At 71.8% G+C, this 115,343-nt stretch carries 91 protein-coding genes, 2 tRNA genes and 2 pseudogenes (1 of these 95 running past the window's edge); 52 read left to right on the forward strand and 43 right to left on the reverse strand.

Annotated elements, in window-relative coordinates:
- Positions 1-291: 291 nt before the first annotated feature.
- The gene (locus ACYF6T_RS17015) at positions 292-867 is read right to left on the reverse strand and encodes an RBBP9/YdeN family alpha/beta hydrolase (RefSeq protein WP_461697264.1); all 576 of its coding nucleotides are present in this window, start codon (positions 865-867) and stop codon (positions 292-294) included.
- A 50-nt stretch (positions 868-917) separates the two neighbouring features.
- Here ACYF6T_RS17015 and ACYF6T_RS17020 point away from each other — a divergent pair, with 50 nt between their 5' ends.
- Positions 918-1,892, forward strand: coding sequence for a LysR substrate-binding domain-containing protein (locus tag ACYF6T_RS17020; RefSeq protein ID WP_461697266.1), 975 nt, complete (start codon positions 918-920; stop codon positions 1,890-1,892).
- 21 nt (positions 1,893-1,913) lie between these two features.
- Here the strand turns inward: ACYF6T_RS17020 and ACYF6T_RS17025 are convergent, their stop codons facing one another.
- Positions 1,914-2,552 (reverse strand): GNAT family N-acetyltransferase, encoded by a 639-nt coding sequence (locus ACYF6T_RS17025; RefSeq protein ID WP_461697268.1) that lies wholly within the window; start codon positions 2,550-2,552, stop codon positions 1,914-1,916.
- Positions 2,553-2,657: 105 nt separating this feature from the next.
- Here ACYF6T_RS17025 and ACYF6T_RS17030 point away from each other — a divergent pair, with 105 nt between their 5' ends.
- Together ACYF6T_RS17030 and ACYF6T_RS17035 are read left to right on the forward strand one after the other, a co-directional pair.
- Positions 2,658-3,050: a hypothetical protein gene (locus tag ACYF6T_RS17030; protein ID WP_461697270.1), complete on the forward strand. Its 393-nt coding sequence runs from the start codon at positions 2,658-2,660 to the stop codon at positions 3,048-3,050.
- Positions 3,051-3,066: 16 nt separating this feature from the next.
- Positions 3,067-4,392: a caspase, EACC1-associated type gene (locus ACYF6T_RS17035; protein ID WP_461697272.1), complete on the forward strand. Its 1,326-nt coding sequence runs from the start codon at positions 3,067-3,069 to the stop codon at positions 4,390-4,392.
- Between the two features lie 6 nt (positions 4,393-4,398).
- Here ACYF6T_RS17035 and aroA read toward each other — a convergent pair whose 3' ends face one another.
- Positions 4,399-5,640: a 3-phosphoshikimate 1-carboxyvinyltransferase gene (gene aroA, locus ACYF6T_RS17040; protein WP_461697273.1), complete on the reverse strand. Its 1,242-nt coding sequence runs from the start codon at positions 5,638-5,640 to the stop codon at positions 4,399-4,401.
- Positions 5,641-6,126: 486 nt separating this feature from the next.
- Between aroA and ACYF6T_RS17045 the strand changes: the two genes are divergently transcribed.
- Positions 6,127-7,911, forward strand: a complete 1,785-nt coding sequence (locus ACYF6T_RS17045) for a glycoside hydrolase family 3 protein (RefSeq protein WP_461697275.1) — start codon at positions 6,127-6,129, stop codon at positions 7,909-7,911.
- Between the two features lie 145 nt (positions 7,912-8,056).
- Positions 8,057-8,683: a hypothetical protein gene (locus ACYF6T_RS17050; protein WP_461697276.1), complete on the forward strand. Its 627-nt coding sequence runs from the start codon at positions 8,057-8,059 to the stop codon at positions 8,681-8,683.
- Positions 8,684-8,793: 110 nt separating this feature from the next.
- Here the strand turns inward: ACYF6T_RS17050 and ACYF6T_RS17055 are convergent, their stop codons facing one another.
- The 5 genes from ACYF6T_RS17055 to ACYF6T_RS17075 form a co-directional block, all read right to left on the reverse strand.
- Complete coding sequence (locus tag ACYF6T_RS17055; protein WP_461697277.1) at positions 8,794-10,215, reverse strand: S28 family serine protease; 1,422 nt, start codon at positions 10,213-10,215, stop codon at positions 8,794-8,796.
- Between the two features lie 99 nt (positions 10,216-10,314).
- Positions 10,315-10,704, reverse strand: a complete 390-nt coding sequence (locus tag ACYF6T_RS17060; RefSeq protein ID WP_461697279.1) for a hypothetical protein — start codon at positions 10,702-10,704, stop codon at positions 10,315-10,317.
- 77 nt (positions 10,705-10,781) lie between these two features.
- Positions 10,782-14,486, reverse strand: a complete 3,705-nt coding sequence (locus ACYF6T_RS17065; protein ID WP_461697280.1) for an ABC transporter ATP-binding protein — start codon at positions 14,484-14,486, stop codon at positions 10,782-10,784.
- 111 nt (positions 14,487-14,597) lie between these two features.
- Positions 14,598-15,617: an esterase-like activity of phytase family protein gene (locus ACYF6T_RS17070; RefSeq protein ID WP_461697282.1), complete on the reverse strand. Its 1,020-nt coding sequence runs from the start codon at positions 15,615-15,617 to the stop codon at positions 14,598-14,600.
- Between the two features lie 117 nt (positions 15,618-15,734).
- Complete coding sequence (locus ACYF6T_RS17075) at positions 15,735-16,574, reverse strand: serine hydrolase (protein ID WP_461697283.1); 840 nt, start codon at positions 16,572-16,574, stop codon at positions 15,735-15,737.
- A gap of 156 nt (positions 16,575-16,730) precedes the next feature.
- Between ACYF6T_RS17075 and ACYF6T_RS17080 the strand changes: the two genes are divergently transcribed.
- Positions 16,731-18,956, forward strand: coding sequence for an ArnT family glycosyltransferase (locus tag ACYF6T_RS17080; RefSeq protein WP_461697285.1), 2,226 nt, complete (start codon positions 16,731-16,733; stop codon positions 18,954-18,956).
- Between the two features lie 137 nt (positions 18,957-19,093).
- On the forward strand, positions 19,094-19,900 hold the full coding sequence (locus ACYF6T_RS17085; protein ID WP_461697287.1) for an endonuclease I family protein: 807 nt from the start codon (positions 19,094-19,096) through the stop codon (positions 19,898-19,900).
- Between the two features lie 7 nt (positions 19,901-19,907).
- Here ACYF6T_RS17085 and ACYF6T_RS17090 read toward each other — a convergent pair whose 3' ends face one another.
- From ACYF6T_RS17090 to ACYF6T_RS17100, 3 genes and pseudogenes are all read right to left on the reverse strand, one after another.
- Positions 19,908-21,596 carry a thiamine pyrophosphate-binding protein gene (locus ACYF6T_RS17090; RefSeq protein ID WP_461697289.1) on the reverse strand — a complete coding sequence of 563 codons (1,689 nt, stop codon included), beginning with the start codon at positions 21,594-21,596 and terminating at the stop codon, positions 19,908-19,910.
- On the reverse strand, positions 21,593-22,561 hold the full coding sequence (speB, locus tag ACYF6T_RS17095) for an agmatinase (protein ID WP_461697290.1): 969 nt from the start codon (positions 22,559-22,561) through the stop codon (positions 21,593-21,595). The genes ACYF6T_RS17090 and speB overlap by 4 nt, the downstream gene beginning before the upstream one ends.
- A 57-nt stretch (positions 22,562-22,618) precedes the next feature.
- Positions 22,619-22,837 (reverse strand): annotated as a pseudogene (locus ACYF6T_RS17100) (sodium:solute symporter); the annotation flags it as partial.
- Positions 22,838-23,046: 209 nt separating this feature from the next.
- Here ACYF6T_RS17100 and ACYF6T_RS17105 point away from each other — a divergent pair.
- Both ACYF6T_RS17105 and ACYF6T_RS17110 read left to right on the forward strand, forming a co-directional pair.
- Entirely contained in the window at positions 23,047-24,525 is a 1,479-nt protein-coding gene (locus ACYF6T_RS17105) for a PucR family transcriptional regulator (protein WP_461697291.1), read from the forward strand.
- 62 nt (positions 24,526-24,587) lie between these two features.
- Complete coding sequence (locus ACYF6T_RS17110) at positions 24,588-25,379, forward strand: phosphatase (protein WP_461697292.1); 792 nt, start codon at positions 24,588-24,590, stop codon at positions 25,377-25,379.
- Between the two features lie 4 nt (positions 25,380-25,383).
- Here the strand turns inward: ACYF6T_RS17110 and ACYF6T_RS17115 are convergent, their stop codons facing one another.
- The 3 genes from ACYF6T_RS17115 to ACYF6T_RS17125 form a co-directional block, all read right to left on the reverse strand.
- Entirely contained in the window at positions 25,384-26,271 is an 888-nt protein-coding gene (locus ACYF6T_RS17115) for an acyl-CoA thioesterase (protein ID WP_461697294.1), read from the reverse strand.
- A gap of 35 nt (positions 26,272-26,306) precedes the next feature.
- Positions 26,307-27,464: an acyl-CoA dehydrogenase family protein gene (locus ACYF6T_RS17120; protein WP_461697296.1), complete on the reverse strand. Its 1,158-nt coding sequence runs from the start codon at positions 27,462-27,464 to the stop codon at positions 26,307-26,309.
- 112 nt (positions 27,465-27,576) lie between these two features.
- The gene (locus ACYF6T_RS17125; protein ID WP_461697298.1) at positions 27,577-28,170 is read right to left on the reverse strand and encodes an SACE_7040 family transcriptional regulator; all 594 of its coding nucleotides are present in this window, start codon (positions 28,168-28,170) and stop codon (positions 27,577-27,579) included.
- 95 nt (positions 28,171-28,265) lie between these two features.
- Between ACYF6T_RS17125 and ACYF6T_RS17130 the strand changes: the two genes are divergently transcribed.
- The 4 genes from ACYF6T_RS17130 to ACYF6T_RS17145 are packed head-to-tail and all read left to right on the forward strand — an operon-like array spanning position 28,266 to position 33,911.
- Positions 28,266-29,882, forward strand: a complete 1,617-nt coding sequence (locus tag ACYF6T_RS17130) for a carboxyl transferase domain-containing protein (RefSeq protein ID WP_461697299.1) — start codon at positions 28,266-28,268, stop codon at positions 29,880-29,882.
- A 14-nt stretch (positions 29,883-29,896) separates the two neighbouring features.
- Positions 29,897-31,822 carry an acetyl/propionyl/methylcrotonyl-CoA carboxylase subunit alpha gene (locus ACYF6T_RS17135; protein WP_461697301.1) on the forward strand — a complete coding sequence of 642 codons (1,926 nt, stop codon included), beginning with the start codon at positions 29,897-29,899 and terminating at the stop codon, positions 31,820-31,822.
- Positions 31,819-32,742, forward strand: coding sequence for a hydroxymethylglutaryl-CoA lyase (locus tag ACYF6T_RS17140; RefSeq protein ID WP_461697303.1), 924 nt, complete (start codon positions 31,819-31,821; stop codon positions 32,740-32,742). The genes ACYF6T_RS17135 and ACYF6T_RS17140 overlap by 4 nt, the downstream gene beginning before the upstream one ends.
- A gap of 8 nt (positions 32,743-32,750) precedes the next feature.
- Complete coding sequence (locus ACYF6T_RS17145; protein WP_461697304.1) at positions 32,751-33,911, forward strand: acyl-CoA dehydrogenase family protein; 1,161 nt, start codon at positions 32,751-32,753, stop codon at positions 33,909-33,911.
- 4 nt (positions 33,912-33,915) lie between these two features.
- Here the strand turns inward: ACYF6T_RS17145 and ACYF6T_RS17150 are convergent, their stop codons facing one another.
- The 4 genes from ACYF6T_RS17150 to ACYF6T_RS17165 all read right to left on the reverse strand — a co-directional run bounded on the left by ACYF6T_RS17150 (position 33,916) and on the right by ACYF6T_RS17165 (position 45,697).
- Positions 33,916-34,536, reverse strand: coding sequence for a DUF4304 domain-containing protein (locus ACYF6T_RS17150; RefSeq protein ID WP_461697306.1), 621 nt, complete (start codon positions 34,534-34,536; stop codon positions 33,916-33,918).
- A 10-nt stretch (positions 34,537-34,546) separates the two neighbouring features.
- On the reverse strand, positions 34,547-35,392 hold the full coding sequence (locus ACYF6T_RS17155; RefSeq protein ID WP_461697308.1) for a hypothetical protein: 846 nt from the start codon (positions 35,390-35,392) through the stop codon (positions 34,547-34,549).
- Between the two features lie 45 nt (positions 35,393-35,437).
- A complete protein-coding gene (locus ACYF6T_RS17160; RefSeq protein WP_461697310.1) occupies positions 35,438-41,944 on the reverse strand; it encodes an RHS repeat domain-containing protein in 6,507 nt (2,168 codons plus the stop codon).
- A 72-nt stretch (positions 41,945-42,016) separates the two neighbouring features.
- Positions 42,017-45,697, reverse strand: a complete 3,681-nt coding sequence (locus ACYF6T_RS17165) for a LamG-like jellyroll fold domain-containing protein (RefSeq protein WP_461697311.1) — start codon at positions 45,695-45,697, stop codon at positions 42,017-42,019.
- A gap of 322 nt (positions 45,698-46,019) precedes the next feature.
- Here ACYF6T_RS17165 and ACYF6T_RS17170 point away from each other — a divergent pair, with 322 nt between their 5' ends.
- The 6 genes from ACYF6T_RS17170 (at position 46,020) to ACYF6T_RS17195 (ending at position 53,105) form a co-directional block, all read left to right on the forward strand.
- A complete protein-coding gene (locus tag ACYF6T_RS17170) occupies positions 46,020-47,066 on the forward strand; it encodes an ABC transporter substrate-binding protein (protein WP_461697312.1) in 1,047 nt (348 codons plus the stop codon).
- Positions 47,067-47,074: 8 nt separating this feature from the next.
- A complete protein-coding gene (locus ACYF6T_RS17175; RefSeq protein ID WP_461697314.1) occupies positions 47,075-47,941 on the forward strand; it encodes a siderophore-interacting protein in 867 nt (288 codons plus the stop codon).
- Between the two features lie 149 nt (positions 47,942-48,090).
- On the forward strand, positions 48,091-49,533 hold the full coding sequence (desA, locus tag ACYF6T_RS17180; RefSeq protein WP_461697316.1) for a lysine decarboxylase DesA: 1,443 nt from the start codon (positions 48,091-48,093) through the stop codon (positions 49,531-49,533).
- The gene (locus ACYF6T_RS17185; protein WP_461697318.1) at positions 49,517-50,794 is read left to right on the forward strand and encodes a lysine N(6)-hydroxylase/L-ornithine N(5)-oxygenase family protein; all 1,278 of its coding nucleotides are present in this window, start codon (positions 49,517-49,519) and stop codon (positions 50,792-50,794) included. The genes desA and ACYF6T_RS17185 overlap by 17 nt, the downstream gene beginning before the upstream one ends.
- Positions 50,791-51,336: a GNAT family N-acetyltransferase gene (locus tag ACYF6T_RS17190; protein WP_461697320.1), complete on the forward strand. Its 546-nt coding sequence runs from the start codon at positions 50,791-50,793 to the stop codon at positions 51,334-51,336. Before ACYF6T_RS17185 ends, ACYF6T_RS17190 begins: the two co-directional genes overlap by 4 nt.
- Positions 51,333-53,105 (forward strand): IucA/IucC family protein, encoded by a 1,773-nt coding sequence (locus ACYF6T_RS17195; RefSeq protein ID WP_461697321.1) that lies wholly within the window; start codon positions 51,333-51,335, stop codon positions 53,103-53,105. Before ACYF6T_RS17190 ends, ACYF6T_RS17195 begins: the two co-directional genes overlap by 4 nt.
- 59 nt (positions 53,106-53,164) lie before the next feature.
- Here the strand turns inward: ACYF6T_RS17195 and ACYF6T_RS17200 are convergent, their stop codons facing one another.
- Positions 53,165-54,739 carry a beta-N-acetylhexosaminidase gene (locus ACYF6T_RS17200; RefSeq protein WP_461697323.1) on the reverse strand — a complete coding sequence of 525 codons (1,575 nt, stop codon included), beginning with the start codon at positions 54,737-54,739 and terminating at the stop codon, positions 53,165-53,167.
- 60 nt (positions 54,740-54,799) lie between these two features.
- Between ACYF6T_RS17200 and ACYF6T_RS17205 the strand changes: the two genes are divergently transcribed.
- Complete coding sequence (locus tag ACYF6T_RS17205) at positions 54,800-55,660, forward strand: DUF4429 domain-containing protein (RefSeq protein WP_461697325.1); 861 nt, start codon at positions 54,800-54,802, stop codon at positions 55,658-55,660.
- Between the two features lie 47 nt (positions 55,661-55,707).
- Here ACYF6T_RS17205 and ACYF6T_RS17210 read toward each other — a convergent pair whose 3' ends face one another.
- Positions 55,708-57,270 (reverse strand): purple acid phosphatase family protein, encoded by a 1,563-nt coding sequence (locus ACYF6T_RS17210; protein ID WP_461697326.1) that lies wholly within the window; start codon positions 57,268-57,270, stop codon positions 55,708-55,710.
- A 165-nt stretch (positions 57,271-57,435) separates the two neighbouring features.
- On the opposite strand from ACYF6T_RS17210, the gene ACYF6T_RS17215 reads away from it, so the two are divergent.
- Positions 57,436-57,693, forward strand: coding sequence for a hypothetical protein (locus tag ACYF6T_RS17215; RefSeq protein WP_461697328.1), 258 nt, complete (start codon positions 57,436-57,438; stop codon positions 57,691-57,693).
- Between the two features lie 13 nt (positions 57,694-57,706).
- Positions 57,707-59,524, forward strand: a complete 1,818-nt coding sequence (gene glmS / locus ACYF6T_RS17220) for a glutamine--fructose-6-phosphate transaminase (isomerizing) (protein ID WP_461697330.1) — start codon at positions 57,707-57,709, stop codon at positions 59,522-59,524.
- Positions 59,525-59,777: 253 nt separating this feature from the next.
- Here glmS and ACYF6T_RS17225 read toward each other — a convergent pair whose 3' ends face one another.
- Complete coding sequence (locus ACYF6T_RS17225) at positions 59,778-60,305, reverse strand: universal stress protein (protein WP_461697332.1); 528 nt, start codon at positions 60,303-60,305, stop codon at positions 59,778-59,780.
- A 311-nt stretch (positions 60,306-60,616) separates the two neighbouring features.
- Between ACYF6T_RS17225 and ACYF6T_RS17230 the strand changes: the two genes are divergently transcribed.
- The 4 genes and pseudogenes from ACYF6T_RS17230 to ACYF6T_RS17245 all read left to right on the forward strand — a co-directional run bounded on the left by ACYF6T_RS17230 (position 60,617) and on the right by ACYF6T_RS17245 (position 63,485).
- On the forward strand, positions 60,617-60,934 hold the full coding sequence (locus ACYF6T_RS17230; protein WP_461697334.1) for a hypothetical protein: 318 nt from the start codon (positions 60,617-60,619) through the stop codon (positions 60,932-60,934).
- Between the two features lie 377 nt (positions 60,935-61,311).
- Positions 61,312-62,560 (forward strand): annotated as a pseudogene (locus ACYF6T_RS17235) (helix-turn-helix domain-containing protein).
- 133 nt (positions 62,561-62,693) lie between these two features.
- Entirely contained in the window at positions 62,694-63,296 is a 603-nt protein-coding gene (gene orn, locus ACYF6T_RS17240; RefSeq protein WP_461697335.1) for an oligoribonuclease, read from the forward strand.
- Between the two features lie 116 nt (positions 63,297-63,412).
- Positions 63,413-63,485 (forward strand) — tRNA-His (locus tag ACYF6T_RS17245).
- Between the two features lie 267 nt (positions 63,486-63,752).
- Here the strand turns inward: ACYF6T_RS17245 and ACYF6T_RS17250 are convergent.
- Positions 63,753-65,228, reverse strand: coding sequence for an MDR family MFS transporter (locus ACYF6T_RS17250; RefSeq protein WP_461697336.1), 1,476 nt, complete (start codon positions 65,226-65,228; stop codon positions 63,753-63,755).
- An 81-nt stretch (positions 65,229-65,309) separates the two neighbouring features.
- On the opposite strand from ACYF6T_RS17250, the gene ACYF6T_RS17255 reads away from it, so the two are divergent.
- Complete coding sequence (locus ACYF6T_RS17255) at positions 65,310-65,894, forward strand: TetR/AcrR family transcriptional regulator (RefSeq protein WP_461697338.1); 585 nt, start codon at positions 65,310-65,312, stop codon at positions 65,892-65,894.
- Between the two features lie 36 nt (positions 65,895-65,930).
- Here ACYF6T_RS17255 and ACYF6T_RS17260 read toward each other — a convergent pair whose 3' ends face one another.
- Positions 65,931-66,974 carry a LacI family DNA-binding transcriptional regulator gene (locus ACYF6T_RS17260; protein ID WP_461697340.1) on the reverse strand — a complete coding sequence of 348 codons (1,044 nt, stop codon included), beginning with the start codon at positions 66,972-66,974 and terminating at the stop codon, positions 65,931-65,933.
- A gap of 347 nt (positions 66,975-67,321) precedes the next feature.
- Here ACYF6T_RS17260 and ACYF6T_RS17265 point away from each other — a divergent pair, with 347 nt between their 5' ends.
- From ACYF6T_RS17265 to ACYF6T_RS17280, 4 genes are all read left to right on the forward strand, one after another.
- The gene (locus tag ACYF6T_RS17265; RefSeq protein ID WP_461697341.1) at positions 67,322-68,635 is read left to right on the forward strand and encodes an ABC transporter substrate-binding protein; all 1,314 of its coding nucleotides are present in this window, start codon (positions 67,322-67,324) and stop codon (positions 68,633-68,635) included.
- The gene (locus ACYF6T_RS17270; protein ID WP_461697343.1) at positions 68,632-69,660 is read left to right on the forward strand and encodes a carbohydrate ABC transporter permease; all 1,029 of its coding nucleotides are present in this window, start codon (positions 68,632-68,634) and stop codon (positions 69,658-69,660) included. Before ACYF6T_RS17265 ends, ACYF6T_RS17270 begins: the two co-directional genes overlap by 4 nt.
- Positions 69,657-70,553, forward strand: a complete 897-nt coding sequence (locus tag ACYF6T_RS17275; protein ID WP_461697345.1) for a carbohydrate ABC transporter permease — start codon at positions 69,657-69,659, stop codon at positions 70,551-70,553. The genes ACYF6T_RS17270 and ACYF6T_RS17275 overlap by 4 nt, the downstream gene beginning before the upstream one ends.
- A 134-nt stretch (positions 70,554-70,687) precedes the next feature.
- Positions 70,688-72,130, forward strand: a complete 1,443-nt coding sequence (locus ACYF6T_RS17280; RefSeq protein WP_461697347.1) for a GH1 family beta-glucosidase — start codon at positions 70,688-70,690, stop codon at positions 72,128-72,130.
- Positions 72,131-72,438: 308 nt separating this feature from the next.
- Here ACYF6T_RS17280 and ACYF6T_RS17285 read toward each other — a convergent pair whose 3' ends face one another.
- The 3 genes from ACYF6T_RS17285 to ACYF6T_RS17295 all read right to left on the reverse strand — a co-directional run bounded on the left by ACYF6T_RS17285 (position 72,439) and on the right by ACYF6T_RS17295 (position 76,177).
- Positions 72,439-73,905 (reverse strand): glycoside hydrolase family 18 protein, encoded by a 1,467-nt coding sequence (locus tag ACYF6T_RS17285; protein ID WP_461697349.1) that lies wholly within the window; start codon positions 73,903-73,905, stop codon positions 72,439-72,441.
- A gap of 194 nt (positions 73,906-74,099) precedes the next feature.
- Complete coding sequence (locus ACYF6T_RS17290; RefSeq protein ID WP_461697351.1) at positions 74,100-75,476, reverse strand: sensor histidine kinase; 1,377 nt, start codon at positions 75,474-75,476, stop codon at positions 74,100-74,102.
- Positions 75,473-76,177 (reverse strand): response regulator transcription factor, encoded by a 705-nt coding sequence (locus ACYF6T_RS17295; RefSeq protein ID WP_461697353.1) that lies wholly within the window; start codon positions 76,175-76,177, stop codon positions 75,473-75,475. Before ACYF6T_RS17295 ends, ACYF6T_RS17290 begins: the two co-directional genes overlap by 4 nt.
- A gap of 112 nt (positions 76,178-76,289) precedes the next feature.
- Here ACYF6T_RS17295 and ACYF6T_RS17300 point away from each other — a divergent pair, with 112 nt between their 5' ends.
- Positions 76,290-76,811: a hypothetical protein gene (locus ACYF6T_RS17300; protein ID WP_461697355.1), complete on the forward strand. Its 522-nt coding sequence runs from the start codon at positions 76,290-76,292 to the stop codon at positions 76,809-76,811.
- Between the two features lie 26 nt (positions 76,812-76,837).
- On the opposite strand, the gene ACYF6T_RS17305 is transcribed toward ACYF6T_RS17300, so the two are convergent.
- A complete protein-coding gene (locus ACYF6T_RS17305) occupies positions 76,838-77,701 on the reverse strand; it encodes a spermidine synthase (protein WP_461697357.1) in 864 nt (287 codons plus the stop codon).
- 48 nt (positions 77,702-77,749) lie between these two features.
- Complete coding sequence (locus tag ACYF6T_RS17310) at positions 77,750-78,178, reverse strand: hypothetical protein (RefSeq protein ID WP_461697359.1); 429 nt, start codon at positions 78,176-78,178, stop codon at positions 77,750-77,752.
- 273 nt (positions 78,179-78,451) lie between these two features.
- On the opposite strand from ACYF6T_RS17310, the gene ACYF6T_RS17315 reads away from it, so the two are divergent.
- Positions 78,452-79,933: a tetratricopeptide repeat protein gene (locus ACYF6T_RS17315; protein WP_461697360.1), complete on the forward strand. Its 1,482-nt coding sequence runs from the start codon at positions 78,452-78,454 to the stop codon at positions 79,931-79,933.
- Positions 79,934-79,983: 50 nt separating this feature from the next.
- On the opposite strand, the gene ACYF6T_RS17320 is transcribed toward ACYF6T_RS17315, so the two are convergent.
- Complete coding sequence (locus tag ACYF6T_RS17320) at positions 79,984-80,580, reverse strand: histidine phosphatase family protein (protein ID WP_461697362.1); 597 nt, start codon at positions 80,578-80,580, stop codon at positions 79,984-79,986.
- Positions 80,581-80,779: 199 nt separating this feature from the next.
- On the opposite strand from ACYF6T_RS17320, the gene ACYF6T_RS17325 reads away from it, so the two are divergent.
- The 10 genes from ACYF6T_RS17325 (at position 80,780) to glxA (ending at position 92,024) form a co-directional block, all read left to right on the forward strand.
- Positions 80,780-81,721 carry a phosphatase PAP2 family protein gene (locus ACYF6T_RS17325; protein ID WP_461697363.1) on the forward strand — a complete coding sequence of 314 codons (942 nt, stop codon included), beginning with the start codon at positions 80,780-80,782 and terminating at the stop codon, positions 81,719-81,721.
- On the forward strand, positions 81,672-82,811 hold the full coding sequence (locus ACYF6T_RS17330; RefSeq protein WP_461697364.1) for a hypothetical protein: 1,140 nt from the start codon (positions 81,672-81,674) through the stop codon (positions 82,809-82,811). Before ACYF6T_RS17325 ends, ACYF6T_RS17330 begins: the two co-directional genes overlap by 50 nt.
- Entirely contained in the window at positions 82,802-84,403 is a 1,602-nt protein-coding gene (locus ACYF6T_RS17335; protein WP_461697365.1) for a hypothetical protein, read from the forward strand. Before ACYF6T_RS17330 ends, ACYF6T_RS17335 begins: the two co-directional genes overlap by 10 nt.
- Positions 84,400-85,734 (forward strand): DEAD/DEAH box helicase family protein, encoded by a 1,335-nt coding sequence (locus ACYF6T_RS17340; protein ID WP_461697366.1) that lies wholly within the window; start codon positions 84,400-84,402, stop codon positions 85,732-85,734. Before ACYF6T_RS17335 ends, ACYF6T_RS17340 begins: the two co-directional genes overlap by 4 nt.
- A gap of 151 nt (positions 85,735-85,885) precedes the next feature.
- Positions 85,886-86,251, forward strand: coding sequence for a hypothetical protein (locus tag ACYF6T_RS17345; RefSeq protein WP_461697368.1), 366 nt, complete (start codon positions 85,886-85,888; stop codon positions 86,249-86,251).
- Positions 86,252-86,360: 109 nt separating this feature from the next.
- Positions 86,361-86,951: a bifunctional DNA primase/polymerase gene (locus ACYF6T_RS17350; protein ID WP_461697369.1), complete on the forward strand. Its 591-nt coding sequence runs from the start codon at positions 86,361-86,363 to the stop codon at positions 86,949-86,951.
- A tRNA-Lys gene (locus ACYF6T_RS17355) sits at positions 86,942-87,015 on the forward strand. Before ACYF6T_RS17350 ends, ACYF6T_RS17355 begins: the two co-directional genes overlap by 10 nt.
- A gap of 64 nt (positions 87,016-87,079) precedes the next feature.
- Positions 87,080-87,805, forward strand: coding sequence for a FadR/GntR family transcriptional regulator (locus ACYF6T_RS17360; RefSeq protein WP_461697370.1), 726 nt, complete (start codon positions 87,080-87,082; stop codon positions 87,803-87,805).
- A gap of 308 nt (positions 87,806-88,113) precedes the next feature.
- Positions 88,114-90,090, forward strand: coding sequence for a glycosyltransferase family 2 protein (locus ACYF6T_RS17365; protein ID WP_461697371.1), 1,977 nt, complete (start codon positions 88,114-88,116; stop codon positions 90,088-90,090).
- Complete coding sequence (gene glxA / locus ACYF6T_RS17370) at positions 90,087-92,024, forward strand: radical copper oxidase GlxA (protein WP_461697372.1); 1,938 nt, start codon at positions 90,087-90,089, stop codon at positions 92,022-92,024. The genes ACYF6T_RS17365 and glxA overlap by 4 nt, the downstream gene beginning before the upstream one ends.
- On the opposite strand, the gene ACYF6T_RS17375 is transcribed toward glxA, so the two are convergent.
- Positions 92,025-93,038: a glycoside hydrolase family 6 protein gene (locus tag ACYF6T_RS17375; RefSeq protein ID WP_461697374.1), complete on the reverse strand. Its 1,014-nt coding sequence runs from the start codon at positions 93,036-93,038 to the stop codon at positions 92,025-92,027.
- A gap of 164 nt (positions 93,039-93,202) precedes the next feature.
- On the opposite strand from ACYF6T_RS17375, the gene ACYF6T_RS17380 reads away from it, so the two are divergent.
- Positions 93,203-93,979 carry an ANTAR domain-containing protein gene (locus ACYF6T_RS17380; protein WP_461697375.1) on the forward strand — a complete coding sequence of 259 codons (777 nt, stop codon included), beginning with the start codon at positions 93,203-93,205 and terminating at the stop codon, positions 93,977-93,979.
- Positions 93,980-94,253: 274 nt separating this feature from the next.
- On the opposite strand, the gene ACYF6T_RS17385 is transcribed toward ACYF6T_RS17380, so the two are convergent.
- From ACYF6T_RS17385 to ACYF6T_RS17410, 6 genes are all read right to left on the reverse strand, one after another.
- Positions 94,254-95,828 (reverse strand): hypothetical protein, encoded by a 1,575-nt coding sequence (locus tag ACYF6T_RS17385; RefSeq protein WP_461697376.1) that lies wholly within the window; start codon positions 95,826-95,828, stop codon positions 94,254-94,256.
- Positions 95,829-95,910: 82 nt separating this feature from the next.
- Positions 95,911-96,573 carry a class F sortase gene (locus ACYF6T_RS17390; protein ID WP_461697378.1) on the reverse strand — a complete coding sequence of 221 codons (663 nt, stop codon included), beginning with the start codon at positions 96,571-96,573 and terminating at the stop codon, positions 95,911-95,913.
- 5 nt (positions 96,574-96,578) lie between these two features.
- Complete coding sequence (locus ACYF6T_RS17395) at positions 96,579-97,118, reverse strand: hypothetical protein (protein ID WP_461697380.1); 540 nt, start codon at positions 97,116-97,118, stop codon at positions 96,579-96,581.
- Positions 97,119-97,221: 103 nt separating this feature from the next.
- Entirely contained in the window at positions 97,222-98,001 is a 780-nt protein-coding gene (locus ACYF6T_RS17400) for an HAD-IIA family hydrolase (protein WP_461697382.1), read from the reverse strand.
- Between the two features lie 163 nt (positions 98,002-98,164).
- Entirely contained in the window at positions 98,165-98,947 is a 783-nt protein-coding gene (locus ACYF6T_RS17405; RefSeq protein WP_461697383.1) for a hypothetical protein, read from the reverse strand.
- Positions 98,948-99,648: 701 nt separating this feature from the next.
- Positions 99,649-100,902, reverse strand: coding sequence for an ROK family transcriptional regulator (locus tag ACYF6T_RS17410; RefSeq protein ID WP_461697384.1), 1,254 nt, complete (start codon positions 100,900-100,902; stop codon positions 99,649-99,651).
- A 56-nt stretch (positions 100,903-100,958) separates the two neighbouring features.
- On the opposite strand from ACYF6T_RS17410, the gene ACYF6T_RS17415 reads away from it, so the two are divergent.
- Positions 100,959-102,029, forward strand: coding sequence for a Gfo/Idh/MocA family oxidoreductase (locus tag ACYF6T_RS17415; RefSeq protein ID WP_461697386.1), 1,071 nt, complete (start codon positions 100,959-100,961; stop codon positions 102,027-102,029).
- A complete protein-coding gene (locus ACYF6T_RS17420) occupies positions 102,026-102,529 on the forward strand; it encodes a heme-degrading domain-containing protein (RefSeq protein ID WP_461697388.1) in 504 nt (167 codons plus the stop codon). Before ACYF6T_RS17415 ends, ACYF6T_RS17420 begins: the two co-directional genes overlap by 4 nt.
- Before the next feature lie 40 nt (positions 102,530-102,569).
- On the opposite strand, the gene ACYF6T_RS17425 is transcribed toward ACYF6T_RS17420, so the two are convergent.
- Positions 102,570-103,427 carry a fumarylacetoacetate hydrolase family protein gene (locus ACYF6T_RS17425; RefSeq protein ID WP_461697389.1) on the reverse strand — a complete coding sequence of 286 codons (858 nt, stop codon included), beginning with the start codon at positions 103,425-103,427 and terminating at the stop codon, positions 102,570-102,572.
- Positions 103,428-103,556: 129 nt separating this feature from the next.
- Positions 103,557-104,099, reverse strand: coding sequence for a winged helix-turn-helix transcriptional regulator (locus tag ACYF6T_RS17430; RefSeq protein ID WP_461697390.1), 543 nt, complete (start codon positions 104,097-104,099; stop codon positions 103,557-103,559).
- Between the two features lie 69 nt (positions 104,100-104,168).
- Here ACYF6T_RS17430 and ACYF6T_RS17435 point away from each other — a divergent pair, with 69 nt between their 5' ends.
- Entirely contained in the window at positions 104,169-105,665 is a 1,497-nt protein-coding gene (locus ACYF6T_RS17435; protein WP_461697391.1) for an MFS transporter, read from the forward strand.
- Between the two features lie 108 nt (positions 105,666-105,773).
- Here ACYF6T_RS17435 and ACYF6T_RS17440 read toward each other — a convergent pair whose 3' ends face one another.
- Entirely contained in the window at positions 105,774-106,559 is a 786-nt protein-coding gene (locus ACYF6T_RS17440) for a class E sortase (RefSeq protein WP_461697392.1), read from the reverse strand.
- Positions 106,560-106,758: 199 nt separating this feature from the next.
- Here ACYF6T_RS17440 and ACYF6T_RS17445 point away from each other — a divergent pair, with 199 nt between their 5' ends.
- Positions 106,759-108,231 carry a glycoside hydrolase gene (locus tag ACYF6T_RS17445; RefSeq protein WP_461697393.1) on the forward strand — a complete coding sequence of 491 codons (1,473 nt, stop codon included), beginning with the start codon at positions 106,759-106,761 and terminating at the stop codon, positions 108,229-108,231.
- A 156-nt stretch (positions 108,232-108,387) separates the two neighbouring features.
- On the opposite strand, the gene ACYF6T_RS17450 is transcribed toward ACYF6T_RS17445, so the two are convergent.
- On the reverse strand, positions 108,388-108,675 hold the full coding sequence (locus ACYF6T_RS17450; RefSeq protein WP_461697394.1) for a DUF1905 domain-containing protein: 288 nt from the start codon (positions 108,673-108,675) through the stop codon (positions 108,388-108,390).
- Complete coding sequence (locus ACYF6T_RS17455; protein ID WP_461697396.1) at positions 108,675-109,451, reverse strand: DinB family protein; 777 nt, start codon at positions 109,449-109,451, stop codon at positions 108,675-108,677. Before ACYF6T_RS17455 ends, ACYF6T_RS17450 begins: the two co-directional genes overlap by 1 nt.
- A gap of 88 nt (positions 109,452-109,539) precedes the next feature.
- Here ACYF6T_RS17455 and ACYF6T_RS17460 point away from each other — a divergent pair, with 88 nt between their 5' ends.
- Positions 109,540-110,553: a YecA family protein gene (locus tag ACYF6T_RS17460; protein WP_461697397.1), complete on the forward strand. Its 1,014-nt coding sequence runs from the start codon at positions 109,540-109,542 to the stop codon at positions 110,551-110,553.
- A gap of 61 nt (positions 110,554-110,614) precedes the next feature.
- Here the strand turns inward: ACYF6T_RS17460 and ACYF6T_RS17465 are convergent, their stop codons facing one another.
- Both ACYF6T_RS17465 and ACYF6T_RS17470 read right to left on the reverse strand, forming a co-directional pair.
- Positions 110,615-111,652 (reverse strand): YDG/SRA domain-containing protein, encoded by a 1,038-nt coding sequence (locus ACYF6T_RS17465; RefSeq protein WP_461697399.1) that lies wholly within the window; start codon positions 111,650-111,652, stop codon positions 110,615-110,617.
- 75 nt (positions 111,653-111,727) lie between these two features.
- Positions 111,728-112,147, reverse strand: coding sequence for a MarR family winged helix-turn-helix transcriptional regulator (locus ACYF6T_RS17470; protein ID WP_461697400.1), 420 nt, complete (start codon positions 112,145-112,147; stop codon positions 111,728-111,730).
- A gap of 63 nt (positions 112,148-112,210) precedes the next feature.
- On the opposite strand from ACYF6T_RS17470, the gene ACYF6T_RS17475 reads away from it, so the two are divergent.
- From ACYF6T_RS17475 to ACYF6T_RS17485, 3 genes are all read left to right on the forward strand, one after another.
- Positions 112,211-112,969 carry an alpha/beta fold hydrolase gene (locus ACYF6T_RS17475; protein ID WP_461697401.1) on the forward strand — a complete coding sequence of 253 codons (759 nt, stop codon included), beginning with the start codon at positions 112,211-112,213 and terminating at the stop codon, positions 112,967-112,969.
- 343 nt (positions 112,970-113,312) lie between these two features.
- A complete protein-coding gene (locus ACYF6T_RS17480) occupies positions 113,313-114,602 on the forward strand; it encodes a ricin-type beta-trefoil lectin domain protein (protein WP_461697403.1) in 1,290 nt (429 codons plus the stop codon).
- A gap of 24 nt (positions 114,603-114,626) precedes the next feature.
- Positions 114,627-115,343, forward strand: the 5' portion of a protein-coding gene (locus tag ACYF6T_RS17485; protein WP_461697404.1) for a glycoside hydrolase family 64 protein. Its footprint extends 474 nt past the window's final position; 717 of the gene's 1,191 nt are visible here — the first part of the coding sequence; it begins with the start codon at positions 114,627-114,629; its stop codon lies off the right edge, out of view.

The following is a 115,343-nucleotide window of genomic DNA, read 5'->3' on the forward strand; positions in this document are numbered from 1 at the left end:
GCCGGCGGCGCACCACCCAGGCAAGCGTCCCCCGGCGCTCGGGGATCACGCCCGGCGAGCGGTTTCCGGCGCCCTCGGGTCACACCAGGCGAGCGGGGATCTGAGCGGTCTCGGCTCGCGCCCGGCGCAGTGATCCACGCGGTCTCCGCTCGCATCGGTCTCCGCTCACGCCGGTCTCCGCTCGCACCGGTCTCCGCTCACGCCGGGCTCCGCTCACGCCGATCTCCGCTCACCGGGCTCTGCTCACGCCGGTCTCCGCTCGCGCCGGGCGTCGCGGTCTGCGTTGTCGGCTCAGGTCTGACGCGCGGTGATTGGCGCGGACGGGTCCAGGCACCAGTCCAGCACCCCCGGCCAGGGCCCGTACCCGGCGTCCAGGTCGAGGTGGGCGGCGCCCGGGAGGAGGTCGGTGGGGAGGCGCAGGGGGTCGCCGTAGACCCGGCGGGCGCCTTCCGGGCAGTACGGGTCGTCGTCGCCGGCGACCAGGCGGGTCGGCTGGGGGAAGGCCAGGTCGAGGGTGGGCGGAGCGAAGCCGGCGACCTCCGGGTACCGGGCGAGCACGGAGGCCGACGGCGGGGCGACGAGCAGCACGCGGTCGGCGGCGCCGGGCTGCACCATGCCGCGCGCGACGGCGTGCAGCCACAGCACCGCGGAGGCGCTGTGGGCGACGACGACCCGCTCGGGACCGGTCAACGCCTCCAGGTGCCGGGTGAGTTCGCCGAGCCAGACCTCGACGTCCGGTTCGTCGGGGTCGGGCAGCTGGGGGTAGGTGACCCGGTGGCCGAGTTCGGCGAGGCGGTCGGCGAGCCAGTGCTGCCAGTGGTCTGCGGGACGGCGGTTCTGCCAGCCGTGGAGGATAAGGACGTGCATGGCATCGATGGTCACCGAGGCCGGAACCCGGGTCCAGTTAATCTTTCGCGGTGGAACACATAAGCCGCCCCTTCACGGTCGACCTGCGTCGGCTGGCCGTACTGCGCGAGGTGCAGCGCCGCGGCACACTGGCGCGGGCGGCCGAGGCCCTGCACCTCACGCCGTCGGCGGTCTCCCAGCAACTCGCCACGCTGGCCCGCGAGGTGGGCGCACCGCTGACGGAACGGGACGGACGGGGCGTACGGCTCACCGGCCAGGCCCGGGTGCTGCTGGCCCACGCCGACGTCATCGCGGCCCAACTGGAGCGCGCGCGAGCCGACTTGGCGGCCTACGGGGAGGGCGGGCGCGGGTCGGTGACGATCGGCTGCTTCTCCAGCGCGATCCTGGGGCTGCTGCCCGAGGTGCTGGCGCAACTGGGCGAGCGGCTGCCGGACGTCCGCGTGGACGTCGTCGAGGCCGAACCGCCGGACCTGTTCACGGCGTTGGACGCGGGGCAGGTGGACGTGGCGGTGGCGGTGGACTTCGCGGCGGCGCCGCCGCACACGGACGTGCGCTACGAGCGGGTGGACCTCTGCGCGGACGTCCTGGACCTCGTCGTCCCGGCCGGTCACCGGCTGGCGGGGCGGGAGCGGGTGCGGCTGCGGGAGCTGGCGCGGGAGGCGTGGATCGTGGGGGCGGCGGAGAGCTGCTGCGGCGCGGTGGCGCGGTCGGTGTGCGCGGCGGCGGGTTTCACGCCGGAGATCCGGCACGCCGTGAACGACTGGGGCGCGCTGGCGGCGCTGGTGGAGGCGGGGCAGGGGGTCGCCCTGATCCCGCGGCTGGTACGGGAGGTGTACGCGCACCGCCGGGTGACGGTCCTGCCGACGAAGGGCGAGGCCCCGTCCCGCAACGTGTTCGCGGCGGTGCGGGCGGGCGCGGAGGCCGACCCGGTCCTGTCCGCCGTACTGAACCGGCTCCGTCACGCCGCGGCAGAGCACACGGGCACGCCCCCTCTCGACGGACTCCCGGCGACGACCGAGGCGTGACCGGCCCCGGGCAGGGCTCGGTCAGGTGGCCGGTGTCCGCGTCGCGAACCTCGTCACCCGTTCCTCCAGCCGTGCCCGGCGCTGCGGCCACTCCTCGGCCGTGATCGAGAAGATCGCGGAGTCACGCAGGCTGCCCTCCTCGCCCGGGGCCCAGGAGCGGGACCAGTTGCGCAGGACGCCCTCGAAGCGGGCGCCGACGCTCTCGATGGCCGCGCGGGAGCGGCTGTTGCGTGCGTCGGTCTTGAGGTCGACGCGGCAGACCCCCCACTCCTCGAAGGCGTGCCGGAAGAGCAGGAGCTTGGCCTCGGCGTTGACGCCGGTGCCCTGGGCGGAGGCGGCGAGCCAGGTGAAGCCGATCTCCACCGCGTCCAGCCGGTCCGGCGCCCGCCAGCAGCGCGGGTCCCAGTACGAGGTGGCGCCCACCGCCCTGCCGGTCGCGCGCGAGATCTGCGCGTACGGCAGCAGACGCCCCGACGCGGCCCTGGCCAGCTGCGCGTCGATGTAGTCGCCGACCTCGTCGGCCCCGGGGACCCAGGTGAAGGCGTAGCTTCCCCGGTCCTCCTCGGCCGCCTCCGCCAGCTGGGCCGCGTGCCCGTGCGTCAGCGGTTCCAGTCGCACCAACCGGCCCTCGAACAGGGGCGCTTCGCATGTGAAGGTCACGGCGGGAGTCTGGCAACAGGCGGTGGGGTCCGTCGAACGAAATTCGCGGCCGGTGTCCGCCCGTAGACTTGGGGAGCACGGGAGGAACAGGGGGACGAGGTGGCCGTGGGTAACCGTATGTGCGTGGTCCTGTCCGGTGAGGCGGACGTGGACCGGGAGGAACTCGACACGCTCACCCGGCAGTTGAGGCAGCGGCTGCTCGAACTGGACGTCGACGACGTACGGCCCGAAGCCGCCGGCGAGCCGGCCCCCGAGGGCGCCAAGCCGGGCGAGGTCGTCACCGTCGGCGCGCTCGTCGTCACCCTCGCGCCCGCCGTGCTCCGGCCCGCGCTGCGCCTGCTGGAGACCTGGCTGACGAGCCGCCCGGTCCGCACCGTGAGGGTCGAGGTCGACGGCCACGTCCTCGAACTCGGCCACGCCTCCGAGGAGCAGCAACAGCTCCTGACCGAGGCCTACTTGGAGAAGCTCCGGGCCGATTCCGGAGAGTCCGCCCAGTAGCGGGGCCGGGCCGGACATGACCGACTCCCCCTTCGGCGCGGGCCGCCGCGACGCCCTGCTCATCGCCACCGGGACGTACGACGACCGGGCCCTGAGCACTCTGCGCGCCCCCGCCCAGGACTGCGCCGGACTCGCCGGCGTGCTCGCCGATCCGGCCATCGGCGGCTTCCACACCGAGCGGCTGGAAGACGCGCCGGCGCACCGGGTGATGCGGGCGGTCGAGCGGTTCTTCCGCGACCGCGGCCGCGACGACCTGCTCCTGCTGCACCTGTCCTGCCACGGCATCAAGGACGAGGACGGGCACCTGTACTTCGCCGCCCGCGACACGGACCGCGACCTGCCCGCCTCCAGTGCCGTGCCGGCCGCCTTCCTGCGCGAGCGCATGGAGCGCTGCCGGGCCCGCACGGTCGTCGTGCTCCTCGACTGCTGCTACAGCGGCGCCTTCCTGCCGGGTGCGAAGGGCGACGACCAGGTACACGTGCGCGAGGAGCTCGGCGGACACGGGCGGGCCGTGCTGACGGCCACCAGCCGTACCGAGTACGCCTGGGAGGGCGAGCGCGTCGAGTCCGCGGCGCCGCAGCCCTCCCGCTTCACGGGCGCGCTGATCGAGGGGCTGCGCACGGGGGCGGCGGACCTGAACGGGGACGGCCGGATCACCGTCACCGAGCTGTACGACTACGTGTACGAGTCGCTGCACCGCTCGGGGGCGCGACAGCGGCCGCGGATGTGGGCGGACCTGGAGTACCAGGTCACCGTCGCCCGGGTGCCGGCGGCGGCTGCCCGGCGGCCGTCGCCTCCTCCGCGACGCGGGCAGGACGCCCTGATCCGGCTCGAACTGACCCTGGAGGAGGTCGTGTTCGGCACCGTCAAGGACATCCCGGTGGAGACGGCGGTCCGGTGCCCGGACTGCGCGGGCTCCGGCACGCGCCTCGGCTCGGCCTGCGGGCGCTGCGCGGGCGAGGCCCGGATCCGCACCCGGCGCACGCTCACCTGCAAGGTTCCCGGGGGTGTGGAGAACGGCACGCGCATCCAGCTCGCCGGGGAGGGCGAGGTCGGCCCCGGCGGCGGTCCGCCGGGCGACCTGTACCTGGAGATCGTGCAGCGGCCGCACCCGGTCTTCCGGCGCGTCGGCGACGACCTGCACTGCGAGCTGCTCGTCCCGGCGGCCACGGCGAGAGCCGGCGGGGAGGTCGCCCTGGACACGCTGGACGGCCGCAAGAGAGTCCGCGTCCCGCCGGGCGTCCGCCCCTTCCAGGACCTGCGCCTGCGCGGCCTCGGCGTCACGCGCCTGCGCACCGACGCCCGGGGAGACCTCCTGGCCGTGGTGCACATCGAGGACTAGGCGGGACTAGGCGGGCAGCGCCGCCCGCAGTGTTGCGAACGTCTCGTGGAAGGCCGGGAACGTCTTGCGGACGCAGCCCGGGTCGTCGTAGGACATGCCCGGTGCGCGCAGGCCGGTCACCGCGAAGGACATCACGATGCGGTGGTCGCCGTACGAGGTGATCTCCGTGCCGCGGGTCACGCCGCCCGGGCGGATCTCGATCCAGTCCGGGCCGGTCGTCACCTCCGCGCCCAGCTTCCGCAGGTTCACCGCGCACGCCTCCAGGCGGTCGCACTCCTTCACCCGTGTGTTCGCCACGTCCTCGATGCGGACGGGACCGTCGGCGAAGGGGGCGATCGCCGCCAGCGTCGGCATGGTGTCGGAGATGTCCCGCATGGCGACGGTCAGACCGCGCAGTCCGCCCGTCCCCCGGACCGTCGTGCCCGCGTCGGTGACCGTCACGTCCGCGCCCATGCGCCGCAGCACCTCCACGAAGCCGAGGTCGCCCTGGAGGGCGCCCGCGCCCAGGCCCGGCACCGTCACCTCGCCGCCGGGCGTCAGGGCCGCCGCCGCGAAGAAGTAGCTCGCCGTCGACGCGTCCGGTTCGATCGCGTACGTCGTCGCGCGGTAGCCGCCCGCCGGGACCACGAAGACGTCGCCCTCCCGGGCCACCTCCACCCCGAACGCCCGCATCATCGCCAGGGTGATCTCCACGTACGGCGCCGAGACCAGATCGGTGACCCGGATGCGCAGGCCCTCGCGGGTCAGCGGGCCGAGCAGCAGCAGGGCCGTCAGGTACTGGGAGGACTGGCCCGCGTCCAGCGTCACCTCCCCGCCCCGCACCCCCGCCGCCCGGACCGTCAGCGGGTGGTGGCCCTCCGCCTCCTCGTGCCGCAGGTCCACGCCGAGGTCGCGCAGGGCCCGGGTCAGCGGCAGCAGCGGGCGGCGGCGCATCTGGGGCGAGGCGTCGAAGCGGTAGGTGCCGTGGCCCGCCGCCGCCAGCGCCGGCAGGAAGCGGGCGGTCGTCGCGCCGTCCCGGCAGTAGACGTCCGCCTCCGCCGCCGCGGGGCCCTGCGGACAGCCGTCCACCTGCCAGGCGCCGGGGGTGCGGCCGACCCGGTAGCCGAGCCGTACCAGCCCCTCGGCGAAGCCCTCGGTGTCGTCCGAGCGCAGGGGGCGTAGGAGCGTGGTGACACCGTCGGCCGCGGCGGCGAGGAAGAGGGCGCGGGCGGTGAGGGACTTGGAACCGGGGATGGCTACGGCGGGCATGCCCTCATGATCGGCCGGTCCCCGCCCACCGCGCCGCCGCGTCCACGGGATGGACCCCTGTCCGTCGCCTGCCGTTACCGGGACCGACGAGCGCAGAAACGATACGCACGCTGCAGGAGCGCCGGCCCGCGGCCACGACCCACGCGTCCCGCTGTCCCCTGGCGCCCCGACTTCCGGGATTCGCCGGGAAGGCGGGAACCCGCGCTCAGTACCGTTCGTCCAACCCGCAAGCTGCCGGAGAGTCACCGTGGTGCGGTGTCGGCCCTCGCTGCTGGCTGCGATCGCTGACCTACCCTCTCCGCCGTACCGCGGCCGGCAGCACAGCCGCCATCGGCGCGCCCCCCTCCAACAGCGCCGATGGCGGCCCCTTTTCGCGGCGTGTCCCCGTGTCGTGACGTGCGCGCACCGTCTTGACTGGCAGAAACTTCCCGGATACTGCTGTCCCCACGGAAGTTTCCTTCAGCGGGTCCTCCGGAAGGAGCGCACGTGCCCTCCAGACGTACCGTCCTCGCGGCCGGCGCCGGCGTCGCCGCGTCCCTCACCCTCGGCGGCACCGCACGCGCCGACGACAACAAGCTCCGCTCGCTCATCTCCCGTATGACCTTGGAGGAGAAGGTCGGCCAGCTCTTCGTGATGCGGGTCTACGGCCACTCCGCCACCGCTCCCGACCAGGCCGACATCGACGCCAACCTCCAGGAGATCGGCGTCCGCACGGCCGCCGAGCTCGTCGCGAAGTACCGCGTCGGCGGCATCATCTACTTCACCTGGGCGCACAACACCCGCGACCCGCACCAGATCGCCGATCTGTCCAACGGCATCCAGAAGGCCTCGCTCGGTCAACCTCGCGGCCTGCCGGTGCTGGTGACCACCGACCAGGAGCACGGCATCGTCTGCCGTGTCGGCAAGCCCGCCACGCTCTTCCCGGGCGCCATGGCGATCGGCGCGGGCGGTTCCGTCCGGGACGCGCGCACCCTCGGCCGGATCTCCGGCGCCGAGCTGCGCGCGATGGGCGTCAACCAGGACTACTCCCCCGACGCCGACGTCAACATCAACCCCGCCAACCCGGTCATCGGCGTACGGTCCTTCGGCGCCGACCCCGACGCGGTGGCCGGCCTGGTCGCCGCCGAGGTGGCCGGCTACCAGCGCTCCCGGGTGGCCGCGACCGCCAAGCACTTCCCCGGCCACGGCGACACGGCCGTCGACAGCCACTACGGCTTCCCGGTCATCACCCACACCCGGGAGGTGTGGGAGAAGCTGGACGCGGTCCCGTTCCGGGCGGCGATCAGGGCCGGCATCGACTGCGTCATGACCGCGCACATCCAGTTCCCGGCCCTCGACGACTCCGGCGACCCCGCCACCCTCTCCCACCCGATCCTCACCGGCATCCTGCGCGGCGAGCTCGGCTACGACGGGGTGGTGGTCACCGACTCCCTCGGCATGGAGGGCGTGCGGACGAAGTACGGCGACGACCGCGTCCCCGTCCTCGCCCTGAAGGCCGGCGTCGACCAGCTCCTCAACCCGCCCTCGCTGGACACCGCCTGGAACGCGGTGCTGGCGGCCGTGCGCTCCGGGGAGCTCACCGAGGCCCGGATCGAGGAGTCGGTCCTGCGCATCCTGCGGCTGAAGGCCCGGCTGGGGCTGTTCGAGCAGCCGTACGTCACCCAGGCCGGCGTCACCCGTGCCGTCGGCACCGCGGCGCACCTCGCGGCGGCCGACCGGATCGCCGAGCGGACGACGACCCTGCTGGTCAACGAGGGCGGCCTGCTGCCGCTGTCCCCGCGCGACCACGCCCGCCTCCTGGTCTGCGGCGCCGACCCGGCCTCCCCCTCCGGCACCACGGGCCCGCCGACCGGCGTCCTCGCCGCCGCCCTGACCGAACTGGGCTTCACCGCCACCGCCCTGTCGACCGGCACGGCCCCGACGTCCGCCACCGTCGCCACGGCGGTCGCGGCGGCGCAGCAGGCGGACGCGGTGATCGTCGGCACCTACAACCTCACCGCCTCCCAGAAGACGCTGGTCGAGCACCTGGTGGCGACCGGGAAGCCGTTGGTGGCGATCGCGATCAGGAACCCCTACGACGTCGCCCAACTGCCGTCCGTCCCGGGCTGCCTGGCCGCCTACTCCTGGACCGACGTCGAACTGCGCGCCACCGCACGGGTGATCGCCGGCCGGGTGAACCCGCGCGGGCGGCTGCCGGTGCCGGTGCAGCGGGCGGACGACCCGGCCCGGGTGCTGTATCCGGTCGGGTACGGGTTGTCGTACGGGTCGTAGGTCCGTCGCGGCCGGGCCGCAGGGCGTAGCCCCCGTACGACGCACACCCGGCGTACGCCCGCCAACGGGCCCAAAGCACCCCGCGCGTCTGGCGTGCCCCCGCGGTGGCGGGTCACGCTGGACGGGGGTGTCCGGGGGGATGGCGATGCGTGTGAGAAGTTCCGCGGGGGCGGTGTGCGCGCTGCTGGCGCTGGGCGCCGCCCTGCTGACCGGGTGCCAGGGGACGTCGTCCGCGTCCGGCAAGCCCGAGCAGACCCCGCGGGCGACCGCCACCCGGCCCTCCGGGTACGGGGCGGTGTTCCTCGCGGTCGACGAGTGCAGTTCGTTCGGGACGACCAGCTTCACCGAGGTGCCGTGCACCAGCGAACGGGCGGCGGCGCGGGTGGTGGCCCGGTACGACGGCACGGTGGCCGAGGGCCCGCTGTGCCCGGCGACCACGGACTTCGTCCTGCACATCAGCGCACAGAGCCCGTCCTCGGACGAGGACGGCGACGGCACGGTGCCGCAGGGGTACGCCTGCATGCGCAACCTGGAGCCGCCGCATCCCGGCGACCCGGGCGGCGGGGGCGGGCCGCGCACCATCGTCGGCGACTGCGTGTACGGCTCGGGCAGCGGGCAGGTGCGGGAGACGGCGTGCGACGGCAGCGGCCGGCGCAAGCCGCAGTACAAGGTGGTCAGGGCGGTGGCGCGGCGGGCCGACTGCCCGTCCTCGACCGCGCTCTACGTCCAGCTGGACGGCACCCGGCGGGTGGGCTGCGCCCGGCCCGTGTGAACGGGTGGGTCACAGCCACGCGTCGACCCCGGGCAGGTCGGCGTGCGCGCGCTGCGCGAGCAGCACGACGGCCGCCCGGGAGGTGAACCGGGCGGCCGTGGTGGTGGGTCCTACGGGCGCAGCGTGGGCTCGCGTTCCACGTCACGCACGTCGAGCTTCGCGTCGTAGCGCGCCAGCGGCTTCGCCGCCGTCACCGCCGCGGGTGACACGCCCGCCCAGTCCAGGATGCGGGCGGTGGCCAGGGCCTTCTGACCGGGGACCAGACCGGCGACGTTGGCCCCGTGGTTGAGGCCGGGCGCGGTGAGGACGTAGGAGTCCTCCGCGCCCTTGCCGAGCCCGAACCGCTCGGCGCCCCACGGGTCGTTCTGGCCGTAGACGAAGAGCATGTGGTGGGCGTGGTGCCGCACCCAGGTGTCGACGTCCCGCATCGCCCACGGCTGGAACCTCATCGGGATCGACCGCGGCACGAAGTTCCGCGGCGGCTGGTAGCCGTAGCGGACGTACTTCTTCTCGATGTACGGGAAGTGGATGGTGGGGGCGCCGAGTTGGGTGCCCGCCTGGTAGTAGTACGGCGTGTACGGCTCCAGGCCCTGGTCCGTGTAGAACGAGAACCCGGAGATGGTGTCGACGGAGTCCCAGATCTCCTGGTCGGTCGCGTTCTTCGCGTCGGCCGGGACCGTGTCGCAGTCGGACAGCAGGCTGTACTGCCAGAAGCCCCACACGTAGTCGAGGACGACGGCCTCGTACGCCCTGTCCAGGCTGCCGATGGTGGTGAAGGTGTAGCCGTTGTCGGCCGCGTACGCCGCGTACTTCTTCTCCAGCGGCTCCCGGCGCACCAGCGCCTCGCGCTGTACCGCGTTCAGCCGGTCGCGGCACTCCTTGGTGCCGACGGTGGCGAAGAAGCGGTCGTAGGCGGAGTCCTCGTCGTTGACGACGTCGTCGGGAGCGACGTAGGCGACCACGCCGTCCATGTCGCGCGGGTAGAAGCGCTCGTAGTAGGTGGCGGTCATGCCGCCCTTGGAGCCGCCGGTGGAGATCCAGTTCTTCGGGTATATCTTCTTCAGCGCCTTGAAGATCCGGTGCTGGTCGCCGGCCGCCTGCCAGATGTCCAGCTTGCTCCAGTCGGCCGGGTCGGGCCGGGACGGGGTGAAGAAGCGGTACTCCATGGAGACCTGGTTGCCGTCCACGATCTGGGTCGGCTCGCGGCGGCTGGGCGTCGTGGAGACGTTGTAGCCGCCGGTGTAGAAGACGGTGGGGCGGTCAACGCCCTTGTGCAGCACGGTGATCCGCTGCTGGAAGGTGCCCTTGGACGGGTCCCTGTGGTCGACCGGCTGGGTGTAGTTCAGCACGAAGAAGCGGTAGCCGGGGTACGGCTTCTCCTCGATCAGGCTCATCCCCGGTACGGAGAGCAGCTGTTGCTTGATGTCCGTGGTGCCGGTGGCCTCCGGCTCGGCGGCGGTGGCCGCCCCCGCCGTGCTGAGCGTGCCTATCAGCACGGTGAGCGCGAGCAGCCATCTGAGCGCCTTGCGCATGCACCCTCCCCTGTGAGTACAGATGTGCGCCGGACGCTAGCGGCGCAACAGGCGCACACACCAGGGGAGTTCAAGAAATACTTGTGAGTTTCCCGTGACTCAGCAAAGGATCCAGCCCGAGCTCACCGAGCCCCGCCCCACCGATCCCTTGATCCACACGCACCGGTGTCCGGCGTGCACGGTCACCGGGCCGGCGTGGTGGGAGTAGCGGCCCTTGTCGACGACCGGGCGGTTGCCGCGGGCCTGGACGCTGACGGACATGGTGCGCCTGGTGCTGCTCGCGTGCTTGGGGAAGGTGACGGCGCACACGTAGCCGTCGTGCTTGTAGACGTGCACGGTGCCGGTGGAGAACGGCAGGTCTCTGACCTTGCGCCCGGCACAGTACGAGGCGGCCTGCGCGTCACCCGGCGCGGCGAGCGCGAGCAGGCCGGAGGCGGTCAGTACGGCCATGCCGAGCGCGAGCCGCCGCCGTATCGCACCACTTGCCACTGTCGTCCCTCCCGTACGGCGTCATGAGGCGTACGGGTGTACGGACGCAGGACGTGTGTCGGATGGTTGCACGACCGTCAGGGAGACACGGTGACGGGCTCGCCTACGAACGTCCGCCACAGCTCGGCGTAGCGCCCGCCGCGCGCGAGCAACTCCTCGTGCGTGCCGTCCTCGACGACCCGTCCGTGGTCCATGACGACCACCCGGTCCGCGCGGGCGGCGGTGGTCAGCCGGTGGGCCACCACCAGCGTCGTACGGCGGCCCGCGAGGCGGTCGGTGGCCTGGTTGACCTGGGCCTCCGTGGCCAGGTCCAGAGCGGCCGTCGCCTCGTCGAGCAGGAGGATGTCGGGGTCGACCAGCTCGGCGCGGGCCAGCGCGATCAGCTGCCGTTGCCCGGCGGAGAGGTTGCGGCCGCGCTCGGCCACCTCGTGGAGGTAGCCGCCCTCCAGGGTCGCGATCATCTCGTGGGCGCCCACCGCCCGGGCCGCGGCCTCCACCTCGGCGTCGGTGGCGTCGGGGCGGCCGTAGGCGATGGCGTCGCGGACGGTGCCCTGGAAGAGGTACGCCTCCTGCGGGACGACGCCGAGACGGTGGCGGTAGGAGGTGAGGTCGAGGGAGCGCAGGTCCATGCCGTCGACGGTGACCCGGCCGCCGGTCGGGTCGTAGAAGCGCGCGACCAGCTTCACCAGCGTCGACTTGCCGGCGCCGGTCTCGCCGACGAAGGCGACCGTCTGGCCGGCGGGGACGCGCAGGTCGATCCCGCCGAGCGCCTCCTCGTCGTCGCCGTAGGCGAAGTGCACGTCCTCGAAGGCGATCTCGCCGCGCAGGGAGGTGACGGGGAGCGGGGAGTCCGCGGCCTTCGTCGACGTCGGCTCGCGCAGCAGCTCCTGGATGCGGCCCAGGGAGACCGTGGCCTGCTGGTAGCCGTCGAAGACCTGGGAGAGCTGCTGTACGGGGGCGAAGAACAGGTCGATGTAGAGCAGGTAGGCCACCAGCGCGCCGGTCGTCAGCGTGGCCGCGTCGACCCGGTGCGCGCCGACGGCCAGCACGGCGGCCGCGGCGACGGACGACAGGAGCTGGACGAAGGGGAAGTACACCGAGATCAGCCACTGGCCGCGGATGCGGGCCCGGCGGTAGCTGTCGCTGCGCCCCGCGAACCGCGCCCCGCCGTCCCGCTCCCGCCGGAACGCCTGCACGATCCTGAGCCCGGAGACGGACTCCTGGAGGTCGGCGTTGACCAACGACACACGCTCGCGGGCGAGTTCGTACGCCTTCACGCTGGCCCGACGGAAGAAGAAGGTCGCCACGACCAGCGGGGGCAGGGTGGCGAAGACGACGAGGGCGAGCTGGACGTCGATCACCAGCAGGGCGGCCATGATGCCGAAGAAGGTGACGACCGAGACGAACGCGGTGACCAGGCCGGTCTGGAGGAAGGTGGAGAGGGCGTCGACGTCCGTCGTCATCCTCGTCATGATCCGGCCGGTCAGCTCCCGCTCGTAGTAGTCGAGTCCGAGCCGCTGGAGCTGGGCGAAGATCTTCAGGCGCAGCGCGTACAGGACCCGCTCGCCGGTGCGTCCGGTCATCCGGGTCTCGCCGACCTGCGCGGCCCACTGGGCGGCGACGGCGAGCAGGCCGAGCAGCGCGGCCGTCCACACCGCGCCGAGGGCCGCCGCGCTGACGCCCTGGTCGATGCCGTGCCGGATCAGGACGGGCAGCAGCAGTCCCATGCCGGCGTCCACGGCCACCAGGCCCAGGCTGACGGCGAGCGGGAGTCCGAAGCCGCGCAGCAGCCTGCGCAGGCCGTAGGAGTCCTCCGGCCGGACCGCGCGGGCCTCGTCGATGTCCGGGGTGTCGGTCGCCGGGGGCAGCGCGTCGACCTGGGCGAGGAGTTCGGGGGTGGCCGGCATGCCCTGCATCGCCGTGTCCCGGGGGGCGCGCTCCCCCGCCCACAGCCGGGGGGTGATGCCACGCTCGGCGTCGAACTCGGCGTCCAGCTCCTCGCGGACCGAGGTGTCCTCCCGCGGACAGGCCGGCTGGGCGTGTCCGGGTGAGACGCCGCCGAGTTCGTCGGGGTCGGTCAGCAGGCGGCGGTAGAGGGCCGAGCGCTCCTGGAGCTCCTCGTGGGTGCCGACGTCGGCGAGGCGGCCGGCGTCCAGGACGGCGATGCGGTCGGCGAGGTTGAGGGTGGAGCGGCGGTGCGCGATGAGCAGGGTGGTGCGGCCCCGCATGACCTGCTTCAGGGCCTCGTGGATCTCGTGCTCGACGCGGGCGTCCACGGCCGAGGTGGCGTCGTCGAGGACGAGGAGGCGCGGGTCGGTGAGGATGGCGCGGGCGAGGGCGACGCGCTGGCGCTGGCCGCCGGAGAGGGTGAGGCCGTGCTCGCCGACCTTGGTGTCGTAGCCCTCGGGCAGCTCCCGGATGAAACGGTCCGCCTGGGCGGCGCGGGCGGCCGCCTCGATCTGCTCCTGGGTCGCGTCGGGGCGGCCGTAGGCGATGTTGTTGCGGACCGTGTCCGAGAAGAGGAAGGAGTCCTCGGGGACCAGGCCGATCGCGGACCGGAGCGAGTCGAGGGTGAGCTCGCGGACGTCGTGCCCGCCGACGAGGACGGCGCCGTGGGTGACGTCGTAGAAGCGCGGCAGCAGCAGGGAGACCGTCGACTTGCCGGAGCCGGAGGAGCCGACGACGGCGAGGGTCTCACCGGGGCGGATCTCGAAGCTGAGCCCCTGGAGGACCGGCCGCTCGTCGTCGTAGCCGAAGGAGACGTCGTCGAACTCGACCGTGGCGGGCGCGTCGGCGGGCAGCTCCTTGGTGCCGTCCATCATGGTCGGCTCGGTGTCGATCAGCTCCAGGACCCGTTCGGTGCCCGCCCGCGCCTGCTGGCCCACGGTGAGGACCACGGCGAGCATGCGGACCGGGCCGACGAGCTGGGCGAGGTAGGTGGAGAAGGCGACGAAGGTGCCGAGGGTGATGTGGCCGCGGACGGCGAGCCAGCCGCCGAGGGCCAGCATGGCGACCTGGCCGAGCGCGGGGACGGCCTGCAGGGCGGGGGTGTAGGTGGCGTTCAGCCGGATGGTGCGCAGGCGCCCGGCGAACAGCCGCCGGCCGACCTCCCGGAGCTTGCCGGTCTCCTGCTCCTCCTGCCCGAAGCCCTTCACCACGCGGACGCCGCTGACGGCGCCGTCGACCACGCCCGCGACGGCGGCGGCCTGGGCCTGGGCGTACCAGGTGGCGGGGTGCAGGCGGGAGCGGCTGCGCCGGGCGATCCACCACAGGGCGGGGGCGACCGCGAGGGCGACCAGGGTGAGCGGGAGCGACAGCCAGGCCATGATGACCAGGGAGATCAGGAAGAGCAGGACGTTCCCGATGGTCATCGGGAGCATGAAGAGCAGGCCCTGGATCAGCTGGAGGTCGCTGGTGGCGCGGCCGACGACCTGGCCGGTGGACAGCTCGTCCTGCCGGCGGCCGTCGAGCCGGGTGATCGTCTCGTACATCTCGGTCCGCAGGTCGTGCTGGACGTCGAGGGCGAGGCGGCCGCCGTAGTAGCGGCGGACGTAGGTGGCGGCGTAGACGAGGACGGCGGCGCCGACCAGGGCGGCGGCCCAGGGGGCCATGGCCCGGCTGTGGTCGCCGATCACGTCGTCGATGATCACCTTGGTGACGAGCGGGACGACGGCCGTGACCGCCATGCCGGCGAGCGAGGAGCCGAGGGCCAGGACGACGTCCTTCGGATACCGCCAGGCGTATCCGGCCAGCCGTCTCGCCCATCCCCGTTGCTCGCTCACGCGGGTGCCCTCCGTCGGTCAGGAGTCCTGATCTTCCGGAAGGCACCAACGCGGAACGAAGCGGATTTCATCCCTCCGCAACAAAACGGGGGGCGAAACGGGGCATCGGGGTCAGATCCGCACCCGCAGGCGGTAGAACCGCGTCGTCTGGACGGCGTTCTGGTTGTCGTCGCTGACCAGGAGGACCTTGAGCCGGTTCCCGTCGCGGCCGGTGATCGTCATGCCCTCGATGTTGTCGAGGAGGGGGTTCGGCTGGGGCTGCTTGGCGGTGGCGCCGAGGGAGGGGCAGGAGGCGAGGTCGGCGAGCAGCGTCTTCCCGATCGGCCGCACGCCCGTCTGGCCCGTGAGGTTCTCGACGCCCCTGGTGTCCGTCGCGTGCCGCGGGTCGGCGAGGTAGAGGCGGACGGTGTTGCCGACGCCGGAGGTGAACCCGCGCTCCAGGACCAGCAGCCGGCCGTCGGGCGTGGCCTGCACCTCGGGCACGCCGAGACCGGCGTCCACGGGGTAGGCGTACTGCGCGGAGAGCCGGAAGTGGCCGCCCTTGGTGCGCTGCCAGGTCTGGAAGCGCAGCAGGGTGGAGCTGTCGCCGCTGAGAGCACCCTCCATCGAGGCCAGCAGGGTGTGCCCGCCGGGCAGCAGGGTGAGGCCCTCGAAGGTCAGGTTGGAGGTGGCGCGTCCGGCCGGGGCGACGAGCAGCGAGGACGGCACCGGGAGGCGGTCGAGGATCGTGCCGTCGGTGCTGTAGCGGCGGATCGACGGCTCGGTTTCCGAGGTGATCAGCCGGGTGCCGTCCCGGTCGACGACCAGGCCCTCGCTGTCCAGCGCGGCGCCGTTCTCGTCGGCGAGCGGGACGACGCGCTGCGGGGCGAGGGTCCTCGCGTCCAGGCTGAACAGGGAGGAGCGGTCCTCCAGGGCGGCGATCGAGCCGTCCCTGTCCACCGCGAGCGCGGAGAAGTTGCCGACGAAGGTGCCGTCGTACGTCGTCTTGTCGAGGGCGTCGGAAAACCCGTCGAGCAAGACGGACGACGAACAGGCGTTGCCCTGCTGTGCGTTGGCGGGCCCGGCGGCGGTCAGACAGGTGGCCGCCGCCAGGGCCGCGGTGGCGGTCGCGAGTACGGTTCTCAGGCGCATGGACGTCACCGTAGGCGGGCCCGGTGACGAACGGGAGACCGGCAGGGGTCAACTCGCCGCAGGTCCTGTCCGACCCCTTCCCTCGTCCGCCCGGAGGGCGGGCCCGGCGGCGAGGGGTCAGACAGAACCGAGGTCTTTGTGGATGGCCTTGGCGACGCCCTGGATGGTGTTGATGCCGTAGGTCATCGTGCTGTTGCCCCAGGTGAGGACCGTGATCATGTAGTCGTGGCCGCCGCCGCTGAAGGTGCCGACGCTGTGCACGCGCCAGCCGTGCGTGGAGCGTTGCAGCCAGCCGTTCTTGACGTGGACCGTGACGTCCGAGGGGGCGCCGTACGGGGTGCCCCAGCGCTGGGAGGAGATGACCTGGCTCATCAGCTTGCGGATGTAGGTGCGGGAGTTGTCGCTCAGCACCGTGTTCCTGGCGGTGATGAGCTTGAGCAGCTTCTGCTGGTCGGTGACGTTGATCTGGGTCAGCCCCCAGTAGCCGTTCGCGCCGGGGACGGTCTTCGTCATGCCGGCGGCGGCCAGGAAGCCCTTGATCTTCGTCAGGCCGAGCTGCTTCCACAGCGTGCTGGCCGCGGAGTTGTCCGACTTGGTGATCATGGCCTTGGTGAGCGAGACCTCACGGTCGGTCAGATACCGGTTGTGCTTCTTCGCGTCCCACAGCAGCGTGGCCAGAATCGTCACCTTGACGACGCTGGCCGAGTCGTAGGAGTAGGTGGGCCGCAGGGAGCAGGTGGTCTTGGTGGAGCGGTCGTAGAGCCCGACCGCGACGGTGCCCTTGCGGTTCGCGAGGGCGGCGGTGATGTCCTTCTGGAGTTTGGTGGCCAGGCCCGCCTTGGCGGACGAGCAGGTGACGGCCGGTGCGGTGGCCGCGGACGCGGGCACGGCGGCCACGCAGGGTATGAGGACGCCGAGGCCCAGGGTCAGCAGGCGTCTGGAGATCCCGTGAGTCATGCCCTGTTGACGCACAGGTTCGAGTGAAAGGTTGTACGAGAAGCCCGTCGCGTCGGGAGAAGTCCGTACCGGCCATTACGGTTCCCTTTGGCTGTTCACAGGCGGGAGCCAGCTTCGGCACAGCGCGCACCCACCCCGCCTCTGCACGATGCCCGGGTGACTTCTGCCACCGATCCGCTCCCCCACACCGACACCGTGTCCGCCGACTGGCCGCCGCCCACCCCACCCGCGGCCCCCCCGGACAAGGCACCGCGCTGGTCGCTGCCCGCGCTGCTCGCGATCCTGGCCCTGGCGGCGGTCCTGTACGCCTGGAACCTCTCCGGCTCCGGCCTCAACACCTTCTACAGCGGCGCCATCTGGGCCGGCACGCAGAGCTGGAAGGCCTGGTTCTTCGGTTCGCTGGACCCGGGCAACTTCCTGACGGTCGACAAGCCGCCGTTCGCGACCATGGTCATGAGCCTGTCGTGCCGGATCTTCGGCTTCGGTACCTGGCAGATGATGCTGCCGCAGATCCTGGCCGCCCTCGCCACGATCTGGATCCTGCACTCCACCGTGAAGCGGGTGTGGGGCCATGGCGCGGCGGCCGTCGCCGCGCTGGTGCTGGCGCTGACCCCGATCACCGTCGCCATCAACCGCGACAACAACCCCGACACCCTCCTGGTGTTCCTGATGGTCGCGGGCGCGGCCCTGGCCTTCCGCGCCACCCGGGACGACAGGCTGCTGCCGCTGCTCGGCGCGGCGGCCTGCTTCGGCCTCGCCTTCAACACCAAGCTGCTGGCGGGCTGGATCGCGCTCCCGGCGGTCTTCGCGGTCTACGTCTACGCCTCCAGGGCGCCGTGGGTGAAGCGGGTCGTCCACCTGCTGCTGGCCGCGGTGGTGCTGGCCGTCTCCAGCTTCTGGTGGGCCGTCGCCGTCTCCCTGGTCCCGGCCTCCGAACGGCCCTACATCGGCGGCTCCACGGACGGTTCCGCCTGGGACCTGATCATGGGCTACGACGGTCTCGGCCGCGTCTTCGGCGGCGAGGGCAACGGCGGGGGCGGGGGCGGCGGGGGCGGCTTCTCCGGCACCGCGGGCCTGGGCCGGATGTTCAACGACATCCTCGGCGGCCAGATCTCCTGGCTGCTGCCCTTCGCCGGCATCGCCCTGGTCGCCGGTCTGGTGCTGTGCGGGCGGGCCCCGCGCACCGACCTGCGCCGCATGGGCCTGGTCCTGTGGGGCGGTTGGACCCTGCTCCACTACGTGATCTTCGCGACTGCCCAGGGCACCATGCACCCGTACTACACCACCGCGCTCGCCCCGGGCATCGCGGCGCTGTGCGGCGGCGGTGGTGTGATGCTGCTGGACGCCTTCCGCCGCGACAAGCGCTGGGCGTGGGTGCTGCCGGCCGCCTTCGGCGTCACCGGGATCTGGGCGGTCGTGCTGCTGCGCCGCGCCTCCGGCTGGAACACCTGGCTGTGGCCGGCCGTCGCCGTGGTGATGGTCCTGGCCGTCGTGGGCCTGCTCGTCTTCCGGTCCGGCAACCGGGCCCGGCTGCTCACCGCGTCCGTCGCCGCGGCGGTCGTGGCGGCCCTGGCGGGCCCGACGGCGTACGCCGCCTCGCCGGCGTTCGGCTCCTCGGCCGGCGGCGGCATGGGCGGCACCAACCCGACGGCCGGCCCCTCCACGGGCGGCGGCTTCGGCGGCGGTCCCGGCGGTGGCGGCGACCGGGGCGGCTTCCCCGGCGGCGGCGAGTTGCCGGGCGGCACCCGGCAGGGCGGGCAGAACAACCAGGCCGGGGGCGGTCCCGAGGGCGGCTTCCCCGGCGGGGGTCAGCCGAACGGCGAGCTGCCGGGCGGCGGTCAGATGACGCCGGGCGGCGGCAGCGGCGAGCTGCCCCAGCAGGGCGACGGCGGCCAGGCTCCCGGCGGCACCGGCGAGGCGGGGCAGCGCGGCGGCTTCGGCGGCGGTGGCATGGGCGGCGGTATGGGCGGCGCGTCCAGCGAGCTCATCGCGTACCTGAAGAAGCACCAGGACGGCGCCAAGTGGCTGCTGGCGGTGTCCAACTCGCAGAGCGCGGCGCAGATCGAGCTGAGCGCCAGGGAACCGGTCATCTCCATGTGGGGCTTCACCGGCTCCGACAACGCGATGACGGTGGCCAAGCTCAAGGAGCTCGTGAAGAAGGGCGAGTTGCACTACATCCAGATCGGCAGCGGCGGCATGGGCGGCGGCCCCGGCGGCGGCAACAGCCTCAGCACCGCGGTGTCGAACTGGGTGAAGCAGCACGGCACCGCGGTCAAGGAGAGCGCGTACAGCGGGAGTTCGGCCTCGACGTCGTCCTCGGACTCGGCGTCGAGCACCAGCTCCGCCTCCCTGTACCGCCTGGACCCGTCCGACGTCGGCTGACCGGAACCGGTCGCCCACGGCCCCCGACCACACGGTCGGGGGCCGTTTTTAACGTCCCGTTCATTGCCAGGACCTCATGTCCATGTCACTCTCCCTTCTGCCGCCTCCGGTCAACCCGCGTAGATGGGACACTCTTTATGCTGGCGACACGCATACGGCGCTGGAAGTCGGTGGCGCTGGCCACCGCCGCCGTCCTGGTCGGCCTCACCGCCCCGGCCCTGACGGCGACCCCGGCCGCCGCCACGACGACCGCGTACGACGCGACGTACTACAAGAACGCGGTAGGCAAGACCGGCACCAGCCTCAAGTCCGCACTGCACACGATCATCAGCACCGGCGTGACGAAGCTGTCGTACTCGGCCCTGTGGGACGCGCTGAAGGTCACCGACCAGGACCCGAACAACAGCTCCAACGTGATCCTGCTCTACTCCGGCATCTCCCGCAGCAAGTCGCTCAACGGCGGCGACAGCGGCGACTGGAACCGCGAGCACGTCTGGGCCATCTCGCACGGCGACCTCACCACCTCGACCGGCCCCGGCACCGACCTGCACCACATCCGCCCGGAGGACGTCGCCGTCAACTCCAAGCGCGGCAACCTCGACTTCGACGAGGGCGGCTCCACCTTCACCAACAGCGGCGGCAGCAAGGCCGACTCGGACTCCTTCGAGCCGCGCGACGCCGTCAAGGGCGACGTCGCCCGCATGATCCTCTACATGGCCGTCCGCTACGAGGGCGACGACGGATTCGCGAACCTGGAACCCGACGACAAGGTCAACAACGGCTCGACCCCCTACATCGGCAAGCTCTCGGTCCTCAAGCAGTGGAACGACGAGGACCCGCCGGACTCCTTCGAGGAGAACCGCAACAACGTCATCTACAGCACCTACCAGCACAACCGGAACCCGTTCGTCGACCACCCGGAGTGGGTCGACGCGATCTGGTAGGCGCCGGTCAGTCCGCCAGGTGCGTCGGCGCGAACATCCGCAGCAGCGCCGGGAGGACGAGCACCGAGGGGCCGGGCCGGGACAGCGCCTTCGCCAGGTCCGCCTCCAGGGTCTCCGGGGTCGTACGGGCCCCGGGGACCCCGAACGACTCGGCGAGCGCCACGTAGTCCGGGCGGGTCAGCTCGGTCGCCGTGGCCTCGCCGAAGGCGTCCGTCATGTATGCGCGCAGGATGCCGTAGCCGCCGTCGTCGACGATGAGCCAGGTGACGTCCAGGTCGTACTGGCGGGCCGTGGCCAGCTCCGCGATCGAGTACAGCGCGCCGCCGTCCCCCGACACCGCCAGCACCGGGCGGGTCGGGTCGGCCACCGCCGCGCCGAGCGCCGCCGGGAAGCCGTAGCCGAGGCCGCCGGAGCCCTGGGCGGAGTGCATGGTGTTGGGGCCCTCGGGGTCGAAGGCGGACCAGGCCCAGTAGGACAGGATCGTCATGTCCCAGAAGGATGGCGAGGCGGCGGGCAGGGCGCGCCGGATGGACGTCAACAGGTCCTGTTCGAGGGTGAGTTCCTGGGCGGCGAGGCGCTCGGAGACCTTCGCCAGGACCGTGCGGACCCGCTCGGGGGCCGTCGGGTCCGCACGTTCGGAGACCGTCTCCAGCAGGGCCTGGAGGGCGAGGCGGGCGTCCGCGTGGATGCCCAGGGCCGGGTGGTTGGACTCCAGCTTGCCGAGGTCCGCCTCGATCTGGACGATCCGGCCGCGCGGCCTGAACGTGTGGTAGTTGGAGGAGAGTTCGCCGAGGCCCGAGCCGACGACGAGGAGGACGTCCGCGTCCTCCAGGAAGTCCGTGGTGTGGCGGTCCTCCAGCCAGGACTGGAGGGAGAGCGGATGCGTCCAGGGGAACGCGCCCTTGCCGCCGAAGGTGGTCACCACCGGGGCGTTCAGCTTCTCCGCGAGCCGCCTCAGCTTGCCCGCGGCGTCCGCCCGTACCACTCCCCCGCCCGCGATGATCGCCGGGCGGGCGGCACGGGAGAGCAAGTCGGCGGCCACGGCGGTCAGTTCGGGGCGCGGCGGCAGCTCCTCGGGGAAGGCGTCGCCGCCGGTCACCACCGGGACGGCGGTCTCGGCCAGCAGGACGTCCTGCGGGATCTCCACCCACACCGGGCCGTGCGGAGCCGAGAGGGCCGACGTCCAGGCCTCCGCGATCGCCGACGGGATCTGGGACTGCGTGCGGACCGTGTGGACGGACTTCACCACGCCCCGGAACGAGGCGGCCTGGTCGGGAAGTTCGTGCAGGTAGCCGTGGCGGCCGCCGCCCAGGCCGGGCGTCGGGACCTGGCTGCTGATCGCCAGGACGGGGGCGGAGGCCGCGCGCGCCTCCTGCAGCGCCGCCAGGGACGTCAGCGCGCCCGGCCCGGTGGACAGCAGCAGCGGCGCCGCCTCCCCGGTGATCCGGCCGTACGCGTCCGCCGCGAACCCGGCGTTGTTCTCCACGCGCAGGCCCACGTACCGCAGCGAGGAGCGGCGCAGCGCGTCGAACATGCCGAGCGCGTGCTGGCCGGGCAGCCCGAACACGGTCGTCGCGCCGAGCCCGGCCAGCGTCTCCACGACCAGGTCTCCGCCGCGCCGGCCGGGCGGAGGGTTCAGCGCCGCCTCGGTCTGGGCGGCCGTCGGGCGCAGTTCCAGGTCGTGGTCGTGGGTCACTTCGCGCGGGCCTCGGCAATCTGGCGGGACATGATCGTGGTCAGTTCGTACGCCGTGTGGGACGCGGCCACCGACGTGATCTCCGCGTGATCGTACGCGGGGGCCACCTCGACGACGTCGGCGGAGACCAGGTGGCAGGAGGCCAGTCCGCGCAGGATCTCCAGCAGCTCGCGGGAGGTCATGCCGCCCGCCTCGGGCGTGCCGGTGCCGGGTGCGTGGGCCGGGTCGAGGCAGTCGATGTCGATGGAGATGTAGAGGGGCCGGTCGCCGACGCGCTCGCGCAGCTGGTCGGCGACCTCGTCCACACCGCGCCGCATGACGTCCGCCGAGGTGACGATGCCGAAGCCCATCTTCTCGTCGTCCGTGAGGTCCTGCTTGCCGTAGAGGGGGCCGCGGGTGCCCACGTGCGAGAGGGCCGAGGTGTCGAGGACGCCCTCCTCCACCGCCCGCCTGAACGGCGTGCCGTGCGTGTACTCGGCGCCGAAGTAGGTGTCCCAGGTGTCGAGGTGGGCGTCGAAGTGGAGCAGGGCGACGGGGCCGTGCTTCTTGGCGACCGACCTCAGCAGCGGCAGGGCGATGGTGTGGTCGCCGCCGAGGGTCATCAACCGGGCGCCGGTGCCGAGGAGTTCGTCGGCGGCGGCCTCGATCGTCTCGACGGCCTCGTGGATGTCGAACGGGTTCACCGCGATGTCCCCGCCGTCCGCCACCTGCGCCAGCGCGAACGGGGAGGCGTCCTGCGCCGGGTTGTACGGCCGCAGCAGCCGCGAGGCCTCGCGGATCGCGTTGCCGCCGAAGCGGGCACCCGGCCGGTAGGAGACGCCCGAGTCGAACGGCACGCCCACCACGGCGACGTCGGTGCGGCCGACCTCGTCCAGCCGGGGCAGCCGGGCGAAGGTGGCGGGACCGGCGTACCGCGGGATGCGGGAGGAGTCGACGGGGCCGCGGGGCGTCTCGTTGCCGCTCATGAGGTGATGCCTTCTTTCCTACGCTTCATCGCGTATGCACTGCTTTGTTCTACGACTTTACCGGGGAGCCGGCACCGGCTCGGACAGGAGTTCGGGGGCGCCGCGCCCGGCTAGGCGCTCGCGCCAGGCGGCCGGCACCGCCGCGTCGGTCGGCCGCGTCGCCAGCGACACGGTGACATAGGCGGCCAGGGAGGCGAGCAGGCCGTAGGAGACGGGCTCGTTGGCGAGGATGCCGTGGCCCGCCATCAGGCCGACGACCGCGAGGCCGCCGACGGCCGTACCGGTAGCCGAGGCCGACGCCGCCGATGGTGGACGCGCCGCCGAGCACGATCGCGGCCATGGTGCCGGTGCAGTCGACGGCCACGGAGCCCTCCTTCGCTCGGACTCGCCGGCGGGTGACGTGCCTCGACACTAGGTGGCCGGAAAGCGACTGCGAAGTGTACGTTTCCTCCATTCGAGCCGTACGGGACGGAGGGAACGCACATATGTCGGAGCCCGCCGTTCCGCCCACACCGCCCGTGCCCCTGGCCGCCCTGCTGGCCCGCGAGGACCTCGCCCTGCGCCAGATCGCGGGGCCCGCCGACCCGGCGGCCGTCATCCACTGGGCGCACACCTCGGAGATGGCCGACCCCTACCCGTACCTGCTCGGCGGCGAGCTGCTGCTGACGGCCGGGGTGCACATCCCGGAGGCCGCCGGCACCGGCACCTACTTCGACGACTACGTCTCCCGGATCGTGGCGGCGGGCGGCGCGGCCCTCGGCTTCGGGCTGGCGCCGGTGCACGACAGCGTGCCGCGGGCGCTGGTGGCGGCCTGCGACGCCTACGAGCTGCCGCTCGTCGAGGTCCCGCCGCAGACCACGTTCTCCGGCGTGGCCCGCGCGGTCTGGCAGCTGATGGCCCAGGCCCGTCTCGCCGAGCTCCGCCGCGTGACCGAGGCCCAGCAGAGCCTCGCCGCCGCGGCCTCCCGCCCCGACCCGGTCCCCTCGGTCCTGCGCCGGCTGGCCCGCCGCCTCGGCGGGCGGGCGGTGCTCTACGGGCCGGAGGGCACGGTGATCGCGACGGCGGGAGGGGAGCCGGACGGGGTGGCGGCGGACGCGCTCGCCGGGCTCGCCCGGGTCGTGCGTCCCTCGGGCCCCGGCACCCCCACCTCCGCCACCGACACCGTCGCCGGCGCCCACCTCGCCGCCTACGCCCTCGGGGCCGGACAGGGCTTCGTGCTCGGGGTCGCCACGCCGGGCCGCGAGGCCGGCGACCACACCATCGCCTCGGTCGCCGCCGTCCTGCTGTCCCTGCTGACCGGGGAGCGGCAGAGCGGCACCGGGGCGGCCCGCTCGGCGGCCCTGGTGCGGCTGCTGCTGGGGGCGGCGCCCGAGGAGGTGGCGCCGCTGCTCGGCGGCGGCCGGTGGGTCGTGGTGCACGCCCGGCCCGACGCCCAGGCCCCCGACACCGTGGCCGCCTCCGCCCTGGGCGCGGCCCTCGGGTCGCCGCTGGTGGACCTCGCCGACGGTGTCGTACGGGTCCTGGTGCCCGCCGACCGCACGCCCGCCCCGTACTCCGGCTGGACCCTGGGCGTCAGCGCGCCCGCCGCCCCCGCCGACTGGCCGGCCGCCGACCTCCAGGCGGCCCGCGCCCTGGCCCGCGCCCGCGCCACCCGCACCGCCCTGGTCCGCCACCGCGCCCGCGCCGGCTTCGGCGATCTGGTCCCGCCGGACGCGGCCGAGGCCCACGCCCGCACCCTGCTCGCGCCGATCGCCGCCACCCCGGCCCTCACCGAGACCCTGCGCACCTGGCTGTCCCTGCACGGCAGCTGGGACCGTACGGCGGTCGCCCTGTCCGTGCACCGCAACACCGTCCGCCAGCGCATCGCCCGGTGCGCGGCGCTGCTCGACGCCGACCTGGACGATCCGGACGTCCGCATGGAGCTGTGGTTCGCGCTGCGGCAGCCCGGACGACCCGCCGAGTGACCCGCGTCCCAGCGTGCGGGACGTCGGGGACGCGCACAGTCGCCTGCTCCACAATGGGACGCATGCCGATACCCGGGACCCCCAGCCGCGCCGAGCTCGTCGACCACCTCGTCAGGACCCGCATCGCGGGCGAGGTGGCCACGCCCCGTGAGAACAACCTCTCCCACTACCGCAAGCTGGCCAACGGCGACCGGCACTACTGGCTCGGCCTGGAACTCGGCGACCGCTGGAGCGACGAGCAGGACGTGCTCGCGGTGATGGCGGAACGGGTGGGCGTCAACGACGACCCGGAGTACCGCTACGGCCAGGACACCATCGACCCCGAGCTGACGGTGGACGCGCTGGAGCGGATGGCGGCGCGGCTGCGCAAGGCGGCCGAGGGGCGGCAGCGGGTGCTGTTCGCGACCGGCCACCCGGGCGGCCTGCTGCACGTGCACCACGAGACGGCCGCCGCGCTGCGCGCCGCCGGCTGCGAGATCGTGGTCATCCCGGAGGGGCTGCAGACGGAGGAGGGGTACGTCATGCAGTTCGCGGACGTGGCGGTGCTGGAGCACGGCGCGAGCCTGTGGCACACGCACTCCGGGGAGCCGATGAGGGCGATCCTGACGGGACTCGAGCGCGCGGGCCGCCCGCTGCCGGACCTGGTCGTCGCCGACCACGGCTGGGCGGGGTACGCGGCCCAGCACGGCGTGGACTCCGTGGGCTACGCCGACTGCAACGACCCGGCGCTGTTCCTCGGTGAGGCGGAGGGGACCGTCCAGGTGACGGTCCCTCTCGACGACCACGTGGTCAGCCCGCGCTACTACGACCCGCTGACGGCGTACCTGCTGACGGCGGCGGGGCTGAGGGACTAGCTCCTCAGCCCTCGCCGGGGCCGTGCCCGCGGGGGACGCGCACCACGCCCTCCTGGATCACCGAGATGGCGAGGCGGCCGTCCTGGGTGTAGATGCGGGCCTGGCCCAGGCCCCGGCCGCCGTACGCCGACGGGGACTCCTGGTCGTACAGGAGCCACTCGTCGGCCCGGAAGGGCCGGTGGAACCACATGGCGTGGTCCAGCGAGGCGCCGACGACGTCCCCGACCGCCCAGCCGCCGCGGCCGTGCGCGAGCAGGACCGAGTCGAGCAGGGTCATGTCGGAGACGTAGGTGGCGAGGACGACGTGCAGGAGGGGGTCGTCGTCCAGCTTGCCGTTGGTGCGGAACCACACCTGCGAGTGCGGCTCGCGCGGCGCGCCGAACCTCCCGTACGGCGGTTCCTCGACGTAGCGCAGGTCGATGGCCTCCCGCGCCTGGAGGAACTTCTCCACCACCGCCGGGTCCAGATGGTCGTAGCCGCGCAGCCGCTCCGGCGAGGTGGGCAGCGTCGCCGGGTCGGGCGCGGGCGGCATCGGGGCCTGGTGCTCCAGGCCGTCCTCGTACGTCTGGAAGGACGCCGACAGCGCGAAGATCGGCCGGCCGTGCTGGACGCCGATGGCCCGCCGGGTGGTGAAGGAGCGGCCGTCGCGGATGCGCTCGACGGTGTAGACGATGGGCGCTCCGGGGTCGCCGGGGCGCAGGAAGTACGCGTGCAGGGAGTGGGCGTGCCGGTCGGCGGGGACCGTGCGCCCGGCGGCGACGAGCGCCTGGGCCGCGACCTGGCCGCCGAAGACGCGGGGGACGACGGCGGAGCGGGACTGGCCGCGGAAGATGTCCTCCTCGATCTGCTCCAGGTCGAGCAGATCGAGGAGATCCTGTAGTGCCTGGCTCATGGCTTTAGTTGTACCGGCCAGTAATTGCGCGCGGCTTACAGGCCCATGTCCTTCGCGATGATCGTCTTCATGATCTCGCTGGTGCCGCCGTAGATGCGGTTGACGCGGTTGTCCGCGTACAGACGCGCGATCGGGTACTCGTTCATGAAGCCGTAGCCGCCGTGCAGCTGGAGGCAGCGGTCGATGACGCGGTGGGCGACCTCGGTGCAGAACAGCTTGGCGGAGGCGGCCTCGGCGGGGGTGAGCTCGCCGGCGTCGAGGGCTTCGAGGGCGCGGTCGGCGACGGCCTCGGCGGCGTCCACCTCGGCCTGGCAGGCGGCCAGCTCGAACTTGGTGTTCTGGAAGGAGGCGACCGGCTTGCCGAAGACGGTGCGCTCCCGGACGTACTCCTTGGCGAACCGGACGGCGGCCTTGGCCTGCGCGTAGGCGCCGAAGGCGATGCCCCAGCGCTCGGAGGCGAGGTTGTGGCCGAGGTAGGAGAAGCCCTTGTTCTCCTCGCCGAGCAGGTCCTCGACCGGGACCTTGACGTCGACGAAGGCCAGCTCGGCGGTGTCGGAGGTCTTCAGGCCGAGCTTGTCGAGCTTGCGGCCGATGGAGTAGCCCTCGGACTTGGTGTCGACGGCGAACAGGGAGATGCCGAAGCGGCGGTCCTCGGCGGAGGGCGCGGAGGTGCGGGCGGCCACGATCACGCGGTCGGCGTGCACACCGCCGGTGATGAAGGTCTTGGCGCCGTTGAGGACGTAGTGCGTGCCGTCCTCGGAGAGCTTGGCGGAGGTCTTCATGCCCGCGAGGTCGGAGCCGGTGCCCGGCTCGGTCATCGCCAGGGCCCACATCTCCTCGCCGGTGACGAACTTCGGCAGGTAGCGCTTCTTCTGCTCGTCGGTGGCGAGCATCTTGATGTACGGCAGGGCGAGCAGCACGTGCACGCCGGAACCGCCGAACTGGACGCCCGCGCGGGCGGTCTCCTCGTAGAGGACGGCCTCGAACTTGTGGGTGTCCAGGCCCGCGCCGCCGAACTCCTCGGGCACGTTGATGCCGAAGATGCCCAGCTCGCCGAGCTTGTAGTAGAAGTCGCGCGGCGCCTGGCCCGCGGCGAACCACTCGTCGTAGACGGGAACGACCTCGGCCTCGATGAAGGCCCGCAGGGTCTCCCGGAACGCCTCGTGGTCCTCGTTGAACACCGTACGGCGCACCGCACTCCTCCTTCGCCTGGGCTGTCCGAGCGCATATCTAAGCGCTTGCTCAGAGAACCAAGGTACCGGCGAGTAGGCAGGGGCGTCCAGGGGAGAACGCCCGTAACGCTCGTCACGCCCCGGCGGCCTCGAACGCCCCCCGCGCCATCCGGTGCAGCAGCCGCGCCGTCGCCCCGCGGCCCGGCAGGGTGCCCGCGCGGCCCAGGTGCGGGGTGGAGTTCAGCAGGCCGAAGACGGAGTGCACGGCCGAGCGCGCCGCCGGTTCCGCCACGTCCGGGTACACCTCGCGCAGCACCTCCACCCACAGCTCGACGTACTGCCGCTGCAACTGCCGGACCAGCTTGCGGTCGCTGTCCCGGAGGCGGTCCAGCTCGCGGTCGTGCAGGGTGATCAGGGGGCGGTCGTCGAGCGCGAAGTCGATGTGCCCCTCGATCAGCGAGTCGAGGACCGCCTCCGCGGGCACGCCGTCGGCCTCCTTCAGCCGCTGCCGGGCCCCGGTCAGCAGCTGACCGCTGATGCCGACCAGCAGTTCGGCGAGCATCGCGTCCTTGCCGGCGAAGTGCCGGTACAGGCCGGGACCGCTGATGCCGACCGCGGCGCCTATCTCGTCGACTCCGACCCCGTGGAAGCCGCGTTCGGCGAAGAGCCGGGCGGCCTCCTTGAGGATCTGCTCGCGGCGGGTGGGGGCGTCGGTTCTGGTGGCCATGGAGGCAATTCTAGACAGGGAGGTTAGCGGTCGTTAACCTGATGGAAATGGTTAACGCTCATTAACAGTCGACCACTGGGTGAGGGGACCGCAGGATGCACGAGGCACCGGAGCTCCACAGCGCGGCCGACCCCGCGTCGGAGGCCTGGCGAGCCAACGAACGGGCGCATCGCGCGCTCGCCGAGGAACTGCGCGGCAAGCTGGCCGCGGCCCGCCTCGGCGGCGGCGAGAAGGCGCGGGCGAGGCACACCGCGCGCGGGAAGCTGCTGCCCCGGGACCGGGTGGACACGCTGCTCGACCCGGGCTCGCCGTTCCTGGAGCTGGCGCCTCTGGCCGCCGACGGGATGTACGACGGGGCGGCCCCGGCGGCCGGTGTGATCGCCGGGATCGGGCGGGTGAGCGGCCGCGAGTGCGTGATCGTCGCCAACGACGCCACCGTCAAGGGCGGGACGTACTACCCGATGACGGTGAAGAAGCACCTGCGGGCGCAGGAGGTGGCCCTGGAGAACCGCCTGCCGTGTCTGTACCTGGTCGACTCCGGAGGCGCCTTCCTGCCCCTGCAGGACGAGGTCTTCCCGGACCGCGAGCACTTCGGGCGGATCTTCTACAACCAGGCGCGCATGTCCGCAGCCGGCATCCCGCAGATCGCCGCGGTCCTCGGCTCCTGCACGGCCGGCGGGGCGTACGTCCCGGCGATGAGCGACGAGGCCGTGATCGTGCGCAACCAGGGCACGATCTTCCTGGGCGGCCCGCCCCTGGTGAAGGCGGCCACCGGCGAGGTCGTCACGGCCGAGGAACTGGGCGGCGGCGAGGTGCACTCCCGCGTCTCCGGGGTGACGGACCACCTGGCGGAGGACGACGCGCACGCGCTGCGGATCGTGCGCACCATCGTCTCGACCCTCCCCGCGCGCGGGGAGCTGCCCTGGGAGGTCGCCCCGGTCGTCGAGCCCAAGGTCGACCCGTACGGCCTCTACGGCGCCGTCCCCGCCGACCCCCGCACCCCGTACGACGTCCGCGAGGTCATCGCGCGCGTGGTCGACGGCTCGCGGTTCGCGGAGTTCAAGTCCGAGTTCGGGCAGACCCTGGTCACCGGGTTCGCGCGGATCCACGGCCACCCGGTCGGGATCGTCGCCAACAACGGCATCCTGTTCTCCGAGTCCGCCCAGAAGGGCGCCCACTTCATCGAGCTGTGCGACCAGCGCGGCATCCCGCTGGTGTTCCTGCAGAACATCTCCGGCTTCATGGTGGGCCGGGACTACGAGGCGGGCGGCATCGCCAAGCACGGCGCCAAGATGGTCACGGCGGTCGCGTGCACGCGCGTGCCGAAGCTGACGGTGGTGGTCGGCGGCTCGTACGGCGCCGGGAACTACTCGATGTGCGGGCGGGCGTACTCGCCGCGCTTCCTGTGGATGTGGCCCAACGCCAAGATCTCCGTCATGGGCGGCGAGCAGGCCGCCTCCGTCCTCGCCACGGTCAAGCGGGACCAGCTGGAGGCGCGCGGCGAGCAGTGGCCCGCGGAGGAGGAAGAGGCCTTCAAGGCGCCGATCCGGCAGCAGTACGAGCGCCAGGGCAACGCCTACTACGCCACCGCCCGGCTCTGGGACGACGGCGTGATCGACCCGCTGGAGACCCGGCAGGTGCTGGGCCTCGCGCTGACCGCCTGCGCCAACGCGCCCCTGGGTGACCCCCAGTTCGGCGTCTTCCGGATGTGACGGGGAGGGAACCCATGTTCGACACGGTACTGGTGGCCAACCGGGGCGAGATCGCCGTCCGGGTGATCCGCACGCTCCGCTCGCTGGGCGTGCGCTCGGTGGCCGTCTTCTCCGACGCGGACGCCGACGCGCGGCACGTGCGGGAGGCCGACACGGCGGTCCGGATCGGCCCGGCACCGGCGGCCGAGAGCTATCTGTCCGTCGAGCGGCTGCTGGAGGCCGCCGCCCGCACCGGCGCCCAGGCGGTCCACCCCGGGTACGGCTTCCTCGCCGAGAACGCCGGCTTCGCGCGCGCGTGCGCCGACGCCGGGCTGGTCTTCATCGGGCCGCCCGCCGAGGCCATCGCCCTGATGGGCGACAAGATCCGCGCCAAGGAGACGGTGCGGGCGGCCGGCGTGCCGGTCGTCCCCGGCGGACGCGACCCCGAACTGGCCGAGGCCGCCCGCGAGCTGGGCGCCCCCGTACTGCTCAAGCCGTCGGCCGGCGGAGGCGGCAAGGGCATGCGGCTGGTGCGGGACCTGTCCGCGCTGGACGAGGAGATCGCCGCCGCCCGCCGCGAGGCCCGCGCCTCCTTCGGGGACGACACGCTGCTGGTGGAGCGGTGGGTGGACCGGCCCCGGCACATCGAGATCCAGGTGCTGGCCGACGGCCACGGCACCGTCGTCCACCTCGGCGAGCGCGAGTGCTCGCTGCAACGCCGGCACCAGAAGATCATCGAGGAGGCGCCCAGCGTGCTCCTCGACGAGGCCACGCGCGCGGCGATGGGCGAGGCCGCGGTGCAGGCGGCCCGCTCGTGCGGGTACGTCGGCGCGGGCACGGTGGAGTTCATCGTGCCGGGCGGCGACCCTTCGTCGTACTACTTCATGGAGATGAACACCCGGCTCCAGGTGGAGCACCCGGTGACCGAGCTGATCACGGGGCTCGACCTGGTGGAGTGGCAGCTGCGGGTGGCGGCGGGCGAGCGGCTGCCGTACGGGCAGGACGACATCACGCTGACCGGGCACGCGATCGAGGCGCGGCTGTGCGCCGAGGACCCCGCCCGCGGGTTCCTGCCCACCGGCGGCACGGTGCTCAGGCTCCGCGAGCCCCAGGGCGACGGCGTGCGCACCGACTCGGGGCTCAGCGAGGGCGCCGAGGTCGGCTCGCTGTACGACCCGATGCTGTCCAAGGTGATCGCGTACGGCCCGGACCGGGAGACGGCGATCAGGAAGCTGCGCGCGGCCCTGGCCGAGACCGTCACGCTGGGCGTGCAGACCAACGCCGGGTTCCTGCGGCGGCTGCTGGCGCATCCGGCGGTGGTGGCGGGCGAGCTGGACACCGGTCTGGTCGAGCGGGAGGCCGACGCGCTGGTGCCGGCCGACGTGCCGGAGGAGGTGTACGAGGCCGCCGCGGCCGTACGCCTGGACGCGCTGCGGCCGCGCGGCGACGGCTGGACGGACCCGTTCTCGGTGCCGAGCGGCTGGCGCCTGGGCGGCGCGCCGAAGCCCGTCGCCTTCCCGCTGCGGGTCGACGAGCCGGTGGAGTACGCCCCGCGCGGCACCCACACCGTCACCGCCGACACCGTCTCCGTCACCCTCGACGGCGTCCGCCACACCTTCCACCGCGCCGCCGACTGGCTCGGCCGCGACGGCGACGCCTGGCACGTGCGCGACCACGACCCGGTCGCCGCCTCCCTCGGCCGCGCCGCCCACGCGGGCGCCGACTCGCTCACCGCGCCCATGCCCGGGACGGTGACGGTCGTGAAGGTCGCCGTCGGCGACGAGGTGGCCGCCGGTCAGAGCCTGCTGGTCGTGGAGGCGATGAAGATGGAGCACGTCGTCTCCGCCCCGCACGCCGGCACGGTCGCCGAGCTGGACGTCGCACCGGGCACGGCGGTCGCCATGGACCAGGTGCTCGCCGTCATCACACCGCTGGAAAGCCCGGCAGAGGAGGCCAAGTGACTCTCCCCATGGTCGTACCGGCCCAGGGCCTGCCCCCGCGGGTGCGGATCCACGAGGTCGGCGCGCGTGACGGGCTGCAGAACGAGAAGGCGACCGTGCCGACGGAGGTCAAGGCGGAGTTCATCCGCCGGCTGGCCGACGCGGGGCTGACGACGATCGAGGCGACCAGCTTCGTGCACCCGAGGTGGGTGCCCCAGCTCGCCGACGCCGAGCAGCTGTTCCCGCAGGTCGCGGACCTGCCCGTCGAGCTGCCGGTGCTCGTCCCGAACGAGCGCGGCCTGGACCGCGCCCTCGCCCTCGGCGCCCGCCGGGTCGCCGTCTTCGCCAGCGCCACCGAGTCCTTCGCCAAGGCCAACCTCAACCGCACGGTCGACGAGGCGCTGGCGATGTTCGAGCCGGTGGTCGGGCGGGCGAAGGCCGAGGGCGGGCACGTGCGCGGGTACCTCTCCATGTGCTTCGGCGACCCCTGGGAGGGCGCGGTGCCCGTCCCGCAGGTGGTGCGGGTGTGCCGGGCCCTGCTGGACATGGGCTGCGACGAGCTGAGCCTGGGCGACACGATCGGCGTCGCGACACCGGGCCATGTGCGGGCGCTGCTGACCGCGCTGGACGTCCCCGTCGAGAAGGTCGGCGTGCACTTCCACGACACCTACGGCCAGGCGCTCGCCAACACCCTGGCCGCCCTTGAGCACGGCGTCACCACCGTCGACGCCTCCGCCGGCGGCCTCGGCGGCTGCCCGTACGCCAAGTCCGCCACCGGCAACCTCGCCACCGAGGACCTCGTGTGGATGCTCCGGGGTCTCGGCATCGACACCGGAGTCGATCTCGGCCGTCTCGTCGCCACCAGCGTGTGGATGGCCGGCCAACTGGGCCGACCCAGCCCGTCCCGCACCGTCCGCGCCCTCTCCCACCAGGAGCAGTGATCACAGCCATGGACTACCGACTCTCCCCCGAGCTGGAGGAACTCCGGCGCACCGTCGAGGAGTTCGCCCACGAGGTGGTGGCGCCGAAGATCGGCGACTACTACGAGCACCACGAGTTCCCCTACGAGATCGTCCGTGAGATGGGCCGCATGGGCCTGTTCGGGCTGCCGTTCCCGGAGGAGTACGGCGGCATGGGCGGCGACTACCTCGCGCTCGGCGTGGCCCTGGAGGAGCTGGCCCGGGTCGACTCGTCCGTCGCCATCACGCTGGAGGCCGGCGTCTCGCTGGGCGCGATGCCGATCCACCTCTTCGGCACCGAGGAGCAGAAGCGGGCGTGGCTGCCCCGGCTGTGCTCGGGCGAGATCCTGGGCGCGTTCGGCCTGACCGAGCCGGACGGCGGCAGCGACGCCGGGGCGACCCGCACCACGGCCCGCCTGGACGAGGCGACGGGCGAGTGGGTGATCAACGGCACGAAGTGCTTCATCACCAACTCGGGCACGGACATCACGGGACTGGTGACGGTCACCGCGGTCACCGGGCGCAAGGCCGACGGCCGTCCGCTGATCTCCGCGATCATCGTCCCCACCGGCACGCCGGGCTTCACGGTCGCGGCGCCGTACTCCAAGGTCGGCTGGAACGCCTCGGACACCCGCGAGCTGTCCTTCCAGGACGTCCGGGTGCCCGCCGCCAACCTGCTGGGCGAACAGGGCCGCGGCTACGCCCAGTTCCTGCGCATCCTGGACGAGGGCCGGGTCGCCATCGCGGCGCTGGCCACCGGGCTCGCGCAGGGCTGTGTGGACGAGTCGGTGAAGTACGCCAAGGAGCGGCACGCCTTCGGCCGGCCCATCGGCGCCAACCAGGCGATCCAGTTCAAGATCGCCGACATGGAGATGAAGGCCCACACCGCCCGACTCGCCTGGCGGGACGCGGCCGCCCGCCTGGTGAGCGGCGCCCCGTTCAAGAAGGAGGCCGCGCTGGCCAAGCTGTACTCCTCCACGATCGCCGTGGACAACGCCCGCGACGCCACCCAGATCCACGGCGGCTACGGCTTCATGAACGAGTACCCGGTGGCCCGCATGTGGCGCGACTCGAAGATCCTGGAGATCGGGGAGGGGACGAGCGAGGTCCAGCGCCTGCTGATCGCACGGGAGTTGGGGTTGGTGGGCTGAGTTCTCAGGCCGACCTGAGTCGGGCCCAGTCGACGAAAGGCGGGAAGGCGCCGTCGGCCTCGGCCTTGTCCACGAGGGCGCCCACCTCCGCGACCGGATCGTCGTCGATACGCAGGAGGATCTCGCTCGTAAGGGCGTCCCGCAGCCGCACCAACTCGTCGTTCGGGTTGGTGCGGGTCTCCCCCAGCAGGGTGCGTCGGTCCAGCAGTCGTACCATCCGCGGCACGGCCTGCTCGTCGAGGATCCGGGCCAGTTCCCGACCGCAGGCGTCACGCGTGTCCGGTTCCGCGAAAGCCCAGCGGCTGCGGAAGTACCCCTCCTCGTCGGACTCGTGGGCGGCCACGTCCGGCGGTGTCACCTTGCAGGTCGCGAGCGCGCCGCTGGCGTTGGGGGTGCCCGCCCCGCCGCGGGCCCGGTAGGCGAACTCCCAGCTCGGCAGCGGCACCATCCAGAAGCTCACCTCGAAGACGAACTTCTCGGGATCGACCAGGTCCGCGTCGATGTGCAGGAACGCGTGATCCCCGTTCGGAGCGGCCCGCCGGAAGGTCCTGCCCTTCTTCGCGAAGCCGGCCGCCTTCATCACGGGGGTCACGTGCTCCCGGATGAGCGCGTCCAGCGGGTTCACCGGATCCTCCTCAGACCCCGCTCGCGTCCTCGAACACCACCCGGAGGTGCTCCCTGGCGGGGTCGGCCTCGGGGATGCCCGGTGGGAGCGCCGGTGCGAGTGCGCGGAAGACCGCGCGCATCGCCCGGTCGTCGTACCCGGCGAGTGTCTCCGTCGCCTGGAGCAGGAGGCCGCCGCCGCGCAGTTCCCGTACGGCGTGGAAGGCGCCGGTGGCCGTGAGGCGCGAGGCGCCGCCCAGGCGGGCGGCGAGTTCGGACGGGACGCCCGTGATCCAGGAGTAGCCGCGCAGGTGGGTGCGGGACTCGGCGAGGTACCTGCGGTGGGTCCGCCGCAGCGCCGCCTCCAGGTCGGGGGTCTCGTGGAAGTTGCGGTGGTCGACGCGCGCGAAGACCGGGTCGGCGCCGTCGAGGGCGGTGGCCAGGAAGTCGAGCAGGCCTGCGCAGTAGGCGGGGTCACCGATCCGGTCGCCGGCCAGGACCGCCGCGGAGAGCTCGGTGTGCGTACCGCCGCGGCCCTTGTGCCGGCTGCCGACGCGCCCGAAGTCGTCGACCCATTCCTCCTCGTCCACCGAGGGCGCGTGGAAGCCGGCGCTCGCGTGGAAGGGGTTCGGGCGCAGTGCGTCGGCGAGCGCCGGCCAGTTCTCCCTGACGTCCTTGAGCCGGGTCTCCCGCCCGCCGCTGATCGATTCGGTGACGAGCGCGTACGAGTCGCCGGTCTCCTTCGCGTCGCCGGAGAAGAGGAGGTCGATCGCGGTACGGAACCAGTGGACGACGAGGTCCCCGCGCGGCACGGGCGCCTGCTCGTCGAGCGTGGCCCAGATGGTCACGTCCATACCGGGTCCCTCTTCGTCCGTCACGGCCTCCTCCTTCTCTCGTCGATGCCGACCCTACTGGGCGCCCCGTCAGGCGAAGGCCCCACCCGTCAGGCCGTTGAAGATGAAGCCGACCGTGAACAGCACACCGGTGAAGACCACCACTCCCGCCCCGGCCTTCTGCGCGCCCGGCGAGACCTCGAAGCCGCCCGCCGGTCCGCCGGCCGAGGCCACCCCGGTCGGACCCGGGGCGGGTTCCAGAGCGGGTGCGTCGACCGTGCCCGGCGCCGGTTCCTCGACCGGGGCCGCGGTGCTGGCGGTGGGCTTGGGCGTGGGGCTGGGGCCCGGCCTGGGCGTGGGATTGTCGCGGTTCTTGCGGCCGTAGAAGCGCATGCCGGGGTACTCCGCCTTGGACCAGACGTTCACGATGCCCTCTCTCGATGCCGCCCGGCCGGAGAGCAGGCCGGGGCCCCGCTCGACCTCCCGGTCGTCGCCCTGGTCGTCCAGGTAGTCCTGCATGCCCTCGACGTACCTGGTCAGATCCTTGGGCCCGTCGGTCTTGCCGTAGTCGTTGCCCGGCTTGACCTCCCAGATGTACACCTTGTCCTTCGTCCACAGGATGACGTCCGCTGCGCCGTCGTTGCCGGTGTCGTTGCCGCTCGCGCCCGGGACGGTGTTGGCGGTGGTGCCGCCGTCGCCGACGTCCACCGTGACGTAGCCCTCGACCTTGTACTCCATGGCCCACACCTGCGCCGCGTACCCGGACTGGCAGACGGCGGCGTCGTGGCCGCTCATGTGGAAGGTCAGGGCGCAGGCGGAGCCGACGTTGCTCTTGCCGCCGTGCCGGACGACCGTCTTGCCGCTCTTGCCCTGTCCGCCACTGGAGTTGGAGGACGAGGAGGCCTTCTTGTTGTGCGTGACCGGCATGCCGCCCCGGCACTCGATCAGGCCCTCCGCGCACTCCATGAGCTGCTCACCGCTCGGGTCGGAGAAGGAGACCGGGTTGTTGGCCGCGTAGGTGTAGCCGTTGAGGGTCTGCGGCTTGTCGGTCTCCAGGAGCGGGTCGGCGCTGATGAAGCGGCCCGTCGACGGGTCGTACTCGCGGGCGCCGACATGGGTCAGGCCGGTGCTCGCGTCCGCCGTCTTGCCGAGGAACGCCTTGTCGTCGGGCCAGCTGCCGGTCCCGCCGGAGCGGGTCGCGCCGAAGGGTGTGGTGTAGCGCTTGGTCACGGTCTGCGTGGTGGAGTCGAGCGCGACGCTGGAGGTGCCGTGCTGGTCGGCGGCGAGCCAGCACAGGGTGTCGGTGCCGGACTTGTTGCTGCGCAGGGCGACCGCGTTGCCGTCGAAGCCGTAGTACCGCTGTCCCCAGTACTTGCCGGTGGCGTTGTTCAGGTGGACCTCGGTGGTGCCCAGGTAGAGGACGGTCTCGCCGGAGGCGTTGCGGCGGATGAGCAGGTTGCCGTCGGCGTCGTAGACGTAGCCGGTGGTGGCGGTGCCCTCCTTCAACTCGGCGAGCTTGCCCTCGGGCGACCAGGTGAGGGACTGGGTGGCGGTGCCGTCCGGGCGGCCGGTGGTGTTGCCCGCGGCGTCGTAGCCGTAGACGGGGGTGACCCCGGTGCAGGAGGCCGCCGTGGTGGTCGCGTTGAGGGCGTGCGGCTGGGTGGAGCTGTAGCAGTAGGTCTTCGTCGTGGTGGCGGACGTGGTGTGGGTGGTCTCGGTGGCGCGCAGTCCCGAGTCCGTGTAGGTGTACGACGTCCAGTACGGGCTCGGCCCGCCCAGCCCCGACGTGGTCCGGGGCGCCGTGCAGTCACCGCCGGCCGGCGTCCAGGCCTCGGTCAGGCGGCGGTGACCGTCGTAGGCGAAGCACTGGTTGTCCGAGGACGAGGTGCCGCCCAGCGTCGTCGGGTCCTTGATGGAGGTGACGTTGCCGGTGTCGTCGTACGCGTAGTTGAGCTCCTGGAGCTCGTAGCCGTGGGTCTGGTCGGTCAGCACCGCCTGGGTGAGCCGGCCGGTGCCCTCCTCGTAGGTGTTGGTGAGGTACGCCTTCTTGGTGCCGGTCGCCGTGGAGGTGCCCAGGGTCGTCTGTTCGATCTGGCCCAGGGCGGAGTAGCTGACGCCGAGGACATAGCCGCTGGCACCGGAGAGGTTCGTGGGCAGGCCGACCCCGTTGTACTCGGAGGTGATCTTCTCGGCCGCGAGACCGCCGGCGGCGGGTTCGTTGATGTACTGCTGGGTGCCGTCGATGTTGTAGTACGTCGAGAAGTCCAGCGTGTCCTTCACCGCGCCGGAGGTGACCAGGGCGTCGTTCGCCGGCAGCACCAACTGGGTCGTGGTGGCATGGTAGTTGGCGTCGTAGGCGGTGACCTTCTTGGTGTACGCCGAGCCGCTCACCCCGCCCACGTAGCGGGTCGTGGAGTCCAGCTGGCCCTTGTAGAGGGTGTCGTACGCCCAGGCGGTCAGCTTGTTGGCGTCCGTCTTGGACCCGCTCCACTCCCCCGTCTTGCGCCCGAGGACGTCGTACTCGTAGAGCAGGGAGGCGCTCCGCGAGTCGGTGACCTTGGCGACCTGGTCCAGGGCGGTGTACTCGGTGCTCGTCGTGCCCTTGTCGGGGTCGGTGGCGGTGACCTGACGGCCGTAGAGGTCGTAGCCGTAGCTCCACTTGGCCTTGTCGGGCCCGGTCACCGTGGACTGCTTGCCGTCGAGGGTGTACGTGAACTTGGTGCTGGTGTAGGGGGCGCCGCTGCTCGCTCCGTAGTCGGTGTCGGAGGTGGCGGTGCCGGCGTACTCGCGGCGCTCGACGGTGCGGCCGAGGGCGTCGGTGATGTCGCGGGTGGCGGAGCCGCCGGACAGGGCGGTGACGGCGGTGGAGTCACCGGTGTAACTGGTCGTGGTCGACCAGCGCTTGACGCCGTAGACGTAGAGGGTGCTGTCGGTGGGGCGGCCGGCCGCGTCGAAGGCGGTCTCGGTCTGCTTGGGGGACTCGCCGTACTCGGCGCGGGTGTAGGTACCGGTCGGCGTGTGGTCCTGGTCGAAGATGTCCGCGTACGTCTCGTAGACCAGGCCCCGGTTGTCGTAGCGGGTGTCGGTCAGCAGGCGTCCGCCGAGCGCGGTGGGCGCCTGGGTCTGCAGGGTGCGCAGCAGCGAGTCGTAGACGGTGTAGGTGGTGTTGTAGGTGTCGCCGTCCGCCTTGAGTGTGCCGGTCGACGTCCAGGACGGCTTGTCGGCGCTCACCGAGTAGTCGTACGTGTAGCTGGCGCTCTGTCCGCCCGAGTGGGAACGGCCCGGCAGCCAGACCGCGGTGGTGCGGCCGAGGGCGTCGTACGCGGTCTCCGTCAGTTTGGTGTTGACGTCGTAGACCTTGGTGATCTGGCCGCTCGCCGGGTCGTGGTAGGTGTACGACTTCTGCGTCTTGGGGTTGGTCACGACCATCCGGGTCAGCGGTCCGGCCGTGGTGGGCGTGTAGGCGACGGTGGTGGTGTTCTTGCCGGCATCGGTGGTGCTCACCACCCGGCCCAGGCTGTCGAAGCCGCTGGTGCCGGTGGTCTGCCAGGCGGTCGGGTTGCGCTCGCCGCCCGTCGCGGTGGCCGGGTAGGCGGAGGCCCGGCCGGCCCAGGTCTTCAGGCCCTTGGTGGGGGTCTGGCTCGCGCTCCACGCGGTCGCCGACGTGTTGTCGTAGTAGCTCGCCGTGTCCGACAGGACGTCGCCGCGGGTGGCGGACGAGGTGGGCAGGGACAGCGAGGTCTCGCCGACCGAGCAGGCGCGGGCGACCGAACGGGTGCGGGATATCAGGGAGTTGATGCCGACGGAGTCGTTGCGGGCGTACCAGGTGCGGGTGCAGGTCTCGTCGCCGCTCTTGGCGGTGTCGCCCGCGTCGTCGACGGTGGCGGCCATGCCGTAGTCGTCGTAGGTGGTGGCGGTGGTGCGGGTGCGCCAGCCGGCCGTGGCCGTCAGATAGGTGTGGGTGTACGTCTTGGCGGTGCGGACGTAGTAGGCCTCACTGTCGGCATACGACTTGTGCTGGGTGGCGGTCTTCTTCGACCAGGGGTCGTTGACGGTGACGGTCACCGGGGTCGTGCCGTTGTAGGCGATCTGCTCGCGCAGCATGCCGGAGTACTGCTCGGTGTCCGTCTGGTCGGGCACGTCGAGGCCGGTGAAGCCGATGCCCTTGACGGTCGCGGTGCGGCGGGCGTCGGGGTCCAACGTGCCGTCGGAGCCCAGGAGTCGGTCGCCGTTCATGCCCTGCTGGTACACGGAGACCGTCTTGGTTGCGGAGTTGCCGACGCCCTTGGTGGTGGTCACCTTTCCGTAGCCGCGCCAGATGGACCAGGTGCGTTCGTCGGCGGAGACCAGCGGGTTCTCGTTGTAGTGCCAGGCCGGGTCGGAGTAGCTGTAGGAGGTCTCCACCGCGTCGTTGTGGCCGGTCGGGTCGGAGACGGTGACGGCGAGGACGCGGTACTTGTGGAACCAGTCGATGCTCGACTCGCTCGCGCCGTTGATGCCCCAGTACTGCGGATAGCAGGACTTGGCGTTGTCGTCCTCGGCGGCCGGCATGTTGGAGCCGCGCACGCACTCCGGCTCGGAGAGGGTGACGCGGGTGATGGACCCGGTCTCCGAGGTGATGCTCTCGATGCGGGGGCGGGACAGCGGGAGGATGTCGTCCGTGGCGTCGACCCGGTTCTCCCGCATCTGGTAGGTGAAGGTGATCGGGTCGAGGGAGATCGCGGTGCCGTTCTTGCCGGTCCGCTTGATGCTCTTCAGCGTGAGGGTCTGGTCGGTGCTGTCGCCGATGTCGCCGCCGTCCAGGTACTGCTGGGTGAACGCCCAGGTGTCGACGGGGATGAAGTCGCTCGTGGCCGCCGACCAGGCCCAGGTGTCGACCTGGGTGAGCCGCTTGCGGGTGAAGAAGGCCGGGCTGTGCGCGTCGCAGTCGGCGTCCTTCTTGCAGATCGCGTCGTAGGGCACGTCGGGCCAGTTCGGCGCGGTGGAGTCCTTCAGCTCGGAGCAGTCGGCGGCGGTGCAGCGCTCCTCGTAGGTGAAGGTGACCTTGTCGGAGGTGACGCCGGTGAACAGGGTGTCCTTGTTCTGGCCGTAGAGGATCTTGTTGAGGTAGCCGCCGCGGACGTACTCGGTGGTGGCGGTGGAGGCGCCGTTCTTGCCGTAGGCGTTGGTCTCCTTGGTGTACCAGTAGCTGGCCGCGTTGCCGCTGGTGTCCTCGACGTAGTCCAGGTTCCAGCGCCAGGCCTGGGTGGTGGCACGGTCGGCGAAGGCGGAGCCCTGGTCGTAGCCGGGTTCGCCGGAGTCGTCGCCGTAAACCGGCACGGTCCACACGGAGTTGGTGCGTTCGGTGCCGGCGCCGGCGAGCTTGTCGAGGCCGAAGACGTACTTGGTGCCGTCGCCGGTCGTCACCGTCCAGTACTCGCCGTTGCCGTCGCCGTTGTCGGCGCCGGTGGAGTGGGTGACGGTGGACGCGTCGTCGTTGGCCAGCCGCCAGACGCCGGTGGTGTCGTCCTTGACCAGCTCGCTGGACTTGCCTTCGAGGACGAGCGAGGCGTTGTCGTACTTCCAGCACAGGTCGTGCTTGTCGGCCTGGCCGTCCTTGTCACAACTGCCGTACGACCGCTCGACGTACGAGCTCGCCGACAGGTCGAAGCCCTCGCCGATCTGGGTCGTCTGGTTGTTCGTGGAGGCCGTACGGCCGTCGATGCTTCCCGAGTCGTACGACAGCTGCAGCGAGGGCGCGGGACCCGCGGCGGCGGGCGGCACGCTCATCGGGTACGACCAGCTGAACGAGCCGGCGCTGCCGCCCGCCTCCCAGGTCGAGGACGAGGAGAGCGGGGTCGCGGTGTAGGTGCCGGCGCCGGAGGAGGAGGTCGTGGAGGTGGCGGCGAGGGCGAGCACGGTGGCGTCCGCGGCCATCGCCACGTCGGCGGAGACGGCCTGCTCGCGGACGTCGTTGTCCGAGGCGAGCGGTGTACGAGTCCGGCAGGCGGCCTTCTCGGGAGTGGTCAGCGCGCACCCCGGCAACCGCACCAGCCCGAGCCGCCCCGACCACCCACCCCCATACGCCGACGCGAACCCCGAGTAGTCCAGCGTGAGATGGGCCCGTCCCGGCTCCGTTGCCGTCGCCGTCAGCAGGACGCCCTGCACGCCCGCCGCCGCCGTGGCCTTACGGTCCAGGACGCGGATCGACGCGTCACCGCCGGCCACATTGCCGACGCTCCCCGGCGCCACCGTCACCGGCAGCCCGCCCGGCTTCGTCGTCGCGCGGCCCGAGCGGCTGCCCGGCACGGCGACGGTCGTCCGGGCCGGCCTCGGCCAGGCGGAGTGCTGTTCGGCGGTGGCGCGGCGGGCCTGCGCGGAGTTCCTCGCGCGGGCCGCGGCGACCGCCGTGCGGGCCTTCTGCGCGCCCAGTCCGGTGACAGCGCGTACATCGCTGTCCCGCTGCTCGGGCAGGTCCGGCCGGCCCAGACCGGCGCTCGCGGCCTGCGCCGGCTGCACCGCGGGCAGCACGCCCGTCGCCAGGGCGACGGCCAGCGTCACCACGATCCCCGCGCGTCTGCCGCGCAGCCAACGAGCCACTCTCGTACCGGTGTTCACGACATACCCCTGTCAAGGCACGGCCGCGGGCGCGACCACGGAGGGAATGGAGTCGAAGGAAGGCGGGCGGCGTCAGTCGCCGATCATGGTGTCGACCTGGGTGCCGTCGGCCGCCGCGCCCACCCACATCCGGATGTCGGAGATCCGGCCGGGCAGGTAGTGGCCCCAGGCGCTGTTCACGAAGCCCTTGCCGACGGCGAGTTCTCCGGAGCCGACGACCGCGGTGTACGGGGTGTCGGTGTCGTTCTGGGTCGAGTCGAGGTAGAGGGCGATGGTGCCGGCCTGGGCGTCGTACACGCCCGTCAGCCGGACCCGGCTGCCGACCACCGCCGCACTGTCGGAGTCGACGGCGATGAAGGTGCCGTCCGCGGCGAGACGGCCGAACCTCCAGAAGCCGACGGGGACTTCGTAGGGGTTGTCGTCGTCGTCGAAGCGGGTCTCGGTGCCGGTCGTCTCGTACCACAGGCCCCAGGCGGAGCCGTCGGCGGTGCGCTGGCCGAGGATCTGCCCGATGAAGCCGGTGCCCTTGGCGTTGAGGGCGCTCTGGTCGAGTTCCACCTCGGTGGTGACGGTGAAGGAGCCGGTGTCGTCGACGACCGGTCCGGCGGCGGTGGCCGCGTCGTCGGTGCCGTCCAGGACGATCGCCTCGCCGTCGAGGGAGGCGCCTCCGGTCAGCGTGAGCGAGCGTCCGTAGCCGGTGACCGTGTCGGTGAGCGTGGTGCCGCTCGCCCCCTCCGGGTTCCAGGCGGCGACCAACTCGGTGGCCGTGGCGGTGTCGGTGGAGTCCAGCAGCCTGGCCTCGGCGGCGACTTCGGCGGGCGTGAGTGCCGTCTGGAAGACGGCTGCCTCGTCGATACGGCCCTTCCAGTACTGCTCGAAGGTGCCGTAGACGTAGCTCGCACGGCCGAACTGCAGCGGGCCGTCGGGGGTCTGCTTCTCGCCGCCGCTGGGCACGGTCACCGGGTCGCCCTGGGCGCGTCCGTTGACGTACAGCTGGATGGTCTTGTCGTCGGCGTCGTAGACGCCCGCGACGTGGGTCCACACCTTCAGCGGTGGGCCTTCGGCGAGCGCGTTCTTGGTGACGAAGTGCTTGCCGGAGGCGTCGGACCAGTTGAAGCGGAACACCCACCGCTTGACGCCGCCCGACCAGTAGAGCGAGAAGCCCGAGCTGTCGCTGCCGGTCTGGGACAGGACGGTGCGGTAGGCGCTGCTGTCGGTCAGGTACGTCCACGCCGAGACGGTGTACGAGGACTGGGTGTTGACGGCCGCGGCGGCGGTCGCCGCGTATCCGGACTGGCGGGTGGTGTCGGAGGTGTCGTTCAGCCAGAGGGAGCCGTCGCCGTCGCCGCGCCGGGCCAGGGCGGACCAGCCGGCGCCGGTGGTGTAGAGGGTGGCCGGGTGGCGGGTGCCGGGGGCCGTCGCCCCGTCGGCGGCGACGGTCTCGCCGGAACCGGGCGAACTGTCGTCGAAGTGCCAGCGTCCGGTGGCCCCTTGCCCCTCCTGCACGTTGAACCTGACGCTCGCGATGGCGCCCCAGCGTCCGCTGCCCACGTTGTCGAGTGCCCGCACCTGGAGCACCTGGGTGCCGGCCAGGTCCGGTGCGATGGCCTTCTTCACCGTCGTCCCGGAGACGGTGGCGGACCAGGACTTGGAGGAGGAGAGCTTGTAGCGGTAGCCGACGACGGTGGCGGCGTCACCGGAGGCCGGGGAGAAGGTGAAGTCGTCCTTCACGCCGGGCCCGCCGGCCGGTGCGCAGGCGTTGGCCGTGCACGCCGTGTACTTCGTGCCGAAGGTGATCACCGGGGCCTTGGGGGCCGTCGTGTCGACCTTGAAGTAGCACCAGCCCTTGGTCGTCACCGTGCTGTGCGATTCCAGATAGCTGTTGCCGCTGTTGTAGTAGGAGCGGGTGAACACGGCCATCCGGTACGTCCCGCCGTCCGCGAGCGTGACCGGCGAGCTGACCTCGACCTTCTTGCCGTCGCCCGTGTAGCCGGGGCTGACCGGCCGGACCGGTTCGGTGACCACGCTCCAGGTGGTGTCGGCGTTCTTCTTCTGCACGTAGAAGTGGGTGCGCAGGTTCGCCTCGGACTCGCCGCCGGCGAGGGTCTGGGCGACCGCGCTGAACGTGGGCGTGGGGTCCGACAGGACGTCGGGGTCGCTCGCGTCGGTCTGGCACGAGGAGACCTCACCGGACAGGACGCCGGGGCTGGTGGGCGGGGCCGGGACGCCCACGTAGTCGACGTCGAGCACGGCGTCGTCGTCGAACCTCTTCCAGCCGTTGGGGTCCGACTCGTTGTACGCCTTGAGCATCAGGGTGAGGCGGGAGAAGTCGCCGGCCGCGAAGGCCTTCACCGTGTTGGTGAGGTTCTCGTAGCTCTGCGCGGGGTCGTCGTTGAACTCGATGGGCGCGTCGGGCTGGCTCGGGTCGCAGGCGGTGCCGCGGCCGGCCGATACGGTGCGGTCGCCCATGATGTCCCAGTTGCCGGTCGGGCCGGGCCAGCGGGTCGCCGAGGAGATGTTCGGGGTCCGCACCAGCTGCACGGTGGTGTGCGTGCACGACATCGACCAGCGCTCGGTGACCCGGAAGGTGGCGTCGAGCACCCGCTTGCCGCGCAGCGCGGTCGGCGCGAACTCGAAGTACATGCGCTGCTTGTAGCCGGAGCCGCAGTAGTAGGCGTAGCCGCCGGTGACGTAGGTGCCGCAGTAGCCGACGCCCTCGCCGTCGTCGCCGCCGGAGAAGTTGTAGAAGGTGTCGCCGTCGGAGGAGAGCAGGGTGCGCTCGGACTCGCCCCAGGAGACGTCGGGGTCGATGTAGAGCGGGTAGACGGTGTCCTCGCCGGTCAGCAGCGCGGTGTCGGGTACGACGGTGATGGAGTCGGCGTCCGCCGTGACCGGCAGCACGGCGGAGGCGTCCCCGTCGCCGGGGCCGGCGGCCGGGTCGGGGGTGTGCTCGCCGTCGGAGGGGACCTGCTCGTCCGCCGCGCTCAGCGACATGGTGGACGGACCGGAGGCGGCCGCGTCGCCCGCGCTGTCCCACTGGCGGGCGGTCGGCGTGCGGAAGACGGCGTTGCCGTTGTCGTCCAGGGCGTTCAGACCGCCGCCCGCGCCCGCGCTCAGGGTCAGCCCCCGGGTGCGCACGGGGAAGTCGAGCTTCCTCAGCTCCTCGCTCGCCGCGGCCTCGGGCGTCTTGACGACGAGCACCTCGCGGTAGCCCTCGGTGGTCGCGGTCAGCCTGAGGTCCACACCGGGCAGGACCTCGGAGTAGACGGCCGACGCTCCGTCGAGGGCCGGCTCGGGCAGGGTGCCCGGCCAGCCGACGGTCAGGGAGCGGTCGCCCTCGGCCACCGTCACCAGGTCGGTGCCGGCGCCGCCGCCGGAGAAGGAGATGTCCGCGACGCTCGCCTTCGGGCCGACGGAGCCGTCGGCGCGGCGCTCCAGCGTGGCGTCGGGCGCCGCCCAGGAGCCGTCGGCCTGACGGGCGCGGACCGGCACGGTGGACAGGCTGAGGGAGAAGGTGGAGCCGTCGGGGTTGGCGTAGGTGGTGGCGTATTCGCCGCGCTCGCTCTTCACCTCGACGCGCTCGCCGCTCTCGACCGCTTCCCGGGAGGCTTTCTGAGCCTCGGTGAGTTCCGTCCGGGTGTCCTGCTCGCCGGCGGCGTCGGCGGCGTCGGCGGCGGAAACGGAAGACGCGGCGGACGCGGGAATCGCGTTGACCGTGCCCATGCCCACCGCGAGGACGGTGACAAGGGTCACCCAGCCTTTTCGGGCAGGTCTTTGACGGCACGCCAGAACAGATCTCACTACGCCCCCCGTGAATCACCAGTCCCCAACTGGCGCAATTTTTACGCACCTTGACCGTCCATAGTCAAGATTGATTCGCGGATTACCCGCCCTTTGATCGATTTCCCGAAATAGAAAGGAAGGCGAAGGGAAACTCACGGAAAACGAGGGCTGAAGGGCGGGCGATGTGGCGCCGGTCACAGGAGCCCCACCCCTGGACATCACATGAGGTTAGGCTAACCTACCTTCGAACTTGTCCGGCGGGCGCTCCGCCCCGTTCGAAAGCAGTCACACCATGTCCAACGCCAGAGCCAGCCACCTCACCCGTCGCGGCGTCCTCGCCGCGGGCGGCGCCCTCGGCCTCGGGGCCGTGCTCGCGGCCTGCGGTGACGACGACGCGAAAAGCGGGGGCTCGGGCAGCGGGACGACCGCCGCCAAGTCCGGGCCCTGGAGCTTCAAGGACGACCGCGGCAAGACCGTGAAGCTCGACGAGGTCCCCGAGAACATCGTCGCGTTCGTCGGCGTCGGCGCCGCGCTCTACGACTACGGCATCTCCGTCAAGGGCGTCTTCGGCCCGACGAAGACCTCGGACGGCAAGGCCGACGTCCAGGCCGGCGACATGGACATCAGCAAGCTGACGATCCTCGGCAACGTCTGGGGCCAGTTCAACGTCGAGAAGTACGCGGCGCTGGCCCCCGACGTCCTCATCACCACGATGTTCGACGACGCCGGGACCCTCTGGTACGTCCCCGACGAGTCCAAGGACAAGATCGCCAAGCTGGCCCCCAGCGTCGGCATCTCCGTCTACGACCGCCAGCTCACCGAGCCGCTGCAGCGCATGTGGGCGCTGGCCGAGTCGCTCGGCGCGGACATGACGGCCACGAAGGTCACCGACGCGAAGAAGGACTTCGAGGCGGCCGCGGCCCGGCTGCGCAAGGCCGCCAAGGCCAAGCCCGACATCAAGGTGATGGCCGGTTCCGCCAGCCAGGAGCTGTTCTACGTCTCCGGCACCAACCTCTCCATCGACCTGGAGTACTTCAAGGCGCTCGGCGTGAACTTCGTCGAGCCGCCGGAGAGCGCCAAGGCCAAGGGCGGCGGCTGGTACGAGTCGCTGAGCTGGGAGAACGTCGACAAGTACCCGGCGGACATCATCATGATGGACGACCGCTCCTCGGCCATCCAGCCGGCCGACATCACCGAGGCGACCTGGAAGAAGCTGCCCGCGGTCAAGGCGGGGCAGGTCATCTCCCGCTCGCCCGAACCGATCCTGTCGTACGACAAGTGCACGCCGCTGCTGACGAATCTGGCGGAGGCGCTGGAGAAGGCCGAGAAGGTCAGTTAGGAGTCGCCGTGACCACGGCCGTAGCCGCCCCGTTCCGTTTCTTCTCCCTCCAGGTCGTACGGACGAGGCGGCTCGGTCCGTCTCTGGTCCGGGTCACCTTCGGTGGCGGCGACCTGCACGACTTCCACTCCGACGGGCGCGACCAGTCCCTGTCGCTCTTCCTCCCCCACCCCGGCCAGACCGAGCCCGCCGTGCCCGTCGAGCTCGGTGACGGGTGGTGGCAGGGCTGGCGCGAACTGCCCGACGACGTACGGGCCGTGATGCGGTCGTACACCCTGCGCTCGCTGCGCCGCGCACCCGATGGGCCGGACGAGATCGACATCGACTTCGTGCTGCACACCCCGGCCGGTCCCGCCTCCCGCTGGGCCGGGCGGGCCGCCCCCGGCGACCGGGTGCTGCTGCTCGGACCGGCGGTCGCCGACAACCGGGCGATCCGGTTCCGGCCGCCCGAGGACACCGACCTGGTGCTGCTGTGGGGCGACGAGACGGCGCTGCCCGCCGTCGCCGCGATCCTGGAGTCGCTGCCGGCCGGTCAGCGCGTGCGCGCCTGGCTGGAGGTGGGCGACCCCGGCGACATCCAGGACCTGACCACCGAGGCGGACGCCGGGATCACGTGGCTGGTACGGCGGCACGACGTCCCCCACTGCCCCGAAGGCGTGGGAGGTGCCCCCGCCCCCATGGCCGTCGACGCCGTACGGGCCGCCTCCCTTCCGTCCGCCCGGCACCCGTACGTGTGGATCGCCGGTGAGTCCGGGTGCGTGAAGGCGCTGCGCCGGCACTTCGTCTCCGAGCGCGGAATCGACCGGCGGCGCGTCACCTTCGTCGGTTACTGGCGTACGGGCATGACCGAGGAACAGCTGCGCGCCGCCGCCTAGTTGAGGGCGCGACGGACGTGATCACGGTCACAGCAGGGGCGGTGTTTCGGAAGAGTTACTTAGGTTAGGCTCACCTAAGTAAGACCCCGAGGCTCCGCCCCTGCGTCCGTCCCGCAGCGGACCATCCCCACCCCCGGAGGGCCCCCACCATGCGCTCGCACCTGCTCAATGACACCACCGCGGAGCAGTACCGCCTCACCGTGACCGAAGGCGTCGAGCGGGTGGCAGCCAAACTCGCCGCCACCGACCGTCCGTTCACCGGCGTCACGGTCGACGCCCTCGCCCCCCGCATCGACCGGATCGACCTCGACCGGCCGCTGCACGACACCGCGGCCGTGCTCGACGAGCTGGAGGAGGTCTACCTCCGCGACGCCGTCTACTTCCACCACCCCCGCTACCTCGCCCACCTCAACTGCCCGGTCGTCATCCCCGCCGTGCTCGGCGAGGCCGTCCTGTCCGCCGTCAACTCCTCCCTCGACACCTGGGACCAGTCGGCCGGCGGCACCCTCATCGAGCGCAAACTGATCGACTGGACGATCGCCCGCATCGGCCTGGGCCCGGGCGCCGACGGCGTGTTCACCTCCGGCGGCACGCAGTCCAACCTCCAGGCGCTGCTGCTGGCACGGGAGGAGGCCAAGAGCCGCTCCCTCGGCGACCTGCGGATCTTCGCCTCCGAGGTCAGCCACTTCAGCGTGAAGAAGTCCGCGAAACTGCTGGGCCTGGGCCCGGACGCGGTCGTCTCCGTCCCCGTCGACCACGACCAGCGCCTGCAGACCGTCGCCCTCGCCCGCGAGCTGGAGCGCTGCCGCCGCGACGGCCTCGTCCCCATGGCGGTCGTCGCCACCGCCGGCACCACCGACTTCGGCTCCATCGACCCGCTGCCCGAGATCGCCGAGCTGTGCGCGCAGTACGGCACCTGGATGCACGTCGACGCCGCCTACGGCTGCGGACTGCTCGCCTCGCTGAAGTACCGGGACCGCATCGACGGCATCGAGCGCGCCGACTCGGTCACGGTCGACTACCACAAGTCCTTCTTCCAGCCGGTGAGTTCCTCCGCCGTGCTGGTCCGCGACGCGGCCACGCTGCGGCACGCCACCTACCACGCCGAGTACCTCAACCCGCGCCGCATGGTGCAGGAGCGCATCCCCAACCAGGTCGACAAGTCCCTGCAGACCACCCGCCGCTTCGACGCGCTGAAGCTGTGGCTGACGCTGCGGGTGATGGGCGCCGACGGGGTGGGGCAGCTCTTCGACGAGGTGTGCGAGCTGGCGGCGGAGGGCTGGCGGCTGCTGTCGGCCGACCCGCGCTTCGACGTGGTCGTCCGGCCCTCCCTGTCCACCCTCGTCTTCCGCTACATCCCGGCCGCCGTCACCGACCCGGCCGAGATCGACCGCGCCAACCTCCACGCCCGCAAGGCCCTGTTCGCCTCCGGCGACGCGGTGGTCGCCGGCACGAAGGTCCAGGGCCGCCACTACCTGAAGTTCACCCTGCTCAACCCCGAGACGACGGCCGACGACATCGCCGCCGTCCTCGACCTGATCGCCGGCCACGCCGAGCAGTACCTGGGAGAGTCCCTTGACCGCGCTTCCTGACACCCCGGACAAGACCTACGACTTCGTGGGCATCGGGCTCGGCCCCTTCAACCTCGGCCTGGCCTGCCTCACCGAGCCCATCGCCGAACTCGACGGCGTCTTCCTGGAGTCCAAGCCGGACTTCGAGTGGCACGCGGGCATGTTCCTCGACGGCGCCCACCTCCAGACCCCGTTCATGTCGGACCTGGTCACCCTCGCCGACCCGACCTCGCCGTACTCCTTCCTCAACTACCTGAAGGAGAAAGGCCGGTTGTACTCGTTCTACATCCGCGAGAACTTCTACCCGCTCCGGGTCGAGTACGACGACTACTGCCGCTGGGCCGCGAACAAGCTGAGCAGCGTGCGCTTCGGTACGACGGTCGCCGAGGTGACGTACGAGGACGCGCACTACGTGGTGCGCACCGAGGCCGGGGACCGCTACCGTGCCCGCCACCTCGTCCTCGGCACCGGCACCTCGCCGCACTACCCGGAGGCCGTGCGCGGCCTGGGCGGCGACTTCATCCACAACTCCCGCTATGTGCAGCACAGAAGCGAGCTGGTGAAGAAGGAGTCCATCACCCTCGTGGGCTCCGGCCAGTCGGCCGCGGAGATCTACCACGACCTGCTCGGCGAGATCGACGTGCACGGCTACCGGCTGAACTGGGTGACGCGCTCGCCGCGCTTCTTCCCCCTCGAATACACCAAGCTCACGCTGGAGATGACCTCCCCGGAGTACGTCGACTACTACCGCGAGCTGCCCGAGAGCACCCGCTACCGGCTCACCGAGCAGCAGAAGGGCCTGTTCAAGGGCATCGACGGCGACCTGATCAACGAGATCTTCGACCTGCTGTACCAGAAGAACCTCGGCGGCCCGGTCCCCACCCGCCTGCTCACCAACTCCGCCCTGACCGGGGCGCGTTACGACAACGGCACCTACACCCTCGCCTTCCGCCAGGAGGAGCAGGAGAAGGACTACGAGATCGAGTCCGAGGGCCTGGTCCTGGCCACCGGCTACCGGTACACCGAGCCGGACTTCCTCGCCCCGGTCAGGGACCGCCTGCGCTACGACACCCACGGCAACTTCGACGTGGCCCGCAACTACTCCATCGACACCACCGGCCGGGGGATCTTCCTCCAGAACGCCGGCGTGCACACCCACAGCATCACCAGCCCCGACCTGGGCATGGGTGCCTACCGCAACAGCTACATCATCCGCGAGCTGCTCGGCACCGAGTACTACCCGGTCGAGAAGACGATCGCGTTCCAGGAGTTCGCCGTATGAGCACCACCGACACCGGCACCTTCACCTTCCGCCCCCTCGACCCCCTCCTGGACGCCGAGCTGCTGCACTCCTGGGTCACCCACCCCAAGGCCGCCTTCTGGATGATGCAGGACGCGAAGCTGGAGGACGTCGAGCGTGCCTACATGGAGATCGCGGCGGACGAGCACCACCACGCCCTGCTGGGACTCGACGCCAACGGCGACCCCGCCTTCCTGATGGAGAAGTACGACCCGGCCCACCGCGAACTGGTCGGCCTGTACGAGCCGTTGCCGGGCGATGTCGGCATGCACTTCCTCACCCCGCCCACGGACACGCCCGTACACGGGTTCACCAAGGCCGTCATCACCGCCGTCATGGCGCACCTCTTCGCGGACCCGTCCGTCCGCCGGGTCGTCGTCGAACCGGACGTGCGCAACAAGGCCGTCCACGCCCTGAACGAAGCCGTCGGGTTCGTGCCCGACCGCGAGATCCGGAAGCCGGAGAAGAAGGCGTTGCTGAGCTTCTGCACCCGCGAGCAGTTCGAGAAGGCGGTGGCCGGATGACCCTCGCCGACGCCGTGGCCCACCTCTCCCCCGAACGCTGGGAGAAGGCCAACCGCCTGCTGATCCGCAAGGCGCTCGCCGAGTTCGCGCACGAGCGCCTGATCACCCCCGAGGCCGCCGAGCCGGACGGGTACGTCGTCCGCAGCGACGACGGCCTGACCCGCTACCGGTTCACCGCCGTCCGCCGCGCCCTCGACCACTGGCAGGTCGACGCCGACTCGATCACCCGCCACCGCGACGGCGCCGAACTCCCGCTCGCGGCGCTGGACTTCTTCATCGAGCTGAAGCAGACCCTGGGGCTGAGCGAGGAGATCCTGCCGGTCTACCTGGAGGAGATCTCCTCCACCCTCTCCGGCACCTGCTACAAGCTCACCAAACCGCAGGTCCCGGTCGCCGAGCTGGCGCGCAGCGGCTTCCAGGCCATCGAGACCGGCATGACCGAGGGCCACCCCTGCTTCGTCGCCAACAACGGCCGGCTCGGCTTCGGCATCCACGAGTACCTGTCGTACGCCCCCGAGGCGGCGAGCCCGGTCCGCCTGGTGTGGCTGGCGGCCCACCGCTCGCGCGCCGCGTTCACCGCGGGCGTCGGCATCGAGTACGAGAGCTTCGTCCGGCAGGAGCTGGGCGAGGAGACCGTCGAACGTTTCCACGGCGTGCTGCGCGAGCGCGGCCTGGACCCGGCCGACTACCTCCTCATCCCCGTCCACCCCTGGCAGTGGTGGAACAAGCTCGCCGTCACCTTCGCCGCCGAGGTCGCCCGCGGGCACCTGGTGTGCCTGGGCGAGGGCGAGGACGAGTACCTGGCCCAGCAGTCCATCCGGACCTTCTTCAACACCTCCCACCCCGAAAAGCACTACGTGAAGACGGCCCTGTCCGTCCTCAACATGGGCTTCATGCGCGGGCTTTCGGCCGCGTACATGGAGGCCACCCCGGCGATCAACGACTGGCTGGCCCAGCTGATCGACAACGACCCGGTGCTGAAGTCGACGGGGCTGAGCATCATCCGGGAGCGGGCCGCCGTCGGCTACCGGCACCTGGAGTACGAGAAGGCGACGGACCGCTACTCGCCGTACCGCAAGATGCTGGCCGCGCTGTGGCGCGAGAGCCCGGTGCCCGGCCTCCGGGAGGGCGAGTCCCTCGCCACCATGGCCTGTCTGCTGCACGTCGACCACGAGGGCGCCTCCTTCGCGGGCGCGCTGATCGAGCGGTCGGGCCTGACGCCGACGGAGTGGCTGCGGCACTACCTGCGGGCGTACCTCACCCCGCTGCTGCACAGCTTCTACGCCTACGACCTGGTCTTCATGCCGCACGGCGAGAACGTCATCCTGGTGCTGGAGGACGGGGTGGTGAAGCGCGCGATCTACAAGGACATCGCCGAGGAGATCGCCGTGATGGACCCGGACGCGGTGCTGCCGCCGACGGTCGAGCGGCTGCGCGTGGAGGTCCCGGAGGACAAGAAGCTGCTGTCCATCTTCACGGACGTCTTCGACTGCTTCTTCCGCTTCCTCGCCGCGAACCTCGCCGGCGAGGGAATCCTGGAGGAGGACGACTTCTGGCGCACGGTCGCCGAGGTCACCCGCGAGTACCAGGACTCCACGCCCGAACTCGCCGGGAAATTCCGGCAGTACGACATGTTCGCCCCCGAGTTCGCCCTGTCCTGCCTCAACCGGCTCCAGCTGCGCGACAACCGGCAGATGGTGGACCTGGCGGACCCGTCCGGGGCGCTCCAGCTGGTCGGCACCCTGAAGAATCCCGTCGCGGGGTTCTGACCGGGACGGAGGGGCACCCCGCGGTACGGTCCCGCGGGGTGCCCGTCCGCCGTGTACGGCTACCGCGCGGGCCAGGGGACCTGCGGCGACCGGTAGTAGCCGATCCCCAGCGCGTCCCACCGCGGCGCCTGCGCCGCGAGCCGCACCTTGTAGGCGTCCCAGTCGTGCGTGGCGGCCGGCGACCAGCCGAGCTCGGCCACGCCCGCGAGCCGCGGGAAGGCCATGTACTCGATGTCGGCGCTCGTGACGATCGTCTCGGTCCACAGCGGCGCCTCGACGCCCCGGATCGCCGAGGCGGGCACCCCGGCCAGGTAGTCGCCCGGGTCCCAGTCGTAGGACCGCCGTACCTCCACCAGACCCGCCCAGTCCTGGCCGAGCGGGGTGTCCGCGGTGTACTTCATGTCCAGGTAGACCCGGTCGGCGGGCGAGAGGACCAGCCCGGTGCCGTGCTGCGCGGCCTTGGCCACCTGCGCCTTCTCCTCGGCGCTGGTGTCGTCCAGGCCCCAGTACTGGGCGATGGCGCCCTTCGCCGGGTGCGCGCCGGTCAGCTGGTGCCAGGCGACGACCGTCTTGCCGTGCTCGGCGACGACGGGCTGCACCCGGTCCATGAACTTCACGTAGTCGTCGTGGCTGGTGGAGTGCGCCTCGTCGCCGCCGATGTGCAGGTAGCGGCCGGGGGTGAGCGCGGCCAGTTCGCGGATCACGTCGTCGACGAAGTCGTAGGTGAGCTCCTTCGGCACGCACAGCGAGCTGAAGCCGACGTCGGTGCCGGTGTAGAGCGGGGGCGCCACGCCGTCGCAGTTGAGTTCGGCGTACGAGGCGAGGGCCGCGTTGGTGTGGCCGGGCATGTCGATCTCGGGGACGACCTCCAGATAGCGGGAGGCCGCGTACCGGACGATCTCCTTGTAGTCGTCCTTGGTGTAGTAGCCGCCCCGTCCGCCGCCGACCTCGGTGGAGCCGCCGTAGGTGGCCAGGCGCGGCCAGGAGTCGATGGCGATGCGCCAGCCCTGGTCGTCGCTGAGGTGCAGGTGCAGCTTGTTGATCTTGTAGAGGGCCAGCTCGTCGATGTAGCGCTTGACCTGGTCGACGGTGAAGAAGTGGCGGGAGACGTCGAGCATGGCGCCGCGGTAGGCGTAGCGCGGGCGGTCCGTGATCGTGCCGCCCGCGACCAGCCACGGCCCGGGCTGTGCGGAGTCCTTCTCGACGGCCGCCGGGAGCAGCTGGCGCAGGGTCTGCACGCCGTGGAAGAGGCCGGCGTACTCGTTCGCGGTGATGAGGACGCCGTTGGGTCCGCTGTCGAGGCGGTAGCCCTCGGCCCCGAACCGGCCGTGCGTCAGGCGCAGTCGGATGCCGCTGTCGCCCCACCTGACCAGGGGCAGCCGGTAGCCGGTGGACGGGCGCAGGATGTCCGCGAGGTACTCGCCGATCCGGCGCGCTTTCGGGGAGTCGTCGACGCGGATGACGGTGGAGCCGGTGATGCGGTACGGCGAGCCACCCGGTCTGACCGACTCGGGGGCCGGGACCACCCGGTCCAGCGGCGTCGGACGCGCTTCGGTCACCGTGGTCGCTCCTACTGTGAAGGTGCCGGCCGCCGCCACCAGCAGCAGCGATCCCAGAACGCGGTGCAGTCTCACATGCGCTCCCTTCGATTGGTAGAGACCACTCTCCCGCACATCCGGTGAAACAATCCCCCCATGGCGGAAATCCTCCAGAAGGACGGCACCTGGGCGTTCGACGGCGACGCCCTGCGACTGACTCCCGGACGGGACAAGAACGTCAGCCTGCTGCGCCGGACCCTGGGCGAACTCGTCGTACCGCTGGGCGCGTTGGCCGGGATCTCGTTCGAGCAGGGCAAGCGGGCGGGCCGGCTCAGACTCCGGCTGCGCGACGGCGCCGACCCGCTGCTGCACGCGACCGGCGGCCGGCTCACCGAGCCCAACGACCCCTACCAGCTGATCGTCGAGTCCGACCGCTACGGGGTCGCCGAGTACTTCACCGACGAGGTGCGCAACGCCCTGCTGCTGGACCAGGTGCCCGCCGACCCGGTGCGCGAGTACCTGCTGCCGGGTCCGGCCGTCCCGCTGACCGTCTCCGCCGGCGACGGCACGGCGAGCTTCGACGGCGACCGCGTACGGCTGGAGTGGAACTGGAAGACGGAGGACGCCAAGGCCGCCGCCGGCACCCGCACCCTGCCCATGAGCGACATCGCCGCCGTCGAGTGGCAGCCGGCCGTCGGCCTGGACAACGGCCATCTGCGCTTCCGCGTGCACCACGCGCCCACCAAGGCGCCGCCCAAGTACGACCCGAACTCCGTCGAGTTGTGGGGCTTCAAGAAGGACCCGCTGATGGCCCTGATCGCGGCGGCCGTGCAGGCCCGGCTGCCGCACCCGGCGGCGCAGGCCGACGTACGGCCGAAGCACCTCGGGGAACCGCCCCGGGACGACCATGACGCGCTGCTGCGCCGGCTGCGCGAACTGGGCGAGCTGCACCGCACGAACGTGCTGACGGACGAGGAGTTCCAGCTGGCCAAGCAGGCGATCCTCAAGCGCATGTAGCGCCCCGAGGACCGCCTGCCGACGCGTGCTCCCGCCTTTCGGGCGTCCTACTTGGCCCGGCGCGCCACCGTGAAGTGGTCGATGCGGTCGCCGGTCTCGGCGATGCCCGACACCTTCAGCCGCGCGTACCGGCCCTTGGCCGCGGGCTCGACGTCCACCCGCAGGAAGGAGTAGTTGAGGTAGCGCACCCGGGACCAGGTGACGGTCTCGTTGACCTTGCCGTCCTTGGTGTTGACGAAGGAGGCGACGGAGTCGACCTCGTTCGGATGGCCCTCGTAGGAGTCCGGCGCGGAGAAGGCGTAGAGGCTGCGGCCGGCCGCGCCCGCCGTCACGTAGACGACGCCCTCGGTCTCGGGGTACGCCGTGTCGCCGATCGCCAGCTTCTTGGTGACCGCGCCGCCCTTGATGACGTCGGTGCGCTCGTACTGGTGGTTGTGGCCGTTGATGACCAGGTCCACCGTGTACTTCTCGAACAGCGGCACCCACTCCTGTCGCACACCCCCCTCCGAGGCGTGCGCGGTGGAGGTGCAGTAGGCGCAGTGGTGGAAGAAGACGACGATGAAGTCGATGTCCTTCGCGGCCCGGAACTTCTTCAGCTGCCCCTCGAACCACGTGGTCTGGGTGCCGCCGGAGATGCCGAGGTTGGCCGGGATCTCGTAGGAGACGTCGTTCGGGTCCAGCGAGATGACCGCGGTGTTGCCGTAGACGAAGGAGTAGACGCCCGGCAGGTTCGCCTTGTCCGGCCCGTTGTCGGGGAGGGTGAAGCGGGCCTCCTCGCCGCCGTAGCCGTTGGGCGAGTACCAGGCCTCCATGTCGTGGTTGCCGTAACTGACCATCCACGGCACGGACTTGGCGACCGACTCGGTCTGGGCGAGGAACTGGTCCCACACCCGGGAGTCGAAGCCGGTGTCGGTGGACTTGCCCTGGCCGGCCGGGTCGGCGTAGGCGATGTCGCCGGCGTGCAGGTGGAAGGACGGGTTCTGGCCGAGGATCAGGCTGTCGTTGGCCAGGCCGTGGTAGCTGACGCCCTGGTCGCCGAAGGCCGTGAAGGTGAACGGCGTCCTGCGGCCGGGGGCGGTGGTGAAGGTGCCCAGGGTGCCGAGCAGGTGCGGCTCGGCGGGGTCGAAGCCCTGGTGGCCGACGCCGTAGTAGTACGTCCTGCCGGGGCGCAGGTGGGTCAGCTTGGCGTGGACGTAGTACTGCGTGTGGTCGGCGCTGGTGCCGACGCCGGCCGGGGTGTAGAGCGTGCGGATCTCGGCTTCGATCTTGCGGGAGAGGTCCCACGGGTGGGCGCCGATGCGGATGAAGGGCTTCTTCACCGCGACCGGGACCTGCCAGGAGACGGTCATCTCGGTGCTCGCGTCGTTGCCGAAGGCGAGGTGGCGGCCGAAGGGGGCGACGAGCGAGCCGTCGACGTACTCCGGCCGCGCGGAGCTCTGGGTCGGCGTGGTGGCCTGGGCGACCGCGCCCGGCACGAACGCGCCACCGGCGACGGCACCGATCGTCACGGCCCCGCCCCTGATCAGGTTGCGCCGCGAGAATCTCGCGCGCAGGTACTCGTGCTGCTCGGCCATGCTCATGCGCTCGGCCAGCTGCTCCGGTACTCCCATACGAGGAATGTCCATGGCGTCTGAAACTCGTCGACACGGGCAACGAGGCACAAGACCCAGGATGGACAGATTGCAAACAGCCGTTCATAAGAACACCAACAGCGACGTGCCCGATATCGGGCAGGATTCTTGCGATCCGGCCTTCGGTGGCCCAGGATCTACCGGGTGCACGACGAACTTGTCGATCATCTGACGCGGACCACGCCCCTGAACCGGGGCGAGGCGCTGCGGGTGATCCAGGACGTGCTCGCCTACTTCGACGAGACGGCCGCCGAGTACGTCCGTCGCCGCCACCGCGAGCTCCAGGCCCAGGGCCTGGTGAACGCGGAGATCTTCGAGCGGATCGAGGCGGATCTGAAATACCGGGCGGTGGCACCGCCGGAGTTCACGCTCCGTCAGCTGCGCCGCATCGTCTACGGCTGAGGGACACAGCTCTATGTGCGGAATTGTCGGATACATCGGGAAGCGTGACGTCGCCCCGCTGCTCCTGGAGGGCTTGCAGCGGCTGGAGTACCGCGGGTACGACTCGGCGGGCATCGTGGTCACCTCCCCGAAGACGGCGGGCCTGAAGATGGTCAAGGCCAAGGGGCGCGTCCGCGACCTGGAGGCCAGGGTCCCGGCCCGCTTCAAGGGCACCACCGGCATCGCCCACACCCGCTGGGCCACCCACGGCGCCCCCTCCGACGTGAACGCCCACCCGCACCTGGACGCGGAGAACAAGGTCGCCGTCGTCCACAACGGCATCATCGACAACGCCTCCGACCTGCGCCGCAAGCTGGAGGCGGACGGCGTGGAGTTCCTCTCGGAGACCGACACCGAGGTGCTCACCCACCTCATCGCCCGCTCCCCGGCCGGCACCCTGGAGGAGAAGGTCCGCGAGACCCTGCGGGTCATCGAGGGCACGTACGGCATCGCCGTGCTGCACGCCGACTTCCCCGACCGGATCGTGGTGGCGCGAAACGGCTCCCCGGTCGTGCTCGGCGTGGGCGAGAAGGAGATGTTCGTCGCCTCCGACATCGCCGCGCTGGTCGCCCACACGCGGCAGATAGTGACCCTCGACGACGGCGAGATGGCCACCCTCAAGGCCGACGACTTCCGGACGTACACGACGGAGGGCACCCGCACCACGTCGGAGCCGACCACCGTGGAGTGGGAGGCGGCCTCCTACGACATGGGCGGCCACGACACCTACATGCACAAGGAGATCCACGAGCAGGCCGAGGCGGTCGACCGCGTCCTGCGCGGCCGCATCGACGACCGCTTCTCCACCGTGCACCTCGGCGGCCTGAACCTGGACGCCCGGGAGGCCCGGCAGATCCGCCGGGTGAAGATCCTCGGCTGCGGCACCTCGTACCACGCGGGCATGATCGGCGCCCAGATGATCGAGGAGCTGGCCCGCATCCCCGCGGACGCCGAGCCGGCCTCCGAGTTCCGCTACCGCAACGCGGTCGTGGACCCGGACACGCTGTACGTCGCCGTCTCCCAGTCCGGTGAGACCTACGACGTCCTCGCCGCCGTCCAGGAACTCAAGCGCAAGGGCGCGCGGGTCTTCGGCATCGTGAACGTGGTCGGCTCGGCGATCGCCCGCGAGGCGGACGCCGGCATCTACGTGCACGCGGGCCCGGAGGTCTGCGTGGTCTCCACGAAGTGCTTCACCAACACCACGGTCGCCTTCGCCCTCCTCGCCCTCCACCTGGGCCGCACCCGTGACCTGTCGGTCCGCGACGGCAAGCGCATCATCGAGGGCCTGCGCAAGCTGCCCGCGCAGATCACCGAGGTCCTGAAGCAGGAGGAGGAGATCAGGAAGCTGGCCGAACAGTACGCCGACGCCCGCTCGATGCTCTTCATCGGCCGGGTCCGCGGCTACCCGGTCGCCCGTGAGGCCTCCCTGAAGCTCAAGGAGGTCTCCTACATCCACGCCGAGGCCTACCCCGCCTCGGAGCTGAAGCACGGCCCGCTCGCCCTCATCGAGCCGGCCCTGCCCACGGTCGCGATCGTCCCGGACGACGACCTGCTGGAGAAGAACCGCGCCGCGATGGAGGAGATCAAGGCCCGCAGCGGCCGGATCCTGGCGGTGGCGCACCGGCACCAGGAGAAGGCCGACGAGACGATCGTGGTCCCCAAGAACGAGGACGAACTGGACCCCATCCTGATGGGCATCCCCCTGCAACTCCTCGCCTACCACACGGCGTTGGCCCTGGGCCGGGACATCGACAAGCCGAGGAACCTCGCGAAGTCGGTGACCGTGGAGTAGCCGGCCTCCCGCAGCAGGCCCGCTTCACAGGGCCCGTCGGATCGGACCCCCACGTGCAGCCACCACGCACGCGGGGGTCCCTTCACCCGCCGGGGCCGCCCAACACCCCGGCGTCGGCTGCCCTTTGAGCCGGTGGCCGTCACCCCCCGGCCGGCAGCACGCCACGTCCGGTGACGGGTATATGCCCTTCACAAGAGCACAAACACCTCTACGCGTCAGTAGGTTCGCGCGCGGCGCAAGGGGGGTCGGGCACCTACGGAATGACGATGACGGGCCGCTTCGCCCGCTTGGCGAGGCGTCCCGCGACGGAGCCGAAGATGCGGCCCACGATGCCGTGCGTCGAGCCGACGACGATCGCGTCGGCCTCGTACTCGCGCCCCACCTCTTCGAGCTCGTGGCAGATGTCGCCCCCGCGCTCGACGAGGATCCAGGGCACCTCGGCGAGGTAGTCCGCGCAGGCGAGCTCCAGGCCCAGCACCTCGGTGCGGTGGTCCGGCACGTCCACGAACACCGGCGGCTCGCAGCCCGCCCACACCGTGGTGGGCAGCCGGTTGGCGACGTGCACGATGATCAGGCCCGAGTGGGAGCGGTGGGCCATGCCGATGGCGTACGCGAGGGCGCGTTCACTGGAGGTGGAGCCGTCGAAGCCCACGACGACGCCGTGCTTGAAGGCGGGGTCGCAGGAATGGCGTGGCTCTTCCGCCGCCAGGGGATCGGCCGCCGTGGGGTCGGCGACCGGCCGCTTGCGGTCCGCGGGTTCGAAGAATTCGTGACCGGCCATGGCTGTCTCGGCGTTGTGATCCTTTATGGGTGGGACGACAGTGTGCGGCGGAGCTGTGTCCGGGAATGGTCTTTCCCGCCCCATACCCCCAAGGGTACGGCGGCACGCCTCCTTTAGCCCATCTCCCGCCCACGGTCCGTGGGGGTTCCAGGGAGCATGCACGAGGGGGCGCCCGTAACGCAATGGTTGCTGCGCTGTACAGGCGGTTTGCACGGGATTCACTTACCCGGCGGCCGGTACGGCCGTGGCGTACAGTGACCGACCGGTCGAACAGGCGTTGAACCCCGTGACCCACGCCCCAGGGAGCACGCATGCCAGGACCGCACCCCGACCGACCCCCGACCCCGCAGGACTCGGCCACCGACGTCGTCCGCTGGGCGGCCTTCAGCTGCGTCCTGGTCCCGGTGGTCCTGCTCTGGTACGGCAGCTCGCTGGCCGGGGCCGCGGGCACCGCGCTCGGCCTGGCCGCGGTCACGGCCGTGTGCCGCCTGCTGCTGCGCCAGTCGGAACGGGGCGCGGCACGGCCGCCGGCCGAGGAGAACGCACCGCACCGGGGGCGGCGTCAGCGCACCGGAACGGGCACGCACAGAGGCGGACGTCACACTGGGGGAAATACACCGGTCGCCTGACCGGTTTCCGCGCACGGGCCCGCTTCTTTTCAGCCAACTTCTCGACCTGGCGCATCCCTTGCCCCCACCACCCCCCAACCCCCGTTCCACCTGCACGGACACGCCCTCACAGGCCCCGCGCACCCTATGGGGATTGGCCACCGCGACAAGGCGCACTTCCCTGCACGGCCCACGAGTGCAACGCTTCGTGATCGAATGCTTCACGCCAAGTTGCCATGTCGACAATGTGCCGGTTGCCGAACTGGTCACGCCGGCACCACGGGACACAGTAGATTCGATCTTGACGTCTTACGGCGGGGGACTCGTGCAGGACCGAGGGGAAACGTGCAGGAGCGACACAACCGAGGAGCCGCGACCACCGAGGGGGGCTTAGCAGTATGAGCCACGACTCCACTGCCGCGCCGGAAGCCGCGGCCCGGAAGCTTTCCGGGCGACGCCGCAAGGAGATCGTCGCGGTGCTGCTGTTCAGCGGCGGCCCCATCTTCGAGAGTTCCATTCCGCTGTCGGTGTTCGGGATTGACCGCCAGGACGCCGGCGTGCCGCGCTACCGCCTGCTGGTGGCGGCCGGCGAGGAAGGCCCGCTGCGGACCACAGGGGGGCCTGGAACTCACCGCGCCACATGGACTGGAAGCGATCTCGCGCGCGGGCACGGTCGTCGTGCCGGCCTGGCGCTCGATCACTTCTCCGCCGCCGGAGGAGGCGCTCGACGCACTGCGCCGGGCGCACGAGGAGGGCGCCCGCATCGTCGGGCTGTGCACCGGCGCCTTCGTCCTCGCCGCGGCGGGCCTGCTGGACGGCCGCCCGGCGACGACACACTGGATGTACGCACCGACGCTGGCCAAGCGCTATCCGTCGGTACATGTGGATCCGCGAGAGCTCTTCGTCGACGACGGAGACGTCCTGACGTCGGCCGGTACGGCGGCCGGAATCGATCTCTGCCTCCACATCGTGCGCACGGACCACGGCAACGAGGCGGCCGGCGCGCTCGCCCGGCGTCTCGTCGTCCCGCCCCGCCGGACGGGAGGCCAGGAGCGCTACCTGGACCGCTCTTTACCAGAGGAGATCGGCGCCGACCCGCTGGCCGAGGTCGTCGCCTGGGCGCTGGAGCACCTGCACGAGCAGTTCGACGTCGAGACGCTGGCTGCGCGCGCGTACATGAGCCGCCGCACCTTCGACCGCCGCTTCCGCTCGCTGACGGGTTCGGCGCCTCTGCAGTGGCTGATCACGCAGCGGGTGCTGCAGGCCCAGCGCCTGCTGGAGACGTCGGACTACTCGGTGGACGAGGTCGCGGGCCGCTGCGGCTTCCGCTCGCCGGTGGCGTTGCGCGGCCACTTCCGCCGTCAGCTGGGCTCGTCGCCGGCGGCGTACCGCGCCGCGTACCGGGCCCGCCGTCCCCAGGGCGACAAGCCGGCCGACGCGGAGGCCCCGCCCGGCCCGCTGACGCCCGGTCCCTCCCTCCACCCGGAGGGCCCGGTACCGCTGCAGAGCCGCCGGGCGGCCGCGAGCGCGGTGGGCGCGGGCGCGCCGTCCCTGTCAGCTGCGTCCGCCTCCGCCTCCGCGGAGAACGGCCGCGAGGCCTACCTGGCGGGCCGGGCCAGCGTCCCGGGCCAACGCAGCGGAACCTGACGCAACCGAGCCGGCCCCGTGTGCCGGCCGGGCGACCCAGCCCGGCCGGCACGCGTACGCAGGGCGGCAGTCCCCGGCAGGTCGGGGCCGACGCCGGGCATCCAAATACGAGCGTCCGCTTTAGGGTGGTCGCATGAACGATCGCATGGTGTGGATCGACTGCGAGATGACCGGCCTCTCGCTGTCCGACGACGCGCTCATCGAGGTGGCCGCCCTCGTCACCGACTCCGAGCTGAACGTACTCGGCGACGGAGTCGACATCGTCATCCGCCCGCCGGACCGGGCCCTGGAGACGATGCCGGAGGTGGTGCGTCAGATGCACACCGCGTCCGGCCTGCTGGCCGAACTCGCCGGCGGCACGACCCTCGCGGACGCCGAGGAGCAGGTCCTCGCCTACGTCCGCGAACACGTCAAGGAACCCGGCAAGGCCCCGCTGTGCGGCAACTCCGTCGGCACGGACCGCGGCTTCCTCCTGCGCGACATGCCGACCCTGGAGGACTACCTCCACTACCGCATCGTCGACGTCAGCTCCGTCAAGGAACTCGCCCGCCGCTGGTATCCGCGGGCGTACTTCAACAGCCCGGAGAAGAACGGGAACCACCGCGCCCTCGCCGACATCCGCGAGTCGATCGCCGAGCTGCGCTACTACCGCGAGGCCATCTTCGTGCCCCAGCCGGGCCCCGACTCGGACACCGCCAAGGCGATCGCAGCGAAGCACGTCCTGCCTGCTCAGTGACGGTGCCGGGGCCCTTCGCCGGGGCCCCGGAAAAGCCGTGCGCGAGCACCCCTTCGGACCCTGTACACTTTTTCTCGGCCGGTCGGGGAAACCACAGATCTCAACCACCGGTCATGGTGGGTGTAGCTCAGCTGGTAGAGCACCTGGTTGTGGTCCAGGATGTCGCGGGTTCGAGTCCCGTCACTCACCCAGAGCATTCGGCCGGTGACCCCAAGCGGGTCACCGGCCGAATGGCGTTTCCGGCCCCCGCGCTGCTCCTCCCAGACTGTCCCTGTGACCGGCCGCCGGCTGTGAGGCGTCCAAGGCCACCCGGTGTCTGCTCGGCCGGCGGGACCGAACCGGCCCGCCCCCGCCCGCGCAGGGTTGTCACCCACGTCCGCCCGGATCACGCGGCCTGCGTCGCCGACGCGGGAGCGACAGGACGGCGAGGTCCGATGGCGGCGGGCGTGAGATGGGTCAACGGGCCGCGTCTGAGCGGGGCTTCGGTGTCTCGGCCGGGGGCGTGGGCCGTTCTGCCGACGGCTTTCCCCGCAGCGGCACCTCCCGCAGGCTCACCGCCGCCGCGAACCCCGCCGCGCACAGGGCAGCCGCCGTCAGGAAGATGTGCTGCGTGCCCACCGCCACCGAGTGCAGGTACGCCGCCCGGGGCGCGTCCGGCCGGACCGCGCGGGTGAAGAGCGAGCCGAAGACCGCCACGCCCAGCGAACCGCCCAGCGTGCGGAAGAGGTTGGCCGACGCCGACGCCGCCCCCATGTCGCGCAGTTCGACGCTGTTCTGGGCGATGGTGGCGCCCATCTGGAGGGTGAAGCCCAGTCCCAGCCCGGTCAGGGCCATGTAGCAGCCGGTCAGGGTGCGGGAGGTGCCGGTGTCCATGGTCGCCAGCAGCAGCATGCCGGCGGTCAGCAGCGCCGTACCGAGGACCGGGAAGACCTTGTAGCGGCCGGTGCGGGACATCACCTTCCCGGCCACGTTCGAGGCGAGCACCACCGGCGCCATCAGCGGCAGCAGGAGCAGCCCGGAGCTGGTGGCCGAGGCGCCCTGCACCGTCTGCTGGAAGAGGGGGAGGTAGAGCGCCGAGCCGAACATCACCACACCGGTCGTCAGCAGCAGCGCCGTCGCGAGGGGGAAGTTGCGGTGGCCGGTGAAGATCCGCGGGGGCAGCACGGGCTCGGCCGCCCGGCGTTCCACGGCGACGAAGGCCAGCGCGCCGAGCACGGCGACCGCGCCGAGCCCGAGGATCCGCCACGACGTCCAGGCGTACGTCGTCCCCGCCCAGGTCGCCGCGAGGACGACGGAGCTGATCGCGACGGTCAGCAGGGCGACGCCCGGCCAGTCGACCCGGGCGCGGACCCGCGTGGCCGGCAGGTGCAGCGTCGACTGGACCCAGACCAGCGCGACCAGGCCCAGCGGCAGGTTGACGTAGAAGGCCCAGCGCCAGCCGAGATGACCGGTGAGGAAACCGCCGAGCAGCGGGCCGCCGATGGTGCCGAGGGCCATGACGACGGCGGTCATGCCCTGGTAGCGACCCCTCTCGCGGGGCGGGACGAGCGTGCCGATGAGGGCGAAGGCCCCGGCGGCGAGGCCCCCGGCGCCGACGCCCTGCAGCGCGCGGAAGCCGATGAGCTGGGGCATCGAGTGGGCGGCTCCGGTCAGCAGCGAGCCGAGCAGGAAGACGGCCACCGACGTCAGGAACAGGCGTTTGCGGCCGTACAGGTCACCGAGCTTGCCCCAGACGGGCGTGGAGACGGCGGTGGTCAGCGTGTAGGCCGTGACCACCCAGGAGATGTGCTCCAGGCCGCCCAGGTCCCGCACGATCGTCGGCATCGCCGTCCCGACGATGTTGTTGTCGAGCATCGCCAGCAGCATCCCGAGCATCACGCCGAGCAGCGTCCAGCGGACGTTCTTGGTGGGTGTGGGTGTGGGTGTCGTCATGGCCGCCAGAAAAGCACACCGACTCAATAAGTGCAACGAGTCAACTTTCTCATCGAGACAACCGACGGGTACGCTGTCGTCATGACGGAGACGATGGGGCGCCGAGAGCGCAAGAAGGCCGCCACCCGGCAGGCGCTGGCCGACGCGGCACTGGAGCTGTTCCTGGAGCACGGCTACGAGAAGGTGAGCATCCGGGACATCGCCGAGGCCGCGGACGTCTCCACGACCACGCTGTTCAAGCACTTCCCGAGCAAGGAGGCGCTGGTCTTCGACCTGGACGCCGAGCAGGAGGCGGCGCTGGTCGCCGTGGTCCGGGAGCGGGCGCCGGGCACCTCGATCCCGCAGGCCCTGCGGGCCCACGTCCTGGGCTCACGGCTGTTCGCGCCCGCCTACAGCGAGGAGATCACCCGGTTCCGGGAACTGGTGCGCGGCACTCCGACCTTGACCGAGTACCAGCGCCGGATGTGGATGCGGCACGAGCACGCCCTCGCCGAGGCCATCGCCGCCGAACTCGGCGCCCCGGCCGACGACCCGGCGTGCCGCTCGCTGGCCCACTTCGCCCTGGAGGCGCGCACGCTGGCGAGCACCTCCGAGGCCCCGATCGAGACCGTCAACGCCGCGTTCGACCTGCTGGAACAGGGCTGGAACGCCGTACGCCCGAAGTGACGCGGCCGCAACGACGTACCCGAAGCGACCCGGCGGTCAGGAGGACGCGCGCGGCACCAGCTCCGTCGCCAGCACCACCTGCCGGCGGTCCAGGCCGCGGGAGGCGGCCGGGCGGCGGTCGGCGACCTCCGACAGCAGCAGGTCGATCATGCGGCGGCCCATCTCCTCGATGGGCTGGCGGACGCTGGTGAGCGGTGGGTCCATGTGGCGGGCGATGGCGGAGTCGTCGTAGCCGACCAGGGCCACGTCGTCGGGGATACGGCGCCCCTCCTCGCGCAGCACCTGGCGGGCGCCGGCCGCCATCACGTCCGAGCCGGCGAAGACGGCGTCCAGGTCCGGGCAGCGGGCGAGCAGCCTGGTCATCGCCCGGCGGCCGCCCTCCTCGGTGAAGTCGCCCGTCTCGACGAGCCGTTCGTCCACCCGGTGCCCGGCCTCGCGCAGGGCGTCGCGGTAGCCGTCGACGCGGCGCTGGGCGCCGTAGACGTCGAGGCGGCCGGTGATGTGGGCGATCTTGACGCGGCCGCGGGAGAGCAGGTGCTCGACGGCCGAGCGGCCGCCGCCGTAGTTGTCCGAGTCGACCGAGGTCAGCGTCTCCGAGGCGGAGCGGGGGCCGCTGATCACCGCCGGGATCTCCAGCTGGGCGAGCAGGTCGGGCAGCGGGTCGTCGGCGTGCACGGAGACCAGCAGCACGCCGTCCACCCGGTGCGCGGCCAGGTACTGGGCGAGGCGGCGGCGCTCCCGGTCGCTGCCGGCGAAGATCAGCAGCAACTGCATCTCGGTCTCGGAGAGTTCGGCCCCCACGCCCTTGAGCATGTCGGAGAAGTACGGCTCCGCGAAGAACCGCGTCTCCGGCTCGGGCACGACCAGGGCGATCGCGTCCGTGCGGTTGGCGGCGAGCGCGCGGGCGGCCGTGTTGGGGACGTACCCGAGTTCGGCGACGGCCGCCTCGACCGCGGCGCGCGTGGCCTCGCTGACCCGGGGCGAGCCGTTGATCACCCGCGAGACCGTGCCGCGTCCGACACCGGCACGCGCGGCGACCTCTTCGAGGGTGGGCCGGCCACCGCTCCGGCTCCGCGTCATGGCTCCGCCTCCTGCCGTTGTCATCGCTGGCCAGGAATCTAACAGCCCCGCCCGATCAATGGACGCGGGCGGGATCCACCGGCCGGCCACCGGACCCACCGGGTCCGCTTACCGGAGCTGTCACTTCCACTTAACAGCCCGATAACTGAACGCATCTCGGCCCGCCCCCACCCTTGACACCCCCGCTCGAACCGACGACTCTTCAACACATCACCTGTGGGAGCGCTCCCACAGTACCTGACACATACATGTCCCGCACGTTCCCCGCCCGAGCCGCAGCGAGAACCAACGGGCCCAACAGTGCAGTTGGCCGGGGGGTCGGCACGTCAGGCAACAGGAGGACGCACATGCGTACGAGTACCCGGCTGGTGGCCTTCGCGGCCGTCGCCGCGCTGACCACAGGCCTGCTGGCCGGCTGCGCCAACGACTCGGACGACGGCTCGTCGAACTCGAACGACGGCGGCAACGCCAAAGGCAAGACGACGCTGACGATAGGCACCTTCGGTGTGTTCGGCTACAAGCAGGCCGGTCTCTATGACGAGTACATGAAGCTGCACCCGAACATCTCGATCAAGGAGAACGTCACCACCCGTACCGACGTCTACTGGCCCAAGGTCCTCACGCGTCTGCAGGCCGGCTCCGGCACCGACGACATCCAGGCCATCGAGGTCGGCAACATCACCGAGGCCGTGCAGACGCAGGCCGACAAGTTCGTCGACCTCGGCAAGGAGGTCGACAAGTCCCAGTGGCTGGACTGGAAGAACGCCCAGGCCACCACCAAGGACGGCAAGCTGATCGGCCTCGGCACCGACATCGGCCCGATGGCGATCTGCTACCGCAAGGACCTGTTCAAGAAGGCCGGCCTGCCCACCGACCGCAACCAGCTCGCCTCGATGTGGAAGGGCGACTGGGCCAAGTACGTCGACGTCGGCAAGCAGTACATGAAGAAGGCGCCCAGCGGCACCAAGTTCGTCGACTCGGCCTCCTCGATCTACAACGCCTCCCTCGGCGGCGCGAGCGAGCGCTACTACGACAAGGACGGCAACGTCGTCTGGGACAAGTCGGACGGCGTGAAGAAGTCGTGGGACGTCGCGATGTCCGTGGCGACCAGCAACATGTCGGCCAAGCTGAAGCAGTTCGACAAGCCGTGGGACCAGGGCTTCGCCAACGCCACCTTCGCCACCGTGGCCTGCCCGGCGTGGATGATCGGCTACATCGAGCAGAAGTCCGGTGACTCCGGCAAGGGCAACTGGGACGTGGCGGCGGCCCCGACCGCGGCCAACTGGGGCGGCTCCTTCATCGGCGTGCCGACGGCGGGCAAGCACCAGAAGGAGGCCATCGCCCTGGCGAAGTGGCTGACCGCGCCCGAGCAGCAGGCGAAGGTGTTCGCCAAGCAGGCGAGCTTCCCGTCGACCCCGTCGGCGTACTCGAGCCTGAAGCCGGCCGCCGACACCACGGCGTACTTCTCCAACGCGCCGATCACGACGATCTTCGCCGACTCGGCCAAGACCATCCCGGTGCAGTACTTCGGCATCAAGGACCAGCCGATCAACACCGCCATCACCGACGTGGGCATCCTCCAGGTCGAGCAGAAGGGCAAGAGCCCCTCGCAGGGCTGGGACGCGGCCAAGAACGAGATCAAGGACGTGCTCGGCCAGTGACCAGCTCCAAGCAGGCTCTCGCGCATCCCGCGACGAGCGCCGACGCCGCGCCCGGCTCCGAGCCGGGCGCGGCCCGGGGCGCTCACGGTCGCGGTACGCCCCCCGGGGGCGCCGGATCCTGGCGCAGCCGGCTGTACCGCTGGGACATGAAGGCGTCGCCGTACGCGTTCATCGCCCCCTTCTTCATCATCTTCGGGGCCTTCTCCCTGGTCCCGCTGCTGTACACGGCCTGGTACTCGCTGCACGACGTGCAGCTGTCCTCGCTGGACCACCAGACCTGGGCGGGCCTGGACAACTACAAGAACCTGTTGTCCTCGGACTTCTTCTGGAACGCCCTGAAGAACACCTTCACCATCGGCGTCATCTCGACCGTGCCGCAGCTGATGGCGGCGATCGGGCTGGCGCACCTGCTCAACTACAAGCTGCGCGGCTCGACCGTGTGGCGGGTCGTGATGCTCACCCCGTACGCCACCTCGGTGGCGGCGGCCACGCTCGTCTTCACGCTGCTGTACTCGTGGGACGGCGGCATGGTCAACTGGCTGCTGCACTACGTGGGCATCGGCCCGGTCAACTGGCGTGAGGCGGACTGGGGTTCGCAGTTCGCGGTGTCGTCCATCGTGATCTGGCGGTGGACCGGCTACAACGCGCTGATCTACCTGGCGGCGATGCAGGCGATCCCGGCCGACCTGTACGAGTCGGCGGCGATCGACGGCGCCAACCGCTGGCAGCAGTTCCGGCACGTGACGATCCCGCAGCTGCGGCCGACGATCCTGTTCACGGTGGTCGTCTCCACCATCGGCGCGACCCAGCTCTTCGGCGAGCCCCTGCTGTTCGGCGGGGTCAGCGGGTCCAAGGGCGGCTCCGAGCACCAGTACCAGACGCTCGGTCTGTACATGTACGACCAGGGCTGGATCATCGGCAACCTCGGCAAGGCGTCCGCGATCGCCTGGTCGATGTTCCTGATCCTGCTGATCATCGCCGTGATCAACATGCTGTTCGCCCGACGCCTGAGGAAGTCCCAATGACCACGAGTGAACTGACGCTGCCTCAGGCACACCGGGACAAGGGCCGCCGCACCCGCCGGGTGATGGGCGCCGGCAAGCAGATGCACGCGGGGCCGGTGACGTACCTCGTCCTGACGGTCTTCGCGCTGGTCTCGCTGGCGCCCCTGGTGTGGACGGCGATCGCGGCCTCGCGCACCGACCAGCGCCTGGCGCAGACCCCGCCGCCGCTGTGGTTCGGCGGGAACCTGTTCAAGAACCTCCAGTCCGCCTGGGACCAGGCGGGGCTGGGCACCGCGATGTTCAACAGCACGCTCGTGGCGGGCACCATCACCATCTCCACGGTGCTGTTCTCCACGCTGGCCGGGTTCGCCTTCGCCAAGCTGCGGTTCCGCTTCTCCAGCGTGCTGCTGCTGCTGACGATCGGCACGATGATGATCCCGCCGCAGCTGGCCGTCGTACCGCTGTACCTGTGGATGAGCGACCTCGGCTGGTCCAACCAGTTGCAGACGGTCATCCTGCCGACCCTCGTCACCGCCTTCGGCACCTTCTTCATGCGGCAGTACCTGGTGCAGGCGCTGCCGACCGAGCTGATCGAGGCGGCGCGGGTCGACGGCGCGAGCAGTCTGAGAGTCGTCTGGCACGTGGTCTTCCCGGCGGCGCGGCCGGCGATGGCCGTGCTCGGCCTGCTGACCTTCGTGTTCGCCTGGAACGACTTCCTGTGGCCGATCATCGCCCTGAACCAGCAGAACCCGACCGTGCAGGTGGCCCTCAACTCCCTGGGCACGGGCTACGTCCCCGACCAGGCGGTGATCATGGCGGGCGCCCTGCTCGGTACGCTGCCGCTGCTGATCGCCTTCCTGCTGTTCGGCAAGCAGATCGTGGGCGGCATCATGCAGGGCGCCATCAAGGGCTGACACCCCGTCATCCGACGGCCCTCCTACGCCCGTTCCGGGCCGGGTCACCGCCGCCCCGGCCCCCCGCCCGCCGCCCCACCCCCCTTCCCCCTTCCACCCCGTCGGTCTCCACGACCTCGAATGGGAGCGCTTCCATGCCTGAGCCCGCAACGCCGGCGACCCCGGTGACCTTTCCTCCCGCCTTCCTCTGGGGCGCGGCGACCTCCGCGTACCAGATCGAGGGGGCGGTGCGGGAGGACGGCCGTACGCCCTCGATCTGGGACACCTTCAGCCATACGCCCGGCAAGACCGCCGGCGGCGAGCACGGTGACATCGCTGTCGACCACTATCACCGTTACCGCGACGACGTGGCCCTGATGGCCGAACTGGGCCTGACGGCGTACCGGTTCTCCATCTCCTGGTCGCGGGTGCAGCCGACGGGCCGGGGACCGGCCGTCCAGGTCGGCCTGGACTTCTACCGCCGCCTGGTCGACGAGCTGCTGGCCCACGGCATCAAGCCGGCCGTCACCCTCTACCACTGGGACCTGCCGCAGGAGCTGGAGGACGCGGGCGGCTGGCCGGAGCGCGACACGGCGTTCCGGTTCGCCGAGTACGCGCAGATCGTCGGCGAGGCCCTCGGCGACCGGGTGGAGCAGTGGATCACCCTCAACGAGCCGTGGTGCAGCGCCTTCCTGGGCTACGGCTCCGGCGTGCACGCGCCCGGCCGCACCGAGCCGGAGGCCACGCTGCGGGCCGCGCACCACCTCAACCTGGCCCACGGCCTGGGCACTTCGGCGCTGCGTGCGGCGATGCCCGCGCGCAACTCGGTGGCCATCAGCCTCAACTCCTCGGTCGTGCGGCCCCTTTCGCCGCAGAACCCGGCCGACCTGGCGGCGGTGCGCAAGATCGACGACCTGGCCAACGGGGTCTTCCACGGCCCGATCCTGCACGGGGCGTACCCGGAGACGCTGTTCGACGCGACCTCCTCGATCACCGACTGGTCCTACGTCCTGGACGGCGACCTCGCCACCATCCACCAGCCGTTGGACGCGCTGGGCCTCAACTACTACACGCCGGCGCTGGTTTCGGCGGCCGAGGGTCCGGTGACCGGCCCGCGCACCGACGGCCACGGCGCCAGCGAGCACTCCCCGTGGCCGGGGGCGGACGACGTCGCCTTCCACCAGACGCCCGGCGAGCGCACGGAGATGGGCTGGACGATCGACCCGACGGGCCTGCACGAGCTGATCATGCGCTACACGCGCGAGGCGCCCGGGCTGCCGCTGTACATCACGGAGAACGGCGCGGCCTATGACGACAAGCCCGACCCCGACGGCCGCGTGCACGACCCCGAGCGGATCGCCTACCTGCACGGCCACCTCTCGGCGGTCCGCCGGGCCCTCACCGACGGCGCGGACGTGCGCGGCTACTACCTGTGGTCCCTGATGGACAACTTCGAGTGGGCGTACGGCTACGGCAAGCGCTTCGGCGCGGTCTACGTCGACTACGCCACCCTCGCCCGCACACCGAAGTCGAGCGCCCACTGGTACAGCCAGGCGGCCCGCACGGGGACGCTGCCTCCGGTGGACGCGATCCAGTAGCAGGGGGGACCGAGCGGGGGGCGGGGCGCGGCGCCGAGGGGGCGCCGCGCCCCGGTCTGTTCACAGGGAGCGCTCAGGGAAGGTTCAGCGGCCCTACAGCGCGCGGGCGTTCGATCGTGTCTGCGGGGCCGGCCGGCCCCGGGAGTACAGCGCGCCCTGGTGGAAGACGGCGCTGGTGGCGGGGGTGGCCGGGGTCGGCGGGGTGCTGCCGGCCGGCGGCCTCTTCGACGGCTTCCACCACCACGGCCCCGGCCCCGGCGGCCCCGGCTTCGGGGGCTTCGGGGGGCCGGGCCGTCCTGAGCCGTCGCCTAGCCGAGGGCCCCGAACGCCTTCGAGAAGGCGTACTGGTCCTGGACGATCGAGCTGCAGGTGGCGTCGGCGGTGGGCTTCGCACCGCCGGCGCACTGCTTGTCCCGGGTCGCCGACCACATCGACAGCCCGCCGAGGCCCTTGGACTTGGCGAAGCTCACCAGCTGGGTGGCGTCGTCGACCTTGAAGATCTCGGAGGAGACGTCGTTGACGCCGATCATCGGGGTGACGGCGACGGCCTTCCAGGCGGCCGCGTCGGACAGGCCCAGGACGCTCTTGACCTGCGCCTGGGTCGCGGTGGCGGCCTGCTCGGCGTAGGTGCCCATGTCGCCGTTGTAGGAGGCGCCGTAGTCCATCGCCATGATGTTGACGGAACCGATCTTCACGCCGTTGGACTTGGCGTTGCTGAGCAGGTTGACGCCGTCCTGGGTGAGGCCCTCCGGCATGACCGGGAGGGTGAAGGAGACGTCCAGGTCGGGGTGGGCGGCCTGGAGCTTGGCGATCGCCTTGGCGCGGTTGGTGTTCGCCGTGGTGTTGGGCAGCGCGCCGCCCTCGACGTCGAAGTCGACCTTGGTGAGCTTGTAGGCGTCCACGACCTTGCCGTACGCCGTCGCCAGCGCGTCCGCCGAGGAGCAGGTGGTGGCCAGCTCGGAGCCGGAGGCGCCGCCGAAGGAGACGCGGACGTCACCGCCCTTCCCGCGCAGCGAGCCGATCTGGGCGGCCACGCCGTCGCTCGACAGGTCCGTCACACCGCCCCACTTGGGCGTGCAGCCGCCGCCGTCGGTGATGAAGGCGAGGTTGTAGTTCTTCACGCCCGTCGCGTCGGCGCTCGCCAGCAGGTCGAAGGCGGGGTAGAGCGAGGTGTCGACGTAGGGGGCGAAGGCGGCCGTGGTGGTCGTGCCGGTGCCCGTGCCGGTGCTCGCGCTCGCCGACGCGGTGGCGGTCGGGGTGGCGGGGGGCGTGGAGCCCGAGGACGCCGTGGCCGTCGGGCTGGGCGTGGCCGGCTGCGTGGGGCGGCCGCTGGGCTCCGGCGTCGCGGTGTCGTCCGCCGAGCACTTGGCGTCGTCGATGAGACAACCGCTCGGGTCGCCGCTGCCGCTGACGACGAAGCCCACGGTGGCCGACTCCCCGGCGGCCAGCCCGTCGGTGTCCCACTTCGGCGGCTTCACGGTGACGTGCCGGCCGCTGACGCTGTACTCGGCGTTCCACAGGGAGCTGATCCTCGACCCCGAGGGCAGGTCGAACTCCAGGGTCCAGTCGGCCTCCCGCGCGCCGCTGTTGTTCGTCACGACGTACTGCGCGGTGTAACCCGTCGACCAGTCACTGGTCTTGGTGTACGCGGCCCCGATGCCGGCCGCCTGTGCGGTGCCGGTCAGGAGGATCGCGCCGCCGCCCACCACGGCAGCGGCGACGACCCCGCCGATGGCCTTGTTCCTGCCGCTCACCTTGCGTCGATGCATGCTCATGGCGAGGCACGCTAGCGACCGGGAAACGGGCAAAGTGCCTGATCCGGGCGGGGGTTGAGGATCTTAGGGTGCGCTTAAGGAAGGGATCGGGGACGGTTAAAGGTAGAGACCATTCCGGCTCCGGTTCAGGGGTCGTCGGGCTCCGGAGCAGAGATCGGATCCGGCTCCCGGTCAGAGATCGGACCGGCTCCCGGTCAGCGGGCGACGGCCCGTCTGCGCCGTCGTACCGATCGGTGCCCCCGCCGTCCCGGCGTCCGCTCCCGGCCGTCCAGCTGGATCCAGATCCGCACCTCGGTCCCGCCCAGCACGGAGGACCCGATCCGCACGTCACCGCCGGTCGACTCCGCGAGCCGGCGCACGATGTCCAGCCCCAGCCCGGTCGAGCCGGTGCTGCCCGAGCCGCGCCCGCGGGCCATCGCCGCCTCGGGGTCGGGTATGCCCGGGCCCGCGTCGGAGACCAGGACGATCACCGCGTCGTCGCCGTTGTGCAGGTCGACCGCGAAGGCAGTGCCCTCGGCGGTGTGCCGGAAGACGTTGCCGAGCAGGGCGTCCAGCGCAGCCGCCAAATCCGCCCGGGCCACGGGTATGCGCACCGGCCGGTCGGCGCCGGCCACCCGCCACTTGCGGCCCTCGTCCTCGGCGAGCGCCGACCAGAACGCCATCCGCTCCCGCACCACCTCGGCCGCGTCGCACCCGGCGCCGGGCCCGGCGGCCGCGGTCTGCGGCTTGGCCTCCCGGGCGGTACGGATGATCGTGTCGACCTCGCGCTCCAGCTGGGCGACCGCGGCCCGGGTCTGGTCGGCGGCCGGCCCGTCGCCGAGGGAGGCCGCGTTGAGCCGCAGCACGGTCAGCGGGGTACGCAGCCGGTGGGACAGGTCCGCCGCCAGCTCCCGCTCGTTCGCGAGCAGTTGGACGACCTGGTCGGCCATGGAGTTGAACGCGACCGCCGCCAGCCTGAGTTCGGTCGGTCCCTCCTCCGGCACCCGCGCTCCCAGCTTCCCCTCCCCCAGTTCGTGCGCGCCCTCCACCAGCCGCTGCGCGGGCTGCACCATCCGCACGCCCAGCCGGTCGGCGACCGCGACCGAGCCGACGATCAGCGCGACGCCCACGCCGGCGAGCACCGCCCACGCCGTGCCCACGCCGTTGGTGACCTCGGACTCGGGGACGTACACCTCGACGACCGCGATCGCGCCCGAGCTCAGCGCGACGGGCTGCAGCAGGGTCGCCCCGTCGGAGACCTTGGTGGTGGAGGCGCGGCCCAGCCGGCGCACGGTCGCGATGTCCTCGCCGTCGGCACGCTGCCGGCCCAGGTCGACGGCGGCCTTGCCGTCGACCGCCGGTATGTGCACGGCCATCCCGGAGTCCGCGCCCGCCGAGGCGACGACCTTCTCCAACTGGTCGCGGTCGGTGGTGATGGACAGCGCCGGCGCCACGGCCGCCGCCTCCCGCTCGGCGTTGGAGAAGGCGCGGTCTCGGGCCATCTCCCGCACGACGAGTCCGAGCGGCACCGCGAAGGCGACCACGACCATGGCGGTGACCGCCAGGCAGACCTTGACCAGGGCCCATCTCATCGCGTCGCCTCCCCGCCCGGCGGCTCCAGCTTCACGCCGACGCCGCGCAGCGTGTGCAGATAGCGCGGCCGGGCCGCCGTCTCGCCCAGCTTCCGCCGCAGCCAGGACAGATGGACGTCGATGGTCTGGTCGTCGCCGTACGACTGCTGCCAGACCTCGGCGAGCAGTTCCTTGCGGGGCACGACGACTCCGGGACGGCCGGCCAGGAAGGCGAGCAGGTCGAACTCGCGGCGGGTGAGGTCGAGCCGAACGCCGTCGAGCTCGGCCTGGCGGCGCAGCGGGTCGACGGTCAGGCCGCCGACGCGCAGCACGCTGGAGGACGGGACCTCGCCGGCGGCGGTACGGGACCGGCGCAGGACCGCCGCCATCCGCGCCGACAGGTGCTCGACGGAGAACGGCTTGGTGAGGTAGTCGTCCGCGCCCGCGTTCAGCAGCCGGACGATCTCCGCCTCGTCGTCCCGCGCGGTGGCGATGATCACGGGGACGTCCGTGATCCCGCGCAGCATCTTCAGCGCCTCGGACCCGTCCAGGTCGGGCAGACCGAGGTCCAGGATGACGACGTCGAAACGGAAATGGGCGACCTCGCGCAGCGCCTCCAGCGCCGTCCCGACACTGCGCACGGTGTGCGCGGCCTCGGTCAGGTGCCGGATCAGCGCCGAACGTACGAACTGGTCGTCCTCGACCACGAGCACACTTGCCATGCGCGGCACCGTACGCCATGCGGGCGAGCGGCAGCGGAGCCTGTGGACAACTCCCTGTGGACAACCCGGGGTCGGGTGCGGCCTCCGGGGCGCGTGAGGCAGTATGGCCGCGATGCGCAGAGGACTCGTACACGTACTCGCTTGGTCGCTCGCCACGGGCGCGGCGGTCACGCTGTCGTGGTGGGGCGTCCACACGGTGATGGCGGGCACGGCCTACGACCCGCCGCGCGCCCTGCCCATCACGGCGGCCGACCCGACCACGCAGGAGGCGAAGCCGCTGGCCACGGCGACGGAAAGCCCCTCCCCGGCCCCGTCGAAGAGTGTCCGCAGCACTCCCTCGCCCACGCCCACTCCCACGCCGTCGAAGACCCCGACCGCCCGTCCCACCCCGTCCCCCACCGCTTCCGCCTCCGGTGAGGTCAAGAGCTACGACACCGCGGGCGGCCGCGCGGTCTTCGACCTCGGTGAGTCCTCGGCGACGCTGGTGATGGCGACGCCGGCCACCGGCTGGTCGATGCAGACGTGGAAGACGGACACCTGGATTCGGGTGGAGTTCACCTCGGGCACGGACAAGGTGTCGGTCATCTGCACCTGGCACGACGGGCCGCCGCATGTGGAGATCGGCAACTACTAGAACGCGTACGGTGGTCGAGGCGTGCGCTAGCGGAACACCGAGGGCGGCGGTGCCGGCGAGGCGGTCGCCGCCGCGTCCGTGACCGCGGGCGCGCCGCCGGTGAAGTCCCGCAGGGCGCGGCCGTGTTCGACGCGGCCCGGGTGCGGGTCGGAGGCGGCCCTGCGGGTGAGCTCGGCGAGCGGCAGCGGGGCGTCGGAGGCGACGAGGACGGCGTTGCCGAAGCGTTTGCCGCGCAGCACGGCCGGGTCGGCGAGCAGGGCGAGTTCGGGGAAGCGGGCGGCGGCGGTGGCGATCTGGCCGCGCAGATGGGCCAGCGGCGGGCCGTCGGCGAGGTTGGCGGCGTAGACGCCGCCGGGGCGCAGGGTGCGGCGGACCTCGTCGAGGAACTCCGTCGAGGTGAGGTGGGCGGGGGTGCGGGCGCCGCTGAAGACGTCGGCGACGACGAGGTCGGCCCACCCGTCGAGCACCTTGGCGAGTCCTTCGCGGGCGTCCGCGGAGCGCACGCGGATCCGCGCGTTCGGATCCAACGGCAGCGCGCGGCGCACCAGTCGGACCAGCGCCGCGTCCCACTCCACGACCTGCTGGGTGGAGCGGGGGCGGGTGGCGGCCACGTAGCGGGCGAGGGTGAGGGCGCCGCCGCCGAGGTGCACGGCGTGCACCGGCTTTCCGGGCGGCGCGACGAGGTCGATGACGTGGCCGAGGCGGCGCTGGTACTCGAAGGAGAGATGCGCGGGGTCGTCGAGGTCGACGTGCGACTGCGGCGCCCCGTCGATCAGCAGCGTCCAGGCGCGCGCCCGGTCCCGGTCCGGGATCAGCTCGGCGAGCCCGCCGTCGACGCTCTCCACGACGGCTTCGACGGCACCGCGCCGAGGGTTCCTGGACTTTCCCATCCCGCCATTATCGGCGGCCCCCGGTGACCGCGCCCGCGCGGCCCGAGGTCACCGGCAGTTGTCCGCCGCCTCGATCAGCCGCGCCGCCTCCCCCAGCGCCGCGCGCAGCACCGCCGGGTCGGTCGCGAGGTCGGCGTCGCCGGGCGGGAGGAGCCAGTCGGAGCCCTCCACCGGGGGCGCGGGGGCGAGGCTCAGACCGCGTCCGTCGGTCTCGGTGCAGGTGCTGCCGGGCACGTCCCAGGCGGCGGCCGTGCCGGGCGGGACCAGGAAGCCGAGGGTGTCGCCGCCGTCGTCGTGCAGCACCGGGCCGACCGCGTCGCCGGCGCCGCGGCGCAGGATGTCGACCGCTTCCAGGCCCTGCCGGGCCGGCACGGTCACGAGGTCGCACGCGCCCGCCGACGGCCCGGTCGGGGGCGGCGATCCGGCCACCACGCCGGCAGCGACGCTCTGACGAATCTCCATCCCGGCCTCCACCACGACAGCCCCTCCTTGAACGAAGCGGGTCGGGAGTCGGGCGGCTCCCGGTCCACTGGGTTAAACGCTTCGGCGCGTCAACGGCTACGGGCAAAGTCAGCCGCAAAGGATGGCAGTTCATGGCGGATCCCGTAGGAGATATCCGATTTGTAGCCAAACCCTGCGTGGCGGGTCCGACACAGCGGGTACCTTCTTGCCCGCCGGAAACAGGGCGTGACACATACAACTCACCGTGAATCCGGCATGGTTCGACGGTTCGCACGAGAGGACCCGGCCATGGCGTCGTCAAGGGTGACAGCGTCCCAGTCCACCTCCCCCCGGCCCCCGCGGCCGAACCTCGCCTTCCGGCGCCTGCGCGGACAGCGCTCGCCGGCCGAGTTCGCCGCCGTGGTGCGCCGGGCCGCGCACGAGATCGGGGAGCGGGTCAGCTGCGACGCGCGCTACATCGGCCGGGTCGAGGCGGGTGAGATCCGCTGCCCCAACTACGCGTACGAACGGGTGTTCCTGCACATGTTCCCCGGCCGCACGCTCACCGACCTCGGCTTCGCGCCCCGCTCCTCCGTCCGCGGACGGGGGGCGCGCACCGCCGAGGACGCGCCCCCCGCGCTCACCGCCATCCCGGCATATGCCCCAGGTGAGACGCGCGGGGCGGACGAGCCGTATGACACGCAGGAATACGACCCCTACGACCCGCTCCGGCATCGCGAGAGCCACGAGAGCCACGAGAACCACGAGGAGAGCGACGTGCTGCGTCGCGCATTCATGACCGGCGGAGGCGCCACCGTGGCCGCCGCCACGCTGGGCCCCTTCGGGTTCGCCCCCGACGCTGCGGCCGCCGACCGGCTCCCGCGTCGCGCCGGGGCGAGCCACGCGGGCGCCCTGGAAGAAGCCGTCCGCCGCATCCGGCTGCTCGACGACCGGCACGGCGCGGACGGCCTGTACCGGCGCGCGGCCGCCCCGCTGCGCGCCGCCTACGCACTGCTGGACGCCGGCGCCACCCGGCAGACGACCACCGAACGCCTGCACGCGGGCGCGGGCGAACTCGCCATCTCGGTGGGCTGGCTGGCGCACGACTCGGGGCGGTACGACGACGCCCGCTCGCACTACGCGGAGGCGCTCGCCACCGCCCGGATGACCGACGACCGCGCCCTGGAGGCGCACGCCTTCTGCAACACGGCGTTCCTCGCGCGCGACGCCGGCCGCCCGCGCGAGGCGGTGCGGGCCGCGCAGGCCGCCCAGCGGGTCGCCCGGGGCCTGGGCTCGGCCCGGCTGATGTCGCTGCTCGCGCTGCGCGAGGCGGGCGGCTGGGCGGGGCTCGCCGACCGCACCGGCTGCGAACAGGCCCTGGCCCGCGCGCAGGCCCTGTACGAGCGCGGCCCCTCGGACGCCGACCCCGAGTGGATGAGCTTCTACGGGGAGGCGGAACTGGAGGGTCTGGAGGCGCAGTGCTGGTCCACCCTGGGCGACTGGCCGCGCGCGGCCCGGCACGCCCGGCGCGCCGCGCGTCTGCAGGACCCGCACTTCACCCGCAACATCGCCCTGTACACCGCGGAACTCGCGGACGACCTCGCCAGGGGCGGCCGCCCGGACGAGGCGGCGGCGGCCGGCCTGCGCGTACTGGACCTGCTGGACCAGGTCCAGTCGTCACGCATCCAGACCATGCTGGCCGGCACCGCGCGCGTCCTGCTGCCGCACCGGCGGGCGTCGGGCGTCCGCGGCTTCCTGGAACGCCACGCGAGCCTGCCGAGAACGGCCTAGGGCAGGGCGTGCCGGGCGTCGCGGGGCAGGCCGGACTTTCGCAGCAGGCCCTAGCCGGGCAGGTGACCGAGGTCGTTCCAGCTCTCGACGGCCGGCTCCCCGTAGGCCCAGCCCAGCACCGACAGCGAGGTCGGGTTCAGCCTGATCCGCGCCGCGAAGTCCAGGGGCAGTCCCAGCCAGCGCGCGCCGATGGACCGCAGGATGTGCCCGTGCGCGAAGACGAGCACGTCCCGGTCCGCCGCCCGCGCCCAGGCCACCACCTCGTCGGCCCGCGCGGTCACCTCGGCGAGCGACTCGCCTCCCGGGACGCCGTCGCGCCAGATCAGCCAGCCCGGCCGGACGGTCTGGATCTCCTCGGGGGTCATGCCCTCGTAGGCGCCGTAGTCCCACTCCATGAGCGTGTCCCAGGGCCGGGCCCGCTCGCCGAAGCCGGCGAGTTCGCACGTCTCACGCGCGCGTGCCAGCGGGCTGGTGCGTATCTCGACGCCCGGCAGACCCTCGTACGGCGCCCGGTGCAGCCGTTCGCCGAGCAGCTTCGCGCCGCGCCGGCCCTCCTCCAGAAGGGGCACGTCGGTCCTGCCGGTGTGCTTGCCGGACAGCGACCACTCGGTCTGTCCGTGCCGGGCCAGCAGGATGCGCGGTGCCATGAAAAGGGGCCTTTCCGGGAACAGGGATGAACCTCCCCATCATCGCGTACCCCCGTACCCGGGCCCGCCGGGGGCAACCCGACGGGCGATCTCTGCGTCTTTGAGGGCCGGGGGCGCCCCGGCGGGAGGCGCACGTACGCCGTAAAGTGACACGACCCGACCACCGGGCGCGCGAGACAATGAAGGGGGAGGCGATCGGATGCCGAAGACCGATACACCGGGCACCCAGGCAGCCCCGCGAACGCGCCTGCGCTGGTGGACCGAGCTGCCCCTGATCCTCCTCGTCTACGGCTGTTACTCGGCCGGCCGGCTCCTCGCGCGCGGCGACACCGCCGGCGCCGTCGACCACGGCCTGGCGATCCTGCGCATCGAGAAGTTCCTGCACCTCAACGCCGAGCACCCGCTCAACCGGCTCTTCACCCGCGAGGCGTGGCTCGGCGTGCCGGCCGACTTCTGGTACGCGTCGCTGCACTACCTGGTCACGCCCGCGATCCTCGTGTGGCTGTTCCGCTTCCGCGCCCCCCACTACCGCGCGGCCCGCACCTGGCTGATGACGTCCACCTTCATCGGCCTGATCGGCTTCACGCTGCTGCCCACCTGCCCGCCCCGGCTCCTCTCCGCGGGCCACGGCTTCGTCGACACCATGGCCCAGTACAGCTCGTACGGGTGGTGGGGCGGCGCCGCCAGCGCCCCGAAGGGGCTCGGGGGCATGACCAACCAGTACGCGGCCATGCCGAGTCTGCACGTGGGCTGGGCGCTGTGGTGCGGGGTCATGCTGTGGAAGTACGGCGGAACGCGTACGACGCGGGTCCTGGCGGTGGCCTACCCGCTGCTGACGACGATCGTGGTCATGGGCACCGCCAACCACTACTTCCTCGACGCGGTCGCGGGGGCGTGCGTGATGGGCACCGGCCTGTTCCTGACGCCGTACGTGATGGGTGTCGCGGACCGGATCCGGGCCGTCGTCCCGCTGGGCACACGCGCCCCGGGCGGCTCGGGTTCCCCGATTGTCAGTGCCGGATGCCAGACTTCCGCGGGTGAACGATTTCCACCGCAGCGCGAGTCCCGGACCCGATCCGGAGCCGAGCCGGGTGCCTCCCCTACGGACGCGGGCGAAGGCGCTCCGGCAGCGGCTCGCTGAGCTGCGCGGACCCGGCGTCCCGCCCCGGGCGCTGGACGCGCGCGCCCTGGCCGCCCTCGCCGCCAACCCGGGCTGCCGCCGCCGCGCGGTCCTCGACGGCGCCGGGGTGGACAAGGCCGCGCTGGCGGGCGCGCTGGGGGCGCCGCCGGTCTTCGGCCAGTCGCAGTTCGCGTTCGTGCGGGGCAACGCCTTCGAGGCCCGGGTCAAGGCGGACGGCGGCGCCGAACTGCTGCGCCTGGCGCACGAGAAGCTCGACCCGGCCGCCGAGCCGCCGGCCGCCGCGCACGTGCCCGACCTGACGGCGACCGGCCCCGAGGGCCGCGCGGCCCGTACGGCGCTCGCCCTGCGGGAGGCCGCCGAGGCACCCGGCACCTGGACGCTCCTGGACCACCCGATGCTCGCGCTGGAGGTGGCCGGCTCGCCCGCCTTCCTGGAGCCGGACGCGGTCGTCGTGCACCCCGACGGCGGCTGGACGGTCGTCGAGATCAAGTCGTTCCCCCTGCTGGACGGCTCCGCGGACCCGGCGAAGGTCGGCGCGGCGGCCCGCCAGGCGGCGGTCTACGTGCTGGCCCTGGAGGAGGTTGCCGCCCGGCTGCCGGAGCCCCCCGAGGTGCGCCACCGCGTCCTGCTGGTGTGCCCCAAGGACTTCTCCAACCTGCCCACCGCCTCGGCGGTCGACGTCCGCAAGCAGCACGCCGTCACCCGCCGCCAGCTGACCCGCCTCACCCGTCTGCAGGACCTCGCCGACGCGCTGCCCGAGGGCACCTGCTTCTCCCCCGAGCTGCCCGCCGCCGAGCTGACGGCCGCCGTGGAGTCGGTTCCGGCGACCTACGCGCCCGAGTGCCTGTCCGCCTGCGAGCTGGCCTTCCACTGCCGCGCCCGCTCCCGCGCGGCCGGCGCGGTGACCTCGCTGGGCCGCCCGGTGCGCGCGGAACTGGGCGGTCTGACCACGGTCACCGACGTCCTCGCCGCCGCGTACGGTCAGGCCGGCGACCCGGACGACCCCGCGGTGGCGGCCCTGCGCCGGGCGGCCCGGCTGCGGGCCGAGGCACTTCGGGCAGCGCGGGAAGGGGCGGCCGCATGTCCCTGATCTCCACCCTCGCCCGCCTCGAAGCCGTCAGCACCGGCCGCGCCCAGCCCGCCGCGACCGTCCGTCACCGCCATCTGTCGGACCGGCCGCTGGTCCTGGTGCCGCTCACCACGGCCGGCGAGGCCGGCGCCCCGCTCGGCGCGCTGGTCGGCACCGACCGGGACGCGCCGCGGCTGCTCGTCGTACCGCAGCCGCGCGACCGGGAGCTGCGCTTCCAGTTCCTGGCCGAGCTGGCGGACGTCGTCCTGCCGTACCTGGAGACGTTCACCGACCGGGTGGAGGCCGCCGAGCGCACCGAGACCGATCCGGAGACCGGCAAGCGGGTCAAGGTCGAGGTCGACCTGTGCGCGGACGCCGGGCAGCTGATCGTGCCCAGCCGCGCGGGCATCGAGCTGGTCCGCCTGCTCGGCCGCTCCATGCGGTTCCGGCGTACGGCGGAGCAGGACCCGGAGTCCCCGCATCCGGCGCCTCCGCGCGTGCCGTTGCTCGGCCGGTGGCTGACCCACTTCGGGGAGCGGGCCCGGGTCCCCGGCTCCTGTCTGCTGCTGGCGATGACGGACCTGCTGTCCCGGCACTGGGCCACCGGCCAGTCCACTCTGGAGGACCAGCACCTGGGCGCCCTGCTCGCCTGGATCGCCCCGCCGGAGGGCAGCTCGGGCGCCGAGGCGGCCCTGCACGCCGAACTGGCCCGCGACGCCGACGGCCAGCTGCTGTGCCCGCCGGCCGGTCCGGCCACCGACCCGGCGTTCGACAACAGGCTGCTCGCCCCCGCCATCGAGCGCTACGACCGCGCGCGGACCGCCCTGGCCGCCGCCGAGGACGGCCTGGAGGCGGACGACCGGCTCGGTGACGTCACCGCCGCCGAACAGGAGATCCACGCCCTGATCGCGCGCGTCACCCGGCCCACCTGGGAGAGGGTCTGGGACGGCCTCGACCTGCTGCGCACCCTGCCCGAGGGCGCGCACGTCGAGGAGCGGTGGACGCGCGACCGCTGGTCGTTCACCGCCCACCGGGACCGGATCGTCGCGGGCGAGCCGCCGCAGCCGCGCCGCGACGACGCGGTCACCGCCGCGAACAAGCTGGCCGCGCGGGAGCGCGAGCAGGCCCGCCTGGAGGCGCAGGAGGCGCTGGACGACCCGCTGGTGATGGCGGGGCGGCGGCTGGCCGGGGAGGCGTTCGCCGGGGAGGTCACGGACGTCGTCATGGCGTACAGCGACAGCAAGCGGCCCAGTCCCCGCCCGCTGGTCACCGTCCGCACCGAGGACCGGCCGCACCTGGGCGAGCGCGCCAAGGTGTACCGCTCGCTGGGCGGCAAGCCGCAGTCGGCGGAGTTCGTCGGCCACGACGCGCCCGACGGCGACGGCAGTCTGGTCGTGCTGCGGATTCTCGACAAGATGGGCCGCGGCAAGGAGCCCGAGCCCGGTTCGGTGCCGGAGAAGGGCGACCGGGTCTGCTTCACGCTCTTCGAGCACGAGCAGCGCGGCGGCCCGAAGCTGCCCGACCCGGAGCAGACGCCGTGGACGCACGGCGGGCCGCCCGGCGAGGCCGTCGCCGAGGCCGCCGATCCCGTGACCGCGGAGGACGTCCTGTGACCACCGTCTTCGACCCCGGTGCCGCGGCGGCGCGGGCCACCGACGAGATCCTCCGCGACACCCTGCACGGCGGCCACCGCGGAGTGGTCGTCGACTCCCCGCCGGGGGCCGGCAAGTCCACGCTCGTGGTGCGCGCGGCGCTCGAACTGGCCGACGCGGGGCGGCCGTTGATGGTCGTCGCGCAGACCAACGCGCAGGTCGACGACCTGGTGCTGCGGCTCGCGGAGAAGAGCCCCGAGCTGCCGGTGGGCCGACTGCACAGCAGTGACGCCGACGCGTACGACAAGGCGCTGGACGGCCTGGCGAACGTCCGGACGTCGGCGAAGGCGGCGGATCTGGCCGGGCTCGCGGTCGTGATCTCGACGGCCGCCAAGTGGGCCCACGTCAGGACCGACGAGCCCTGGCCGCACGCGATCGTCGACGAGGCGTACCAGATGCGCTCGGACGCGCTGCTCGCCGTGGCCGGTCTGTTCGAGCGGGCGCTGTTCGTGGGCGACCCCGGCCAGTTGGACCCGTTCTCCCTGGTGGGCAGCGAGCAGTGGGCGGGCCTGAGCTACGACCCGTCCGCCTCCGCGGTGACCACGCTGCTCGCCCACAACCCCGAGCTGCCCCAGCACCGCCTGCCGGTCTCCTGGCGGCTGCCGGCCTCCGCGGCGCCCCTGGTCTCCGACGCCTTCTACCCGTACACGCGGTTTCGCAGCGGCACCGGCCCCGACGACCGCCGTCTCGCCTTCGCCGTCCCGTCCGACGGCAGCGGGCCCGACGAGGTGATCGACGCGGCGGCGGAGTCCGGCTGGGGCCTGCTGGAGCTGCCGGCCGGCCACACCCCGCGCACGGACCCGGAGGCGGTGGGCGCGGTCGCGACGGTGGTCCGGCGGCTGCTGGACCGGAAGGGCGCGGCGACCTCCGAACGCGCACCGGAGGCGACCCCCCTCACCGCCGACCGCGTCGCCGTCGGCACGGCGCACCGCGACCAGGCGGCGGCGATCCGAGCGGCCCTGGCTGACCTGGGCGTCACGGACGTCACGGTGGACACGGCCAACCGCCTTCAGGGGCGGGAGTACGACGTCACGGTCGTCCTCCACCCTCTCTCCGGCCGCCCCGACGCCACCGCCTTCCACCTGGAGACGGGCCGCCTGTGCGTCCTCGCCTCCCGGCACCGGCACGCGTGCATCGTGATCTGCCGAGCGGGCGTCGGCGACCTCCTGGACGCCTACCCGTCCACGGAACCGGTCCAGCTGGGCACGCTGGTGAAGTTCCCGGACGGCTGGGAGGCCAACCACGCGGTGCTGGCACGGCTCGCAGAGCACCGGGTGGGCTGGCGGCCCTGACCGTCGTCGGGGGCGGGGAGGCCGGCGTACCGGATGACCTGCGCGGAAGGGCCGGAATCACCGTACTCGCCGCCCTCTTGCGCGGTCGCGGGACAATGGACGGTGGCCCACTCACCGACGGGTCGGCAGCGACGTACGAGAAGGAGAAGACATGGCGGAGCCCACGCCGCGTCGGAACGAACCGCGGCTACGCCCCGCGCCCCTGCTCTTCGAGCCCGCGGAAGCGGCCGCCGACCCGGAGCACTTCTTCGACCTGGAGTCGATCGACGACCCGAGGGCGCTGCTGGCCCGTGCCACGGAGCTGGCGCAGGCGTTCCGGGCGGCGGCGGACCGGGCGGTGGAGTTCCAGGCGATGGCGGCGGCGCAGCTGGCGGACCCGCGGCGGTTCGACCGGCTGACCGCGGCGGACATCGCGGAGCACGCCGAGTGGACCGAGGACTATGCCAAGAAGATGGTCGAGTTCGGGCGGGACCTGATGAGCGGGGCCGAGGGGGCGGGCACCGCCGACCCGGTGTGAGCCCGGGGGCATATGCCAGGCGGGCAAGATACCCCGTCCGCCCCCGCGTTGTCCCGAATTTCCGCAACCCTCCGGAACGAAGCGCTCACGACAGGTAGATGTAGATGCCATGAGCAGCGAAGTGCAGGAGCCGTTCTCGGACACCCTCGACGTCTGCGGGGTCACCGCGGACGGAGCCGCGTGGCTCGCCTCGGCAGGAACGTATCCCCGCAGCACCCTGGCGCTCTGGGAGGAGCGGCCGGACGCCCCGGTCGTGCTGCCCTGCGGCTCGGTCTTCGACGTCGTCAGCGTGCCCGCGCTGTTCGGGCGCCGGATGGTCGACCGGCTGTGGGAGGAGGGGCCCGGATCGGGGCCGGTGGCGGTGTTCCGCGGCCGCATGCTGCTGTTCGCCGCGCCGGGTACGGCGCCCCGGCTGCCGTCGCTGATGCGCTGGGAGGAGTGGGGCGGGCGCGGCGGGAACATCCCCCCGCTGCTGTGCCACGGCAGCGGCGACGCGGTCACCGTCCCGGCGCTGCTGGGCGGCGCCCCCTCCGCCGCGGCGCGCTGGCTGGTCGCCCCGGACACGCGCCACCCGTGGCTGCCGGGCCCGGAGGTACTGCTGTGGGCGGCCGTACGGGCGGCCCGGCAGGCGGTGCGGATATCGATTTCGTCGTCCGCCGATCAGGATGCTAAGGTCTACGACGTCAGCGGGCGCCGCTAGCTCAGTTGGTTAGAGCAGCTGACTCTTAATCAGCGGGTCCGGGGTTCGAGTCCCTGGCGGCGCACGACAGGAAAGGCCCCTCGCCCGGCGGGGGGCCTTCTCCGTGTTTGGCCGGATACGCTCTGGCCATGGCAGCGCGTGACCTCCAGGAGCGGATCAAGAAGCTCATCGTCGACCGCAGGCTGGCCTCCGGGGCCCCGCTGCCGACCGAGCCGGAACTGATGGAGTTCCTGGGTGCGAGCCGGAACTCGGTGCGCGAGGCGCTCAAGGCGCTCCAGGCGATGGGCATCGTGGAGATCCGGCACGGCTTCGGGACCTACGTCGGCCCGATGTCCCTCGCCCCGATGATCGAGGGCCTGGCCTTCCGCACGGTCGCCGGGCACTACCGGGGCGAGGACTCCCTGCTCCAGTTGCTGGAGCTGCGCGAGGCGGTGGAGACGGGGCTGATCTCGCGGCTCGCGGGGCACATCCCGGAGTCCGACCTCGCCGCGCTGGACGCGCTGGTGGACCGGATGGACGAGCAGGCGGCCCAGGGGGGCGCCGGGCTGGCCGAGACCGACCGCGCGTTTCACGCCACCCTGTACCGGGGGCTGAGGAACGTGCTGCTCGGCGAGGTCCTGGAGGCGTTCTGGGACGCCTTCCACCGCGTGCACACCGATCTCGGCGGCACCCCGCAGGATCCCCGGGTCACCTGCCGGCAGCACCGGGAGATCGTGGACGCGGTGCGCTCCGGGGACTCGGTGCGGGCCGAGGACGCCATAAGGAAGCACTTCGGGAACATCCGCGCACGGCTGTCCACAACGTGTCTACAAGACACCCCCACTGGCACCACAATGCGCGCGTATGACCGGTAAACAGCGCGTTTCGCATCTTGCGATCATGCTGAACACCGTAGAACCCTGTTCTCCAAGATGCTGCGGATTCGCGGCAGTTGGGGGGCAAGTAAGCGGTTGCACCGGTCTGCGGGGATAGGGGGCCCCGTTCACGAGGCCATGCCGAGGGGGGCATGATGCAACCGGAAGGGCTCGGTCCCATGTCTCTGTGTGTGCGATGCGTGGTGACTGAGGCCCACCACTGACACGTCCGTGAAGGTCGAGGGGGACCGGCGCGGGCGGCAAGGACCGACACAACACGCGGTCACCCGCGTGTGGGGGGATGACTCATGACGTCGACGCCGACGGGCGCCCGGCACGACTTCGACCCGTCCGAGACCACCCGGCTCCGGGTGCCGGGGCACCGCAATAGCACCACGGGCCAGTTCCGCCGGATCAAGAAGACCCTGCCGAGATACGACTACGAGCACTACAGCCGGCTGGCGGGTCCCCTCACCCAGCCCGACCCGGGCAAGCCGTACAGGGTGCAGTACCGCTCGCTGCTCTCGCAGGAGCCGCACCGCGTCCGGGCCGCCCTGATGCTGGGCGCGGCCCCGCTGCTGTCGCTGGTCCTGCTGGCCTGGCTGCTCCAGCCGCAGCACTGGACCGAACGCGACTATCCCGCCTTCGACTTCCTGCCCGTGCTGGACGTCGTGATGCTGGTCTCGATCGGCCTGATCGAGTTCTTCCGCTGCATGAACGTGCTGTCCAACGCGCACGCCACGCTGGTCGCCCGCGACCCCGTCCCGGTGGTTCCGGAGACCGGCACCAGAGTGGCGTTCATCACGACGTACGTGCCCGGCAAGGAACCCCTGGAGATGGTGACGAAGACCCTGGAGGCGGCCGTCCGGCTGCGCCACCGGGGTCTGCTGCACGTCTGGCTGCTGGACGAGGGCGACGACCCGGAGGTGAAGGCGGTCTGCGAGCGCCTCGGCGTGCACCACTTCACCCGCAAGGGCGTCCCGCAGTGGAACCAGGCCAAGGGCCCGCACCGCGCGAAGACCAAGCACGGCAACTACAACGCCTGGCTCCAGGCGCACGGCGACGACTACGACTTCTTCGCCTCCGTCGACACCGACCACGTGCCGCTGCCCAACTACCTGGAGCGGATGCTCGGCTTCTTCCGCGACCCGGACGTCGGCTTCGTCATCGGCCCGCAGGTGTACGGCAACTACGACAACCCCATCACCAAGGCCGCCGAGTCCCAGCAGTTCCTCTTCCACGCGCTCATCCAGCGGGCCGGGAACCGCTACGGCGCCCCGATGTTCGTCGGTACGTCGAACGCCGTACGCATCAAGGCGATCAAGCAGATCGGCGGGCTGTACGACTCGATCACCGAGGACATGGCCACCGGCTTCGAGATGCACCGGCACCGCAACCCGGCCACGGGCCGCAAGTGGCGCTCGGTGTACACGCCGGACGTGCTCGCCGTCGGCGAGGGCCCGGCCGCCTGGACGGACTTCTTCACGCAGCAGCTGCGGTGGTCGCGGGGGACGTACGAGACGATCCTGAAGCAGTACTGGAAGGGCTGGTTCTCGCTGCCGCCGGGCAAGCTCTTCAACTACACGATGATGATCATCTTCTACCCGATGTCGGCCCTCAACTGGATCCTGGCGGCGCTGAGTTGTGCGCTGTTCCTGGGCCTGGGCGCCTCGGGTGTGAACATCGACCCGACCGTCTGGCTGATGCTGTACGGCAACGCGTCCGCGCTGCAGATCGGCCTGTACGTCTGGAACCGCCGGCACAACGTCTCCCCGCACGAGCCGGAGGGCTCCGGCGGGGTGGCGGGCATGGTGATGTCGGCGCTGTCGGCGCCGATCTACGCCCGCTCGCTGATGGACGCCGTACTGCGCCGCAAGAGCAAGTTCGTGGTGACGCCCAAGGGCGACTCGGCCAGCCCCGACACCCTGTTCGGGACCTTCCGCATCCACCTGTTCTTCATCCTGGTCTTCGGCGGCTCGATCGCCGCCGGTCTGGTGCTCGGGCACTCGCACCCGGCGATGATCATCTGGGCCACGTTCGCCCTGCTGATCACCGCCTCGCCCGTCTTCGCCTGGCGCTACCAGCTGCGGCAGCACCGGACCTCACCGCCCGCGGCCGAACCGCAGGACGCGGTGCCCGCGCAGTACGCGGCGGCCCCGCACGGTTCGGGGCAGAAGCCGGCCTGGGTCGCGCCGGACACGACCGGCCCGACGGGCGCGGCGGGTTCGACGGGGGAGCAGACGATGCAGATCGCACTGGGTGGACTTGGGGGACGTAAGGAATGAACGACCGTGCAGGCCGACGCCGAGCCCGACGACTCGCGATCGGTACGGCGGTGGTGCTCGCGCTGGCCGGGATGAACGGGCCCTGGCTGTACCGCGTCGGGACCGAGAAGTATCACCAGTACCAGATCAACAAGCCCGAGTACAAAGCGGACAACGGGCACTGGGACATCATCGAGTTCCCCAAGGAGTACCGCCAGGACACCATCCACGCGGCCCTGCTGCGCACCGGCAAGGTGCTGCTGATCGCCGGCTCGGGCAACAACCAGGACAACTTCGACGCGAAGAAGTTCGACACCCGGATCTGGGACCCGGTCAAGGGCACGATCAAGAAGGTGCCGACCCCGGCCGACCTGTTCTGCACCGGGCACACCCAACTGGCCAACGGCAACCTGCTGATCGCCGGCGGGACCAAGCGGTACGAGAAGCTCAAGGGCGACGTGAAGAAGGCCGGCGGCCTGATGATCGTCCACAACGAGAACCCGGACAAGCCGATCACGCTGCCCGCGGGCACCCGCTTCACCGGCAAGGAGAACGGCAAGACCTTCGTCTCCAAGGACCCGGTGCTGGTGCCGCGCGCGAAGAAGGTGTTCGACCCGAAGACCGGGAAGTTCCTGCGCAACGACCCCGGTCTCGGCCGGATCTACGTCGAGGCGCAGAAGGAGGGCGCCAAGTACGAGACCGGCACCCAGGACAACTACGCCGTCCAGGGCCTGACCGGCGCCGACGCGCGCAACACGTACGGCATCGCGCAGAAGCTCGCGCTCGACAAGAAGGACTTCCAGGGCATCAGGAACGCCTACGAGTTCGATCCGGTCGCCGAGAAGTACATCAAGGTCGACCCGATGAACGAGGCCCGCTGGTACCCGACGCTCACCACCCTGAGCAACGGCAAGATCCTCAGCGTCTCCGGGCTCGACGACATCGGGCAGCTGGTGCCGGGCAAGAACGAGGTCTTCGACCCGAAGACCAGGAAGTGGACGTACACCTCCAAGATCCGGCAGTTCCCGACCTACCCGGCGCTGTTCCTCATGCAGAACGGCAAGATCTTCTACTCGGGGTCGAACGCCGGGTACGGGCCGGACAACGTGGGCCGTGACCCGGGCATCTGGGACGTCGACACCAACAAGTTCACCAAGCTGCCGGGGCTGAGCGACCCGAACATGATGGAGACGTCCGGCACGGTGCTGCTGCCCCCGGCGCAGGACGAGAAGTACATGGTGATCGGCGGGGGCGGGGTCGGCGAGTCCAAGCTGTCCAGCAACAAGACGCGGATCATCGACCTCAAGGACGACAACCCGCGCTTCGTGGACGGGCCGTCGCTGGAGAAGGGGACGCGGTACCCGCAGTCGTCGATCCTGCCGGACGACACGGTGCTGGTGTCCGGGGGCTCGGAGGACTACCGCGGGCGCAGCGACTCCAACATCCGTCAGGCGCGGATCTACCACCCGGACACGAACACCTTCGAGCGGGTGGCCGACCCCCTGGTGGGCCGCAACTACCACTCCGGGTCGATCCTGCTGCCCGACGGGCGGGTGATGTTCTTCGGGTCGGACTCGCTGTACGGGGACAAGGCGAACACCAAGCCGGGCCGCTTCGAGCAGCGGATCGAGATCTACACCCCGCCGTACCTGTACCGGGACTCGCGGCCGTCGCTGTCGGGCGGTCCGCAGACGATCGCGCGGGGCGGTTCGGGAACGTTCACGTCTCCGCAGGCCTCCGCGATCAAGAAGGTGCGGCTGATCCGGCCGAGCGCCTCGACGCACGTCACGGACGTGGACCAGCGGTCGGTCGCGCTGGACTTCACGACGTCCGGGAACAAGGTCACGGTGACGGTGCCGAAGAACCGGAACCTGGTGACCTCGGGGTGGTACATGCTCTTCGTGGACGACGACCAGGGGACGCCGAGCAAGGCGCAGTGGGTCAAGGTGCCGTGACTAGTCGCTGGCCTTGGCAAGGGCGAGTGCGTAACTCGCCCACCACTGCCCCGCCTTCGGGCCGCCCTTGCACTCGCCGTCCGACTCCCCTGGGCGCTTGACCCACAGGTAGGCGTCGACCAGGGGGTCGGCCGTCTTCGTCGTCGGGGTCTCGCCCAGCGCCCGGCCGGGCGGGTTGCACCAGTTCTCGTCCGGCTTCCCGCCCGTGTAGGGGCCGTTGCCGTTGCGGCTGGTGTCGATGACGAAGTGCTTGCCGCCCACCTTGGCGGCCAGCTGCCTGCCGTAGGCGATGGAGTCCTGCGTGGAGTAGAAGTTGGAGACGTTCACGGCGAAGCCGTCCGCCTGCGCGATGCCGGCCTCCTGCAACGGCTGCCAGATCTGGTCCGGGTGGCTCCAGCCGGCGTTGCCCGCGTCCAGGTACACCTTCGTGTTCTTCAGGGACTTGAGCTTGGTGATCGCGCCGCGCAGCAGGTCGTAGCGCTCCTCCTGGTACCGGGCCGGCGTACAGCCGTTGACCAGGTGCAGTACGGCGTCCGGTTCCAGGATCACCGTGGCCGCGCGGTCGCCGATGCCCTGGGCGACCTGGTCGATCCAGGCCCGGTAGGAGTCGCCGTCGGCGGCGCCGCCCTGGGAGTACTGGCCGCAGTCGCGGTGCGGGATGTTGTAGAGGACGAGCAGGGCCGTGCGGCCGGCCCGCTCGGCGGCCTCGGTGAAGCCCTGCGCCTCCTGCTCGGGGTTCTCCGGGCCGATCCACTCGCCGGTCGGCTGCTCGGCGATCTTGCGGATCTGCTCCGCGTCGGCGTCCTTGCCCGCCTTCAGGTAGGCGGCGACCTGACGGGCCGCGTTGCCGTCCGGGTTGACCCAGAACGGGTCGGCTTCCTTGGGTTGTTGGGTGATCTTCGCGCCGGCGTCCCGGTCGTCGCCGCCGCCCCCGGAGGAGCATCCCGCGACCAGCAGTGCCGCCCCCAGCACCAGCGCGGACGTCCGTACCCCGGCCCCCCAGCTGCCGTACATCCACTCCCCCTCGGGTGTACCGTCCGAGGCTCAATCCTGACATACGCGGCGTGGGGCCACGAGGGCGCGGCGGGCTTGTCGGGGACCTGTTACAGCGAGGATCGTTGGAGGGGTGGGCGCGGGTCCGACGGAGGCGAGCGAGCTGGGAAAGGGTGTGCTCGGTCATGCGACACTCCACCCGGGAACTGCGGTTGGCGGCGGCTCTCGTGGAAGCGGCGGACACGCTCACGGACGGCTTCGACGCCACGGGGTACCTGCGACGCGTGGCGGACCACTGCGTGGAGCTGCTGGCGGCGCGGGCGGCCGGGATCATGTTCGCCGACGGCGGCGGTACGGTGTCGCTGGCGGGCAGCAGCCGGCAGGAGAGCGTGGCGCTGGAACTGCTGGAGGCCCAGAGCGGCGGCGGGCCCTGTCTGGAGAGCTACGGCTCCGGCCGGCCGGTGCCGCCCGTGTCGATCCGGGTGGCGCACGCGGCCGCCCGCTGGCCGGACTTCACCGAACGGGCCCTCAGCCACGACATCGCGGCCACCTTCGCGGTGCCGCTGCGCCGGCGCGAGACGCTGCTGGGCGCGCTGAACGTGTTCGTGCCGACCATGCCCGACAGCACGGCGGAGGGCACCGCGCCGGAGCTGCAAGTGGCCCAGTACCTCGCCGACGCGGCGGCCGTCGGACTGCAGAACCACCGTGAGTACACCCAATACCGGGACCAGTCCGGGCAGTTGCAGCAGGCGCTGTACAGCCGGGTGCGCATCGAGCAGGCCAAGGGCATGCTCGCCGAGCGCTGGAGCACCACGGCGGACCAGGCGTTCGTGACACTGCGGAAGTACGCGCGCCGGAGCCGGCTGCCGCTGGACGAGGTCGCGCGGGCCGTCGTCGAGCGTTCCGAGGACGGCCGGGCGCCGCTGCGCCAGGACGCGGCGGAGCCCGGTGAGGGCTCGTAGAATCGCGTATCACCTGCGGTCATGACGCAGGGCCACCAGTCCCGGACTTGGCGTCAATCGGCCTCTATGCCCGGGAGCTCATCCGTTCTAGAGTCGTTTCCAGACGACCCCAGCCCCCGGTCGCTCAATCCCCCACTGTGGCTGTCCAAAGCCTCCCGCCGGTCGCCGGGTTACTCCCGCAGCCCGTGCGCGCGGTCGAGGACCAGCCCGGTCGGCGGTTTCGGGGGGAGCGGGCCGCCGACCGGGCCAGGTGGCCCGGTGGTGGAACCGGCCGTCAGCTCCGCCGGCGCCGGACGAGGAGGACCAGCGCACCGCCCAGCAGCAGCGCCCCCGCGCCCGTGGCGGCGGCCACGGGCAGGACGCCGGAGGCGCCGGTGCCGGCGAGGGAGCCGGTGGCGGCCGCGTCGGAGACCGTCTGGGCCCGGGGATCGTTGCCGTCGCCCGCCGCGGCGGCGGTGGACGGCGAGGCCGAGGCGCTCGCCGAGGGGTCCGTGCCGCCGCCCTCGACCTCGACCGTGACGGCCGCGGTGTCGTTGTCGTGGCGGTCGTCGAACGTCATGGTGTTGCCGTACGCCGTGGTGGCGCGGGCCTCGCCGGTGGTGGTCCCGGCGTTCGCGCGGATCTTCAGGCCGAACCGGAAGGTGCGGGTGTCGCCGGCCTCGAAGACACGCGGGCTCGGGTTGCACAGGTACTGCGGTGCGCCGGGCGTGCGTTCGCCGGTGCCGGCCTTCGCCTCGTCGTCCCACACGCTGCACCGGTCCGGGATCTCCACGGCCTCGGTGCCGGTGGGCACGGTCAGCAGCAGCGCGGGCTGGTCGTCGCCGGCGCTGTAGTCGACCCGGGCCGGGCCCTGGTCGCCGAGGGAGACGTCCACGTACACCGTGTCGCCGGGTGCGCCCTCGGCGGTGTCGCCGCCGGCGACCATGTCGGCGGTGTTGTCGGCGTCGATCTTCTGCCGGCCCGAGGCGGTCACGTCACCGGTCGCGTCACCGGCGGCGACCAGGGAGAGCCTCGGCCCGTCGCCCGCCGGCGGGGCGGCGCCGGTCAGGGGCAGGGCCTGGTCGTCGAAGAACTCGAACAGGGCCTGGTCCGTGACGTCCAGGCCGACCGGCTGGTCCAGCCGGTAGCTCTTGCCGGGCTCGACGACCGTGTCGAAGGTGCACAGCGCCTGCCGGGTCGCGTCGTACTCGGCCGGGTCCGGGGAGACGGTGGAGTAGACGCAGTTGGCGAAGCGGTCGGCGTACGACAGCCCGGCCGTGGTGAGCAGCCGCAGTTGGACGCCCTCGGCGGGCAGCGTGCCCGTGTTGCTGATCGTGACCGGTGTCTCGATGGTGGAGCCGGGCTTGTCGCCCGCGCGGTCGGTCAGCTTGTTGACCTTCAACTCCGTCGTGCCGGCCGTCAGTTGGACGGTCGTGGAGACCACGGTGCCGTTGGCGGAGGTGCCGCTGAGGGTCACGGTGCCGGTGGTGCCGAGCGGGGTGCCGGGCTTGGCGTTGAGGTCGGCGAGGTAGCCGGCGTTGTCGCCCTCGGGCACGGCGTCCATGGTGGGCCAGGTGTAGACGTCCTGCGCCGCCTTGCCGTTGACGGTGACCCAGCTCGCGACCTCGCTCAGGTCCATGCTGACGGTGACGTCCTCGGCCGTGCCGGGACCGTCGTTGACCAGGCCCCAGCTGATCTGCGGCGGATCGTCGGTGTCCGGCGGCACGGGCAGCCCGACCTCGTCGCGCAGCACGTCGATGTGTACGACCGGACCGTCGGCGGCCTGCGCGGAGGTGCCGGGCAGCCAGGCGGCGGCGACGGCCGCGCAGGCCGCCAGCGCCATCCGCGCCCCGCGTCTGCGGTTGATCATCCGGGGTTCCCCTCCCACGGGGCGCCGTTCGCCCCGTCAGCCCCTCAGACACCCGACGGACACCGATAGTTGCCCCGGAGTTCTATATCCCGGTACCCGTCAGGTACGCCGACACGATCACGTTGGCCGTGTAGCCGCGGGTCGTCCGGTCGTAGGTGCCGCCGCAGGTGATCAGCCGCAGTTCGGCCCGGCCGGCGCGGTGGGGGCCGTAGGCCTGCCGGGCGTCGAAGTGGTCGCGGGCCTGGACCTGGACGTCATCGACGGTGAACTCGGCCACACGGCCGTCGTCGCGGATGACCCGGATGGTCTCCCCGGGTGTGAGGGCGCTGAGTTTGTAGAAGACGGCGGGCCGGGTCTCGGTGTCGACGTGCCCGACCATCAGCGCGGTGCCGGCGGCCCCGGGTGCCGCCCCGGCCGCGTACCAGCCGACGACTCCCGCCTGGTCGAAGGGCGGCGGGTCGATCGCCCCCTGCGCGTCCAGGCCGCGCGCCACCACCGGCGCCTGCACGCGCAGGTCGGGAATGTCCAGGCGCTGCGGCACGGCCTTCCCCAACGGCTGCACCGCGGGCGGCAGTTGCACGTCCGGTGGGCGTCCGACGGCCGCCATGTCACCGGTGGCCGGGGAGGACAGGCCCGGCGGGCCGGTCACCTCCCGCCCCCACAGCCACAGTCCGAGCAGCAGCACCGCCCAGGCCACGCCCGTCACCAGCCGTGCGGAACCGGAGGAACGCTCACGGTCGGACATGCGGCTCAGTCCGTCCCGCGGCTCCGGCGGCCGCCGCGCAGGGCGATGGCGCCCGCGGCGAGGGCGGCGAGCACCAGGCCGGTCACCGCGTGCGCCGTGCCGGGACCGGCGGCGTGGGCGTCCGCCGACGCCAGGTGCGCGGTGCCGCCGCCGCCCGCGTGGACGGGGGCGACGGGCGAGGCGGGCGCGGTCGGGTGCGCCGGGGCGTCGGCGACGGTGATCGTCCCCCGCGTGCGGGAGCCGCCGCAGGTGATCGTCACGCTGTAGGTGCCCACCTCCAGCGAGGTGCGGACCCGGGTCTCGCCGACCAGGGTGCCGTCGGCGGCGACCAGGCGCGCGTCCGCCACGAAGGCGGCGGAGACGGCCGTGGCGGTCTTCTCCGCGCAGCCGCTCACGCGCAGCGACACGTCGCTGCCGGGCGCCGGGGACGACGGGCTGACCGAGACGCCCCCGTCCCCCGCGTACGCCGTCGGTGCGGCGGCGGCGACGGCGGCGAGCACCGCCGCGCCGAGAGAAGCACAGAGAGTGACTTTTATGGAACCCATCGTGAACCTCCAGTTATCTGGAGGCTCCTCCCGCAGGCCGGGCCCCGCATCCGCAGCGGGGTCCGGCTGCTCCGAACGGGTCGAAATCGCCGTACGGGAGGTTTCAGATCCGGTCGACCAGGTCCGCGATCGAGTCGACGACCTTGGAGGGCCGGTACGGGAAGTCCTCGATCTGCCCGGGCCGGGTCAGGCCGGTGAGCACGAGGAACGTCTGCATGCCGGCCTCCATGCCGGCCAGCACGTCGGTGTCCATGCGGTCACCGATCATCGCGCTGGTCTCGGAGTGGGCGCCGATCGCGTTCAGGCCGGTCCGCATCATCAGCGGGTTCGGCTTGCCCGCGAAGTAGGGCTTCTTGCCGGTCGCCTTGGTGATCAGGGCGGCCACCGCGCCGGTCGCCGGGAGCGGGCCCTCGGTGGAGGGGCCCGTCTCGTCGGGGTTGGTGCAGATGAAACGGGCGCCGTCGTTGATGAGCCGGACGGCCTTGGTCATGGCCTCGAAGGAGTACGTGCGGGTCTCGCCGAGGACGACGTAGTCCGGCTCGTGGTCGGTGAGGATGTAGCCGATGTCGTGCAGCGCGGTGGTCAGCCCGGCCTCGCCGATGACGTACGCGGAGCCGCCCGGCCGCTGGTCGTCGAGGAACTTGGCGGTGGCCAGCGCCGAGGTCCAGATGTTCTCGATCGGCACCTCCAGGCCCATGCGGTTCAGCCGGGCGTGCAGGTCGCGCGGGGTGTAGATCGAGTTGTTGGTGAGGACCAGGAACGGCTTGCCGGACTCGCGCAGCTTCTTCAGGAAGGCGTCGGCGCCGGGGATCGGTACGCCCTCGTGGATGAGCACACCGTCCATGTCGGTGAGCCACGATTCGATGGGCTTGCGGTCTGCCATGGTGCCGTCTCCTGACGTACGCGGTACTGCGTGACCTTCAGACTATCGATCCGGCGATCGGTTTCCGGTCGCGGATTTCCAGTCGTCGACGTCATCCTGGAGGGTTCTGTCGATCTCGGTCCAGTCCGGTACGAGGAGCGAGACGCCGTGCCGGTCCCGGCGGTCAGCGGCGTCTGCGTGCCAGCAGCAGGGCGCCGCCGGCGACCAGCAGGGCGGCGGCGCCGGCGAGGGCACGGCCGGGGCTGCCCAGGCCGGTGCGGGCGAGTTCGCCGACCTCGGCGGCGAGGGAGTCACCGCGACCGCCGGGGCCGGTGGCGGAGGGCCCGGGGCTGGGAGGAATACCGGTACCTGTGTCCGCACCGGTGTCGGGGTCGAGGCCGCCCTCGATGCGGAAGCGGTAGTCGTTGGACTGGCCCACCCAGTCGCCGTCGTCGTCGTGGCGCTGGACGACGGCCGCGTTGGCGGTGACCTCGTTCGGCACGGCGTCGGAGGCCAGCGCGAGCCGCACCTTGACGGTGACGGTCCGGCGCGGGCCGACGGTGAACCCGCGGAAGCCGTCGTCGAAGGCGCCCACGAGTTCGTCCTCGTCGGTGGTCTCCAGGCGGACGGGGTGCGGCCGGGAGCCGTCGTAGAACTCCAGGCGCGGCTGGACGGGGGTGAGCGCGTGCCCTTCGTCGACGAGCACGACAACAGGGTGGATGTTCGCGCAGGTCCGGGCGGTGGTGTTGGTGAGGTCCAGATACCAGGTGCGGTACCCGCCCCCGGCTTCGTAGACCGCCGGGCCGCCGTGGATGCGGGTGGTGAGGGGAAAGCGGGGGCCGTCGGCGCAGGAGGAGCCGGCGGCGGGGGGCGGGGACGGCGAGGCGGCCGCCTGCGCGGGCGAGGCGGGGTGGAGGGCGGCTGCGGCTAGGCAGAGGGACAGGGGCGTGCACAGTCGCATGATCATGTGATCATGCCGGGCCTGGGCACACGACGGGCGCCGACGCGCGCTGGGGGCGCGGGGGGTCACCCGATCAGCGGATACGGGCGGCGCCGACGGGCGTTGGGGGAGGAGGACGGCAGAGATGGGGCGGGAGCGCCGGGGTGGGGCGTTGCCGCCAGGCGTGAGACGGGGCCGCCGGGATGGGGCGGGAGCGCCGAGGTGGGGTGAGGCCGCCGGACGTAGGGCGAAGGACCGCCAGGATGAGACGGGGCCGCCGGGACGAGGCAGGAGCGTCGAGGTGGGGCGGGGCCGCCGGGATGGGGCGGGAGCGCCGAGGTGGGGTGAGGCCGCCGGAACGTAGGGCCAAGGACCGCCAGGATGAGGCGGGGCCACCGGGCATAGGACGGTTTCGACGGCGACCGGCTCACCCGGTGCCGACGCGACCGGCGACGCCGGGGCAACCGACTCGACCGGCGCATGCGGCGCCTCGGCGCCTCCGGCAGGTCCAGCGCACACGACGCCTCGGCGCCCCCGGCAGGTCCAGCGCACACGACGCCTCGGCGCCCCCGGCAGGTCCAGCCCGCCCAGCACATCCGGTCCGTCCGGTACACCGACCCCTCCGGCACCTCGGCACACCCCAGCCAGCCCCCGCGTAAGCGGCTGATCCCCCCGCCTCCAACGCATCCCACCCGTCCGCCGCGCCCCGCCCCGTCACGCGCCCCCCGTCATCCCTCCCCGCGCCCGAACAGCGGCCCCAGCACCAGTTGCGCGGCCCCCTCGGCGACGCCCCCCGTGGCGAGGCGGGTCGGGACCGGTGGGTCGCCCGTGCGGTGGGCGCGTTCCGTGAGGGCGGTGGCGACTCCCCGTACGAAGGCGTCGGGGTCGGTGGTCACGGTACGGCCGCCCAGCAGGACGAGGTCGATGTCGAGCAGGGCGACCAGGTTGCCGGCGGCCACGCCCAGGACACGGGCCGCCTCCGCGAGGTCGCCGCGAGCCACGGCCGCCAGGCACAGGGCCTCCACGCAGCCGCGGTCACCGCAGCCGCAGGGCGGCCCGTCCAGCTGGACGACCTGATGCCCGAACTCCCCGGCCGCGGTGCGCGCGCCCCGGTGCACGACCCCGCCGACGACGAGCCCGGCGCCCAGTCCCGTCCCGAGATGCAGGTAGGCGAAGGACCCCGCCTCCCCGCCGACGGCGAGTCCCAGCGCGGCGGCGTTGGTGTCCTTGTCGACGACGACCCGCACCCCGAGCCGCTCCGTCAGCGCGTCCCGCAGCGGGAAGCCGTCCCACTCGGGAAATCCGGTGACGCGGTGCAGAACGCCGCGGGTGTGGTCGAGGGGCCCGGGCAGGGCGATCCCCACACCGAGAAGCGGGGTGCCGCCGGACGCGGGAAGCAGGGTCGCACCGGAGACGGGAAGGGGCGTGGCGGCCGACGCGGGAAGCGGAGTGGCGCCGGACGCGGGAAGGGACGTGACGCCGGACGTGGGAAGGGACGTGGGACCGGACGCGGGAAGCGGGGGCGCGCCACGCACCTCCCCCGCCAGCGCCTCGGTCTCCCGTACCACCGCCCCCAGCACCGTCTCCGCCCCCGCCCCGAGATCCACCGCCCCCCGCCGCTCCCCCACCACGGCCCCCGTGAGATCCACCAGCACCGCCCGCAGCTCGTCCCGGTCCAGGTGCACGCCGACCGCGTACCCGGCCCCCGGCACCAGCCGCAGCACCGTGCGCGGCTTGCCGCCCGTCGACGCGCGGTGCCCCGCCTCCGTGGCGAGCCCCTGCGCCCGCAGCCGTGCGGTGATCTTGCTGACGGCCTGCGGGGTCAGCCCGGTGAGCTCGGCGAGTTCGAGCCGGCTGATGCCCTCCGCTCCGGCCGTGCGCAGCAGGTCGAGCACGAGCGCGGTGTTGTGACTGCGCACCGCCGGCAGATTCGCCGCGCCCGCCCGCTGCCGCCCCGGCTCACCACTCCGCACTCGCTCCACCCCGGCATTCTCCCCCACACTTGCACTTCCGCAACAGCGTTGCCAAAGTGGACGGCATGACTGCTACCCCCCTCCGTGTCGGCCTCGTCGGCTACGGCCTCGCGGGATCCGTCTTCCACGCCCCGCTGATCGCCGCCACCGAGGGCCTCGCCCTCGACACGGTGGTCACCGCCAACCCCGAGCGCGCGCGGCAGGCCCGCGCCGAGCACCCCGGCGTGCGCGTGGCGGCCACCGCGGACGAGCTGTTCGACCGCGCCGGCGAACTGGACCTGGTCGTCGTCGCCTCGCCCAACAAGACGCACGTCCCGCTCGCGACCGCCGCCCTGAAGGCCGGGCTCCCGGTCGTCGTCGACAAGCCGCTCGCCGGCACCGCGGCCGAGGCGCGCGAGCTCGCCGCCCTCGCCGAGGAGCGCGGACTGCTCCTCTCCGTCTTCCAGAACCGCCGCTGGGACAACGACTTCCTCACCCTGCGCAAGCTCCTCGCCGACGGCGAGCTGGGCGACGTATGGCGTTTCGAGTCCCGTTTCGAGCGGTGGCGGCCGCAACCGAAGGGCGGCTGGCGGGAGTCCGGCGATCCGGCAGAGATCGGAGGTCTGCTCTACGACCTCGGCAGCCACGTCGTCGACCAGGCGCTGGTCCTCTTCGGCCCCGCCGCGCAGGTCTACGCCGAGTCCGACGTCCGCCGCCCCGGCGCCGAGGCCGACGACGACACGTTCATCGCGCTCACCCACGCGAGCGGCGTCCGCTCCCACCTGTACGTCTCCGCGACGACCGCCCAACTCGGGCCGCGTTTCCGGGTGCTGGGCTCGCGGGCGGGTTACGTCAAGTACGGTCTCGACCCCCAGGAGGCGGCCCTGCGGGAGGGCCGGCGTCCGGGGCCGCCGGACTGGGGTCTGGAGCCCGAGGCGCTGTGGGGCCGGGTGGGTTCCGGCGAGTCCCCGGTCACCGGCGGCGGGCGCGCCGAGCCGACCCTCCCCGGCGACTACCCCGCGTACTATGCGGCCGTGACCAGGGCCCTCACCGACGGCGGTGCCAACCCGGTGACCGCCGTGGAGGCCGCGGCCGCCCTCGACGTGCTGGAGGCGGCCCGCCGGTCGGCCCGCGACGGAGTGGTGGTGACGCTGTGACGCACAACACCGAGCTGACCCCGAAGTTCCAGCCCGAGATCACCCCGCCGCTGGAGGAACTGGAGGCGCAGGAACGGCGCCTGGTGTTCCGTCAGTTCACCTACGACGACGCGTGGGCGCTGGGTTCGCTGATGGTGGAGCTGGCGCGGGAGCGGCAGGCGCCGGTCGCCATCGACATCCACCGCACCGGTCAGCAGCTCTTCCACGCCGCGCTGCCCGGCTCGGCCCCGGACAACGACGCCTGGATCGCCCGCAAGCGCCGGGTGGTGGAGCGTTACGGCTCGGCGTCCTACCTGGTCGGCGCCCGGTTCCGGGCCAAGGGCACGACGTTCGAGGACTCCTCGCGCCTCGACCCCGACCGGTACGCGGCGCACGGCGGCTCCTTCCCGATCACCGTCGAGGGCGTCGGTGTGATCGGCGCCGTGACGGTAAGCGGGCTGCCGCAGTTGCAGGACCACCGGTTCGTGGTCGAGGCGCTGGAGGAGTTCCTCAAGCGCTGAGGGCTCGGGCGTACTCGAGGGCTCGGGCCCTCACGAACACTCAGGCGTCCTTGAGTTCCTGGCGCTGCCGCCCGAGCCCTTCGATCTCCAGCTCCACCACGTCCCCCGCGCGGAGGAAGGGCTTGGGCTCCGGCTGTCCCAGCGCGACCCCGGCCGGCGTACCGGTGTTGATGACGTCACCGGGGTAGAGGGTCATGAACTGGCTGACGTAGCGCACCACTTCGCCGACCGGGAAGATCTGCTCGGCCGTCGTGCCGTTCTGCTTCAACTCGCCGTTGACCCACAGCTTCAGGGAGAGGTTCTGCGGGTCGGGCACCTCGTCCGCGGTGACCAGCCAGGGGCCGAGCGGGTTGAACGTCTCGCAGTTCTTGCCCTTGTCCCAGGTCCCGCCCCGCTCGATCTGGAACTCCCGCTCGGACACGTCGTGCGCGACCGCGTACCCGGCGACATGTCCGAGCGCGGCCTCGGCGGACTCCAGGTAGCGGGCCGTACGTCCGATGACGACGGCCAGTTCGACCTCCCAGTCGGTCTTCACCGAGCCGCGCGGGACGAGCACCGTGTCGTTCGGCCCGACCACCGTGTCCGCGGCCTTGAAGAAGACGACCGGCTCGGACGGCGGCTCGGCGCCCGTCTCGCGGGCGTGGTCGTGGTAGTTGAGGCCGATGCACACGACCTTGCCGATCCGCCCCAGCGGCGGCCCGATCCGCAGCCCCGTCGCGTCCAGCGCGGGCAGCTCACCGGCGTCGGCGGCGGCGCGGATCCGGCCGAGCGCCGCGTCGTCGGCGAGCACCGTCCCGTCGATGTCGGCCACGACGCCCGTCAGGTCCCGCAGCACCCCCTCGCCGTCGAGCAGCGCGGGCGTCTCCGCTCCCACCGGTCCGACTCGCAGCAGCTTCATGATCCCAGTCTCCCTCGATCGCGGGCGCCCCACCGATGGGTGCAGCCATCGGAGGACTGGTCGATCCTCCAAGCTCAACGGGCACTCCGCAATACCCGGTTCACGTACTGGACCGTAGCCGCCGGCCGCTCACTCCCCCGGTGACCGGGTCGCGTCGATGTCGATCGGCTCCAGGAGCCGCTTCGGCCGCAGCAGGGCCCGGCTGACGGGGTCGACGGGGTGGGGGTCGAGCCCGGGGCCCGGTGCCATCACGACGTCCTGGACGGGTACGACGGCTGCGCACGCGGGGCATTCGCCGTACGAGCCGAGTTCGGTGCCGCAGTCGGCGTGGCGGAAGACGCGCAGTTTCGTCTCGCCGAAGTGCTCGCGGCCCCACACGCCCAGGGAGCGCAGGGTCGGCCACAGGGCGGTGCCGCGGTCGGTGAGCACGTACTCGTCCCGGGGCGGCGACTGCTGGTAGCGCCGCTTTTCGAGGATGCCCTCGGCGGTCAGCATCTGCAGGCGGGTGGAGAGGACGGCCCGGGGGATGCCGAGGTGGTTGAGGAAGTCGTTGTAGCGCCGGACGCCGTAGAGCGCGTCGCGGACGACGAGCAGGGTCCACCGCTCGCCGATGATCTCCAGCGCGCGGGCGATGGAGCACTCCTGTGTCGCGTAGTCCTTGCCGAGTGCCATGCCCTCCACTGTAACCACTTTCCACCACCTTGGTTCAATCACCGAACCGACAGTGCTACGGTGCTACACATGCCAAGGTTCAATGAACGAACTCTCCCCCCGTCCTCCGCCCCCGCCCCCGCCCCCACGACTCCTGCCGGCGCCTCTTCCGGCGCCTCTTCCGGCGTCTCCTCCACCTCCTCCGCCACCCCCACACCCCCGGCGCACCCCCACCCGGCGCCCGGCCACCCGCGCGCCACCCTCGCCCTGACCAGCGCGGCCACCGCCGTCACCCTGATGACGTACACCGCGCCGGTCGTCACCCTCCGCGACACCGCCGCCGCCCTGCACACCCCGCTCTCCGCGCAGGCGTGGCTCATCAACGGCACCCCGCTCGGCCTCGCCGCCGTCCTCCTGGTCGCCGGCAGCCTCGCCGACGACTACGGCCGCCGCCGGATCTTCCTGGCCGGCACGCTGACCCTCGGCATCACCACCGCCCTGAGCGCGCTGGCCTCCTCCACCTGGCTGTTCACGCTGACCCGCATCGCGCAGGGAGCGGCGAGCGCGGCGATCCTGGCGAGCAGCCTGGGCCTGCTGGTGCAGGCGTTCCCCTCTCCGCGCGGCCGGCTGCACGCCACCGGCGTGTGGGGCGCCTTCGTCAGCGGCGGCATCGCGGCCGGTCCGCTGCTGGCGGGCGCGATGCCGGACTGGCGGGTGGCGTACGGCGTGCTGGGCGCGGCGGCGCTGCTGGTGGCGGCGCTCTCCGTCCGCCCGCTGACGGAGTCCCGTTCGCCGCGGGGTGGCCGCCCGGACATCCCGGGCGCGCTGACGTTCGGGCTGGCGCTGGTGTCCCTGGTGGCCGCCCTCACCCTGGGCCGGGACGGCTGGCTGCGCGCGGAGGTGGGCGGCCTGTTCCTGGCGACGGTACTGCTCCTCGCCCTCTTCGCCGTGCTGGAGCGACGGACGCCGACCCCGATGATCGACCTGAGCCTGCTGCGCCGCCCGGGCTTCCTGGCGTCCTCCGTGGGCGGCCTGTTCACGGGCCTGGCGGTGATCGGCCTCTTCAGCTTCCTGCCGGTGCTCTTCCAGCAGGTCCTCGGCCTGTCCCCGATGGACACGGCCTGGCTCTTCCTCCTGTGGTCCGGCCTCTCCTTCGCGGTCGCCCTCCAGGCCAAGCGGCTGGCCGGCCGGGTGCCGCCCCGCCACCAACTGGCCGTCGGCTTCGCCCTCCACGCGGCCGGCGTCCTGACCATGCTCGGCGCGATCGACTCCGGCTCCTGGCACCGCCTCCTGCCCGGCCTGATCCTCGGCGGCGTCGGCAGCGGCCTCCTGAACGCCGCGCTCCCCCTCCTCTCCGTCGAGTCCGTCCCGCCGGCCCGGGCCGCGATGGGCTCCGGCGCCCAGCAGACCTTCCGCTACATCGGCTCCTGCGCCGGCGTCGCCCTCACGATCGCCATCGTCACGTCATCAAGCGACGGCCTCGGCCACGGCTCGAACACCGCCCTACTGGTCTCCGCGGGACTGGCACTGCTGGCGGCGGTGGGAGTGGTGGTACTGCGGGAACGAGGGGCGACCCACCGGTCGTAGGCCGACGCAGTGCCACGGACCAAGGCCCGGCACCACGTGGACGACCCGGCCCGGACGCCATGCCGGCTGCGTTCATTCCTCCCCACCCCCCTTCGCCCTTCCGCCGGTTCACGACCGCGGGTGGGTGGAGACGAGTCTTCCCCACACCACCAGGCGGTACCTCGACGTGTACTCCGGGGTGCAGGTGGTGAGGGTGATGTAGCGGCCGGGGGTCGTGTAGCCGTACGACGGCTTCAGGGTCGAGCGGGGGATCGGGCGGATCACGCCCGCGTCGCGCGACGACGTCTGCGGCAGCGTCTTGTCGACGGCGTACGTGTAGACGGCGGTTCTGGTCTCCACCTCCACGACGTCCTTCGCCCGCAGCCGGTTGATGTACCGGAAGGGCTCGCCGTGGGTGTTGCGGTGACCGGCGAGGGCGAAGTTGCCGAGCTGCCCCGGCTGTTGGGTGCCGCGGTAGTGGCCGACGTAGCCCTTGTTTAGGACGTCCCGCTTGCTGACGCCCTCGGCGACGGGGGCGCGGACGCCGAGGCGGGGGATGGTGAGGATGGCGTAGGCCTGGGAGAGGGCGGGCGTCTGCCGGCCGGTGCCGCTCGTCGCCCGGTGCGCGGCGGTGCCGGAGTGCGGGTCGGCTGACCCGTCCGGAGCCGGAACCGCCGTACGTCCGCCGCCATCCCCGTCCCCCACCCCCGCCCGCCACTCCCGCTCCAGCGCCTCCACCCTGCGCTCCGCACCCCGCTTCGCCTCCCGGTTCGTCCACCACAGCTGGTGGACGACGAGGAGCAGCAGCACGACCCCCGCGGTGACGAGGAGTTCGCCGCCGGTCCACAGCGCGCGCCGGCGCCGGGCGAGCCTTCGCCGGCTGCTGTGCTGGACGACGGGCACCCGCGTGCGCATCCCGCCCACCTCCTCCCGGGCCGCCCGCACGATAAGCGCCCGTCCCTCAACTCACCAGTCCCACAGCGCCTCGTCCGCCCTGTCCGGTACTTCGTACATAGGTTTGAGAAAGGGCTGTCGCAACCCTCGACAACCCCACGCGTCACGCCCGATGCTTCCTCGTGGCATGAACGGGACAGGCCACCACATCGGAGAAGCCATGATCCGACGCAGAACCCTGCTGGCCGCGGCCGGCGGCACCCTCCTCGGCAGCGCCCTCGCGACCGGCACCGCGCACGCGGACGCCACGGTCTCCGTCAACCCCGGTACGAAATACGGCACTTGGGAGGGCTGGGGCACCTCCCTGGCCTGGTGGGCCAACGTGTTCGGCGCACGGGACGACTTCGCCGACATCTTCTTCACCACCAAGTCGACGACCTACAACGGCACGTCACTGCCCGGCCTGGGCCTGAACATCGCCCGCTACAACCTCGGCGCGTGCAGTGGGAACACCGTGGGCGGCGAGAGCATGGTCGCCTCTCCCAACATCCCCGCGTTCAAGCAGATCGAGGGGTACTGGCAGGACTGGAACAACGAGGACCCCACCTCCTCGGCCTGGGACTGGACGGCCGACGCCACCCAGCGGGCGATGCTGGTGAAGGCGACCCAGCGCGGCGCCATCAGCGAGCTGTTCGCCAACTCCCCCATGTGGTGGATGTGTTACAACCACAACCCGTCCGGCGCCGCCGACGGCGGCAACAACCTCCAGTCCTGGAACTACCGCCAGCACGCCTCCCACCTCGCCGCCGTGGCCCTGCACGCCAAGAACAACTGGGGCGTGAACTTCTCGACCGTCGAGGCCTTCAACGAGCCCAGCTCCAGCTGGTGGACGGCCACCGGCACGCAGGAGGGCTGCCACATCGACGCGACGGTCCAGGCCGCCGTACTGCCGTATCTGCGCAGCGAGTTGGACAGCCGCGGCCTGACGAGCACGAAGATCTCCGCGTCCGACGAGACCAGTTACGACCTCGCCCGCACCACCTGGAACTCCTTCAGCTCGACCACGAAGGGGTACGTCAACCGCGTCAACGTCCACGGCTACCAGGGCTCCGGCGGCCGCCGCGACCTCCTCTACACGGACGTGGTGACCACGGCCGGCAAGGCGCTGTGGAACTCCGAGACCGGCGACAACGACGGCACCGGCTACACCCTCGCCTTCAACCTGCTCTACGACTTCCGCTGGCTGCACCCCACCGCGTGGGTCTACTGGCAGGTCATGGACCCGTCCACGAACTGGGCGATGATCGCGTACGACGCCGACACGCTGACCGCGGGCGCGGTGCAGACGAAGTACTACACGATGGCCCAGTTCAGCCGGCACATCCGCCCCGGCATGACCATCCTCGACACGGGCGTCAGCTACGCGGTGGCGGCCTACGACGCGAGCGCCAAGCGCCTGGTGATCGTCGCCCTCAACACCGCCACGTCCGCCCAGACCCTCACCTTCAACCTCTCCGACTTCACCACGGTGACCGGCGGTTCGGGCGGCCTGGTCCCACGCTGGTGCACCGTGACGACGGGCGGCGACCGATACAGGGCGTACTCGGACACCTACCTCTCCGGCAAGTCGGTGGCGGTGCAGTTCCCGGCGAAGTCGGTACAGACATTGCAGATCGACGGCGTGACGATCTGAGTGGCGTACGGATCAGAGGGCGGGGCCCGGTGGGACGGCGGCGAACGCACCGGACGCACCGATCGGACTGACGGACCAATGGACCGAACGGACCGGGCGCCGCCCCTCCACAGCCGTACCCTGGCAGCCCCCTCCACGGCCGTACCCTGGCCACCCCTACAGCCGTACGGTCATCTCCACCCGCACGACCTCCCCCGCCTCCACCCCCGCCGCCCTCCGCAGGGCCGCCTTCAGCGGCAGCAGATAGCCGCCGTCCTTCGGGAACAGGGACGTATCGAAGGCGGCTCCCCCCAGCCGCGCGGCGACCGGCACCACCCCCCACCCGTAGCTGGCCAGGGCGGCGACCTCCCGTATGTCGGCGGACTCCGCTACCGGCACGGGCACGAAGTAGTACGGCGCGGGTCCCCGCCACTCGATCACCCGCCCGGTGAAGACAAGATCCATCAGCCCCGCCCCTCCAGGGCGTCCAGATCCCGCTCGGCGAACCGCCGGTGCCACCACTCCTCGTTGAGTACGACGAGCAGACACTCCCGCACGGTGAAACTCGCCCCCTCGTCCGGCCACCCCGGCCCCACGGCCGGCTCGGTCCGCCGGTCGAGCTTCTCGTCGCTCAGCCCGTCGATCACGCCCCGGACGACTCCCATGACCTCCGAGCGCAGGGCGAGCACCTCCGCCAGCGGGGCCCGCACGTCACGGTCGTGCGGCACGCCCTCGCGCGGGCTCATCTCGTCCCACGGCAGGGACAGCGGATGCCAGGGCCGCGCCTGGCCGAGCACGCACCGCACGACCCACGCCTGACTGGCGAACACGAGGTGCCGCAAGGTCTGCACGAAGGACCACTCGCCGCCCACCGAGGCGTGCAGTGCCTCCTCCGGGAGCCGCCGGGCCCGCGCCACGGTCGCCTCCCACAGCCGCTCGTCGACGTCCCAGGCCTCCCGGAACCCGTCCGCGTCGACCGGCCGGAACTTCACCCGCTCCGGATACCGCCGGTCCAGCTCCGCCTCGACGAACGGCACCACGTCGACCCCGTTGACGACGAGGTTCCGCACCTCCCCGTCGATGCTGGCGTCGGCCATCTCCACGCCGCGCATCACCACCCCGCCGAGCTCGCAGGACCGGAAGACGGCCCCCCTGAGCCCCACGGAGGTGAACCGCGCACCCGCCATGTCGACCCGCTCGAACTCCGTACCCCGAAGATCCGCGAAGTCGCTGTCGCCCATGCCGGTCAGCGTAGAGCCGTAGCACTCCCGCCACCCCTGGCCTGCGTATATCTCCTCTCTGTCACCGGTCGGCAGTACGGTGTCCCCCATGCGCCCCGACACGCCTGCCGAGAACGTCGACCACACCGCCGAAGCGGCCCGCCTGGAGCGAACCGCCGGCCTCTACCCCGAGGACGCCGAGGCCCTCCTCCTCCAGGCCGCGGCCCACCTGGAACTGGCCGGCGACCGTCCCGCCGCGACCGCGCTCTACGACCGCCTGCTGTCCTCCGCGGACGGCCTGGAGAACCCCTACCTGATCCGCGCCCTGAAGGCTTCCAACCTCTGGGAGTACGGCCACGAGGCCGAGGCCCGGGCAATCATCGAGGGCGTCCGCACGGCGTCCCCGCGCGATCCGGCGCCCTGGGTGATCGTGGCGGAGGCGCTGGAGTCGCACGACGAGCTGGAGGCGGCGGAGAAGACGTTCACGGAGGCGGCCCGCCTGCTCCTGACGGACGTGCCGGAGCCCCCGTACTCGACGCATCCCCTCCTCTACGGCCGCCACCGCGTCCGCCGCATGCTGGGCGCGGCCCACGACGAGTGGGACACCCTGGCCGACTCTCTGCACTCCTCGCCGGTCTCCCTGGACGAACTCCACGACCCGAAGCGCATCTGGTCCCTCGGTTCGGACAACCCCGCCGAACTGGCCGCGGAGATCAGCCGCCTGCGCGCGGAACTGGGCACCTACCGCGAGGCCCTCTCCCGCCCCTTCCCGGTGGCGGTCCTGCACTGGCCGGCGGACGAACTGGCGGAACTGGTGGAGGCGTACCCCAGCCTGGCCGCGGAGTACCCCTCCCACGAGGAGCACCTGGCGACGATAGAGGCGTCCCTCCGCGAACTGGCCGCCTCCGGCACCCCGAACCTCGGCATCGTCACCGGCACGGTCCCGTCCTACGAGGCCTTCGCAGCCTCGGAGAGCACGTCCCCCGCAGACACGGACCTGCTCCCGCAGTACGCGACGACCCTGGCGGCCCGGGGACGAGCGGTGGAGTGGCCGCCACAGCGGGGGACGGCTTGTTGGTGTGGGTCGGGGCGGGTTTACGAAGGGTGCCACGGGGCTCAGTAGTCAGCGCAACGAGTCAGCTCAACCCCGCTCAATCGGTAAGCCGCGTGGAGTGCGCCCCGGCCTAGAGCGTGCTGGGGCCGCTCGAGTGCTGCCACTGCCTGCGGTGATAACGCACGTACTCCTCATGCACGTTGTGCTTCTTATGCCGTTTGAGCTGTCTGCGCACGTTCCCGCCAAACAATCCAGTGCGTACGACGATTGACCAGTCATCCTCGATGACTATCGCCCCTATGTCCAAGCTGACGTGACAGTTGGGGCAGAGGCAGAGGATATTGCGTTCCACGTCCGGGCCCTCATGCGGCTTCCCCAAGGGCTTTATGTGTGCACCCTCGCTGTACGGCTTCCCGTCTGCACCTACCAAGCGCAGGCCACAGATCTGGCACTCATGGTCATAGAGCTCCTTGACCCGCCTTGCTGCCGCAGCATCCCGCACGATGCGCTGAATGCGCGCGGCGCGGGTTACGGGGAATTTCTCATCTTCCGCGAAGGGCTGGTCCGCTGCACCACCGGACGTGGTGCCAGCTTTCCCATCGAGCAGCTCTTCTTGCTGCACGAGCACCTCGGCAACTCTGCGCTCCATCGGCGTCAGCTCTTGCTCTGGTTGCGGCAGGCGCTCCAAGTGGAACTGGCAGATGTCGATGGCCGAGCCATGAGGGGCAGGAGATTTCGACGTCGCCGTGCGTATGGCCGTGATCTGATACAGACCGTCGTACCTGTAGCCCTCTTTGAGTGAGTAGCGCGGGTCACCTTTAGGGCCGCGAATAATGCGAATATGGTAGCCCCGCTCGTAGCTGAGCTTCAGTGCCGCATTGTCGCGGTATTCCCACGATTGACTACGAAGAAGGGTCTTGCCGCCCGGCGCTTTGTCTTCATCAGGAGAGGCACCTGTGTACTGGACCCAGGTCCAACCGTCCTCGTCATCCACGTAGCCACCGTTGAGCACGATGGCGTCGGCGACGTAGAGACCGTCATAGTCCTTCAGTCGAGATATTCCTCGCATGGTGTCGCCGTGCAGATGGGCATTCCTCACATCTGTCCGCCGAGGGAAGACCTCCCCGGGCACGACGCCTTCTATGTGGCCGATGACTCGCTCTCCCATCGGACCATACTGACGCGAGGTGATCGCTTATGTCACCCAAGTTGCTTGATCAGGCCAACTCTCGCCCACGCGCGATCAGTCCGCGCCGTTCAACCGATCCAGCAAGGACAGCAACATCGCCCGTTCCCCCGCCCCCAACCCCCCGAAGCACTCCCCCAGCACCCCGTCCGCCACCTCGTGTCCCGCCTCCAGTACCCGCTTCCCCGCCGGTGTCAGATGGTGCTCGATGCGCCGTCCCCGGCCCGGGCGGCGGTCGATCAGGCCCTGGGTCGAGAGGCGGGTCGCCAGGGTGCCGAAGGACTGTTCCGTCTGGAAGGTGGCCGTCGCCAGTTCGCGGGCCGAGGCGCCCGGGGTGCGGCTGATCGCGCGGAGGGCGTCCCACTGGGCCAGGGTCGTGCCGACCGACGCCAACGCGCTGTCCAGGGCGCGGTGTTGGCGGTACTGGGCCTGCTTGACCGCTCGGCCGAGGCGCTGGAGTTGCTGGTCACCATGCATGGGGGAAGTTTAGCCTCCCAACTAAGCTAGCTTAAATAAGCATCTTTAGTTACAGTCGTCGGCATGACTTCCGACCTGACCCTCACCCTTGCCGAGCACGGCCCCGCCACCGGCCGTCCCGTTCTCGTCCTGCACGGCGGCGGCGGACCCGGCACCGTCGCCGGCATCGCCCGGCACCTCGCCGCCGGCAAGGGCGCCCACACCCTCACGCCCACCCACCCCGGCTGGGACCGCACTCCCCGCCCCGACTGGTTGACCGGCGTCGACGATCTCGCCCTCGCCTATCTCCGGCTCCTGCGCGAACGCGACCTGCACGACGTGCTCCTCGTCGGGTCCTCGCTCGGCGGGTGGATCGCCGCCGAGATGGCCGTACGCGATCCCGGCGCGCACTTCGTCACGGGGCTCGTACTCGTCGACGCCGTCGGCGTGTACGTCGAGGCCGAGCCGATCGCCGACTACTTCGCCCTCGATCCGCGTGCCGCCGCGGAGTTGTCCTGGCATCAGGCGGATCGGTACCACGTCGATCCCGCCGACCTTCCCGGTGACCAACTCGCCGTGCGGCAGGCCAACATGGCCACCATGCGGGTGCTCGCCGGCGATCCGTACATGCACGACCCGAAGCTGCTGCGGCGGCTGGGCGGCGTCCGGCAGCCCGCCCTGCTCGTGTGGGGCGCGAGCGACCGGATCGTCACGCCCGCCTACGGGGCCGCCTACGCCGACGCGTTCGCGGACGGGCGGCTCGACGTCGTCCCCGAGGCCGGGCACCTGCCGCAGATCGAGCAGCCGGAGGCCACCTTCGCCCTCATCGAGGGGCAGCTGTGACCGGCACTGTGCTCTGATGCGCCCCGCCACGCCCGGATCACCGTCCGTGACCGACGTGTTAAGTGAGCTTTAAACGAGGCTTAAGCGTTCTTCGGTTCGGCGCGCTCCTCCAAGTAAGCGCAGGTCAGCGGGATTTGGGGATTCGCGTTCCGGTTGGCGGGGCCCGTGATCGTGCGTATCGTCATGGCCCACCGGCGGCACCCCGGCGCGCATCTGAGAGCGCTCTCAGCGGACGTTCCGCACTCTCCGCAGTCTCCGCACTCTCGGCCCTCTCAGAAGCGCGTCCGACGTGCCTGTCCGGTGCCCCACGTCAACTTCCCCCCAGACGAGGTGTGTTCCCGCCATGGCAGCTCATCGCGCCCGCCGATGGTCGTTCGGAGGGCTGGTGTTCCTCATCACCGCCGCCCTCGCCGGCGCCGTCCTCTTCACCACGTCCGGTCCGGCCACGAACCGGGCGAACGCCGCCGCGGCGCAGACGTGGTCCGACGACTTCGACGGCGCCGCCGGCAGCGCGCCCGACTCCTCAAAGTGGACCCTGGAGACGGGCGGCGGCGGCAACGGCAACCACGAGTTGCAGTACTACACGAACAGCACCGGCAACGCCGCGCTCGACGGCGACGGCCACCTGGTCATCACCGCCCGCAAGAACAGCGACTCCGGCCTGCAGTGCTGGTACGGCACCTGTCAGTACACCTCGGCGCGGCTGAACACCGCCAGGACCTTCACGCAGAAGTACGGCCACTTCGAGTCCCGTATCAAGATCCCGCGCGGCCAGGGCGTCTGGCCGGCGTTCTGGATGCTGGGCGACGACCTCGGCAGCGCCGGCTGGCCGAACAGCGGCGAGATCGACGTCATGGAGAACGTCGGCAGCGAGCCCGGCACCGTCCACGGCACCATCCACGGCCCCGGCTACTCCGGTTCGAGCGGCATCGGCGCCGCGTACACGCTGCCGAACGGCGCCTCCTTCGCCGACGACTTCCACGTCTTCGCCGTCGACTGGAGCCCGTCGGCGATCACCTGGTCCGTGGACGGCCACGCCTACGAGACCCGCACCCCCGCCGACGTGGGCGGCAACAAGTGGGTCTACGACCACCCGTTCTTCGTCATCCTCAACTTCGCGGTCGGCGGTGACTGGCCCGGCAGCCCGGACGCCGGCACCTCCTTCCCGCAGACGATGACCGTCGACTACGTCCACGTCACCACCTCGGACAGCGGCGCCACCGGCGGGACGGGCGCCACCGGCGGCACGACCCGCACCGGCGCCATCAAGGGCATCGGCGGCATGTGCGTCGACGTCGCGGGCGCCGCCACCGCCGACGGCACCCCCGTCCAGCTGCACGACTGCACCGGCAACGACGCCCAGCAGTGGACCCTCGGCAGCGACGGCACCGTACGCGCCCTCGGCAAGTGCCTGGACGTCAAGGCCGCCTCGCACGACGACGGCGCGGTCGTACAGCTCTACACCTGCAACGGCACGTCGGCCCAGCAGTGGACGTACACCGCCGCCCACGACCTGACCAACACCGGCGCCGACAAGTGCCTCGACGCCAAGGACAACTCCTCGGCCGACGGCACCCGCCTGCAGATCTGGACGTGCACCGGCGCCGCCAACCAGAAGTGGACCGTCGGCTGAGACCCCGCACCCCAAGGAGTACCCATGGCACCCCGCCACCAGCGCAACCTCACCCGGCGCAAGATGCTGTTCGCCCTCGGCGGCGCGGCCGTCGGCGTCCCGGCGATCGCGGCCGTCGCCCCGTACGCCCTCGCGAGCCAGGACGGCACCTCGGCGAGTGACGCGCTCCCGGTGACCGTCGTCAACAACAGCGGCTCGTTCGCCAACACCTCCGTGCACCTGTACGTCGTCGGCAACCTCGACGGCAAGCAGGTACGGCTCACCCCGGACGGCACCGTCGCCCCCATCGCCCTGTCGGACAACGGCGCCGACGGCTACACCGACTACGCCATCCCCCTGGCGGGCAGCGGCGAGACGAAGCTGTCCCTGCCCTACATGTCGGGCCGCATCTACGTCTCGCTCGGCGAGAAGCTCAAGTTCAAGGCCGTCACCGACGGCAACGGCAACGCGGCCCTGCAGTACCCGGCCGGCTGGGTCGCCTCGGACCCCAACTACGGCGTCCTGCACGACTGCGCCGAGTTCACGTACAACGCGTCCGGCATGTTCTGCAACACCACGATGGTCGACATGTTCAGCGTGCCGATGAGCATCCGGCTCACCGGCGACAAGGACCAGACCACGGGGACCCTGCGCGAGGGCGGGCGCGCCGCCGCCTTCACCGCCGTGCGTCAGGTCGAGGAGTTCGCCCGGCTGGTCGTGGACGACACCCGCGTCATCGCTCCGGGCCACGGCCTGGAGGCC

This window comes from Streptomyces sp. 7R007 (genome assembly GCF_054850255.1).

Coding starts and splice junctions, on each gene's coding strand:
- ACYF6T_RS17145 (WP_461697304.1), top strand. CDS start 32,751: ATGGACTACCGACTCTCCCCCGAGCTGGAGGAACTCCGGCGCACCGTC.
- ACYF6T_RS17250 (WP_461697336.1), bottom strand. CDS start 65,228: ATGACGACACCCACACCCACACCCACCAAGAACGTCCGCTGGACGCTG.
- ACYF6T_RS17315 (WP_461697360.1), top strand. CDS start 78,452: ATGGCGTCGTCAAGGGTGACAGCGTCCCAGTCCACCTCCCCCCGGCCC.
- ACYF6T_RS17125 (WP_461697298.1), bottom strand. CDS start 28,170: ATGGCCACCAGAACCGACGCCCCCACCCGCCGCGAGCAGATCCTCAAG.
- ACYF6T_RS17135 (WP_461697301.1), top strand. CDS start 29,897: ATGTTCGACACGGTACTGGTGGCCAACCGGGGCGAGATCGCCGTCCGG.
- ACYF6T_RS17465 (WP_461697399.1), bottom strand. CDS start 111,652: ATGGGAGAGCGAGTCATCGGCCACATAGAAGGCGTCGTGCCCGGGGAG.
- ACYF6T_RS17320 (WP_461697362.1), bottom strand. CDS start 80,580: ATGGCACCGCGCATCCTGCTGGCCCGGCACGGACAGACCGAGTGGTCG.
- ACYF6T_RS17195 (WP_461697321.1), top strand. CDS start 51,333: ATGACCCTCGCCGACGCCGTGGCCCACCTCTCCCCCGAACGCTGGGAG.
- ACYF6T_RS17345 (WP_461697368.1), top strand. CDS start 85,886: ATGGCGGAGCCCACGCCGCGTCGGAACGAACCGCGGCTACGCCCCGCG.
- ACYF6T_RS17230 (WP_461697334.1), top strand. CDS start 60,617: ATGCCAGGACCGCACCCCGACCGACCCCCGACCCCGCAGGACTCGGCC.
- ACYF6T_RS17115 (WP_461697294.1), bottom strand. CDS start 26,271: ATGAGCCAGGCACTACAGGATCTCCTCGATCTGCTCGACCTGGAGCAG.
- ACYF6T_RS17015 (WP_461697264.1), bottom strand. CDS start 867: ATGCACGTCCTTATCCTCCACGGCTGGCAGAACCGCCGTCCCGCAGAC.
- ACYF6T_RS17450 (WP_461697394.1), bottom strand. CDS start 108,675: ATGGATCTTGTCTTCACCGGGCGGGTGATCGAGTGGCGGGGACCCGCG.
- ACYF6T_RS17480 (WP_461697403.1), top strand. CDS start 113,313: ATGGCAGCTCATCGCGCCCGCCGATGGTCGTTCGGAGGGCTGGTGTTC.
- ACYF6T_RS17385 (WP_461697376.1), bottom strand. CDS start 95,828: ATGATCAACCGCAGACGCGGGGCGCGGATGGCGCTGGCGGCCTGCGCG.
- ACYF6T_RS17300 (WP_461697355.1), top strand. CDS start 76,290: ATGCGCAGAGGACTCGTACACGTACTCGCTTGGTCGCTCGCCACGGGC.
- ACYF6T_RS17470 (WP_461697400.1), bottom strand. CDS start 112,147: ATGCATGGTGACCAGCAACTCCAGCGCCTCGGCCGAGCGGTCAAGCAG.
- ACYF6T_RS17460 (WP_461697397.1), top strand. CDS start 109,540: ATGCGCCCCGACACGCCTGCCGAGAACGTCGACCACACCGCCGAAGCG.
- ACYF6T_RS17130 (WP_461697299.1), top strand. CDS start 28,266: ATGCACGAGGCACCGGAGCTCCACAGCGCGGCCGACCCCGCGTCGGAG.
- ACYF6T_RS17190 (WP_461697320.1), top strand. CDS start 50,791: ATGAGCACCACCGACACCGGCACCTTCACCTTCCGCCCCCTCGACCCC.
- ACYF6T_RS17170 (WP_461697312.1), top strand. CDS start 46,020: ATGTCCAACGCCAGAGCCAGCCACCTCACCCGTCGCGGCGTCCTCGCC.
- ACYF6T_RS17210 (WP_461697326.1), bottom strand. CDS start 57,270: ATGGGAGTACCGGAGCAGCTGGCCGAGCGCATGAGCATGGCCGAGCAG.
- ACYF6T_RS17390 (WP_461697378.1), bottom strand. CDS start 96,573: ATGTCCGACCGTGAGCGTTCCTCCGGTTCCGCACGGCTGGTGACGGGC.
- ACYF6T_RS17260 (WP_461697340.1), bottom strand. CDS start 66,974: ATGACGCGGAGCCGGAGCGGTGGCCGGCCCACCCTCGAAGAGGTCGCC.
- ACYF6T_RS17055 (WP_461697277.1), bottom strand. CDS start 10,215: ATGCGCAAGGCGCTCAGATGGCTGCTCGCGCTCACCGTGCTGATAGGC.
- ACYF6T_RS17070 (WP_461697282.1), bottom strand. CDS start 15,617: ATGCGCCTGAGAACCGTACTCGCGACCGCCACCGCGGCCCTGGCGGCG.
- ACYF6T_RS17350 (WP_461697369.1), top strand. CDS start 86,361: ATGAGCAGCGAAGTGCAGGAGCCGTTCTCGGACACCCTCGACGTCTGC.
- ACYF6T_RS17225 (WP_461697332.1), bottom strand. CDS start 60,305: ATGGCCGGTCACGAATTCTTCGAACCCGCGGACCGCAAGCGGCCGGTC.
- speB (WP_461697290.1), bottom strand. CDS start 22,561: ATGAGCGGCAACGAGACGCCCCGCGGCCCCGTCGACTCCTCCCGCATC.
- ACYF6T_RS17105 (WP_461697291.1), top strand. CDS start 23,047: ATGTCGGAGCCCGCCGTTCCGCCCACACCGCCCGTGCCCCTGGCCGCC.
- ACYF6T_RS17360 (WP_461697370.1), top strand. CDS start 87,080: ATGGCAGCGCGTGACCTCCAGGAGCGGATCAAGAAGCTCATCGTCGAC.
- ACYF6T_RS17365 (WP_461697371.1), top strand. CDS start 88,114: ATGACGTCGACGCCGACGGGCGCCCGGCACGACTTCGACCCGTCCGAG.
- ACYF6T_RS17405 (WP_461697383.1), bottom strand. CDS start 98,947: ATGATCATGCGACTGTGCACGCCCCTGTCCCTCTGCCTAGCCGCAGCC.
- ACYF6T_RS17375 (WP_461697374.1), bottom strand. CDS start 93,038: ATGTACGGCAGCTGGGGGGCCGGGGTACGGACGTCCGCGCTGGTGCTG.
- ACYF6T_RS17475 (WP_461697401.1), top strand. CDS start 112,211: ATGACTTCCGACCTGACCCTCACCCTTGCCGAGCACGGCCCCGCCACC.
- ACYF6T_RS17415 (WP_461697386.1), top strand. CDS start 100,959: ATGACTGCTACCCCCCTCCGTGTCGGCCTCGTCGGCTACGGCCTCGCG.
- ACYF6T_RS17335 (WP_461697365.1), top strand. CDS start 82,802: ATGTCCCTGATCTCCACCCTCGCCCGCCTCGAAGCCGTCAGCACCGGC.
- ACYF6T_RS17285 (WP_461697349.1), bottom strand. CDS start 73,905: ATGAGCATGCATCGACGCAAGGTGAGCGGCAGGAACAAGGCCATCGGC.
- ACYF6T_RS17205 (WP_461697325.1), top strand. CDS start 54,800: ATGGCGGAAATCCTCCAGAAGGACGGCACCTGGGCGTTCGACGGCGAC.
- ACYF6T_RS17325 (WP_461697363.1), top strand. CDS start 80,780: ATGCCGAAGACCGATACACCGGGCACCCAGGCAGCCCCGCGAACGCGC.
- ACYF6T_RS17280 (WP_461697347.1), top strand. CDS start 70,688: ATGCCTGAGCCCGCAACGCCGGCGACCCCGGTGACCTTTCCTCCCGCC.
- ACYF6T_RS17110 (WP_461697292.1), top strand. CDS start 24,588: ATGCCGATACCCGGGACCCCCAGCCGCGCCGAGCTCGTCGACCACCTC.
- ACYF6T_RS17455 (WP_461697396.1), bottom strand. CDS start 109,451: ATGGGCGACAGCGACTTCGCGGATCTTCGGGGTACGGAGTTCGAGCGG.
- aroA (WP_461697273.1), bottom strand. CDS start 5,640: ATGCCCGCCGTAGCCATCCCCGGTTCCAAGTCCCTCACCGCCCGCGCC.
- ACYF6T_RS17380 (WP_461697375.1), top strand. CDS start 93,203: ATGCGACACTCCACCCGGGAACTGCGGTTGGCGGCGGCTCTCGTGGAA.
- ACYF6T_RS17085 (WP_461697287.1), top strand. CDS start 19,094: ATGCTGGCGACACGCATACGGCGCTGGAAGTCGGTGGCGCTGGCCACC.
- ACYF6T_RS17400 (WP_461697382.1), bottom strand. CDS start 98,001: ATGGCAGACCGCAAGCCCATCGAATCGTGGCTCACCGACATGGACGGT.
- desA (WP_461697316.1), top strand. CDS start 48,091: ATGCGCTCGCACCTGCTCAATGACACCACCGCGGAGCAGTACCGCCTC.
- glmS (WP_461697330.1), top strand. CDS start 57,707: ATGTGCGGAATTGTCGGATACATCGGGAAGCGTGACGTCGCCCCGCTG.
- ACYF6T_RS17430 (WP_461697390.1), bottom strand. CDS start 104,099: ATGGCACTCGGCAAGGACTACGCGACACAGGAGTGCTCCATCGCCCGC.
- ACYF6T_RS17440 (WP_461697392.1), bottom strand. CDS start 106,559: ATGCGCACGCGGGTGCCCGTCGTCCAGCACAGCAGCCGGCGAAGGCTC.
- ACYF6T_RS17265 (WP_461697341.1), top strand. CDS start 67,322: ATGCGTACGAGTACCCGGCTGGTGGCCTTCGCGGCCGTCGCCGCGCTG.
- ACYF6T_RS17075 (WP_461697283.1), bottom strand. CDS start 16,574: ATGACTCACGGGATCTCCAGACGCCTGCTGACCCTGGGCCTCGGCGTC.
- ACYF6T_RS17445 (WP_461697393.1), top strand. CDS start 106,759: ATGATCCGACGCAGAACCCTGCTGGCCGCGGCCGGCGGCACCCTCCTC.
- ACYF6T_RS17435 (WP_461697391.1), top strand. CDS start 104,169: ATGCCAAGGTTCAATGAACGAACTCTCCCCCCGTCCTCCGCCCCCGCC.
- orn (WP_461697335.1), top strand. CDS start 62,694: ATGAACGATCGCATGGTGTGGATCGACTGCGAGATGACCGGCCTCTCG.
- ACYF6T_RS17305 (WP_461697357.1), bottom strand. CDS start 77,701: ATGGGAAAGTCCAGGAACCCTCGGCGCGGTGCCGTCGAAGCCGTCGTG.
- ACYF6T_RS17035 (WP_461697272.1), top strand. CDS start 3,067: ATGACCGACTCCCCCTTCGGCGCGGGCCGCCGCGACGCCCTGCTCATC.
- ACYF6T_RS17425 (WP_461697389.1), bottom strand. CDS start 103,427: ATGAAGCTGCTGCGAGTCGGACCGGTGGGAGCGGAGACGCCCGCGCTG.
- ACYF6T_RS17290 (WP_461697351.1), bottom strand. CDS start 75,476: ATGAGATGGGCCCTGGTCAAGGTCTGCCTGGCGGTCACCGCCATGGTC.
- glxA (WP_461697372.1), top strand. CDS start 90,087: ATGAACGACCGTGCAGGCCGACGCCGAGCCCGACGACTCGCGATCGGT.
- ACYF6T_RS17295 (WP_461697353.1), bottom strand. CDS start 76,177: ATGGCAAGTGTGCTCGTGGTCGAGGACGACCAGTTCGTACGTTCGGCG.
- ACYF6T_RS17050 (WP_461697276.1), top strand. CDS start 8,057: ATGCGTGTGAGAAGTTCCGCGGGGGCGGTGTGCGCGCTGCTGGCGCTG.
- ACYF6T_RS17395 (WP_461697380.1), bottom strand. CDS start 97,118: ATGGGTTCCATAAAAGTCACTCTCTGTGCTTCTCTCGGCGCGGCGGTG.
- ACYF6T_RS17275 (WP_461697345.1), top strand. CDS start 69,657: ATGACCACGAGTGAACTGACGCTGCCTCAGGCACACCGGGACAAGGGC.
- ACYF6T_RS17255 (WP_461697338.1), top strand. CDS start 65,310: ATGACGGAGACGATGGGGCGCCGAGAGCGCAAGAAGGCCGCCACCCGG.